The following is a 91,762-nucleotide window of genomic DNA, read 5'->3' on the forward strand; positions in this document are numbered from 1 at the left end:
ACACATCCATCACTGACGCACCGTATTCGCGAGCAAGCCCGCTCCCACAGTTAGATTTGTGTCAGCCGGGCGGCCAGCGCCTTGGCTTGCAGCGCCACATCGGTCACCGCCGTGCTTTCCCACCACATGCCCCGCAACGGCGGGCCCATGGCGAACAGCCGCTGGCTGACCTGGCCCTGGGCATCGAGTACCGCGCCTGTCGCATCCGCTGCAATCCCCAGCGCCAACGGCCCGGGCTGGATCAGCCCGCGTTTGAGCAGCTGTCGCGGCAGGGGCCGGGCCACGCGGCGCCAGTCGTATTCGATGCCGCTGGAATTGATCAGCGCCGCCCCGGACACTTGAGTCACGGCTTGCTCGCCACGGTAACGCAAACGGATCGTCACGCCCTCGCTCGACGGTTCCACCCCTTTGTACGAAGCCGCGCGGATCCGCAAACGCCCGGCGGCATGCAGCTTCGCCACCAACTGCGCGCTCAACGGCGGTGAGCGGTGGTGGTGGCTTTCCCACCAGGGCCGCACATGACGTACGAACTGGCGTTTCTCGCGGTCACTGGCCTGGCTCCACAACCGGCCGATATGGGCACGCACCGTGTCCAGCGGCGCTTGCCAATCGATACCCTGCGCCTGGGCAAGACGGCACTGTTCACGCAGCGCGCGCAGCAATTGCCGGGGGCTGCGCAGGCGGTGGTCCTCGGCCAGGAAATCCACCCAGCTCGGCGGTTGTCGGCGCACATGGGGCAACAAGCCGTGCCGCGAAAACACCTCGATGGGCCCGCGATGGCCGGCCTGCTCCAGGGACACCACGGCGTCCACCATGGTCAGCCCGGACCCGATGATCAGCACCGGCGCCTGTGGATCGATTGAGGTCATGGCCTGCACGTCCCAAGGGTCCACCGCTGCTGCGTTGAGGCCGCTGGACTCGGTTTGCGGCGTACGGGCCGCCGGGAACATGCCGGTGGCCAGCACCGCCCGCGCGCCACGCAGTTGTTGGCCGTTATCGAGGGTGAGCCGTATGGAATGCTCATCGACCTGCAGGTCGACCCCTTCGGCACGCACATGCTCGACCGTGGATATCGACGCGGCTTGAGCCTCGGCCAACCGTTGCTGCGCGTACACCCCGAAGAGCCCGCGCGGTGGGAACAGCTCGCTGATCGGCACGTGCTGCTGTCGCGACTCAGGCCAGCCGCCGTTGCCGATGTAGTCAGTGAGCCATTGGGTCAGGTCGTCGGGATTGTCCAGGTCGACGCTCATGCGCGCCGCGTTGCCGTTCAGCGTGTGGCCCAACTCGACGGCGCTGTAGGCCTCGCCCCGGCCGAGTTCGGCGCGCGGCTCGATCACCAGGATGCGCCGTTGACCGGGCAAGCGCAGCAGTTGCACCGCCAGCAGGGTGCCGCTTAGACCGCCGCCGATGATCAGGACATCGGCGTTGCGGATGGATTCAGTCATGCAGATTCGCCCTTACTGTTTACCCAGATAAATGTCATGCAAATCGCCCCGCGCCCGCAAGTCGGCGGCGCTGCCACTCAGGACCACCCGCCCAGTATCCAGCACATAGCCCCGGGACGCATAGTTGAGCGCGACGTTGATGTTCTGCTCGGCGATCAGGAAGCTCACCTGTTGCTCGCGGTTGAGCTGCGCGATGATCTCGAAAATCTCCTGCACGATCATCGGCGCCAACCCCATGGACGGCTCATCGAGCAGTACCAGTTCAGGACGGGTCATCAACGCCCGGCCGATGGCGACCATCTGTTGCTCGCCGCCGGAGGTGAGCCCGGCGCGGGTGTGGCGTTTGGTCTTGAGCCGGGGGAACCAGGCATACACGCGCTCCAGGTCATGCTCCAATACCTTGCGGCTCAGGCGCCGTACAAAGCCGCCGCTGCGCAGGTTATCTTCCACGCTCAACTGGCCGAACACGTGGCGGCCTTCCAGCACGTGCACCATGCCCTGACGCACACGCTGGCTGGGGTCGATGCCGGCCAGGTCCCGGCCTGCGTATGCGATCGCGCCCCGGCTGACCTCGGCGCGTTCGGCGCGTACCAGCCCGGAGATGGCTTTGAGTGTGGTGCTTTTGCCGGCGCCATTGGCACCGAGCAAGGCGACGATGGCGCCCTTGGGCACTTCCAGCGACACCCCCGCCACCGCGAGGATCGCCCCGTCGTAGATCACTTCGATGTCATTGACCGTCAACAGCGCTTGGCTGGCCGATTCGGCGGCGGGCGGGTTCATGGGTTATTCATCCCCGGTGCAGGTGCGCGGCGTCAGGCCTTTTTCCTTGGCGAAGGCCGCGGATTTTTCATCGATCAACGGGCGCAACAGCGCACGGTCGGCGGCGATCCAGTCGCTGATCAAGGCCCAGTTGGCGCCGTCCCACTGCTGCACTCGCGCCGAGCCGCCGCCTTCGTGGTCACGGCACGACAGCTTGAGGTTTTGCATAAGGCCCAGGTAGCCCATGTCTTTGAGGCGAGCATCGTCGATATTCAGGTGCTCCAGGCCCCAGCGACCTTCTTCGCCGTTGAGCGGGCGCTTGCCGAACTTGCCCTGGGCGGTGCGGATCGCTTCCACCGCCACGGCAGCGTTCACCAGGCCGGAGTTGTAGTAGACGCTGCCGAAGTTTTTCAGGTCCTTGAGGTCGCTGTGGCCCTTGTCGAGGATGAATTGCTTGAGGCGCTTGTGGATCTCGAAGTCGGCACCCGCCGGATACGGCGTCAGCGCCAGGTAGCCCTTGGCGGCAGCGCCTGCGGGCAGCACGTCCTCGCTGGAACTGGCCCAGATGTCGCCGATGATATGGTCCACCGGGAAGCCGAAGCGCGCGGCGGTCTTCACCGCCACCGGCGTGGACACGCCCCAGGTGCGCAGGAACACCCAGTCCGGGTTGGCCTGGCGCACCTGGCGCCATTGCGCGGATTGTTCGTTGCCGGGATCGGCGACCGGAATCTGGATATTTTCAAAGCCGTATTTCTCGGCGAGCAGCTTGAGCGGGCCGAGGGTTTCGCGGCCGTACGCCGAGTCGTGGTAGACCGTGGCGATTTTCTTGCCCTTGAGCTTGTCGAACCCGCCTTCACGCTGGGCGATGTAGTTCACCAGGGTCGAGGCTTCGCTGTAGAAGGTCAGCATCACCGGGAAGTTGTACGGGAACACGGTGCCGTCCGTGGCTTCGGTGCGGCCATAGCCGAGGGTGATCAGCGGGATCTTGTCCACTTCCGCCCGCTCGCTCAGGGCATACGCCGCCGGTGCGCCGTTGGGTTGGTACACCGCCACGGGCGCGCCGTCCAGGCCATTTTTGAAGCGCTCGTAGCACTCGATGCCCTTCTCCGCCGTCCATTCGGTCTCGCATTCCTGCCACACCAGCTTCACGCCGTTGATGCCGCCTTCGACCTCGTTGATGTAGCGCAGGTAGTCGATCATCCCGGCCCACACCTGCACACCGCTGGAGGCGTAGGCGCCGACCCGGTAGGTGGCCAACGGGATGAATTGCTGATCGGGCGAAGCCACGGCCTGTGGCACGGCACCGGTAACAGCGGCCAGCGCGAAAGCAGCGCCGGCCAATGAACGTTTCAAGGATGCACGCATGGGAGTTCTCTTATCAGTCAGAAACGTAGAGGCCACTGACGCAGCCGGTCGCGAAGGTTGTGCAGCAGACGAATCAAGCCCTCGGGCTCCTTGATCAGGAACACGATGATCAACACGCCAAAGATGATTTTTTGCAGGTTCTGCAACTGCCCCGCGTCCACCGAACCGCCGAACAACGCCTGCCCGGCGTGGCTGAGGAAAATCGGCAGCAGGCTGATAAAGGCCGCGCCGACGAAGTTGCCGGCGATGCTGCCCATGCCGCCGATAATGATGATGAACAGGATCTGGAACGAGCGATTGATATCGAAGCTGCCGGCGCTGGCCGTGCCCAGGTAAGCGAAGGCCCACAACGCACCCGCTATGCCCAAGTAGAACGAGCTGACGGCAAACGCCAGGCGCTTGTAGCGCGCCACCGGGATGCCGACCACCGCAGCGGCGGTGTCCATATCGCGGATCGCCATCCAGTTGCGCCCCACCTGGCTGCGCACCAGGTTGAGGGCGGTCCAGGTGAGCAGCAGCACCGTCACCAGCGTCAGCAGGTAGCGCCCCAACGGCGTGTTGAGGTCTTGACCGAACAGCGCCAGCTTGGGCGCCGAGATGGTCCCGGACGAGCCGTAGTTGTAGAACCAGGGAAACTTGACGAACAGCCACTCCAGGAAGAACTGCGCAGCCAGGGTGGTGACCATCAGGTAAAAGCCCTTGATGCGTGAGCTTGGCAGCCCGAACAGCAGGCCAACCAGGGCGCTGATGATCCCGCCGCCGAGCAGCGCCACCGGCAAGCCCAACTCCGGCAGACGCAGCAGAAACCCATAGGTGGCAAACGCACCGACGGCCATGAAACCGGCAGCGCCCACCGAGGTTTGCCCGGTGTAGCCGGTGAGCAGGTTCAGGCCCAACCCGGCCAGCGACAGCACCGGGAACGGGATCAGGATCGCATTCAGCCAATAGTCATTGCCCCACAGCGGCACCACGATAAACGCCAGCGCCAGCAGGCCGGTCAGGCCCCAGGGGATGCGCCGTTGAATCAGCAACAACGGCGCGGTTTCTTGAACAACGGGGATCGACATGGTTTCAGACTCGCTCGATGGCGCGCTCGCCGAACAGGCCGGCGGGACGGATGTACAAGAAGGCCAGGGCCAGGACGTAGGCGAACCACGGCGTGATGCCGCCACCGATCAACGGGCCGATGTACACCTCGGCCAGGTTCTCCGCCGCGCCGACGATCAGCCCACCGACAATCGCCCCGCCAATCGAGGTGAAACCGCCGATGATCAGCACCGGCAAAGCCTTGAGCACCACCAGCGACAAGGAAAACTGCACCCCCTGGCGCGCGCCCCACAGCAGGCCCGCCACCAGCCCGACAACGCCCGCCACCGCCCAGACGATCTGCCAGATGCGGTTGAGGTTGATGCCGATGGACAGCGCCGCCGTGGTGTCATCCGCCACCGCGCGCAGCGACACGCCAATGCGGGTCTTGTTGAACAGCAGCGCCAGCACCGTCACCAGCACCACCGCAGCGGCGGCGGCGATCAGGTCGAACTGGCTGAGCATCAGCGGGCCGACAAACAGCGGTACGTCGTCGATGCCCAGGTCGAGCGCGCGCACTTGCGAGCCCATCAAGCCCTGGGCCAGGCCTTCGATGATGAACGACAGGCCCAGCGTGGCCATGAACAAGGTGATGGGCGAACGATTCACCAAGGGACGCAGCACAAGGCGCTCGATCAGCACCGCGCCGACGATCATCACGACCACCGTGAGCAGCAACGCCAGGGCAAACGGCACGCCCTGGTCATGCAGGCTGACAAAGGTCAGTGCGGCGAACAGCAACATCGAGCCCTGGGCGAAATTGAACACGCCGCTGGCCTTGTAGATCAGCACGAAGCCGATGGCGACCAGCGAATACATAGTGCCGGCGAGCAGGCCGCCGAGCAGGGTTTCGAAGAAGAAGGTCATCGGTGCACCGCCCCCAGGTAAGCCGCGATCACCTCGGGGTTGGCCTGGACTTCGGCAGGCGTGCCGTCACCGACCTTGCGCCCGTAGTCGAGCACCACCACATGGTCGGACAGGCCCATCACCACGCCCATGTCGTGTTCGATCAAGACCACGGTGGTGCCCAGATCACGGTTCACGTCGGCGACGAAGCGCGCCATTTCCTGTTTCTCTTCGGCGTTCATCCCGGCCATCGGCTCATCCAGCAGCAACAGGCTGGGCCCGGCGATCAGCGCCCGGCCGAGTTCCACGCGCTTTTGCAGGCCATAGGAAAGGTTGCCCACCAACACGTCGCGGTGCGCTTGCAGTTCAAGAAACTCAAGGATGTTCTGTGCTCGCAGGCGGAAGGTTTCGGCTTCACGGCGCGCACGAGGCAAACCCAGGGCCTGCTCGATAAACGTGGTGTGCGCGTGCCGCGACAGGCCGGTGAGCAGGTTGTCGAGCACGCTCATCTTCTTGAACAGCGCGTTGTTCTGGAACGTGCGCCCAATACCACGCCGGGCTGCGCCCAAAGGATCAATGCGGTGGAAGTGCCGGTCCTCGAAGACGATCTCGCCGGCGTCGAAGCGGTACACGCCGTTGAGCACATTGAGCAACGAACTCTTGCCGGCACCATTCGGCCCGATCAACGCGCAGATCTCGCCGCGCAACACCTCGAAGGACAAGGCATTGATGGCCTTGACCCCCTTGAACGACAGCGAGATATCCCGCACCTGAAGAATGGCCTGGCTCATGCGATGTCTCGTTTGAACTCCGCCAGCCACGTGGGCTCGGCAGTGGATTTGACGGGTTGCCAGATGTAGGCCAGGCGCTGGAACCCCAGCAGCTTGCGCACGCGGTTTTTCAGCAGCCGCCGCAGGCCGCTTTGCGGGTGGGCGATGGCCCAGTCGCACACCCGTCGACGCCAGGTACCGTGGGGCGCCAGGCGGCTTTCGATCTCATCGGCCAGGTGTTGCAAACGCGTGGCGGACAACAGCAGGCCGGTGGGGGCAATTTCACTGCGATCACGCCGCGCCGATGCCGGGTTTTCCGGGAAGGCCAACCCGTGGCCGCTGTTCAGCCATTGCTCCAGCACCACCGCCAGGCCACCTTGCCAATGGGTGCCCTCTTCGCTCCACAGCGCGGTTTCGCCGGTGGGTTGCCACCAGCGTTGCAGGTGCTGCGCCGGCTCCACCGGGCCCAGCAAGCGGGCAAAATCCAGCAGGTTGGCCGACTGCCAATGCCGCACCTGTTGGCGGTTGTGCGTATAGCCATGGCTGGGGCGAATGCGCCACAGATGGTGTTGCAAGGGTTCGAGTTCCAGGTCATCGGCCAGGGTCACCACCTGGCCGCCAATGGACTGAGCCGCCAGGGCCAGCAGCAAGAGGTTCGGCTCGAATGCGCCGCTGAGGGCCAGCCGTGATGATGTGTCGAAACCCTGCTGACGCAGGCCGTCCGCCAGGCGCTCGACATCACGCAGCACATCGATCCAGCGCCACGCATGCCACTGGCCCTGGCGCTTGTGGCGCAGGGCGATGTGCAGCGGCGTGATCTGCGCCCAGTGGTGCAGCTGTTCCAACGCCTTGGGCAGGTTACCGAGCAGTTCGGCGGGCCATTCCAGTGCCTGCGGCCGTTTGAGTTCGTGCACGCTCATAGGGAGGTTCTCCTATTGGGGTGATGTGCGTGCGGTGGTCCGCTGGCTGAATGATTTGAAACGTCGCCGATCCACTGTGGGAGCTGGCTTGCCTGCGATTGCGGTGGGTCAGCCAGAAATGCATCAACGGGTAGTCCGCTATCGCAGGCAAGCCAGCTCCCACACTGATCGTGGTGTCTCAGTCAGAGGCTGGAGGCCTTGAGGTCGCGGTAGCTGGCGCCGGGGTGGTTCTCGCCCAGCCGTGCACCGTCACCAAACAACTTCTCGCGCAACGTGCCCTTGGCGTATTCGGTCTTGTACACGCCACGCTTCTGCAACTCCGGCACCAGCCAGTCGACGGCATCGATGAAGGTTTCGTGGGTCAGTGCATAGGCCAGGTTGAAGCCGTCCACATCGGTCTCTTCCACCCACTCCTGCAACAGGTCCGCCACGGTTTGCGGGCCACCGACGAACAGCGGGCCAAAGCCGCCGATACCGACCCACTCGGCCAGCTCCCTGGGCGTCCAGACCTTGTTCGGGTCCGCCGTGGAGAACGCCTCCACCGCCGACTGAATGGCATTGGTGTGCACATGCTTGAGCGGTTCATCCGGCTGGAATTGGCTGAAGTCGATGCCGGTCCAGCCGGAGATGAGCGCCATGGCACCTTCGTAACTGACGTAGCCTTTGTACTCGTCGAACTTGGCCTGGGCCTTGGCGTCGGTTTCGTCGACGATCACCGTTTGCAGGTTGAAGATCAGGATCTTCCTGGGATCGCGCCCGGCCTCGGCGGCACGCCGGCGGATATCGGCGACGGTCTTTTTGAGCAGCACCTTGGACGGCGCGGCGACGAACACGCACTCGGCCTGTTCGGCGGCGAACTGCTTGCCCCGGCTGGAGGCTCCAGCCTGGTACAGCACCGGTGTGCGCTGCGGCGACGGCTCGCACAGATGAATGCCGGGCACCTGGAAGTGTTTGCCGACATGGCGAATCTCGTGGATTTTGCTCGGGTCGCTGAACACCCGGCGTTCGCGGTCACGCAGCACGGCGCCCTCTTCCCAACTGCCTTCCCAGAGTTTGTAGCAGACCTCCAGGTATTCTTCGGCATAGTCGTAGCGCGCGTCGTGTTCGGTCTGGGCTTTCTGGCCGAGGTTCTTGGCACCGCTTTCCAGGTAGGAGGTGACGATGTTCCAGCCGATGCGGCCCTGGGTCAGGTGATCGAGGGTGGAGAGACGGCGCGCGAAGGGATACGGATGCTCGAACGACAACGAGGCCGTGAGACCAAAACCCAGGTGCTCGGTGACCAGCGCCATCGGTGCGATCAGCGACAACGGATCGTTGACCGGCACCTGGGTGGCCTGGCGAATGGCCGCGTCGCCATTGCCGTTGTACACGTCGTAGATGCCCAGCACGTCGGCGATAAACAGGCCGTCGAACTTGCCGCGTTCGAGGATCCTGGCCAGCTCGGTCCAGTACTCCAAATCTTTGTACTGCCACGAACGGTCACGGGGGTGCGCCCACAGGCCGGGGGATTGGTGGCCGACACAGTTCATGTCGAAGGCATTCAGGCGAATTTCACGGGACATCAAAGCACTCCGTTGAGGTGATAGTTGCCGACCACCTGGTATTTCCAGCGCAGGGGGTCATCGAGGGTCGGCAGCAGTGCGGTGCGTTGGCCGGTCAATTCGAATTCGGCGTTGCTCACTGCAATCAGTGCTTCGGCGGCGGCGATTTGCGCTTCGGTAGCGGCGACGGGGCTGGGGTGGGTGTCGACGCGTTCCAGCAAGGCAGCGGCCACGTCGACGCGGATCTGCAAATCGCCGAAGCGGCTGATCACGTACGGGTCATCGCTTTTCTCGACATGACGACGCGTGCTTTCCAACAGTTGGCGCGCTTGATTCAGGGCGGTCATGGACAGGTCTCCTCAGTTCCAGGCGTGGCGCGCGGGCTTCACGCCGTTGAGCACGTAGTTGCCGATCAGGTGGTATTTCCAGCGAGCCGGGTCGTGCAGGGTGTGGGTGCGCGCATTGCGCCAGAAACGGTCGAGGTTGTGTTTGCCGGTGACCGAGCGGGTGCCGGCCAGTTCGAACAGTTTGCTGCTGGCGAGCAACGCGGTTTCCGCCGACAACACCTTGGCCTGGGCAACCACCAGCGAGGCCTGGGCCACGCTGTCTTCACTGGGCTCGGCCAGCGCGCGATCCACCGCAAGGCCAGCCTTGGCGAGGATGGCTTCGGTGCCGTGCACCCGCCATTCAAGGTCGCCGATGGCGGCAATGGTGAACGGGTCTTGCCAGCCGTGATCCTGCTGACTGTCGATCCAGGGCCGTGCCTGGCGTGCATAGATCTTCGCCTGCTCGAGAGCGCCCAGGGCGATGCCGGTGTCGACCGCCGCCTGGATGATCTGCGAGATCGGGCCGTTGGCGGTGGGCTGGTCGAAGGCCAGGTGGGCCGGGATCACTGCGCTCAACGGCACGGTGACGCCGTCGAGAATCACGCCGCCGCTGGCGGTGGTGCGCTGGCCGAAGCCGTCCCAGCTGTCGATCACGCTCAGGCCGTGGGCGTCACGTTCGACAAAGGCGATGAACGCCTGATCTTTTTCGTTATTGCCCACGGTGGGCACGATGTGGGCGAACAAGGCGCCGGTGCAGTAGAACTTCTCGCCGTTGATGCGCGCGGTGTCGCCGTGGAAGCGAATCCGGGTGTCGAAGGTGCCGGCGTTTTTGCTCTTGGCTTCCGAAAACGCATTGCCGAAGCGATAGCCCTGCAAGACCTTGCCGAAGTAATGCTGCTTTTGTTCCTCGCTGGCGGTTTGCAGCAGGATGTCGACCACACCCAGGTGGTTCTGCGGGATTTGCCCCAGGGACGGGTCGGCGGCGGAGATCAGTTTGATCACCTCGGCCACCGTCACATAGGACACCTCGGCGCCGCCGTAGGCCTTGGGGATAGTAATGCCCCACAGGCCGCTGGCAGAGAATTCGTCGAGCTCGGCCACCGGCAGGCGGCGCTCGCGGTCACGCACGCTGGCGTCGACCGCGAATCGGGCGGCCAGGCGCGTGGCGACCTCGATGGCTTCCGCGTCCGAGCGGATGATATGGGCAGGGTGTTGAGGGTGGGCTGACATGGGCCGACTCCAGGCTCCGATGGGATACCGGAGTGTTTGCAGGAGTCGTGCCTGAATTTAATCGCCAATAAAATCAGCGGGTTGCCGCGTTAAAAAGGCATGAGGACGCGCGTACGGGCGGGCAAAATGTTTATCCACTGTTGCCGGGCGAACAGTTAGATCACCACATTGCGCACGAAGCGCACCGCCACCGCATCCTTGTTGCAGTACGCGTACGCCTGGCGGCTGGCGAACATGAAAAACTCACCGGCTTCGAGGCGTTTCTCTTCGTCGCCCAGGACCAGCGTGAGGCAGCCCTCGAACACGAACAGCTGCATGCTCCAGCCTTCCGGGTCGGGATCGGGGCTGTAACGATCGCCCGGCTCCAGGCGCAACTCCCACAGTTCGACTTCGCGGCGGGCTTTGGCCCGGGCCAGCAACACGGCTTTGCTGCCTGGGGTTTCCCCGGCCCAGGCCAGTTCGTTGATGCGACTGTGGTCGGGGGCGTCGGGGGCCTGGATCAGGTCGCTGAAGGCCACGTCCAGGGCTTCGGCCACGCGGTCGAGGGTGGACAGGCTGACGTTCTTCTCGCCGGCCTCGATGGCCACCAGCATGCGACGGCTGACCCCGGACTTTTCCGAAAGCGCGGTCTGGCTCAAGTCGGCGGCGTGACGCAGACGACGAACGTTCTGGCTGACGTGTTGCAGGACCGAGGCCCGTTGCGGATTTTCTTTGTGCACTATATTGCTCAATGGGTAGGGGTGCGCAGTATACTGCCCAGCGTGCGGCGCATTGTGCGGTCCGTGCCTTCCCCTTGCAAGACCAGAGCCGCCATGACCACCCCGAATGCCTCCCCGCGTTTCAACCGTTTCAGCAAAGCCGAATGCATCCTGGTGGTGATCACCATGATCTGGGGCGGAACCTTTTTGCTGGTGCAGCACGCCATGACTGTCAGCGGCCCGATGTTTTTCGTGGGTCTGCGTTTTGCGGCGGCAGCAATCGTGGTGGGCTTCTTTTCATTACGCACTTTGCGTGGACTGACGCTGTTCGAACTGAAGGCCGGGGCGTTCATCGGCACCTCGATCATGTTCGGCTACGGCATGCAGACCATCGGCTTGCAGACCATTCCCAGCAGCCAATCGGCGTTCATCACCGCACTCTACGTGCCCTTCGTACCGTTGCTGCAATGGTTGGTGCTGGGTCGTCGCCCGGGGCTGATGCCAGCCATCGGCATCATGCTGGCGTTTACCGGCCTGATGTTGCTCACCGGTCCCGCTGGCGCGTCCCTGAATTTCAGCCCCGGTGAAATCGCCACGCTGATTTGCGCCATCGCGGTGGCCGCCGAGATCATCCTGATCAGCGCGTTCGCGGGCCAGGTGGATGTGCGCCGGGTAACCGTGGTGCAACTGGCGACCGCATCAATGCTGTCGTTCCTGATGGTGGTGCCGTTGGGTGAGGCGCTGCCGGACTTCTCGTGGTTGCTGGTGTTCAGCGCCGTGGGCCTGGGCCTGACCAGTGCGGTCATCCAGGTGGCGATGAACTGGGCGCAGCAGAGCGTTTCGCCAACCCGTGCCACCTTGATCTATGCCGGCGAACCGGTGTGGGCCGGCGTGATCGGGCGAATCGCCGGAGAACGGTTTACCCCCCTTGCCATGCTGGGGGCGGCGTTGATCGTGGCGGCGGTGATCGTCAGCGAGCTGAAGACCAGGGGCCAGCGCGAGGCGGCGCAATCGGCCGAACTGGAGCAGGAAGCGCCGTAACCGATCGTTCCCACGCTCTGCGTGGGAATGCCGCCCCGGACGCTCTGCGTCCATCGCGAGGTGACGCAAAGCGTCACGGGATGCATTCCCACGCGGAGCGTGGGAACGATCCGGGTCAACAGTGCTAAATGGGAACTTTCGGCCTACCTTGTAGGATCCTGCCACATGTTGCCGTTTGGTGATCGCGAAAGCGGCACGTATGATGCATCCCAAACTCCTGCAGATTAGAAGCCTATGTCCCTGATAGTTCTACTGCTTCTGCCGTTTCTTGGCAGCTGTCTGGCGGCCTTGCTGCCGCACAACGCACGTAACACCGAATCCCTGCTGGCGGGCCTGGTGGCCCTGGTCGGCACCGTTCAAGTCGCCCTGCTCTACCCCCAGATCGCCCACGGTGGCGTGATCCGCGAAGAATTCCTGTGGCTGCCCAGCCTGGGCTTGAACTTCGTGCTGCGCATGGACGGATTCGCCTGGCTGTTCTCATTGCTGGTGCTGGGCATCGGCACGCTGGTGTCGCTGTATGCGCGTTATTACATGTCGCCGGATGACCCGGTGCCGCGCTTCTTCGCGTTTTTCCTGGCATTCATGGGCGCCATGCTCGGGCTGGTGATTTCCGGCAACCTGATCCAGATCGTGTTTTTCTGGGAGCTGACGAGCCTGTTCTCGTTCCTGTTGATCGGCTACTGGCACCACCGCGCCGATGCGCGCCGTGGCGCCTATATGGCGCTGATGGTCACCGGCGCCGGTGGTTTGTGCCTGCTGGCGGGCGTGATGTTGCTGGGGCATATCGTCGGCAGCTATGACCTGGACGCGGTGCTCGCCGCGGGCGATGCGATTCGTGCCCATGCGCTGTACCCGGTGATGCTGGCCCTGGTGCTGATCGGCGCCTTGAGCAAAAGCGCGCAGTTCCCGTTCCACTTCTGGCTGCCCCACGCGATGGCGGCGCCCACGCCGGTGTCGGCCTACCTGCACTCGGCGACGATGGTGAAGGCCGGCGTGTTCCTGCTGGCCCGTCTGTGGCCGTCGCTGTCCGGCAGCGAAGAATGGTTCTATATCGTCGGCGGTGCCGGCGCCCTCACCCTGCTTCTCGGCGCCTATTGCGCCATCTTTCAGAACGACCTCAAGGGCCTGCTGGCCTATTCCACCATCAGCCACCTGGGGCTGATCACCTTGTTGCTGGGCCTCAATAGCCCGCTGGCCGCCGTGGCGGCGGTGTTCCATATCCTCAACCACGCGACGTTCAAGGCCTCGCTGTTCATGGCCGCCGGCATCATCGACCACGAAAGCGGCACCCGTGACATCCGCAAGCTCAGCGGCCTGATCAGGCTGATTCCATTTACCGCCACCCTCGCCATGGTGGCCAGTGCTGCAATGGCGGGCGTGCCGTTGCTCAACGGTTTCCTGTCCAAGGAAATGTTCTTCGCCGAGACGGTGTTCATCTCGTCCACGGCCTGGGTGGAATTCGCCCTGCCGGTGGTCGCCACCATCGCCGGCACGTTCAGCGTGGTCTACGCCCTGCGCTTTACGGTCGATGTGTTCTTCGGTCCCACCGCCACCAACCTGCCCCACACACCCCACGAGCCGCCGCGCTGGATGCGCGCGCCGGTCGAGTTGCTGGTGTTCACCTGCCTGCTGGTGGGCATCTTTCCGGCCCAGGTGGTCGGCTCGATCCTCGCCGCCGCCGCATTGCCTGTCGTTGGCGGTGTGCTGCCGGAGTACAGCCTGGCTATCTGGCACGGCTGGAACGCGCCGATGATCATGAGCCTGGTGGCCATGAGTTGCGGCGTGGTGCTCTACCTGCTGCTGCGCAAACAGCTCAAGCGCGGCCGCTTCAAATACCCGCCGCTGATCAGCTACTTCAATGGCAAGCGCGGCTTCGAGCGCTGCCTGGTGGTGATGATGCGCGGTGTACGCCGCATCGAAAAACGCATCAGCACCAAGCGCCTGCAGACCCAGCTGTTCCTGCTGGTGCTGGTGGCCGTCATCGGCGGCCTGATCCCGATGCTCAACAGTGGCCTCAGCTGGGGCGACCGGCCGAAGATCCCGGGCTCCATCGTGTTCGTCACCCTGTGGCTGCTGGCGATTGCCTGCGCCCTGGGCGCCGCCTGGCAAGCCAAGTACCACCGGCTGGCAGCCCTGACCATGGTCAGCGTGTGCGGCCTGATGACCTGCATCACCTTCGTGTGGTTCTCGGCACCGGACCTGGCACTCACCCAACTGGTGGTCGAAGTGGTCACCACCGTGCTGATCCTGCTGGGCCTGCGCTGGCTGCCACGGCGGATCGAAGAGGTCTCGCCGCTGCCAAACTCGCTGCGCAAGGCGCGTATCCGCCGGGTGCGTGACTTCCTGCTGGCCACCGTAGCGGGCGGCGGCATGGCGCTGCTGTCCTACGCGATGCTGACCCGCCAGACGCCCAACGACATTTCCTCGTTCTACTTGAGCCGCGCGCTGCCCGAAGGCGGCGGCAGCAACGTGGTGAACGTGATGCTGGTGGACTTCCGTGGCTTCGATACCCTGGGCGAAATCACCGTACTTGGCGCCGTGGCGCTGACGGTCTATGCCCTGCTGCGGCGCTTCCGCCCGTCGAAAGAAAGCATGCAACTGCCCGCGCAACAGCGCCAGTTGGCGCCGGATGTGGCCACCGACCTGGTCAACCCGCGCCAGGCCAGCGACACCGCCCTGGGCTTCATGATGGTGCCGGCGGTGCTGGTGCGCCTGCTGCTGCCGATTGCGCTGGTGGTGTCGTTCTACTTGTTCATGCGCGGCCACAACCAGCCGGGCGGCGGCTTTGTCGCCGGCCTGGTGATGTCGGTGGCGTTCATCCTGCAATACATGGTGGCCGGCACGCAGTGGGTCGAGGCGCAGATGAGCCTGCGCCCCATGCGCTGGATGGGCTTCGGGCTGTTCTCGGCCACCCTTACCGGGCTCGGCGCGCTGTTTGTGGGCTACCCGTTCCTCACTACCCACACCTGGCATTTCAGCCTGCCGCTGCTGGGCGATCTTCACGTCGCCAGCGCGCTGTTCTTTGACGTCGGCGTGTACGCCATGGTCGTCGGCTCGACGTTGCTGATGCTCACCGCCCTCGGTCACCAGTCGGTGCGGGCCCATAAACCGAGCAACCAGGCCAAAGTGGTTGCCGCAACGGAAGGAGCCGCCTGATGGAAGAAGTCATCGCAATTGCCATTGGAGTCCTGGCGGCCTCCGGCGTGTGGTTGATCCTGCGGCCACGGACGTTCCAAGTGGTGATGGGCCTGTGCCTGTTGTCGTACGGGGTCAACCTGTTCATTTTCAGCATGGGCAGCCTGTTCATCGGCAAGGAGCCGATCATCAAGGATGGCGTGCCGCAAGACCTGCTCAACTACACCGACCCGCTGCCCCAGGCGCTGGTGCTCACGGCCATCGTGATCAGCTTCGCCATGACCGCCTTGTTCCTGGTGGTGCTGCTGGCCTCCCGGGGCCTGACCGGCACGGACCATGTGGATGGCCGGGAGCCTCGCGAATGACGTGGATGAATCAACTGATCGTCGCGCCGATCCTGCTGCCGCTGCTGACCGCCGCGCTGATGCTGATGCTCGGCGAGAAACACCGCCCGCTCAAGGCGCGCATCAACCTGTTCTCCAGCCTGATCGGCCTGGGTATCGCCGTGTTGCTGCTGTACTGGACGCAAAAAGGCGGGCCCGGTTCGATTGGCGTGTACCTGCCGGGCAACTGGCAGGTGCCGTTCGGCATCGTACTGGTGGTGGATCAACTGTCGGCACTGATGCTGGTACTCACCGGCATCATCGGCGTGAGCGCGCTGCTGTTCGCCATGGCCCGCTGGGACCGCGCGGGCACCAGCTTTCATGCGCTGTTCCAGGTGCAGATGATGGGCCTGTACGGCGCGTTCCTGACCGCCGACCTGTTCAACCTGTTCGTGTTCTTCGAAGTGCTGCTGGCAGCCTCCTATGGCTTGATGCTGCACGGGTCGGGCCGCGCGCGGGTGTCTTCCGGGCTGCATTACATCGCGATCAACCTGCTGGCGTCGTCGCTGTTTCTGATTGGCGCGGCGATGATCTACGGCGTCACCGGCACGCTGAATTTCGCTGACCTGGCGCTGAAAATCCCGTTGGTACCCGAGGCCGATCGCGGCTTGCTGCACGCGGGTGCGGCGATCCTCGCCACCGCGTTCCTGGCCAAGGCCGGCATGTGGCCGCTGAACTTCTGGCTGGCGCCCGCCTACTCCTCGGCCAGCGCGCCCGTGGCGGCGATGTTCGCGATCATGACCAAGGTCGGCGTGTACACCGTGCTGCGCCTGTGGACCCTGCTGTTCTCTGGCCAGGCCGGTGCATCGGCACTGTTTGGCGGCGATTGGCTGATCTATGGCGGCATGGCGACCATCATCTGCGCCGCGCTGGCGATGGTCGCGGCCCAGCGCCTGGAGCGCATGGCCAGCCTGAGCATCCTGGTATCGGCGGGGATCTTGCTGTCTGCCGTGGGTTTCGCCCAGCCGAGCCTGACCGCAGGGGCGCTGTTCTATCTGGTCAGCTCGACCCTGGCGTTGAGCGCGCTGTTCCTGCTGGCCGAACTGATCGAACGCTCTCGCTCGGCCAACGACTTGCCGCTGGATGAGGAAATCGATGCGCTGCCCAAGGCCATGGAGTCCTTGCACCCACGGCCTGGTGTGAACCTCGACGATGAACAGCAAGCCGTGGTCGGCCAGGTGATTCCCTGGACCATGGCGTTCCTCGGCTTGAGCTTTATCGCCTGCGCGCTGCTGATCATCGGCATGCCGCCGCTGTCCGGATTCATCGGCAAGCTCAGCTTGCTGAGCGCACTGGTCAACCCGCTGGGCCTGGGCGTCAGCATCGACGCGCCCGTACGCCCGGCGGCCTGGGGGCTGGTGGCGTTGCTGATCCTTTCCGGCCTGGCCTCGTTGATCGCGTTCGCCCGCCTGGGAACTCAGCGGTTCTGGACCCCGGAGGAGCGCCCGTCGCCGTTGCTGCGGCGCTTTGAATGCGTGCCGATCTTCTTTTTGCTGGGCTTGAGTATCGCGCTGACGTTCAAGGCCGAACCGCTGTTGCGCTACACCCAGGCCACCGCCGAGAGCCTGAACAACCCTGAGCATTATGTGATGGCGGTGATGGCCACGCGGCCGATCCCGAGTCCCGAAGCCAAGGCCGCTGCGCTGGAGGTGCAACCATGAAGCGCCTGTTCCCTGCCCCCTGGTTGTCGCTGGCGTTGTGGGTACTGTGGTTGGTGCTGAACCTGTCCGTGAGCCCCGGCAATCTGCTGCTGGGCGCGCTGTTGGGTTTTCTTGCGCCGCTGATGATGGCCCCGCTGCGGCCGCTGCCGATCCGCATCCGCCGCCCGGGCGTGATCATCCGTCTGTTCTTCCTGGTGGGCCGCGACGTGATCGTCTCCAACCTGCAAGTGGCCTGGGGCGTACTGCGCTGCGGCGCACGGCCTCCGCGTTCACGCTTCATCAAGATCCCACTGGACCTGCGCGACGCCAACGGCCTGGCCGCACTGTCGATGATCACCACGGTGATCCCCGGCACCATCTGGTCGGAACTGGCGCTGGACCGCAGCATTTTGCTGTTGCACGTATTCGACCTGGACGATGAAGCGCCGTTTATCGAGCACTTCAAGACCACCTACGAACGGCCCCTGATGGAGATCTTCGAATGAGCGCCCTGCTCTCCAATGCGATCCTGTTCAGCCTGTTCCTGTTCTCGCTGGCGATGGTGCTGACGCTCGTGCGCCTGTTCAAAGGGCCGTCGGCCCAGGACCGGGTCCTGGCGCTGGACTACCTGTACATCCTGGCGATGCTGATGATGCTGGTGCTGGGCATTCGCTACGCCAGTGACACCTACTTCGAAGCCGCGCTGCTGATCGCACTGTTTGGCTTTGTCGGCTCGTTTGCCCTGGCGAAATTCCTGTTGCGTGGCGAGGTGATCGAATGATGCCGTTATGGATGGAAATCGTGGTGGCCGTGCTGTTGGTGCTCAGCAGCGTGTTCGCCTTGCTGGGCGCGGTCGGATTGTTGCGCCTGAAGGACTTCTTCCAGCGCATGCACCCGCCGGCACTGGCGTCGACGTTGGGGGCGTGGTGCGTGGCGTTGGCGTCGATCATCTATTTTTCGGTGCTCAAGTCCGGGCCGGTACTGCACGGATGGTTGATACCGATCCTGTTGTCGATCACGGTGCCGGTGACCACGTTGTTGTTGGCGCGCACGGCGTTGTTCCGCAAGCGCATGGCGGGGGATGATGTGCCCGCCGAGGTCAGCAGCCGGCGCTGATAAACAGGTTCCTTTATCGAACAGAACCTCTGTGGTGAGTACCGTCAGACAAGAGATCGGATTCGCGACACTGCCCCCCAGGAACCCTGCGATGAGCAAAACCTACACCCCCGCCACCGCCGCAGCCGATGTCGAAACCACCCTCGCCTGGCTCGGCGGGCGCTGGAAGCTGATCATTCTGTTCCATCTGTTCGGCGGCCAGGTGCAGCGTTATTCCGACCTTGAGCGGCTGATCCCGGACATCTCGCAGAAGATGCTCGCCCAGCAATTGCGCCAACTCGAAGCCGATGGACTGGTGCAGCGCACGGTCTACCCGGTGGTGCCGCCAAAGGTGGAATACCGCATGACCGAGTGGGGCCAGAGCTTGTGCCCGGTGCTGGATGGCCTGCTCAAATGGCAGGTGGCCAAACCGGCGCTCTAGACCGTGGGTACGGTACCGCCGTCGATCACGTACTCGGTGCCGCTGATCGACGCGGCACGAGGCGAAACCAGGAAGGCGATCAGGTCCGCCACTTCCTGGGGTTTGGCGGGACGGCCAAGGGGAATGCCGCCCAGCGCCTGCATGATGATCTGCTTGCCACCTTCGTAATCGGTCCCGGCGTCCTCCGCCAGCCGTTCGGCGAGTGCCACCGAGGCATCCGTCTCCACCCAACCTGGCGAGACGCGCACGACCCGCACACCTTTGGGCGTGACCTCTTTCGACAGGCTCTTGCTGTAGGTCGACAATGCGGCCTTGGCAGCGGCATACGCGGTGGTCGACTCCGGCAACGGCAATTCGCGCTGGATCGAGGTCACATGAATGATCACCCCGGCCCCGCGCTCGACCATCCCCGGCAACAGCACCCGGTCCACCCGCACCGCGGCCATCAGGTTCTGGTTCAACGCCCTGGACCACTGCTCATCGTCCAGCACCGCAAAACCACCGCCCGGGGCACTGGAACCGCCCAGCACATTGACGATGATATCCACGCCGCCAAACCGCTCTTGCACCGCCGATGTAGCGCTCGCGCAACCGGCGGCAGTACCGAGGTCGGCGGCGATGAAATGCACACCTTCAGGTACTGCGTCCGTCGCCGAGCGTGCGACCGAAATCACCTGGGCACCCTGCTCATGCAATACCGCCACCACTGCCGCGCCGATGCCCTTGGTACCACCGGTGACCAACGCGCGAAGGCCTTTCAATCCGAGTTCAAAGCTCATGGAACCTGCTCCTGAGTAAACGAAGGCCTCAGGATAGGAACGGGATGGGCACGCCACAAGAACGCACGAAAAGGTAATGGGCTCACTGAAAAGTAAGGATGCGGATTCAGGGGGCTGCGTGGGAACGATCGGGCCTGGCGCTACAAGATCGTCGAACCGAATCGGCGCAAGCGTGGCATCCAATGATCCAGGATGTCCGCCGACGCCACGATATGATGCGCCCGCCCGATCAATAGCCTGCGCGGCACAAAGCCGATGTAGCGCGAATCATCGCTGTTGTCGCGATTGTCTCCCAGCATGAAGTAACTGTCGGCAGGCACCACCACCGGCCCGAAATTGCGCAGCGCCTGCACGGTCGGCATGAACTGCACCGTGCGCTGCCGGTTGGCGGCCAGCTCGTTCAGTTTGATCCCCGGCACCGTATGCCCCGGCACGATGGGCTCGCTGATGGCTTGTGCGTCGCTATAGGTGGCCGGCACACCGTTGACCCACAACACTTCGTCTTTCATTTCCAGGGTATCACCGGGAATGCCGACGATGCGCTTGATCAGGCGGATACCGTCCTTGGGCGAAGAAAACGTCACCACATCGCCACGTTGGGGGCTATCAAGCTTGGCCAGGGAAATGTCGGTGAGCGGCACCTTGAGGTCATACGCTACGCGGTTGACCAGCACCACATCACCTTCGAGCAACGTTGGGCGCATGGAGCCGGAAGGGATCGGGTTCCAGTCCGCCAGGGAGGTACGGAAAATGCCGAAGCACAGCCAGAAAATGATTGCGTAACGGTAACGGATCAACCAACTTCGCATACATCCTCGCACGACAAAAAAGGGGCATCAGGGCAATTTCTCAGAGGCCCGGTTGTTGCACGCGAGGATTAAATCAACATTAGCGTCCACGCGCACTAAAAGGAGTTTTCGCCATGGATATCCAATGTTCGGTCTTCATCGCAGCCAGCGTCGACGGTTTTATTGCCCGTCCGGACGGCGATATCGAATGGTTGCACCGCCCCCGGTATCAAACCGCTGAGCTGAAGGGCGTGACCTATGAAAGCTATATCGCCACGGTGGATGCACTGGTGATGGGCCGTAAAACCCTGGAGAAAGTGCTGTCCTTTCCCGAGTGGCCCTATGAGGGTACGCCGGTCATTGCGCTCTCCCACCAGCCTCTGCAGATCCCTGCGCACCTGGAGGACAAGGTCGAGTTGATGGCGGGAGACGTCACCTCCCTCGTGGCGACGTTAGCCGAACGCGGTATGAAGCACCTCTATATCGACGGTGGCCAGACGATCCAGGCGTTTCTTGATGCGGGCCTGATCGACGAGTTGATCATCACGCGTATTCCGGTGTTGCTGGGAGAAGGGATTTCTTTGTTCAGCCAGGTGGGCAGCGAACATGAGCTGCGCCATGTCGGAACCTACGTGTCGGACAATGGTTTTGTTCAGAGCAGGTATGAGGTCGGCGACAAGCATTGAAGCGCAACCGGAATTGACCGATCGTTCCCACGCTCTGCGTGGAAATGCATCCTGTGACGCTCCGCGTCACGACTTCAAAAGCGGACGCGGAGCGTCCAGGGCGGTATTCCCACGCGGAGCGTGGGAACAATCAAAGCCCGCGTCCAAAAAAAACGCCCCGAACCAGTCGGGGCGTTTTTCATTCAGCGTTTACCGATCAAGCCTGATCAGCCAACCGCCATGTCGTCCCGCCCTTCCCGTCTTCCAACACCACGCCCATGGCGGTGAGCTGGTCGCGGATGCGGTCGGATTCGGCCCAGTCCTTGTTGGCACGCGCCGTCAAACGCGCCTGGATCAGCGCGTCGACCTGTGCCGCATCCACACGCCCTTCGGCGCCGGCTTGCAGGAACTCGTCGGCTTCCAGTTGCAGAACCCCCAGCACGCTGGCCAGTTCTTTCAGACGCGCTGCCAAACCTGCCGCAGCATCGAGATCGCTCTCGCGCAGGCGGTTGATCTCGCGCACCATCTCGAACAGCACGGCGCAGGCTTCCGGGGTGCCGAAGTCGTCGTTCATCACTTCGGTGAAGCGAGCCACGAAGGCTTCGCCGCCGGCAGGCGCCACGGTCGGCAGGCCTTTCAATGCGTGGTAGAAACGCTCCAGGGCGGCCTTCGCGTCCTTGAGGTTGTCTTCCGAGTAGTTGATGGCACTGCGGTAGTGGCTGGACACCAGCAGGTAACGCACCACTTCCGGGTGGTACTTTTCCAGTACGTCGCGGATGGTGAAGAAGTTGTTCAAGGACTTGGACATCTTCTCGCCATTGATGCGGATCATGCCGCAGTGCATCCAGGCGTTGGCGTAGGTCTTGCCGGTGGCTGCCTCGCTCTGGGCGATTTCGTTTTCGTGGTGCGGGAACTCGAGGTCGCTGCCGCCGCCATGAATGTCGAAAGTCTCGCCCAGGCAGCAGGTGGACATCACCGAGCATTCGATGTGCCAGCCCGGACGGCCCGCGCCCCAGGGTGACTCCCAGCTCGGCTCGCCCGGCTTGGTGCCTTTCCACAGCACGAAGTCGAGGGGATCCTGCTTGGCTTCGTCCACTTCGATCCGTGCGCCGATGCGCAGGTCTTCGATCTTTTTGCGCGACAGCTTGCCGTAGCCCATGAACTTGGCGACGCGGTAATACACGTCACCGTTGCCCGGGGCGTAGGCGTAACCCTTGTCGATCAGGGTCTGGATCATCGCATGCATGCCAGGGATGTGGTCGGTGGCACGCGGCTCCATGTCCGGCTTCTTGATGTTCAGCCGCGCTTCGTCTTCGTGCATCGCGGCAATCATGCGCTCGGTCAAGGCTTCGAACGATTCACCGTTCTCGTTGGCCCGGTTGATGATCTTGTCGTCAATGTCGGTGATGTTGCGCACATAGGTCAGGTCATAACCGCTGAACCGCAGCCAGCGGGTCACCAGGTCGAAGGCCACCATGCTGCGGCCATGGCCCAGGTGGCAGTAGTCGTACACGGTCATGCCGCACACGTACATGCGCACCTTGTTGCCATCCAGCGGTTTGAAGACTTCTTTGGTCTTGCTGAGTGTGTTGTAGATCGTTAGCACAACGGCTTCCTTAGAGAATCACTGGCCCCACGAATCACGCAAGGTCACGGTACGGTTGAATACCGGACGACCGGGTTTCGAGTCCTTGATATCCGCGCAGAAGTAACCTTCGCGCTCGAACTGGAAACGGTCTTCCGGCTGTGCTTCGCCCAACGAGGGTTCGGCACGACAACCGGTGAGAACTTGCAGGGAGTCAGGGTTGATGTTGTCGAGGAAACTCGCGCTGTCTTCGGCCTTTTCAGGGTTCGGCGAACGGAACAGGCGATCGTACAAACGCACTTCGCATTCGATGCTGGCGGCCGCCGGCACCCAGTGGATCACGCCCTTGACCTTGCGGCCTTCCGGGTTCTTGCCCAGGGTGTCCGGGTCGTACGAGCAACGCAGCTCGACGATGTTGCCGTCGGCATCCTTGATCGCTTCGTCGGCACGGATCACGTAGCTGCCGCGCAGGCGCACTTCGCCGTTCGGTTCCAGGCGCTTGTAGCCCTTTGGCGGCTCTTCCATGAAGTCATCGCGGTCGATGTAGATTTCACGGTCGAACGGCAGCTTGCGCACACCCAGCTCTTCTTTCTGCGGGTGACGCGGCAGTTCGAGGTGGTCGACCTGGCCTTCCGGGTAGTTGGTGATCACGACTTTCAGCGGACGCAACACGCACATGGCACGCGGCGCGTTGGCATCGAGGTCCTGGCGGATGCTGAATTCGAGCATGCCGTAGTCGACCACGCCGTCGGAACGGTTGGTGCCGACCATTTCGCAGAAGTTGCGGATCGAAGCCGGGGTGTAGCCACGGCGGCGGAAACCCGACAGCGTCGACATGCGCGGGTCATCCCAGCCGTTCACATGTTTCTCGTCGACAAGCTGCTTGAGCTTGCGCTTGCTGGTGATGGTGTAGTTCAGGTTCAGGCGGCTGAACTCGTACTGACGCGGGTGCGCCGGCACCGGCAGGCTGTCCAGGAACCACTCGTACAGCGGGCGATGGCTTTCGAACTCCAGGGTGCAGATGGAGTGGGTGATGCCTTCGATGGCGTCCGACTGACCGTGGGTGAAGTCGTAGTTGGGGTAGATGCACCACTTGTCGCCCGTCTGGTGGTGATGGGCGTGGCGGATGCGGTACATGATCGGGTCGCGCAGGTTCATGTTCGGCGAGGCCATGTCGATCTTGGCGCGCAGCACGCGGGCGCCGTCCGGGAACTCGCCGGCGCGCATACGGGCGAACCAGTCCAGGTTCTCCTCCACCGAGCGGTCGCGGAACGGGCTGTTCTTGCCCGGCTCGGTCAGGGTGCCACGGTATTCCTTGGCCTGCTCCGGGCTCAGGTCGTCCACATAAGCCTTGCCGGCCTTGATCAGCTCGACGGCCCAGTCGTGCAACTGGTCGAAATATTGCGAGGCATAGCGCACTTCACCGGACCATTCGAAGCCCAGCCATTTCACATCGCTTTCGATGGCATCGATGTATTCCTGGTCTTCCTTGGCCGGGTTGGTGTCGTCGAAACGCAGGTGCGTAACGCCACCGAACTCCTGGGCCAGGCCGAAGTTCACACAGATCGACTTGGCGTGGCCGATGTGCAGGTAACCGTTAGGCTCTGGCGGAAAGCGGGTGACGATCTGCGTGTGCTTGCCCGAATCCAGGTCCGCCTGGATGATCGGGCGCAGGAAATTGACCGGGACGGCAGGTCCGGCCTTGGAATTCGAGGTAGGGTCGACAGTGGGCTTGCTCATAGGATCCTTGAACAGACAAGTACGTGGCCGGGCGGGGCCGACAAAACAAAGGGCTTATCATAGCTGATGCTGTCAAGTCGCTGACAGAGCGGGGCCAAAAACTGCTGCATTTAATGCACCGGTGGTAAAAAACCACCTCGAAATTCCTGCCGGTCACGCTAAACTGCGCGCCTTGGCCGTTGTTTCGCCAAACCGGTCGCGGCGCTCAGGCGCCCAAACCCACGAATTCCTTGAAAGAGAAAAGACCATGACTCAAGTCAAACTGACCACCAACCACGGTGAGATCGTCATCGAGCTGAACGCCGAGAAAGCGCCGATCACCGTCGCCAACTTCATCGAGTACGTGAACGCCGGCCACTACGAAAACACCATTTTCCACCGCGTCATCGGCAATTTCATGATCCAGGGCGGCGGTTTCGAGCCTGGCATGAAAGAGAAGAAAGACAAGCGCCCGAGCATCCAGAACGAAGCGGACAACGGCCTTTCCAACGACAAGTACACCGTTGCCATGGCCCGTACCATGGAGCCGCATTCGGCTTCGGCACAGTTCTTCATCAACGTGACCGACAACAGCTTCCTGAACCACAGCGGCAAGAACGTACAAGGCTGGGGCTACGCGGTATTCGGTAAAGTCACCGAAGGCACCGACGTCGTCGACAAGATCAAAGGCGTGCAGACCACCGGTAAAGCCGGTCACCAGGACGTTCCGGTAGAAGACGTGATCGTCGAGAAAGCCGAGATCATCTAAGCGTGATACTGCTTATTTCAGATTTGCATCTGGAAGAGGAACGCCCGGACATTACCCGGGCGTTTCTGGATCTGCTCCACGGCCGCGCCCGTGGCGCCCAGGCGTTGTACATTCTGGGGGACTTCTTCGAAGCCTGGATCGGCGACGATGGCATGACCCCCTTCCAGCGCTCCATCTGCGAGGCTCTGCGTGAGCTGAGCGACAGTGGCACCCCGATTTTCATCATGCACGGCAACCGCGACTTCCTGATCGGCAAGGCGTTCTGCAAAGCGGCAGGCGCCACCTTGCTCAAGGACCCCAGTGTCGTGCAACTGTACGGCGAGCCGGTATTGTTGATGCACGGCGACAGCCTGTGCACCCGCGACGTCGGCTATATGAAGCTGCGGCGCACGCTGCGCAACCCCATCGTCCTGTTCATCCTGCGTCACCTGCCCCTGCGCACCCGCCACAAGCTGGCGCGCAAGCTGCGCAGTGAAAGCCGTGCGCAGACGCGCATGAAGACCAATGACATTGTCGATGTGACTGCCGAGGAAATCCCTCGGATAATGCAGCAGTTCGGCGTGCGCACCCTGGTCCACGGCCATACCCACCGCCCGGCCATCCATAAATTGCAGATTGGCGACCAGGCGGCCAAGCGCATTGTGCTGGGCGACTGGGACAAACAGGGCTGGGCATTGCAGGTGGACGAGCAAGACTTCCAGTTGGCGGCGTTTGATTTTGTGAACCCGCAGCTGGCGCTGCCTGGGGCCTGAGTCACAAACGCAGCAATGATCAAACTGTGGGAGCTGGCTTGCCTGCGATACAGACACCTCGGAGCTTCAGATGTACCGAGGTGATGCTATCGCAGGCAAGCCAGCTCCCACAGGGATCGAGTACATCCTTTAGTGGCCGGACGCTTCCGGCCCGGCCTTGGCGCCAAACGGCGGCTTGGCCAGCCACACCAGCAGAATCAACCCCATGAACATCCACCCCAGCAGCGTGAAGTAGTCCACCGTGGACATCATGTACGCCTGGCTGGTGAGGATCTGGTCCAGTTGCTCATACGCCTTGTGCCCGGCCCCGCCCAGGGAATTCAGCGCATCGCGGGTGGCGGAATCGTACACGCTCATGTGCTCGCTCATATAGGCATGGTGCTGGTCCGCCCGGCGAATCCAGATCCAGGTGGTGAGCGAGGCCGCGAAGCTGCCGCCCAGGGTCCGCAGGAAAGTCGCCAGGCCCGCGCCGTCGGCAATCTGGTGGGGCGGCAAGTCGGACATCAGGATGCTCAAGGTCGGCATGAAGAACAGCGCCACGCCAATGCCCATGAACAACTGCACCAGGGCGATGTGCTGGAAGTCCACTTCATTGGTGAACCCGGCGCGCATGAAGCAACTCAGGCCCATCGCCAGGAACGCCAGGCCCGCCAGCAAACGCAGGTCCACCTTGTTGGCGTACTTGCCGACAAAGGGTGACATGAACACCGGCAAGATCCCCATCGGCGCCACCGCCAACCCCGCCCAGGTCGCGGTGTAGCCCATGCGGGTCTGCAGCCACTGGGGCAGGATCAGGTTGATGCCGAAGAACGCCGCGTAACCGAGGATCAGCACGATGGTGCCGATGCGGAAGTTGCGGTAGGCGAACAGCCGCAGGTTGACCACCGGGTGCCGGTCAGTCAGCTCCCAGATCACGAAGAACGCCAGGGCCACCGCCGCGACCAGCGCGCCGATGATGATGAAGTTCGACTCGAACCAGTCCAGGTCGTTGCCTTTGTCGAGGATCACCTGCAAGGCACCGACGCCGATGATCAGGCTGATCAGCCCCATGTAGTCCATGGGCTGCGGGTTGGTCACCACTGGGCGTTTCTTCAGTTGCGAACGCACCACCATCACCGCGAAGACACCGATGGGCACGTTGATGAAGAAGATCCAGGGCCAGCTGTAGCTGTCGGTGATCCAGCCACCGAGAATCGGCCCGGCAATCGGCGCCACCACCGTGACCATCGCCAGCAGTGCCAGGGCCATGCCCCGCCTCGCCGGCGGATACACCGCGATCAACAGGGTTTGCGTCATCGGGTACAACGGCCCCGCCACCAACCCTTGCAGCACCCGAAAACCGATCAGCTCGGGCATGGAGGTGGACACGCCGCACATGAACGAGGCCAGCACGAACAGCATGGTCGCCCACAAAAACAGTTTCACTTCACCAAAACGCCGGCTCAACCAACCGGTCAACGGCAAGGCGATCGCGTTGCTTACCGCAAACGAAGTAATGACCCAGGTGCCCTGCTCCGAACTCACGCCCAGGTTGCCGGATATGGTCGGCAATGCCACGTTGGCGATGGTGGTGTCGAGCACCTGCATGAACGTCGCCAGCGACAGGCCGATGGTGGCCATCAGCAAGCTTGGCGGCGTGAAGGACGCGGGGGCGTTGGCGCTCATCAGCGTTGCACAGCCTTGGGAGCGGCGATGCTGTTGTCATGGATCAACTGGGTAATCATGGCATCGGCTTCGGCCAGTTGGCGGTCATACACGTTGGTGGTGAACGAGGCTTTTTGTGGCGGCTGTTGTGCCAGCACCGGGCCACTCTGGTCGTGCAGGTCCACGTTGACCACGGTGCTCAAGCCCACGCGCAGGGGGTTCTTGGCCAGCTCATCGGCGTTGACATGGATGCGCACCGGCACCCGTTGCACGATCTTGATCCAGTTACCGGTGGCGTTCTGTGCCGGCAGCAGGGCAAACGCGCTGCCGGTACCGGCGCCGAGGCTGTCGACGGTGCCGCTGAACTTCACATCGCTGCCGTAGATGTCCGCTTCAATATCGACGGGCTGGCCGATGCGCATGTTGCGCAGTTGGGTTTCCTTGAAGTTGGCATCGATCCACAGCTGATTCAGCGGGATCACCGCCATCAACGCGGTGCCCGGCTGCACACGCTGGCCCAGTTGCACCGTACGTTTGGCCACGTAGCCGGTCACCGGCGCGATCAGGGTGCTGCGCGCATTCGCCAGGTAGGCCTGGCGCAGTTGTGCGGCGGCGGCTTGCACGTCGGGGTGCGAGGTGATCACCGTGTCATCCACCAGGGCATTGGTGGTTTTCAGTTGTTGCTCGAGGTTGGTCAGGGCGTTTTTCGCCGAGGTCAGGCTGTCGCGGGCGTGGGACAACTCCTCAAGGGAAATCGCGCCGCCCTGGGCCAGGGTTTTGCGGCGGTTGTAATTGTCCTGGGCGGTTTGCACTTCGGCCTTCTGCGCGTTGACCTGAGCCTTCATCCCATCGACGTTGCTGTACAAGCCGCGCACCTGGCGCACGGTGCGGGCCAGGTTGGCCTGGGCACTTTGCAGGCCGACGGCGGCGTCGTTCGGGTCGAAGTTGACCAGCACCTGGCCTTCATGGACCAGGTCGCCATCATCGGCGCCAATGCTGACCACGGTTCCGGTGACCAACGGCGTGATTTCCACCACGTTGCCGTTCACATAGGCGTCGTCGGTGCTCTCGCTGAAGCGCCCGTAGAATTCATACCAACCCCACACGCCCACGGCGCCGAGGATGACGATCAGCGCCAGGCCCAGCAGCATCACTTTGCGTTTGCGCGGGTTGTTGTCGCTGGGTTGTTCTGTTGCGTTGTTGCTGGCGGCAGTGGCCATGACAAATACCTCGAATTATTCCGTGCGAGTGGCTGGGCGGGTCGTGGTCGCGGCCACGTTGTCGGCGTTGAAACCGCCCCCCAGGGCTTGCATCAATTGAATCGACAGATCGACCTGCCCGGCATTGAGGGTCGCCAGCTGGCGCTGGGCCTGCAGCAATTGCTGCTCGATGCTGAGCACGTCCAGGTAATTACCGATACCTGAGCCGTAACGCTGAACCACGGTGTCGTACGACTGCTGGGCGATGTCCCTGGCGTGCTGCTGGGCCTGGATCTGTCGACCGGTTTCGCGCAGTTGTGAAAGGGTGTTGCCGATATCCCCCAGCGCTTGCACCAGGGTTTTGTTGTATTGGGCCACGGCCAGGTCGTAGTCGGCGTCGCGGGCGTCGAGGTCGGCACGCAAGCGGCCGCCGTCGAAAATCGGCAACGAGATCGTCGGCGCAATGTTGAAGAAGCGGCTGGCCGAACCAAACATCGCATCCCCCAGCAACGACTCGGCCCCGGCGCTCGCGCTCAGGTTGAGGTTGGGGTAGAAGCGCGTCTTGCTTGCGGTGATGTTCTTGCCTGCGGCTTCGACGCGCCAGCGCGCGGCGATCAGGTCCGGACGACGGCCCAGCAGTTCGGCCGGCAACACCGAGGGCACGGCGACGGCACTGGGTTGCAACACCGTGGGCCGGGCCAGTTCGCCGCCGCGATCCGGGCCTTTGCCGAGCAATACCGCCAGGGCAATCCTGGCGCTCTGCAATTGCTTGTCCGCGTCGATCAACTGCGACTGGGCGCTGGCTTCCAGGCTTTCGGTCTGCTGGTACTGGTACTGACTGTCGATGCCCGAACTCAGGCGACGCTTGCCCAAGTCGAGCAGTTGCTGGGTGCGCTTGAGGTCGTCATTGGCCAGGTCGCGCACGATATGGGCCTGGCCCAGATCGCTGTAGGCCTTGGCCACGTTGGCGGCCAGGGTCAGACGCGCGGCCTGCTGGTCGATTTCGGCGGCGCGGGCCTCACCCAGCGCGGCTTCCCAGGCGGCGCGCTGGCCACCCCAGAGGTCGAAGTTGTAATTGAAGCTGGCGCCGATGTTGCGCACGGTGGAGTACGCATCGCCCTGCCCCTGCGGGTCCTGGTCCCGGGCCAGGCGCGAACGGCTCACGCCGGCGCTGGCATCCACGGTCGGCAGGCGCGCGGCGTTGGCCGCATAGGCGGCGGCTTCGGCCTGGTGGGCACGGGCACTGGCCACTTGCATGTCGGGGCTGTTTTGCAGGGCTTCCTGAATCAGGCCGTCCAACTGCGGGTCGCCGAGACGCTTCCACCAGTCGGCGCTGGGCCAGGCCGCCGGCGACAGGGTCACGCCGCTCAGGGATTTTCCGGTTTGCAGGGTGTTGGCGTCGAGGCGCCGGCCCTGGGTGTCGAGGCCACTGAAGTTGGCGCAACCGGCCATGCTCATGGCCACCAGTACCAGGCTAAGGGCACGTGTGTTCATGCTTGACCTACCCGCTGGATGACGATGGCGTCACCGGCTGCTACCAGAATTTTCGTGAGGATGTCTTGCAGGGCTTGCAACTCGCCGGGCTCCAGGGCACCGGCCAGGTCGTTCATCGACTGCGCACCGATGGTCGGCAGCATATCGGCCAGACGCTGGCCCTCTTCGGTCAGCACCAGCCGGACCTGGCGACGGTCCTGCTCGGAACGCTGGCGCGCCAGCAGGCCTTTTTGCTCCAGGCGGTCGAGCATGCGGGTCATGGAGCCGCTATCCAGAGACAGGTTGCGGCACAGTTCGGCCGGGGTGTCGACGTCGAACTGGGCCACGATGATCAACACCTTGAACTGCGCGGCAGTGACGCCGTACGGCTCCATATGGGTGTCGATGATGCGATCCTTGAGCAAGGCCGCGCGTCCCAGCAGCAGGCCGAGATGACAGTTGCGGAAGTTGTCAGGGGTGAAGTGTTTCATCGGAAGTCACCTTATTACTGCCTAGGCAGTGAATGTATGACAAGATATTACTGCTTAGGCAGAGGATGTCAAATGGAATGATTAGGTTGCTTGGTAAATAGTGGAATCTTGAATTGGAATGCAAACCAATGTGGGAGGGGGCTTGCCCCCGATTGCAGTGGGTCAGCAACAAATTAGCTGACTGATCCACCGCTATCGGGGGCAAGCCCCCTCCCACATTTTGGTCCCAGTAAGGCTTAGAAATCCCGCTTATAGAAAATATCCAGTGAACTGGCCACGCCACTCGCCACTTCCAGGTACACCTTCTTGCTCAACAAATACCGCAAGGCAATGGTGCTGGCGGGTTCGAACACCCCCACCCCGTAACGCAGGCTGAGTTTTTCGGTGATCTTGCCGCTGGCCACCACGGCGGTGTTGGTGCCGCTGCCCTGGGTGTCGAGGTCGAAGTCCTGGATCCCCAGTTTGTTGGCAAGGTCCGAGGTCACGCCGGCACTGCCCATCAATCCCAGGCCGAGGGCGGCCTGGGCGAGCATGTTGTTGTCTTCACCCGTGGAGTTCAGCGGTCGTCCCAACACCAGGTAGGACAGCGCCTGCTCCTGGCTCATGGCCGGTTCGGAGAAGATTTGCGTGGTGGGCTGCTCGGCACTGCCGCTCAGGCGGATACCGGCGACCACATCGTCGGTCTTGCGGATGGCTTCGATGTCCAGATACGGCTGATCCAGCGGCCCGGCGAACAACAGCCGCGCGCGGCGCACGTCGAGTTTCTGCCCGTAGGCACGGTAGCGGCCATCGTTGAGCCACAGCTCGCCACGGGTGTCGAGGTTATCGCCAATATGCACGTGGCCCTGGACCTTGGCGGTCAGGCCGAAACCGGAGAAGTTGAGCTTGTCTTCGCCCACCGCCACGTCGATATCCATCGCCATGGCCATCGGCGGCTTGCCCTCCTCGGTCTGACTGCCGACGATCACCGTGTCATCGGACACCTTGACGGTCGACGGCGGCAACTCACGCACGGTGATGTCGCCGCGCGGGATCTGCACCTTGCCGGCAATGGCCAGCTTGTCGTCCTTGAGGGTGATTTTCAGGTCGGGCGCCACTTCCAGCACCGCGTAGGGCTCCACCGTCACCGGCAACTGCGAACCTTGCAGGCTGAGGTCCACCACCGTGGCCTGGCCCCAGTCGATACGGCCCTTGAGACTGCCCTGCCCGGCCTTGCCACTGCGCCAGCCGCCGTCGAGGTTCACGCTTTCACCGGCGATCAGCGCCTGCACATTCAAGGCTTCCAGGCTGATGGGCAACTCGGGGCCTGAGACTTCGCCGCCGACCAGGTTCACGTTGCCGTTGACCTGGGGCGCCAGCAGTCCACCGGAAATACGACCACTGCCGTTGAGCTTGCCGTTGAGTTTTTCCACCATCGGCACAAACGGTCGCGCCACCGCCAGGTCCAGGCCGGTCAGGTTGAAATTGCCGGTGATCGGCTTGTTTTTCGGCAACGGGTTGATCTGCGCCTGCAACATCAACTCGCCGAGCTTGCCGCCATGGAAGTTCAGTTGAGTGTCGATGCGCTTGGGGTTCAGGGTGGTTTCCAGCTTCAGCGTGTCGTAGGGAAAATCCAGCCACTGGTCCTTGTCCTTGACGCGCAGCGTGCCGCCACTGGCATCCACCGCCACCAGGCCTTTGGGACCACTGTTCGGTAAATCGAGCTGCACATCGGCGTTGAGCTTGCCCTGCCAGGCGAAGTCCTTGGGCAAGAAGGCCGCCAGGCTGTCGATGGGGAACTGTTTGAGGTGATAACGCAGCTTCGGCTCGGGCATCAGGCGCTGGTCTTCACCGCACAGGCTGGCGGGGCCGGACACCCAGCAATGCGCGGCAAAGGTCAGCTTGCCATCGGCCAGCCGCTCGATCTTGGCCGGGGCTTGCAGCTTCCAGTCCTGGCCACCGGCCTGAACATCGCCACTGGCCAGGCGCCCGCGCCAATTGCCTTTGTCGAGATTGCCATCCAGCGCCAGGGCGAGCTTGACCAGCGGACCGGCCAAGTCCAGCTGGACTTTCTGGTTTTTGATATCCCCCTGGGCGCTGGCGGTCAGGGTGCCGACCTGGGTATCGCCGGCCTGGATGCCACTGCCTTTCAAGTCGATCCTGGCGCGCTGAGCACTGTCGAGGGTGGCGTCCAGCGTCAGGTTTTGCAGGAGATTGTCGGCAAACGCCAGTTGTTGGCCCTTGAGATCGAGTTTGCCCTGGGGCGCCTTGAGGCTTCCGGCCACGTCGAGTCGACCGTTGACCTGCCCGCGCAATTGCGGCCACAGCTGGGCCAGGCGCGCCAGCTTGATATCGATCTGCCCGGCCAGGCGTTGTTGCAGGCTGCCACTGCCGTTGATGCGGTTATCACCCAGGCGGATATCCAGGTTGGCCAGGGTCCATTGCTCACCCGCGCCTTCGGCCTTGGCCGCCAGCACGGCAGTTTGCCCGCGCAGACGGCCCTTGAGGTCGAGGACGGCGTTGAGCTTGAGTTGCTCGTTCTTGAACTCACCCTTGCTGCGCAGCGGCCCGGCCAGGGTGCCGGGCAACTCCGCCACCCAGTACGCCGGGTTCAGCGCTGACAGGTCCAGCGCGGTGTCCCAGGCGATGCCATCGGCGAACTGCACGTTGAGGTGGCCTTCGGCCTTGCCTTGGCCAGCCGTGAGTTTCAGCTCGGGCAGGAAGATTTGCTTGAGGTCGCCGCTGAACGGCGTCACCACATTGAACTTGCCCGCCGGGCCATCGAGATCGGCCTTGAGGTTGCCCAGGTAGTTGCCATCCTTGTAGGAAATCTCACCAGTGAAGGTACGCAACGCCACCTGCGGCTCGTCGATCACCGGGTACAGGCGGTGCCAGGGGAAATCCAGCCAATCGATTTTGGCGTCGGCGCTGAAGCCTTGTTGCCAGTCCAGGTTGGCGCTGAGCTTGAGGCTTTGTTGATCGCCGGCCTTCAAGTCCAGCCCGGCGATCTGCGCCCCCCTGGCGTCGACCTTGCCTTGCAGCAGCAGGTCGACCGGGCCTTTCTCTGCGGGCAGTACGGCCTTGCCGAGCAGTTGGTAGCCGTTGCTCAAGTCACCTTTGGCGGTAAGGTCCAGCTGATTGAGTTGCAGGGTGTCGGGCAGATCGGCGTCAGGCTTGAAGCCGTCGGCGGTGATACGCAGCTGGGCCGGGAGGTTTTCCACCAGGGGTTGCAGCTCGCCGCTGAGTTTGGCCGGCAAGTAGCCACTGCTGTCAGCGTCGAGCTTGAGGGTCTTGAGCAGGTCGCCGTCGATGTTCAACGCGACTTTCCATGGAGCGCCGCCGGGAGCATATGGCAGGTCCAGGTGGCCAGTGGCGGCCAGCGGCCAGTTTCCGTTGGGTTGCAGCAGGCCGGCGAGGTCCAGTACCAGGCCGTCCCGTTGCAGGTGCACCGAGTCGATCTGCATACCGGCGGCCGTCCAATGTGCCGCCAATTGCAGGCCCTTGAGCTCTTCAGTGCCGTTGAACAGCAGGCTACCGACACGAACGTCACCCAGCTGGATAGCAACCGGCAGTTTCAAATCGGGCAGTTGGATCGGGCCGCTGCTCTCTTCCGTACCTGGAGGGAATTGCAGGCTGACCTGCTCCACGTCCAGTCGGTTGATACACAAGGTCATGCGCAACAGGCACGCGGGCGACCAATCGAACGTGGGCGCCTGGAGTTCGACGCGGCTGCTGTCCTGTTGCCAGAGCAGATGATCGGCGTGCCATTGGCCGCCCAAACGGCCCTGGAAATTCTCGACGCTCAATCCCGGTACCTGACCCAGGGCCCAGCGGCTGCCGGCCTGGCTGCCGAGTACGGCCCACAGCGTCAGCAATAACAGCGCGAGAACCGCCACCATGGCCAGCCCCGCTATTTTCAAACCGCGCATCACAGCTCAGGCCCCATGGAAAAGTGCAAACGAATGCCGCCCGGATCTTCGAGGGCATGGGCCAGGTCGAGGCGAATCGGGCCGACCGGGGACACCCAGCGGATACCCACGCCCACGCCGGTCTTCAGGCTGGGCATTTCCAGGGTGTTGAACGAGTTGCCCTGGTCGATGAAGGTCGCGATTCGCCACTTTTCGGCGATGGAATATTGATACTCGGCGCTCAGGGCGACCATGTAGCGACCACCGATGCGGTCACCCCGGTCGTTCTCCGGCGACAGCGTCTGGTACTCGTAGCCGCGCACGCTCTGGTCGCCACCGGCGAAGAAGCGCAACGAAGGCGGCACCGACTGGTAGCCATTGGTGGCGCTGCCACCCACCTGGGCCCGTGCGAGGAAGCGGTGATTGTCCCACAACGTCGTCAGACCTTTGACCATGGCGGTGCCATAAAGCAGGTTGGTGTCGGAGCCCAACCCTTCTTTGGCCACCTTGGTGTCGAATTGCAGGCGATAGCCGTTGTGCGGGTCGATGCGGTTGTCGCTGCGCAGGTAGGAATAGCTCACCCCCGGCATCACCAGGTTGCTCAGGCCCGAATCGTTGCCCAGGCGGTATTCTTCGCGCTGGTACTTCAGGGAAATCACACGGGTCCAGCCGCTGGGCAGCTTGCTGTGCCATTCCGGGCCGACGGTGAGCAACTTGCTCAGGGTGTCGGTGTTGGCGATTTCTTCGTTCTGGTAACCGCCGGCAAAGCGCAGTTTGTCGGTGAGCGGCGGGTCCAGCGGAATGTCGTACCACAGGCCGACGTTCTGGCGTGGCGCGGACAGTTCCGCCTCCCAACCGTAGCTATGGCCCTGGGGATTGACCCAGTGGCGGGTCCAATTGGCTTTGCCGCGCGGGCCGACGTCGGTGGAAAAGCCCAGGCCCAGCCCCATGGTGCGCGGCTTGCGGGTTTCCAGGCGCACGGCCACCGGGATCACGTCCTGGGTAGCGGCAGCGGGCGCGGCGTCCACGCGCACGCCTTCGAAGAAACCGCTGGCTTGCAGGTTCTGGTTGAGTTCGGCGATCAGTTCCGAGTCGTAGGGCGTGCCGCTCTTGAACGGCACCATGCGTTGCAGCAGGTCTTCGTCGAAGGGCGTGTCGCCGGCAAAGCTCACTTTACCGAGGGTGTAGCGCGGACCGCTGTCATAGATGAGTTCGATATCGGCAACGCCCGCCTGCGGGTCTACCGAGAGTTGCTGGCGGGTAAAGCGCCCGCCGAAGAAACCATAGCGCGAGGCCTGGTTCTGGATCAGACGCTTGGCGTCTTCGTAATGACCGTGGTTGAGCACGGCACCGGGTTTGAGGTCGTCGCTGGCGGGCACGCGAAAACTTTTGAGGCCCGCGGCCTGGCCGTCGACCCGAATGGTCACGTTGCGTAAATGCACCGGTTCGCCGGGGTCGATGGTGAGGATCAAGCGCGGGTTCTTGCCGCCCTTCACATCGCTTTCGATCTGTGGCTGATAGAAACCCAGGGCCTGGGCAGCCTTGCGCGCCTGCTCCTCGGCGCCACGGCTGAACCGCAGCAAGGCTTCTTCATCACGATCGCCCACCCCGCCGATGTAGCCTTCGATGTTGGCTTTCAACGCGTCGTTCGAGGGCTTGATGCGCACGTCCAGTTCGCTTTGCGCCAAAGCGCCGCAGCTTGTGAACAGCAGAATCAAGCCGCTGGTAAATCTTCCTGATAACTTCATGGCCGGGAATGCTACACGAGCGGGGAAGACTCTTTGAACCGGGATTTGTCTGAATAATTCTGTCTAAACCGTTGCACCCTGTAACCGCTGGGGGTTGGGATGGAAAAACACATGCTCCAGCACCGGCCCCACGGCAACTTCGCCAACCTCCTCATACCCTTGGCGTTTGTAGAATTCCAGGTAGCGTGAGTTGCCAGTATCCAGAACCACCCCGGAAGAATGCGGGTCTTCCGCGCACCAGTTGTGCACCGCCTCCAACAGTTGCTCACCGTAATGCTTGCCCTGGAATTGCGGATGAATGCCGAGCAGCGGCAATACATGCACCGATTCGCTGGGCAGGCATGCCAGCACTGCGTGATGGTAATCGAGGTAGCGCCGCGTACCGCGCACGCCGGTGCTGAGCCACATGCGCAATTGCCAGGCCCAGCTTTCGGTGATCCCCAGGCGCCGTTGCGGCGGGGCGATCAGGGCGATGCCGATCAACCGGTCATTGACCAGCAGGCCGATGGCCGGCAGGTTCTGGAAGAAATGCTGCTTGACCAGTTCACGCACCGTGGCGCGCACCCGCTGTTCGTACCCCGGGCGCTCGGCTTCGAAGATGTACGCGAAGGTCGGCTCGTGGCGGTAGGCCTGGTACAACAGCGAACGGGCCTCGCGGGAATAGCCGCTGTCGAGCAGGTGAATCTGGGCAATGGCGGTCGAAGTGTCAGGCATGCGGTCAATCTCCCTGGGCACCCCTGAAAGAGAGGGCGTTCTTATGGGTACGAACTTGCACAGCACGAGTCGTTCCCAGACCTTAGCAGCGCAACTGCCCTGCCGCCACGCTGGCTCCCGTCCGACTTGTCGGCTAGCATCGCCCTTTTGCCAGACTGGACTGCCGACCATGAAAATCGTCTCTTTCAATATCAACGGGCTGCGCGCCCGCCCTCATCAGCTGGCGGCGCTGATTGAAAAGCATCAGCCGGACGTCATCGGTTTGCAGGAAACCAAGGTCCACGACGACCAGTTCCCTTTGGCCGAAGTACAGGCCTTGGGCTATCACGTGTACTACCACGGCCAGAAAGGCCACTACGGCGTGGCCCTGCTCTCGCGCAACGAAGCGCTGAGCGTGCACAAAGGTTTCGCCAGCGATGAAGAAGACGCCCAGCGCCGCTTTATCTGGGGCACCTTTGCCGACGCGAACGGCCAGCCGATTACCGTGATGAACGGCTACTTTCCCCAGGGTGAAAGCCGCGACCACCCCACCAAATTCCCGGCCAAGCAGCGTTTCTACGAAGACCTGCAACAGTTGCTGGAAAGCCAGTTCAGCAATGAACAGGCGCTGGTGGTGATGGGCGACGTGAACATTTCCCCGGAAGACATCGACATCGGCATCGGCGCCGACAACGCCAAACGTTGGCTGAAGACCGGCAAGTGCAGCTTCCTGCCCGAAGAACGCGAGTGGATGGCCCGCCTGAAGAATTGGGGCCTGGTGGACAGCTTCCGTCACCTGAACCCGGAGGTGGCCGATCGTTTCAGCTGGTTCGACTACCGCAGCCGCGGTTTCGAGGACGAGCCCAAGCGCGGCCTGCGTATTGACGTGATCCTGGCCTCGAATGGCCTGGTGTCGCGAGTCAAGGACGCCGGGGTGGATTACGAACTGCGCGGTTTGGAGAAGCCGTCGGATCATGCGCCGATCTGGCTCGAGCTGAGCTGAAACACAACTCAATGGGAGCTGGCTTGTGTGGGAGCGGGCTTGCTCGCGAACGCGGTACGTCAGTCACAGATATTTCAACTGACACACCGTTTTCGCGAGCAAACCCGCTCCCACATCATGCTCTCCAGTATGACCGTCACATTGCTGCAACCTGCCTGACTTAATCTCGCGGCACTCCCTTTGTCTTGAGAAGGTGCCGGCATGAGGCTGCGCGTTCTGTTGCTGCTGACCCTTTTACCCCTCTGCGCGTTTTCTGCTCCACTCCCCCTCCCCATTCCCGACCAAGGCCCGGCCTTGCGCATCCAGGGTTCCAACACCATTGGCGCAGCGCTCGGCCCGGCGTTGGTCAAGGGGTTGATGGAGCATCGCGGCTTGCTGGCGGTGCACAGCGAGCCCGGCGCGGGCGCCAATGAACAGCGCGTGGTGGGCAAGACCCGCCAGGGCAAGAACGTGACGATCGAAATCGCCGCCCATGGCTCCAGCACCGGTTTCACCGCGCTGAAGAAAAACGCCGCAGACCTTGCCGCCTCCTCGCGCCCGATCAAGGACAGCGAACTGGTAGACCTTGAGCCCCTCGGAGACCTGAAAAGCCCCGAGGCCGAGCATGTGATCGCTATCGACGGCCTGGCGATCATCCTCAACCCGCAAAACCCGCTCAATAGCCTGAACACCGAGCAGTTGGCGCAGATCTTCAATGGCGAAACCAGCACCTGGGAAGCGCTGGGCGGCGTTGGCGGGCCCATTCATTTGTATGCGCGGGACGATCAATCCGGCACCTACGACACCTTCAAGGACCTGGTGCTGCGCCTGCGCGGCAAGCCCTTGGCAACCGTCCGGCGCTTCGAGTCCAGCGAGGAATTGTCCGATGCCGTCAGCCAGGACCCTCAAGGCATCGGTTTTATCGGCCTGCCCTACGTGCGCCAGGCCAAGGCCGTGGCGATTGTCGATGGCGACTCCCAACCCATGCTGCCGCTCAACAGCCTGATTGCCACCGAGGATTACCCCCTGTCACGCCGGCTGTTCTTTTATCTGCCACCTTCGGGGCACAACCCCTGGGCCCGCGCACTGGTGGACTTCGCTCAGAGCGGCAAGGGCCAGGCGATTGTCGCGGCCAACGGGTTTATCGCGCAGCAAGTGCAGGCCATGACTGTGGAGCCACGGCCCTCGATGCCCGCTGACTATCAGGCCATCGCCCGCGACGCCCAGCGCCTGACCGTGAATTTTCGCTTCGAAGAAGGCAGCGCCAGCCTCGACAACAAGGCACGCCAGGATCTGCAGCGAGTCGTGGCCTATATAAAGAGTCACGGCAAGCTCGACAAGCAGGTGACGCTGGTAGGCTTCGGTGACGCCAAGAACGATCCGCAGCGCGCGGCGTTGCTGTCGAAACTGCGCGCCATGGCGGTGCGTCGGGAGTTGGTGAAGAGCGGTGTGGTGCTGCGCGATATCCGCGGTTTTGGCGCGCAGATGCCGGTGGCAACGAACACCGCGGATGAAGGCCGGATCAAGAATCGGCGAGTGGAGGTTTGGGTCTACTGAGACCGGGGGTTTTGTGTCGTCGATACTGGCTTCTTCGCGGGCAAGCCCGCTCCCACAGGGGAAAGCATTCCAAATGTGGGAGCCGGGCTTGCCCGCGATGCAGGCGCCTCGGGGTTACTGCCCGCTGCGCATCAGTTCGCGGGGCACATACTTGCCGATCTCGAACTTGCCGATCGCGGCGCGGTGCACTTCGTCCGGGCCGTCGGCCAGGCGCAAGGTGCGCTGCATGGCGTACATGTAGGCCAGCGGGAAGTCGTTGGAAACCCCCGCACCGCCATGGATCTGGATCGCGCGGTCGATCACTTTCAACGCCACGTTCGGCGCGACCACTTTGATCTGGGCGATTTCGCTTTTCGCCACTTTGTTACCCACGGTGTCCATCATGTACGCCGCCTTCAGGGTCAGCAGGCGCGCCATGTCGATTTCCATGCGCGAGTCGGCAATCTTGTCGATATTCCCACCCAGGCGGGCCAGCGGTTTACCGAAGGCGGTACGGCTGACGGAGCGTTTGCACATCAATTCCAGCGCGCGCTCGGCCATGCCGATGGAACGCATGCAGTGGTGGATGCGTCCCGGACCAAGGCGGCCCTGGGCAATTTCGAAGCCGCGTCCTTCGCCAAGCAGTACGTTTTCGTACGGTACCCGCACATTGTCGAACAGCACTTCGGCGTGACCGTGGGGGGCGTCGTCGTAGCCGAACACCGGCAACGGGCGCACGATCTTCACACCGGGAGTGTCCACCGGCACCAGGATCATCGAATGCTGCTGATGACGCGGCGCGTCCGGGTTGCTCAGGCCCATGAAGATCAGGATCTTGCAGCGCGGGTCACAGGCGCCGGAGGTCCACCATTTCTTGCCGTTGATCACCCATTCGTCGCCCTGGCGCTCGGCGCGGGCGGCCATGTTGGTGGCGTCCGAGGAGGCTACGTCGGGTTCGGTCATGGCGAAGGCCGAGCGGATCTCGCCGCGCAGCAGCGGTTCCAGCCAGAGCTGTTTCTGTTCTTCGTTGGCATAACGCACCAGCACTTCCATGTTGCCGGTATCGGGGGCCGAGCAGTTGAACGGCTCAGGGCCCAGCAGCGAACGGCCCATGATTTCTGCCAACGGAGCATATTCGAGGTTGGTCAGTCCCGCGCCCAGTTCGGACTCCGGCAAAAACAGATTCCACAGGCCTTCGGCTTTGGCGCGAGCCTTCAACTCTTCCATGATTGCGGTGGGCTGCCAGCGATCGCCTTCGCTGACCTGGCGTTCGAACACCGGCTCGGCCGGGTAGACATAGGCGTCCATGAACGCGGTGACGCGTTCACGCAGTTCCTGAACCTTGGGCGAATAGGCGAAATCCATGAGCAGCTCCCTTCTCTGAGAGGTTGTTTAGGTCATGCAATCGATGCTAGAACAGCGCTGATAATTTACCTAGCCTATTCTCGGCGTGTATTAACATTCATCACCGATATATGATCGGCGTATGGACACCTAACAATAAGAGCGCAACGAAATGAATCTGAGCAAGGTCGACCTGAACCTCTTCATCGTCTTTGACGCGATCTACACCGAAGCCAACCTGACCCGTGCCGGACAGATTGTCGGCATCACGCAACCGGCGGTGTCCAACGCCCTGGCGCGTTTGCGCGAAACCTTCAACGACCCGCTGTTCGTACGCACGGCCCAGGGCATGGTGCCCACGCCCATGGCCCAGAACATCATCGGCCCGGTGCGCAATGCACTGTCATTGCTACGGGTGTCAGTGCAGGAAAGCCGTATCTTCAACCCGCAGCAGGCGGCCAAGACCTACCGCATCAGCATGACCGACCTCACCGAGGCGGTGATCCTGCCGCTGCTGTTCCAACGCCTGCGCCGCCTGGCGCCCACGGTGGTGATCGAAAGCTTCCTGTCCAAACGCCGCGAGACCACCAAGGAACTCGCCGCCGGGCGCCTGGACTTTGCCGTGGACGCGCCGCTGAACACCGACCCGCAGGTGCGCCACGTCAAGCTGATGGAGGACCGCTACGTGTGTGCGATGCGCAAGGGTCACCCACTGGCCAGCAAGGACAAACTCACCCTGGATGATTACCTGTCGCTGACCCATATCCATATTTCCAGTCGCCGCAATGGTCTGGGCCATGTCGACCTGGCCCTGGGCAAGATGGGCATCCAGCGCAAGATCGCCCTGCGCTCCCAGCATTACCTGATGGCCTCGCAAGTGTTGCAGCAGACAGACATGGTCATGACGGTGCCCGAACGCTTCGCCCGCCGCCACGAACTGCACTGGTTCAACTTGCCGGTCAACGACGTGCCGCCGGTGGAAACCCATCTGTACTGGCACGAAAGCACCGATCAGGACCCGGCGAACCGCTGGATGCGCGAACAGATGATCGAGTTGTGCCAACAGGTCACGGCCCATGAGAAAAAGCTCGATAGCCAACAGGCGTAATTCGGGTGGCCGGTATTTCTGTTGGGGCGAGTGGGCTTGTAGAGAGTGAGCAGGTTTATTTGTGGTGAGCGGGCTTGTCCCGCGCCGGGCTGCGCAGCGGCCCTAAAACCCGGCGCCGCATTCCTGTCTGGAAAGGAAGGCGATCCTTGACGTTAACGTCAACCTGACACTAGCCTAGGCTCAAGCCACCTCTTGAGTGTCCCCATGAGCCCCACCTACAGCATTTCCGACCTCGCTCGCGAGCTCGACATCACCACCCGTGCCATTCGCTTCTATGAAGAACAAGGCCTGCTGGCCCCGGAGCGCCGTGGCCAGGAACGTATCTATTCGGCGCGGGACAAGGTCAGCCTCAAACTGATATTGCGTGGCAAGCGCATCGGTTTTTCCCTGGCCGAATGCCGCGAGCTGATCGAACTCTACGACCCCGCCAGTGGCAACCATGTACAGCTCAACAGTATGCTGGCCAAGATCGCCGAGCGACGTGAGCAGCTTGAACAGCAACTGCTGGATATCGAACAGATGAAGCTGGAACTGGACACCGCCGAAGAGCGCTGCACCCAGGCCCTGGCCCACACCCTGCGCCAGTCTGGCCATTGATCAGAAGGTGATTGCCATGCCCCTCCCCTCACACGTACGCCTGGTGGAAGTCGGCCCGCGCGACGGTTTGCAGAACGAAGCCCAGCCCATCAGCGTGGCCGACAAGGTCCGCCTGGTGGACGCCCTCAGCGCCGCAGGCTTGAGCTACATCGAAGTCGGCAGTTTCGTCTCGCCCAAATGGGTACCGCAGATGGCCGGCTCTGCCGAAGTGTTTGCGCAGATCCAGCGCAAAACCGGGGTGACCTACGGCGCGCTGGCGCCGAACCTGCGCGGCTTCGAAGACGCCCTGGCGGCCGGGGTCAAGGAAGTCGCGGTATTTGCGGCGGCGTCCGAAGCATTTTCCCAACGCAATATCAACTGCTCCATCAGCGAAAGCCTGGCGCGTTTTGCACCGATCATGGCAGCGGCCAAACAACACGGCGTCAGCGTGCGCGGATATGTGTCGTGCGTGCTGGGCTGCCCTTACGAAGGCGAGGTCGCGCCAGAACAAGTGGCAGCCGTAGCGCGGGAGTTGTACGCCATGGGCTGTTACGAGGTGTCGTTGGGCGACACCATCGGCACCGGTACGGCCGGGGCAACGCGGCGGCTGTTCGAGACGGTCGGAGCGCAGGTGCCCCGGGACAAGCTCGCGGGCCACTTCCATGACACCTATGGCCAGGCCATCGCGAATATCTACGCCAGCCTGCTCGAAGGCATCACCGTGTTCGACAGCTCCATCGCCGGCCTCGGCGGCTGCCCTTACGCCAAGGGCGCCAGCGGTAACGTCGCCACCGAAGACGTGCTGTACCTGCTCAATGGTATGGGGATCGAGACCGGCATCGATCTGGAACGACTGATACTGGCGGGCCAGCACATCAGCCAGGTGTTGGGCCGGTCCACCGGATCGCGGGTGGCCAAAGCACGTAACGCGGTGTGAGTAGGATGGCTGTGACAATGTGTTACCGCACGGCAACACATCGAGTAACACGGGAACATATTTTGTCGTATTTGCCGTAGGCCTTATCCCACATAAAAATCAAACCGTTGATTTTAAAGGATTTTTAAAAGTTGGCACGGCTTCTGCTATCTCTATGGCATAACAAGAATAAAAAGCGCCAAACCTAATAAAAATAAGACGGAACGACTCTGACATAACAAAAACAACACGGCAGAGACGCAGCTAACAGATTTTTTTGGAGAAGATGTGCTTCGCAGGGAACGGTAGATGCCGAAACCCGCAACCGGTTAGAGAAGAATAAAACTACCTTCAGGTAGCTACCACTGGTTGGATCGCTTGCGAAGAAGCAGATCAGCGCTCAAAAAAATACGTTTGCTCTTGACCCCGGATGGGGGTCGCCAAAAACAGCGGTAAAGGGTAACGGTTGCCAAAAACAACAATAGACCGCCCCTCAATAATAAAAAAAGAGCACGCAACGACAAATTAAAGGGGACCTTCGGGTCCCCTTTGTGCTGTCTGGCACTTTCGTTCAGAGCGATGTCCCTTGCACGGCTGCAAAATTGTTCAGCACCTTGCGCGTCAGGGTTTCCAGGGTGCGTTGCTCCAATGCTCGTCGCTCGGCGCCCAGTCGCTTGAGTTCACGTTCGTAAAAAGCACTTTGCATCGAACCGCCAACCAGGATTTCATCCCGGCGCTTGCCCAACAGGCCCGCCAACCGGTTCGTGATCGCATCATGCTGCGCCTGCCATTGCGCTTGGGCCTCCTCACCTGCCGCCGGGTGCGTGCCCTGCCAATCCGACAGTTCGAACAGCGTCGCACTCTGCTCGTCTATCCGCTCCAGTTCCGGCGCCATCAACGCATCGAGCTCTTGAAGGTAACGGGTACGCAGGTGTTTCTCCCAGAACGCGCGCCCGACAAAAAAGGTTTCCTCGTTCGCTGCGTTGCGCTCGTCCATGAGTACCTGAGCATAAGCGGCATCGATAGCCACCTGGCTCACCTCCGCCTGCCGTGGAAACAACATGCCCCGGGACTTCACCGGTAGCCCCAACCGGTCAGCCAGTCGCGTGCGATACGCCAGCACGACTTCGACCTGCTCGGTGAACCCTGGCCCTCTCGCTTCGGCGTCGCGCAGTGCTAGGCCATCCACCAGCGCCAAGCGAAACAATTGCCTGGCCGTGCCGATCAGGGCGCCTTCGGCGTCGTCCGTTCCCGCCTGCTCCAGCGCGTTGGCTCCCAGCAGCTCACTCTCAAGGTTCATGAACTCGACCGAGCTGCCATCTCCGCAGGTCACACGGTCATCGGCGACGGCAAACAAGGCCTCACGAATAGCCTGGCGCTCACTCGCGGCCTCCAGCAGGTCCCATACCCGCTGCGTCAGTGCCGGACGGGTCACTGCGCTGGTGTACTCGGCGCTGCGGGTGGTATCGGCCACAACGGTAAAGAACGCCGCCGACTCCGGGCTGGCGCAAAGGTCATCCCAGATCCCGCCACGCCGCGCCGATTCACTGGCCGACAATCCCTCCAGCCACAAGCCACGAGCTTCGTCCACGGTGATGTGTTCACCCCATTGCGCCGGGGCTTGTGGCTGATTCAAGCGGGCCAGGGTCGCCACCGACAGAGGATTGTCATGCACATTGATCCGATCCAAGTGCTGATAAGCGTATTCCGGCAGCGTCGTGAGGCGGTTGGTATGCAGGTCGATGCGGGCCAGATTGGGCAGTTGTTCGGCACCGGCGGGAAATACGCGGGTGCCGGTATCGGCCAGGTAAAGCTGGTTCAACTGTCGCAGGTTGCGCAAATCGGCCTGCCAGCCCAGGCGACGGTTATCGGCCAAGTTGAGAATTTTCAGGCTTCGCATACCCTCAAGACGCAGCCGGCTTTGCTCGGTCAGTTGGATATCGTTGCGGTTCAGGTAGAGCTTGGTCAACCTTGCCCCGCCCTGGGCAAATTCCGGCAATTGAGTCAGGTTGTTCTCGCGCATGTCCAGCCAGCGCAGGCCGCCGAATGCCGCCAGAAAAGGCGAGGAACGGTCCGAAAGTGCCATTCTGCGCAGCACCAGGCGCCCCACGTGGTCCATGTTGGCGGCAATCACAGGCAACTCGCCGATCACCTCATCGGACAGGTCCAGCACGTGACCGATCGGCGTTCCGTCCGCCGCGAAAGCTTGCGCAGAAGTTCTGCGCCAAGCCGCCTTGACGCTGCCCGATACCCGGCGTCTCGCGCTTGCGTACTGCGCCTCCCCTTCTTGCTGCCACTGGGTCAACGTCTGGTCGAGGGCTGCATATTCCGCCTCAAGCTCGGTCAGCCTCGCCAGCAGCACCGCATCGTCGGCACCTTGCAGCTCCAGCATCGCCTCGACCTCGCCCATGGACTTCGAGGGATACAGCGACAGCGCCGCGCGCTTGCACACCGACGGACGCTCACCCGCGCCGCCCACCGGACTGAGCGGATAGCCGAAGCGTCCGTCCGCCAGGCGCATGGGAGACTTGAAACCCGGCTTGATCGCTTGCAGGCCCAGCGCGCGCCGACTCGCCAGTTCGCTCAACGGGTGTTGGGCCAGTTGCCGCTTTAGCCGTTGCGCCGCCGCATTGAAGGTGGGCCAATCGGTAAACTTGCCGCTGCTGGCCATCCACAGCGCATTGAAAAACGCATCGTTGTCGCTCCGCCAGTACTCGACTTTTTCCGGCCCGCTGCACAGTTTCCACTCCTTCAAGTCTTTATGGATCAGACGCAGTTGCCGTGCGGCAGTCGGGTCACCGACCCGATCCAGTAGCGGACCGTCGTAGGTGTTCGCGCGCAGCTCGATGCCGATACCGTCCAACAGCGTGGGCAGCGACGCCATCTTGTGCAGCGTCAAACGCACGCCATCCAGCGTGAGACGGTTGTCGAACAGCAGGTCGGCGTGCGCCCGCATGACCCGAGCCCGCTGCAGGTAAGTCCGCGCTTCCTCGGCCAGGCGCAGGGGCACGCGCGACGTGTCGCGCAAGCGGGCCAGTTCCTGGCTATTGGCGTGGGTCATTATTTCTTCGGCGGCCAGCCTGGGCAGGCCGGGAAAGCTGCGCTGAATCATCTGCACATTGGCGTCGGCGGAAACGTCATCGGCCGCGATCTCGCGATTGAACCGCGCAGCACGGGTACTTTCGGCCGCTTCCAGCAGACAGTCCCTATAACGCATGACCCTGGCATAAGGTGTACGCAGAAAGCTCATCAGCGGGTCCACCTCTTCGCCTTCCAGGCGGGTATCGCCAAAAGAACCGCTCGCCTGCGACACGTCGCGGGTACCGAAGAACAGCCTGCCCATCGCGTCGTTCGTCATCTTTTGCTCGCCCAACAAACGGCGAATTTCCGGTTCGCTCAACTGCTTGATAAACGCCGGGAACACCAGGCCACTCTCGCATTGCTCATGGTTGAGCGTGACGCTCTGACTCGGGTCTTTTACCGGGGCCGAACACCAAACCTGGTTGCCTTCCGCATCCAGTGCCACCAACACCCGTGAGTCAGGCCACATGCCACTCTCAAGCAACACCTGAACTTGCGTGAACCAGTCCACCCGGGCAAATACTGCCGGGTCCGGATGGCTGACCTTGTCGACGAACGCCTGGTGCCTGCCAGCGCACTCGAATCGCCGCAACATATCCTTGAACAACGGTGCGGGCGCTCGATGCTCGATGAATACACGGCGCAATTCATCGTCCGAAATACCGCTGATCGCCCTGGCCTGCTCCAACTGGCTGTCGCTCAGATGCTCGACGCTATGGCCCAAGCGGCGCAGCAAGGTTTTGCGATCCCACGTCAACGGCTGCTCGAACTCATGCATCCAGGCGCCTTCACCGTTGTGGCGCAGGCGCGGCGCATAACGTGCTTCACCGTCTGGGTGCACGAGCCTGAATTCGTTGGCGCCGCGGGCCTGGACTTTGTAATGCCCGCCCTCCATGGCCGGCAGATACAACGCGCCTTCATGGGCATACAGGCCCTGCGCATTGGGGCGATGTCCTTCGGGCAAGGTAATGCGGTGCAGGTAGTGCGCGGGGTTGAAGTCATACAAGCGCGTGCGTCCACCGAACTCCACATGCACCAGGCGTTTGACCAGCGCCATGTCTTTGGCTGCCATCAACCCTGCCGGTACCGCCAGCCCTGCCAGATTGAGGCCCACCGCCGAAAAATGGGCCCAGGCCGTGCGGGCATCGTCCTGTGACCAGGCTTCGATGCCTTCGCCGATCTCGCAGGCCATCTGCACAGCGGTGACCACCAGCATCGCCTCGCCCAGGAACGGCACGACGAACGACGCAAGGTTGAGAACATCCAGCGCGATGCTGCCGAACGACCAGAGCCAGGCGTTGTAGACACGCGTATCGACATCCTCTGTGGCCACCACACTGCTGCGGGCATTTTCCATGGTCAGTTGCATGCGTCGTACGGCACTGTCCGCCCACACATCCCGCCACGGTGGCGCGTAGCTGCCCTGACGGTTGATCCGGCCTTTTCGCGTCGCAACAAAGTCCTGGTTATGGGCGTGCAGCTCACCCGGGTCCAGCAAAGTCTTGAGCTGGGTGAAAAACTCATCCTGGCTGGCCAACGGCACAAACTGACTGAAGAATCGACGGTATTCGACAGCGCACAGACGCGTGGTGAGATGGTCGGTGAACGCGCCGATATGGTCGTAACTCTTGAGTGGATGCAGGGGGTCGCCAGGGATATAGACCATGCACGGCCGGGGCACGAGTTCCGCGTTTCTCACGTTGGCCCGCCACACCACCGGACCGATGATCAGGATGTTCTCGATCACAAAGGAAAATAGCCGCAAGGGCGAACACTTGACCGCCTCCCCTGCCCATATGCTCTGCGCCTGGCTGCGCAACAGGTCGATGATCACCTGATGGCCTTCAGGCTGGATGTCACCGTTCATCAAGGCCAGTTCGGCGGCCAGTTCCAACTGGTTCCGATGGCTGGTTATCAGCGTGCTGTAGAGCTTGCCGATGCCCGCTTCTGTCCTGGTGATGCGAATGCGGCTGTTGATGAAGGTTCGCACATAGTCATCGTAGGCACTGCCCAGATCCAGTTCCCGGCACAGGCCGGCAAATTCATGGGGTTTGATGTCCAGTTTGAGTGCCTGAACGTTGCCCGGCGGGTGAATCCTGTCACTGGAATACCGATGGAAGTTGTAACCGGTAATCAGATGGCAATCGCCGCACACCGATGCCGTCGCCTCCTCTGCGGTGAAGTTGTTCAGCGCAGCTTCCAGCAGGCTCAGCCCCCGATAAAAATAGAACTGCGGAGCCAGGGTGCTGGCGTGACGAGTGGACACCTCCCGGGGGGAGATTTCACATTCTTTCTGCTCCATCTTGCGCGCATAAAAAACCCTGCGGGTGTCCAGGCGCTGCCCGAACTTTTTTGCAATCGCGGCTTCCAGCAACGGCTCGACAAACGCCGCCGGCCCTTTCAGGTCTTTGAACATTTCATCGAGCAGATTCAAGGACTGCCTGCTGCGCATGTGGACTGCACTCATGCGAGCCCGGGCAGCCGGCGCGGCATTTTTGTACCAATCCGGAATGCTCAGGTCCAACGCCGCCAGCTCGGTCTTGCGCGTGTCCAGCGCATCGGTGTACCAGGCGGGTGTGTTGTCCTTGATCACGCGTCCATGGGGGCTCGGGTCGTCCTCGACCGGACGCGCAGGAGGATCAATGAAAGTGTTTGTCATCAGCAGGGCCTTCAGTGGGAGAAATAATCCGCCACTTTAGGCACCGCGATACCGTGTGAAGCAGTAGACATGCACCCCTGCTTCACCCGTCGCTGCGCAGTTCCTCGATGCTGATTTCGCGCATGCGGAATTTCTGGATCTTGCCCGTCACGGTCATCGGAAACTCATCGACGAATTTGAAATACCGGGGTGTCTTGAAGTGTGCGATGCGCCCCTTGCACCAGGTTTGCAACTCCAGCTCATTGGCCACGTGGCCGGGATGGAACTTGACCCAGGCGACGATTTCTTCGCCGTAGCGCGCGTCCGGAATGCCGATGACCTGCACATCGGCCACCGCCGGATGGGTGAAGAAAAACTCCTCCACCTCGCGCGGGTAAACGTTCTCGCCGCCGCGAATGATCATGTCCTTGTTGCGTCCGGCGATGCACACGTAACCCTGTTCATCCATGCTCGCCAGGTCGCCCGTGTGCATCCAGCCCGCCTCATCGATGGCCTCGCGGGTAGACTCGGGGTTGTTCCAGTAGCCGAGCATCACGCTGTAGCCACGGGTGCACAGTTCGCCGATTTCGCCGCGCGCCACGGTGTTGCCGTCGGTGTCGATGACCTTGTTCTCCAGCTGTGGCTGGGTGCGCCCGACGGTGGTGACACGCCGCTCCAGGTCGTCATTCGCGCCGGTCTGCAACGACACGGGGCTGGTCTCGGTCATGCCATAGGCAATCTGCACTTCGCCCATGTGCAGTTCGTCGATGACCCGGCGCATCACTTCGATGGGGCACGTGGCGCCGGCCATGATGCCGGTGCGCAGGCTGGCCAGGTCGAACTCGCCGAGGCGCGGGTGGTCGAGCATGGCGATGAACATGGTCGGCACACCGTAGAGGCCGGTGGCCCGTTCTTCGGCGACGGCAGTTAGGGTCAGCAGCGGGTCGAAGCCGTCATTGGGATAGATGATGGTGGTGCCATGGGTGATGCAGCCGAGGTTGCCCATCACCATGCCGAAACAGTGGTAGAGCGGCACCGAAATCACCAGGCGGTCTTGTGCGGTGAGGCCCAGGCTTTCACCGACCATATAGCCGTTATTGAGGATGTTGTGGTGGCTGAGGGTTGCACCTTTCGGGAAGCCGGTGGTACCGGAGGTGTACTGGATATTCACCGCTTGATCGAAGTGCAGGCCGGCTTGGCGAGCCTGCAACTGTTCAGGCGGGATGCCTGCGCCGAGGGCCGCCAGGTGCGACCACGGCAGGAAGCCGGCAGGCGGGTTGGGATCGAGGCTGATGATGCGGCGCAGGTCGGGTTTGAGTGCCAGGAGCATGGCGTGATAGTCAGAGGTCTTGAACGACCCGGCGCACACCAGCCATTGGCAACCGGACTGCTTGAGTACGTAGTCCAGTTCACTGCTGCGATAGGCCGGGTTGATATTCACCAGAATCACCCCGAGCTTGGCGCTGGCGAGCTGGCTGATGCACCACTCGGCGCAATTGGGGGCCCAGATGCCCAGGCGGTCGCCGGTTTGCATACCCAGCGCGAGAAATGCGCGCGCGTGCACATCGACCGCGTCGGCCAGTTGTCGCCAGGTATAGCGGCGGTGCTGGTGCCGCACCACCAGGGCCTCGCCCTGCGGATAGCGCGCAACGGTCCGGTCGAACGCCTGGCCGATGGTTTCGGCCAGCAAGGTCTTGTCCTGAGAGCCACGGCTGTAGCTCGGGTTCGGTTGATCCATAACGACCCCTTTTGTCTTTTTTGTAAGGTGGACGGCGTCTGCTTGACGTAAACGTAAACTACGATTGACAGCTTTGTAACGCAAGTTTACGTTAACGTAAAGGTGAGCGACCTGCCGGCGCGCCCTTCCTCATAAAAACAACGCTCAATTCAAGGTGCCTGTCCATGAGTTACCCGTCCCTGAACTTCGCTCTCGGTGAAACCATCGACATGCTGCGCGATCAGGTGCAGTCGTTTGTCGCCAAGGAAATCGCGCCTCGTGCGGCGCAGATCGACAGCGACAACCTGTTCCCCGCCGACCTGTGGCGCAAGTTCGGCGACATGGGCCTGCTCGGCATCACCGTGCCGGAAGAGTACGGCGGCGCCGGGCTGGGTTACCTGGCGCACGTGGTGGCCATGGAAGAGATCAGCCGCGGTTCGGCCTCGGTGGCACTGTCCTACGGTGCCCACTCCAACCTGTGTGTGAACCAGATCAACCGCAACGGCAACCACGCACAGAAACTCAAGTACCTGCCCAAACTGATCAGCGGCGAACATATCGGCGCCCTGGCCATGAGCGAGCCGAATGCCGGTTCCGACGTGGTGTCGATGAAACTGCGCGCCGACAAGCGCGGCGCCCATTACGTGCTCAACGGCAGCAAGACCTGGATCACCAACGGCCCCGACGCCAACACCTATGTGATCTACGCCAAGACCGACCTGGAAAAGGGTGCCCACGGTATTACTGCATTTATCGTCGAGCGCGACTGGAAAGGCTTCAGCCGCAGCAACAAGTTCGACAAGCTGGGCATGCGCGGCTCCAACACCTGCGAACTGTTCTTCGATGACGTGGAAGTCCCGGAAGAAAACATTCTCGGCACCCTCAACGGCGGCGTGAAGGTGCTGATGAGCGGCCTGGACTACGAACGAGTGGTGCTCTCCGGCGGTCCGACCGGCATCATGCAGGCCTGCATGGACCTGATCGTGCCCTACATCCACGACCGCAAACAGTTCGGTCAGAGCATCGGCGAATTCCAGCTGATCCAGGGCAAAGTCGCCGACATGTACACCCAGCTCAATGCCAGCCGCGCCTACCTCTACGCTGTGGCCCAGGCGTGCGAACGCGGCGAAACCACGCGCAAGGACGCCGCCGGGGTCATCCTCTACAGCGCCGAGCGTGCGACCCAGATGGCCCTCGACGCCATCCAGATCCTGGGGGGCAACGGCTACATCAATGAATTCCCCGCCGGCCGCCTGTTGCGTGATGCGAAGCTGTACGAAATCGGTGCCGGTACCAGTGAGATTCGCCGGATGCTGATCGGTCGCGAACTCTTCAACGAAACCCGCTGAAGGAGCGCACCATGGCCACCCTGCACACCCAGCTCAACCCACGCTCGGCAGAGTTTTCCGCCAACAGCGCGGCGATGCGCCAACAGGTCGACGCTCTGCACAGCCTGCTCGCCCACGTGCAGCAAGGCGGCGGTGCCAAGGCTCAGGAGCGTCACACGTCGCGCGGCAAGCTGTTGCCGCGCGAGCGCATCGATCGCCTGCTCGATCCGGGGTCGCCGTTCCTCGAACTCAGCCAACTGGCGGCCCATCAGGTGTATGACGAAGACGTCCCCGCCGCCGGGATTATTGCGGGCATCGGCCGCGTAGAAGGCGTGGAGTGCATGATCGTCGCCAACGACGCCACGGTGAAAGGCGGCTCGTACTACCCGCTGACCGTCAAAAAACACTTGCGCGCCCAGACCATCGCCGAGCAGAACCGCCTGCCCTGCATCTACCTGGTGGATTCCGGCGGCGCCAACCTGCCACGTCAGGATGAGGTGTTCCCCGACCGCGAACACTTCGGGCGGATCTTCTTCAACCAGGCCAACCTGAGCGCCCAAGGCATTCCGCAGATCGCGGTGGTGATGGGCTCGTGCACCGCCGGCGGCGCCTATGTGCCAGCCATGGCGGACGAAGCGATCATGGTGCGCCAGCAAGCCACTATCTTTCTCGCCGGCCCGCCGCTGGTGAAGGCCGCCACGGGTGAAGTGGTGAGTGCCGAAGACCTTGGCGGCGCCGATGTGCACTGCAAGGTTTCCGGCGTGGCTGACCACTATGCCGACAGCGACGAGCATGCCCTGGCCCTGGCCCGACGCAGCGTGGCCAACCTCAATTGGCGCAAGCAGGGTCAGTTGCTGCAGCGCACGCCGGTGGCGCCGTTGTATAGCGCCGAGGAGTTGTACGGCGTGATCCCGGCGGATGCCAAGCAGCCGTTCGATGTGCGTGAAGTGATCGCGCGGCTGGTGGACGGTTCGGTGTTCGATGAGTTCAAGGCGCTGTTCGGGACCACGCTGGTGTGCGGTTTTGCGCACCTGCATGGCTACCCGATTGCGATCCTGGCCAATAACGGAATCCTGTTCGCCGAAGCTGCACAAAAAGGCGCGCACTTTATCGAACTGGCCTGCCAGCGCGGGATTCCGCTGCTGTTCCTGCAGAACATCACCGGTTTCATGGTCGGTCAGAAATACGAGGCCGGCGGCATCGCCAAACACGGCGCCAAACTGGTCACTGCCGTGGCCTGTGCCAAGGTGCCGAAATTCACGGTGATCATCGGTGGCAGCTTTGGTGCCGGCAACTACGGCATGTGTGGCCGGGCCTACGACCCGCGCTTTTTGTGGATGTGGCCGAATGCGCGCATCGGCGTGATGGGCGCCGAGCAGGCCGCCGGCGTGCTGGTGCAGGTCAAGCGCGAGCAGGCCGAACGTAGCGGCAGCGGGTTCAGCGCCGAGGAAGAAGCGGCGATCAAGCAACCCATCCTCGACCAGTACGAAACCCAGGGCCATCCGTACTACTCCAGTGCCCGTTTGTGGGACGACGGCGTGATCGACCCGCTGCAAACCCGCGACGTCCTGGCGCTGGCCCTGTCCGCTTCGCTGAATGCCCCTATCGAGCCGAGCCGCTTCGGCGTGTTCCGCATGTAAACGGAGCTGTAACCATGAGCGATTTCAACACCCTCGAACTGATTACCGACAGCCGTGGTTTTGCCACGCTGTGGCTCAGTCGCGAAACCAAGAACAACGCGTTCAACGCCGAGATGATCCGCGAACTGATCCTCGCCCTGGACCAGGTGCAGGGCGACGCATCCCTGCGCTTCCTGGTACTGCGCGGACGTGGCAAGCACTTCAGCGCCGGCGCGGACCTGGCCTGGATGCAGCAGTCGGCCGAGCTGGATTACCACACCAACCTGGACGACGCCCGCGAACTGGCAGAGTTGATGTACAACCTGGCCAAACTGAAGATCCCCACCCTGGCGGTGGTACAAGGCGCGGCCTATGGCGGTGCGCTGGGCCTGATCAGTTGCTGCGACATGGCGATTGGCGCCGATGACGCACAGTTCTGCCTGTCGGAAGTGCGCATCGGCCTGGCACCGGCGGTGATCAGCCCGTTTGTGGTGCAGGCGATCGGCGAGCGCGCCGCGCGTCGGTATGCCCTGACAGCCGAGCGTTTTGGCGGCCAGCGTGCGCGGGAACTCGGCCTGCTGGCGGAGAGTTATCCGGCCGGCGAGTTGGATCAGCACGTCGAACTCTGGGTTACCAACCTGCTGCAAAACAGTCCGGCGGCGATGCGTGCCAGCAAGGACCTGCTGCGCGAAGTCGGGCATGGTGCCCTCACCCCCGCCCTGCGCCGCTATTGCGAGAACGCCATCGCGCGGATTCGCGTGAGCGCCGAAGGTCAGGAAGGCTTGCGCGCTTTCCTGCAAAAACGCCCGCCCAGTTGGCAGTCTCAGGAGCCGCGTTCATGAGCACACTGACTACTCTGCTGGTGGCCAACCGTGGCGAAATCGCCTGCCGTGTGATGCGCACCGCCAAGGCCATGGGGCTGACCACCGTGGCCGTGCACAGCACCACCGACCGCGATGCCCGCCATAGCCGCGAGGCGGATATCCGTGTCGATCTGGGCGGCAGCAAGGCCAGCGAGAGTTACCTGCAAATCGACAAACTGATCGCCGCCGCCCAGGCCAGCGGGGCCCAGGCGATTCACCCGGGCTACGGTTTTCTGTCGGAGAACGCCGATTTTGCCCGTGCGGTGGAAGCCGCCGGCCTGGTCTTCCTCGGGCCGCCCGCCTCCGCTATCGATGCCATGGGCAGCAAGTCGGCGGCCAAGGCGCTGATGGAAACTGCGGGTGTGCCGCTGGTGCCGGGCTATCACGGGCAAGATCAGGACCTGGAAACTTTCCGCGATGCCTGCGAGCGGATCGGCTATCCGGTGTTGCTCAAGGCCACTGCCGGCGGCGGTGGCAAGGGCATGAAGGTGGTCGAGGACGTCAGCCAGTTGGCCGAGGCCCTGGCCTCGGCGCAACGTGAAGCGCTGTCGTCCTTCGGCAATGGGCAGATGCTGGTGGAGAAATACCTGATCAAGCCGCGCCATGTGGAGATCCAGGTGTTTGCCGACACCCAGGGTCATTGCCTGTACCTCAATGAGCGCGATTGCTCGATTCAGCGTCGGCATCAAAAGGTCGTCGAAGAAGCGCCCGCGCCGGGGCTGAGCGTGGAGCAACGCCAGGCCATGGGCGAAGCGGCGGTACGCGCGGCCCAGGCCATTGGCTATGTCGGCGCGGGCACGGTGGAGTTTTTGCTGGATGCCCGTGGCGAGTTTTTCTTCATGGAGATGAACACGCGGCTGCAAGTGGAGCACCCGGTGACGGAAGCGATCACCGGGCTGGACCTGGTAGCCTGGCAGATCCGTGTCGCCCAGGGTGAGGCGCTGCCGATCACCCAGGCGCAGGTCCCGCTGATCGGCCATGCGATCGAGGTGAGGTTGTATGCCGAAGATCCGGCCAATGATTTCCTGCCGGCGACCGGCCATCTGGCGCTGTATCGCGAGTCCGCAGCGGGCCCGGGACGTCGGGTGGACAGTGGCGTCGAGCAAGGGGACAGCGTCTCGCCGTTCTATGACCCGATGCTCGGCAAACTGATCGCCTGGGGCGAAGACCGCGAACAGGCTCGCCTGCGTTTGCTGAGCATGCTGCAAGAGTTCGCCGTCGGCGGGCTGAAGACCAACCTGGGCTTCCTGCGGCGCATCATCGGCCATCCGGCGTTTGCGGCGGCCGAGCTGGATACCGGGTTCATTCCGCGTTATCAGGATGAGCTGTTGCCGGCCCCCGGTACCTTGAGCGATGAATTCTGGCAGGCAGCGGGTGCGGCGTTCATACAGAGTCTACCGGCGGGCGACGGGCCCTGGGCGGACACTCGGGGATTCCGTGCCGGGTTGCCGGCGCAAGTCTCGCTGCACCTGAGCTGCAACGGGCAGGACCGGTTGGTGACGCTGACGGCAGACTCGGCGACGCTGCACGGCGAGCACTTGCTGATCGAACACCAGGGCGTGCGGCGCACCCATCTGGCCGTGCGCAACGCGGGCACGGTGTTCTTGCGCTGGGACGGTGAAATGCAGGCGGTGAGCCTGTTCGATCCAATTGCGGCGGTCGAGGCCAGCCAGTCCCATCAGGGCGGCCTCACGGCGCCGATGAACGGCAGCATCGTACGGGTATTGGTGGAAGTGGGCCAGCAGGTGGAAGCCGGTACGCAACTGGTGGTGCTGGAAGCGATGAAGATGGAGCACAGCATTCGTGCGCCCCAGGCCGGGGTGGTCAAGGCGCTGTTCTGTCAGGAAGGCGAAATGGTTGCCGAAGGCAGTGCGCTGGTGGAGCTCGACAGCGCCGACTAGAACTTCGCCGTGGCCTGCACGACTACGCCGAGGATGCGACAAGCGTCCGTGAACAGGGTTTTGGGATAGGTGGGATTGAGCGGCACCAGGTAAAGCTGGCCGCTCTCTTCGCGCAATTGCCGAAAGGTTGCCTGGGAGCTGTTCGCCCATCGGGCCACCACCAGCTTGCCGGGTTCTGCGTCGATGGCCGGATCCACCAGGATCATCATCCCGGCACCGATGCTCAGGCCGCTGGGGGCGGTCATGGCATCGCCGGTGACCGGCAGCCAGAACGCATCGCCGCGGGCGTGGTAGTCCGTCAGTTCGAAACGCGGGTGACCGTAGGTCGGGCGATCTTCGCGGACCTCGCACAGGCCGGACCAGTCGCTGACCGGGTAGCGGAAATACGGATTGTAGCGCGGGGTAGGTGCGGGCGCTTCGGCGTCGGTCCGCTCGCGAATCTCCAGCGCCACCTCCAGGTAGCCAAGCCCCAGTTCCGCGAGCAGGCGATTCATGTCTGCCAGGCTCGGCACACGGCGTTTGTTGAGCCAATGGCCTACACCGCCCTGGGACATGCCCAGGCGCTCGGCCAGCTCCTCCTGTGTGACCTTGCGGTCCTTCATGTTGGCCTTGACCAACGCGATCCATTTATCCATGGGGCCCGACAATACGTTGCGTATTTTACAGGGCAATAAACAGTTTGTAGTAATCCATAAAACGACATAAATACGATACGTACTATCATCGGGCTTACGGTTTTCGACACCCACCCAGAGTACCGACCCTTATGACCATAAGCCCGTATCACCTGCCTGTCCCACCCGTTTCCGACGAACTGCTGGACATGCGCAGCAGTGGCGCCGCCCAGCGCGCCCTGGACTATTACTTGAAAGAGGAAATGTCGACATCGACCCCGAACGACGCACTGTTCGACATCAGTCCGAACGTCAGCCAGGAAGAAGCCCTTGTGCATGCCTCCGACCTGCTGCGCAGTGCGGCGGCCACGGCGTATGAATCGGCGAGCAGCCATCAGGGCAATCACCGGGACCTGGCGTTTTCAGTGGTGTATTTGATCGATATGGCAAAGGCGATGGTGGAGCGCTCGTTGCGGGCCTCGGAGCGAGTGGCCGACGCGCCTGCGAACGGGTAAACGATGCAAAGAAAAAATATTTCTATCCCGCGGATAAAAACATTTGACTTGCAAATGATAATGATTATTATTGGACCAAGCTGATCGCGAGATCAGTCGATAGTCCAAGGGACCTTAGGTCGGACTCTTGGAATATCTCCTCATCAGGCTAATCACGGTTTTTGACCCGGCTCTTTGGCCGGGTCTTTTTTTTGCCAGTTTTTCTGGCATGGCTTCAGGCTAATGAAGACTGTGTGTTGCGTGATGGCGCGCATGGTAGCAAAAGACCATCGCCAAAAGAAACCCGGCCGAACGCTCTGGCTCACATCTCTGAGAATTAGCGCTTGAGAATCAATCTCATAGATTCTAAGCTGCAATGGCGTCATGGATGACGCCCCCTTCCCGCCCGCAACAATTTTGCCTCCAGCCGTTACCTGAGTCCTGTGTAATATATCTGCCACAACACTCCTACTCAGGTAGCCAGACCATGACCGTGGCCTTGACCTCCATCAAGATCAGCACCGACTTCGACAGCGGCAATATCCAGGTGCTCGACGCCAGCGATGCCCATCAGTTGCTGCTGGCCATCAAACCCGATACCCGCAGCGCGCATTTCCAGTGGTTTCACTTCAAGGCCGAAGGCATGCACGTGGGGCACACCCACACCTTCCGCCTGAGCAACGCAGGCCAGTCATCCTACAAACACGCCTGGAGCGGCTACAACGCCGTGGCGTCGTATGACCATATCAACTGGTTTCGCGTGCCCACCCGTTTCGATGGCGAAACCCTGCACATCAGCCTTGATACCCAAGAGAAACACGCCTGGATCGCTTACTTCGAACCCTACAGCCGCGAACGCCATGACTGGCTGATCGACCAGGCCCTGAACCGTGCCGGCACCCACCTGCTCGCCACCGGCAAAAGCGCCGAAGGTCGCGACATCCAACTGCTGCGCCGGGGCAAAGGTGGCGACGGCCAACGCAAGGTCTGGATCATCGCCCAGCAACACCCTGGCGAACACATGGCCGAATGGTTTATGGAAGGCATCATCGAACGCCTGCAACAGGATGGCGACACCGAGCTGAAAAACCTGTTGAAGGTGGCCGATCTGTACCTGGTGCCCAACATGAACCCGGACGGAGCCTTCCATGGTCACTTGCGCACCAACGCCATGGGCCAGGACCTCAACCGCGCCTGGCAAAGCGCCAGCCAGGAGATCAGCCCGGAAGTGCTGTTCGTGCAGCAACAAATGGAAAAATACGGCGTGGACCTGTTCCTCGACATCCACGGCGACGAAGAAATCCCCTACGTTTTCACCGCTGGTTGCGAAGGCAACCCGGGCTACACGCCGCGTATCGAAGCCCTGGAAAAACACTTCCGGGGCCACCTGAGCGCCCTCACCCGCGACTTCCAGACCACCCACGGCTATACCCGTGACCTGCCGGGCGAAGCCAATATGACGTTGGCGTGCAATGCCGTCGGCGAAAAATACGACTGCCTGTCCCTGACCCTGGAAATGCCGTTCAAGGACAACGACGACGCGCCCAACCCGCACACCGGCTGGTCAGGCAAACGCTCGATGCAATTGGGCAAGGACGTGCTGAGCACCGTGGCCGATATCGTTCCTCACCTGCGCTGATACCGCCGCGCCCTGTAGTGAGCGGAATTGCTCGCTCACTACAGGCCAACCAGCGTCGATCAGTCTTTGGTGCCGGTCATGCTTTGCAGCACGCCATCGCGACGGATCAGCCCGTGGAACAGCGCTGCCGCCAGGTGCAACAGCACCGTCAGGAACAACAGATAGGCCAGAAACCCATGGGCCTTGCGCAAGACAGCGAACAACGGCGCATTCGCCGCCACCAGCGCCGGCAGCCGAATCGAGCTGCTGAGCATCACCGGATCACCCGCCGCTGAAATCATCGCCCAGCCCAGCAGCGGCAACACCAGCATCAATGCGTACAACACCAGGTGAGACGCCTTGGCCGCCAGCACTTGCCACAACGGCAAATCGCTGGGCAATGGCGGCTGACGGGTCGAAAAACGCACCGCCAACCGCACGATGACCAGCGCCAGAATCGCAATACCCAAAGGTTTGTGCAGGTGAAGCAACCATTCGTGCCGCTCCGACACCGACGCGGCCAGGCCTGCGCCAATAAACAGCATGGCGATGATCATCAGCGCCATCAGCCAGTGCAGTACGCGCGCCAAGGGGACGAAAAACCGAGGTTGATGATTCATGGCTTCGACTCCTGAGGGGCCTTGTGCAAGGGGCTGACTTCACCGGCGCGGCGCAGGTACGAACTGGCATAGGCCGCCGAACGTGCCGCCAGCAAGGGGTCGTTGGAGGCTTGAATGCCGCTCGGCAGAATCAGCGGATCGAAGTTGATATCGCGGCAATCGCCGTCAGCCTGGGGCTGGCTGCTTTCCAGCACCAGGGTGCCGGCGTTCAGCACCTTGTGCTCGCCGGTCCAGGCCTTGCTGGCGTCGTCCAGCGGATCGCCGGGGTTGGCCAGGGTCATATTCAATTGCCAGCGCAGAGGTCCGCTGGCCAGGCGTTGAGCCAGGTCTTTCTCGAGGAAATCCGACCCCGCCGGGGCGCTATCACCTGCGGCGTCCTGGCTTTGGGGGACCACACCCCAGCGCACGGCCTGGCGCTTGCCATCGGCGTCCACCAGGAAAAATGCGTTGATCCCGTTATAGGTTTCCGTGGCGTAACTGGCCGACGGCTTGGCGGTCTTGACCCAGGCAAGGAAGGGTGCGGTCTCGGGATGCGCGGCAAAAAACGCCGGCATGCTCGCCGGGTTCGGCTTGCCGGTTGCCGGGTCCGGGGTACCGGCTTTGAGCAACTGGTAGAACGCCTCGGGGGTGCCCACCGGGAATACCGGCATGCTGTTCATGCCCGTGCGCCATTGTTGGCCGTTGGCCTGACTGAACTGCACGGCAAGACTGCGGATCGGCACACTGCTGTCCGGCGCATAGGGGTTGCCACTGGGCAAGGCGAACCGACCGATGACCGGCGTCCTGGCCTCGCTGAACACTTGGGCACTGGAATATGCGCGGGCCTCGGAACTGCTTTCGAAATACCCGGCTACACACACGCCCTTGCTGTGGTTACGCCGGAATCCCGGGTGCACGCCATTGTTGGTTTCCAGGGCATTGACCAAGGTCTTGGGGCGCAGCCGCTGTGGGTCGAGTGTGCCGTTGACGTAGGCAAACGCCCCTGCCACAACCGCAACCACGGCGCCGATGCCCGCCAGCCGCGCGATCAGGCTCGCGGTGCTCAACGGAGGACGGGGCGGTGATGAGTGATCTACCATGAACAAACTCCAGGGCCTGAGGCCTTAGGGGGTGAAACACAAGGTCGGAGTACTGAGACGAACGCCAATCCACTCTATTCCCCAGGGCTGATTTTATTTTTCAGAACCTGGAATAACCTTCAACGCCGGACGTCTCTCCAGTCCCAGCGTAGTGACCAGCCAGACTCCCATGCATGAACTCGACGAACAGTTACGTGAACTCATCCCCAGGCTGCGGCGTTTTGCCGTTTCCCTGACCCGTAACACCAGCAGCGCCGACGACCTGGTGCAGTCGACCCTGGAACGGGCGATTGTCAGTTGGGCCGACAAACGCATCGAAGGCGACCTGCGGGCCTGGCTGTTTTCGATCCTTTATCGGCAGTTCCTCGATGCCCACCGACGCAACCGGCGTTATGCGCGCATGCTCGAATTTTTCACCGGCCGTGACGATGCGCAGCCTTCGGTGGAGCGCACGGTCATCGCCCAATCGACCCTGCAAGCCTTTGACCAACTGAACACCGAGCAGCGTGCCTTGCTGCTGTGGGTGTCCGTCGAAGGCTTGAGCTACAAGGAGGTAGCGGAAATCCTCGACGTGCCCATCGGCACCGTGATGTCACGCCTGTCCCGTGCGCGCCAAGCCCTGCGTCAACTCAGCGATGGCGAGATTGCCAGCCCTTCCCTGCGGATACTCAAATGATCAGCCTGCCCCCCAGCGAACGCGATTTGCATGCCTACGTCGATCACCAACTGTTGGAGAGCGATCGCCGTGTACTCGAAACCTGGCTGTCGGCCCACCCCGACGTCGCCGCCCAGGTCCACGCCTGGCAACAGGATGCGCAACGGTTGCGCGCCTCACTGAGCGGCGCCTTGCAGCAACCGGCCAACCCGGACCTGGACCCTGCGTTGATTCGCCAGCGCGTCCGGCACCAGTCCCGTCGGCACCTGGCATCGGCTGCGGTGCTGCTGATTGCCGTCAGCGTCGGCGGCTTCGGTGGCTGGCACGCCCGTGAAGCCACACAACCGGAGCAATTGCCCATGGCCGATGCGATGCAGGCATTCCGCCTGTTCGCCCAGGACGGCATTATGCCCGCCGACTACAACGCCCAGGACAGCAGCACCATGCAGGCCTGGCTCGACCGCTACTTCAACCAGGCCCATCGCCTGCCCGACTTGAGCGCCTCGGGCTTCACGCCAGTCAACGGACGCCTGCTCACCACTGAGTCGGGCGCGGCGGCCATGGTGGTGTATGAGGATGGGCAAGGCCACAAGATCAGCTTCTACATTCGCCCGCCGGGCCCGGAGAACAGTTTGCTGCCCCGTGGCAGTCGCAGCGCGGATGGCTTGCAGGCGCAGTACTGGTCGGGCGCCGGGTACAACTATGCGATGGTCAGCCCCAATGACGCATCCACCGCACGGATGCTCCAGCAGACGATCAAGTTCTAGAAGCCCACATCCAGCACCACGTTATCGAGGTAAGTACCGCCCGGCGGCGTGGCCTGGTCGGTGTAGATCTTCGCGTTGTAGTTGAACACCTGGCTACCGGTGCCCAGGCCGTTGCCCGGGTTGACCTCGGCGGTGGAGCTGTCTCGCCGTGCAGCGCCGACACTGCCCCAGCGCGTGGTGCCGGCGCTCTTGAAGATGTCGTAGGCCAGGTAGTTGCTGCCCGAAATCATCCGCCGTCGCCCGCCCACGCTGACCGCGTTCTGGCCATCGCTCAACCCCACGCTGTAGGCACTGCCCTTGGTGCAGGAGATGCTGATGGTCTGGCCGGTCACCGGGGTAAAGGCGCTGATCACCGGTGCGCTGCCAAAGCTGATGTTGGGCGCGGTGATCTGGCAGTCGTTGGTGACGGTCATGCTCACCGTCAGCGTGCGGGTCTGGGGCGTAAGGTTTCGATCACGCAGCACACACAGGGACCCTACCCCCAGACCGATGCAGTAATCCCAGCTCCAGGCCAGGTTCAGCACTTCGGTGTAGACCCCCGCCGCCACGTTGCTGCCCGTGATGCTGCCGAAGTACAGCGGCAAGGTCTTGTTGCCCGGCCCGCTCAACAGCCCGGCGGCGGTGGCCAGGCCATTGGGGCCGAAGTCGAACTGGCTGTTGCGGTTGATCGGAAAGTTGGTGGTGTTGTTGCCGTAGACCGTATAGCCGATCACATCACCGGTGGGGCCGACCAGGCCGCCCGTCAGCGAGCTGACGGTCAGGTAGAAGTGATCGCTGGTGCCCAACGCGATCAGCGAAGCCCCGCAGCTCAAGCCGGCGTTCTGGGTCGAACTGCCTTGCGAGGCGGTGCGCACGTTGATCGAACTGACCGAGCCAAAGCTGGCCGGTGTCGTCGCCACCACCGAACACAGTGCCACCGCCTGCCCCGATACCCCAAGGCTCGCGCTCGCCAACACACTGTAAAGCCATCCCTTGCCCCTCACCCGCTCGCTCCTTGTTCAGCCCTTCATTGGCACACCAACGGCCCGATCAGGGGCACGTCCTGTTGTTGCGCATCCATGTCGAAAGCCGCCTGGCAGGTACGCCCGCCCGCCATCGTGACCTGCAAAGTGTTGTGAGCCGCCAGGTTTTCCAGGTAGACCAGCCCCTCCCAGCCCACCACAGCCTGGGTGTTGCTTTGCTCGTGCACCACCAGGCTGCCCAGGGGCAACTCCTGGTGTTGGCTGTCCACCAGGGTGATGCTCGCGGCGATCACCCGACGCAGCGGAAACTCCAGCAGGTAACCGCTGCCCCGGCGCACCGACACCCGCTGCTCCACGTTCGGGCTCTGGATATTCGGCGGCAGGTTGAGCGGGTCAATCTCATATTTTGCGCGGTAGTAGGCGCTGCTCCAGGGCACCAGCAGGTGCCCGTTACGGTCAGTCTGGCCCACCAGCTGGTTTTCGTAGCGCACCGGAATCCCGGCGAAACCCTGGGTACTCACCACCACAAAGGCATCGTTGATGCGGTTGGCGGCGAAGGTATCGCCGCCCATCCACACCAACGAACCGCTGGCATCCGCCCAGCGCGTCTCGGCATCGCTGCTGCCGTAGACACCGGCCTGCAACTGCACCGACTGCAAGCGCCAGGTCAGGTCGGCCTGGCGGTAGGTCGGTCCGTCGCCCTGGGCGTAGCCGAGGTTGTAACCCACCCCGCCTTCGCTGGGCACCGAGCTGCTGTAGTTGATGCGCTGGCGACTGGCGCCATCCTTGCTGCGTTCGCTGCTCAGGGCCAGGCTGCCATTGAGGTCGAACGGGATCACCAGTTGTGCCTGCACGGCCCAGTTGCTGTCGCCGATCTCGCGGTTGGCCGACAGGTAAAAACTGGTATTGCGCCACAGCGGCTTGCTCCAGCTCAGGTTGAGCAGGCGCGTGCGCGAATCGTCCGCGGCCTGCACGTCGAAATAGCCCACGCCCAGGCTGCCGAAACGCTCCAGATTGAGGCTGAGGGTGACCTGTTCGCTGCGCTTGCTCAGGCTCGCGTAAGGGGTGTCTACGAGGGTCAGGTCAGCATATTCGTCGTGCCGCTCCACGCGCTGGTACGACAGGCTGTAGCGCGAGCTGTTGTACTGATAACCCAGGCTCAGTTGCTGGCCATTGCGACCGTCGAACTGGCTCTGGCTGAGGGCGGTATTGAGGATGCCGAAGTTGCCCAGACGCAGGTTGCCGCCCAGGCCGCCGAGGGTCAGGTCACTCGACGCTTCGGCGTGGCTTTCCAGGGTCAGGTTGTCGGAGAAGCCATAGCGAAAGGTGCCACTGGCCACACCCGGCCCGTAGGCGAAATCCCGTACCGTGTAATCGCGGCGCAAGGTCCCGGCCGCCACGGAGAAGTCCGTCAAGCCCTTTTGCAGCAAGGTACTGGTGACATAGAACGGCACCGTCGTCGACACCTGGCGTCCCAAGGCGTCCGTAGTGACCACCACCGCCTCACCGGCGCCGTTGATGAAGGGCACGTTGGTAAGGGTGTACGGCCCCGGCTGCAACAATGCGCTCTCGGATTTGTAGCCATTGATAAACAGGTCCACCGACGATGGCACCGCCGCCTCGCCGGCAAACTGCGGCAACGGATACGTCACCAGGTCCGGGCGCACCGCGAAATCCCGCGAGAACTGCACCCCGCCCAGGCGCACCGAACTGCTCCAGGGCAGCGACCCGCTGATCACGTCACCGGCCTCGTAAGTGAGCATCCGCTCGTCATCGGAGAAACGCCATGTCGTGTCATAACGGCGATAACCGTTGTCGAGGGTGCTGTTGCTCACGTTACCCGACAGGGTCTGGCGGTATTGCCCGGTGTTGGACAAGGTTCCCCACGTGTCGAACAGCCGCACTTCGTTCCAGCCGGCCAAGTAACTGCCACCTTCGTCGGTGTCGTTGAAGTACAGGTCATAGTTGAGCAAGGCACCGAAGCTGCTCATGGCCTGGGTGCGCGGGTAGGTGTTGCGGTTGCCGATGAACTGTTCCCGCAACCAGGACGGCGGCACATCCAGCAACAGGCGCTGGCCGTTGCTGTCGTAGTCGCTGTGCAGGCCGGGCAGTTTGTCCAGGGCGATGCTGCCGGTGGGATCACCGGGCAGTTTCATGCCGACGTCCTGCAACGCGCTGGCGGGCACATACAGCTCGCCCGCCCGTTGATCGACCGCGATGACGCGGCCGGTGTCCATCTGGTTGACCACCAGCTCCAGAAACAACTGTGCATCGGCGACAGCCTCCATACTGCTCGGGGGCGGTGGCAGGTCGCCAGCCATCCCCGGAAGCGCCAGCATCGCGCCCCACAGCCCGCTCACCACTGCCACCGACGGCCACATACAACGAGCCCGACCACGACTCACACATGGCGTTGTGTCCTTCAATGGACATCTCCATCCTGTTGAACCCGGGGTTTACCCCGTCCCGCTGCCTACTCCGTTATCGCGCCGGCGCCAGGGCTTCCAACTGCGCCGCGCCATTGATCCGCACCTGCAACGGCTGGTCGGCCGACACCGCCTCCGGCACCGGCCAGCGCATCGTCGCGCCCGGCAGCACGTAGCCCAGCAAGCCGTCCGCCACCGGTCGTGTCTGACCCCCTTGTTTGAACGACGCGTCGGTGAGCCGCGCATGTACAGCACCCTGGTTGCGCACCTCGATGTAACTGCGCCCGGCCACCGAGACCTTGCGCCAGCTCAGATCCGGTTTGCCGGCGCCCTTCGGATCGCGCTGGCGCGTGGCGTCTTCCTTGCTCCACAGCCCCGCGCCGTAGGCAAACAGCGGCACCGAGTAACGCATCTGGAAGCGAATCGCCGCCGCCGTGTTCTTGCCCTCCGGCGGCGTCGGCACCTGCAAGGGCGAAGGGATTTCATCGATGATGATGCGGTAGGCCAGCTCCTGCCCGGGTGGTACTTCACGGGTGCGTGTCAGGCGCACCAATTGTTTTTGCCCGGGTTCGATCTTCGCCACCGGCGGGCTGCCGATCACGTCACGCTGGTTCTGGTATTGCTCGTCGAAACCGTTCTGGCTCCAGGCGAATACGCGAATCTGCAAATTGGCCGTCTCGGTGCCACGGTTTTCCAGCCACAACGCACTGGCCTGCTGGTCGGCCTCCAGCACCGGGTCGATCGGCCAGATCAGCACCGAACTGGCCGCCTGCACCGCCGCCACATTGCCCAACGCCCCCGCCAACACAGCAAAACCCGCGGCCCACAGCCGCCGGGAAGGTGAACGCATAAAACCACTCCTCATACCGATAGCCCTACCACGACAATTGCACCTGCAACGTGTCGCTGTACGTCCCCCCAGGCTGATTGCCCGGTAACTGCACCCGCCCGTAAATCGGCAGGCTGATGTTGTTTGCATCGCTGTAGGTCACGTTGACGCTCTGACTGATCCCCAGGCTCTGGCTGAACGCTGCATCCCGAAACAACTGGTACGCCACTCGCGCAGTGCCGGTATTGAGCTGCAAATTGCGCCCGGTGCTGCTGTGCAGGCCGCCGTTGACGCTCATGCTCAGCGTCACCCCCGGCGTGCATTGCAGGGTCACGCCACCGGTCAGGGCGGCGCTCACTGTGCTGGTGGACAGCGCCGAATAACTGCCGTAGGTCAGCGCCCCATAGTTGGAGCCGCCGCCCACCACCAGGCAGCCGGGGGTGACAGTGGCGCTCACCTGAAAGCTCTGGCTGGTCACCGCCGACAACGGCAGTGGCACCGCCAGCCCACACGCCAGCAATGCCCTCACCCACCCAGGCCGGGTCATGACGCTAGAACGTCAGTTCCACGGCCACGGTGTCGGTGTAGGTGCCCGCCGGCAACCCCGCCTTGCCCACCGCACGACCGTAGAGATTCACGGTTTGCGCCACGCCGGTACTGGTGGCGAGGGTGATCACGCCATCGATGGCCAGCAGCGCGGAATGCCCGCTGTCGGTGTAGAAGTCATAGGGCACAAAGTTGCCGAGACCATCGGCCAGCGCCCGAGTACCGCCGGCGGAGGCATTGTCATGGGCACCGGCACGCACTTTGATGGTGGGCGCAGTGCCCGCCGAGCACAGCACCGACAATGCTCCGCCCGTGCCGGTACCGCCCAGCAACTGGGCATCGGCATTGGTGAACAGGCTGTTGGTGGTACCGAAGTTGAGGCTACCGAAGTTCAACCCGGTGGCCGCGCCGGAACCGTTGACCTGGCAACTGGCGATCAACGTCAGGCTGGAGGTGATTTGGCCGGTCACGGTGGTGGCCGCATTGAGGCTGGAAGCCATTGCCAGGCCCAGCGCACAAACGCCTAATCGCGATACGAGTACATGCATGATATCCATCCTCATGGTTTACCAATCCAGAGTCACCGTCAGGGTGTCTGTGTAGATGCCGGCCGGTAAGGCCCTGATATTCGCCACCACCGAGCCGAATACCGGAATTGGTATCTGCGTGCCCCGGGTCACGACGAAATTGCGCTGCTGGCCGATGTTGTAGGTGCTGTGCCCTAACGGATCGGCCGAAAGTCGATACGGTATGGTCTGGGTGCCGTTGCTCAGACGCCGCGTGGTGCCGTCACCGTGGGCGCCGCCGTCGATGGTCACGGTAAAACTGCTGACTACCGAAGGGTTGCATGACACCGACAGAGGCGCCTTGTCGCCGTCGGTGACGCCTGCCGCCAGGGTGTTGTTCCAGGTCGGCCCCTGGCTGCCGAAGTCCAGGAGCGCAGTGCCACCTGTAGGGCTCACCGGCGCACTTTCAACGCTGCTGACCTGGCAACTGGCGGTGATCACCAGGCGCGCATGAATCTGTCCGCTGGCGACCGCCGCCCAGGCGTCATCGGCCAGCAGCAACAAGCCGCCGAACGCCACCAGGGCCAGGCCGCGGCTCACCATGTGACCGTGACCTTGAGCAGATCGGTGTAGCGGCCCACGGCGGGAATGTCCTTGAGGGGTTCGATACGCCCGTAAAGCGGCAGGTCGACGGAGCCGGAGTCCGGCACGCGAAAGCCGAACGGCACATCCACCGGCAGCGGGATCAACCGCGCAGCGTCGGCATACAACCGGTAGGGAATGGGTTTGATCGAAGGGCTTGCAGCGCTCAGGTAACGCACTTCGCCGGTGCCGCCATGCAGGCCGCCGTCCACGCGCACCTGGTACGGCGTCTCAGGGTTGCACTCCAGACGCGGCTGGCGCTGGCTGATCAGCGCCGCACTCAAGGGCCCCGCCGGGTCATCCAGACGCGGACCACTGCCAAAGTCGAGGACGCCCAGTTGCTCGATGCCCGCGCTGCGGGTGGTGCCCACCAGCTGGCATCCGCGCTGCACGTCGATGCGCACCTCTACCTGAAGCTGTGCACCATACGACGCGTCGCAGAGCATTGCGCCCATGACTGCCAATACTGCTCGTCCCTTCACTGCCCCACATCCTTATACAGGGGTGACTCCTGCGTATGAGGTTAGTCACTCGGGGCGAAACCGCCAGTCTGGCCGGGATCCAGGCTATCAACGGGGTTGTCCATGCCTTTTCGAGATAGCACGTGGGGCCCTTCTCTATTGGTCAAATCGGGGCGAGCGCCCTAAAGTAAGCGACCACCGAAATACAGAGTGACCGCCCTTGGCCGTGCTTTCCCTGATTCGTCGCCTGCTGGCGCGTCCGTCCGAGCGCCACGACGCATCCCTGATCCCGACATTCTTCCGGAACAAAGCCGCGCAACAGGGCTACACCCTCAGCACCGGCCAGACCGAGGCCATCGCGGCCATGGCCCGCGAAACGCAGCACCTGCTTACCGGCCAGCCGACCCGCAGCCTGTACCTGCATGGTCCCGTGGGGCGTGGCAAAAGCTGGTTGCTCGACGGTTTTTTCCAGGCGCTGCCCATCGACCGGAAGCAGCGCGTGCACTTCCACGATTTTTTCGCCCGCCTGCACCGGGGCATGTTCGCCCATCGAACACACCACGACGCCCTGGGCGCGACCCTCGATGAGCTGCTGGAAGGCTGCCAGGTGCTGTGTTTCGACGAGTTTCACGTGCACGACATCGGCGATGCCATGCTCATCACCCGGCTGTTCAAGGCGCTGTTCCAGCGCGGCGTGCTGGTACTGGTGACGTCCAACTACCCGCCCGAGGGGCTGCTGCCCAATCCGCTGTACCACCAGCGCTTCAAACCGGTGATCGACCTGATCGCCGCGCGCATGGACGTGCTGGAAGTCAGCTCGCCCCAGGACTTTCGCGGCCTGCCCCAGGCCCACGGCACGCAACGCTTCACCCAAGGCCGCTACATATGGCCGGGCACCGTGGCTCAGCGTGAAGCGCTGAACCTGCCCTCGGTGGATTGCCCTCCCCAGCCATTAACCGTCGGCACCCGGCAACTGGTGTGCCGCTGGCATCGAGAACGCACCCTTGCGTTCACCTTCAACGACCTCTGCGAACAGCTCACCGCCGTGATGGATTACCTGCTGCTGTGTCAGGACTTCGACCATTGGATCATCGATGGCCTGCCACTCCTGGCCGACTGCCCGATCGCCGTGCAACAGCGTTTCATCAACCTGGTGGACGTGCTCTATGACCGCGACAAGCAACTGACGCTGATCGGCGAGCAGCCGCTGGCCGCATCCCTGGCCGGCCAGGCCATTGACCTGGCGCGCACCGCCAGCCGCCTGGGGCAATTGCAACCGGTCGGCGTGCAAGCGCTGACCGACCCGGTATCATAGGCGCCGTTTTCGCCCTCTTGCCGAGTGACCGCGCCGTTCATGAATACCCTCGCTCAACTCAAGGCCGGCCAATTGGCCGGTATCACGCGCCTGGACCTGTCCTGCGGGCTGACCGAATTCCCCCGGGAAATCTTCGAGCTGGCCGACTCCCTGGAAATCCTCAACCTCACGGGCAACGCCCTGAACAGCCTGCCGGATGACCTGCATCGCCTGACCCGCCTGCGGGTGCTGTTCTGCTCGGATAACGCCTTTACCGAACTGCCGGCATGCCTGGGCCAATGCGCGAAACTGAGCATGATCGGCTTCAAGGCCAATCGCATCAGCCGCGTGCCGGCCGCCGCGTTGCCACCGCAACTGCGCTGGCTGATCCTCACTGACAACGCCATCAGCGAGTTGCCCGACGAACTGGGCGCGCGGCCTTTGCTGCAAAAACTGATGCTGGCCGGCAACCAGCTCACGGCGTTGCCGCAAAGCCTGACCCACTGCCACAACCTTGAGTTGATCCGAATCGCCTCCAACCGCTTCACCCGTCTGCCGCAGTGGCTGCTCACGCTGCCCAGCCTGACCTGGCTGGCCTATGCGGGTAACCCGGTGGAAATGGCGGTGGACGTGGCCGGTGATGAAGGTACGCCGAACATTCCCTGGCGTGAGCTGGAACTGGGCGATGTGCTGGGCGAAGGCGCCTCGGGCGTGATCCGCCGAGCGCTGTGGCGGCCTTCGGGGCAATCAGTGGCGGTCAAGCTCTATAAAGGCACTATCACCAGCGACGGCTCGCCCCTGCACGAAATGCAGGCCTGCATCGCCGCCGGTTTGCACCCCAATCTGATCAAAGTGCGAGGTCGGGTCACCGAACACCCGGACGGCCAGGCAGCCCTGGTGATGGACCTGATCGACCCGAGCTACCGCAACCTGGCGGCGCTGCCGAGCCTGGCTTCGTGCACCCGCGATATCTATGCACCGAGCACGCGCTTCAGTCTCGAGGTGGCACTGCACATGGCCCGGGGCATCGCGTCGGTCGCGGCGCATCTGCACCGGCACGGCATTACCCATGGCGACCTCTACGGCCACAATATTCTGTGGAATGAATGGGGCGATTGCCTGCTGGGGGATTTTGGCGCGGCGTCGTTCCATGCCACGGCGGACACGCTGGAAACCAGGGCGTTGCAACGGATTGAAGTGCGCGCGTTCGGGGTCTTGCTCGGGGAACTGCTGGAGCGGATTGAGGATCAGGCGTGTGAGGCGTTGGTCGCGCTGCAAACACGCTGCTGTCAGCCCGATGTGCTGGCGCGTCCAGGGTTCGACGAAATCGAAGCCATCCTGCAAGCCTTGTAGGAGCCGGCTTGCCGGCTCCTGGACTCAGGTGTTGATCAGCCCGCCAGGCCGACGAACATGTCCTGCACGTCGTCGTGGTTGTCCAGGCCTTCCAGGAAGGCTTCAACCTCGGCCATCTGCTCATCGGTCAAACCGCTGACCGGGTTCTTCGGCGTGTAGCCCAGCTTGGCCGACAGCACGGTGAAGCCCTGCTCCGGCAGTGCCTTCTGCACGGCATCGAGGTCGGTGGTCTCGGTGATGAACAGGGTGGCGCCCTCTTCTTCGCCTTCCTGGAAATCCTGGGCGCCGGCTTCAATCGCGGCCATTTCCGGGTCGGCGTCCGGGGTGTCCGGCGAGGCTTCGATCAGACCGACGTGGTTGAAGTCCCAGGCCACGGAGCCCGAAGCGCCCAGCTGGCCCTTGCGGAACGCCACGCGGATTTCCGCCACGGTGCGGTTGATGTTGTCGGTCACGCACTCGACGATCAGCGGCACCTGGTGCGGCGCGAAGCCTTCGTAGGTCACGCGGTGATACTGCACGGTCTCACCCAGCAGACCGGCGCCCTTCTTGATGGCACGGTCCAGGGTTTCCTTGGGCATCGAGGCCTTTTTGGCCTGTTCCACCACCAGTCGCAGATGGGCGTTGGTCGCGGTGTCGGCACCGTTGCGGGCGGCGATGGTGATTTCTTTCACCAGCTTGCCGAAGATCTTGCCCTTGGCATTGGCTGCCGCTTCTTTATGTTTGACTTTCCACTGTGCGCCCATGACTCACTCTCTTCATATCCATGGCGCCGAAACGTCTACTGGCCGGCGCTTTGGGGGCAGAGTTTATAGGGCAAAAACCCTTCGTTCCACCAAAAAACCATCTAGGGCGCCCACTCGAAAAACGCCTGGATCAGGCGCAACGCGCGGCGTCGCTCCAGGCAACCAAGCATGTGCCGGTTGACCAGCCCCTCGCCGTGCAGGGGAATTGCCCGCACCCGCGGATCCGGGCTGACCTCCACCGACGACACCACCCCCACGCCCAATTGTGCCGCCACGGCTTCGGTCACCGCTTCGCGACTGTCCAGTTCCAGCAGCACTCTGGGCCGTACCTCGGCGGCCACGCAGGCGTTATCGAAGGTTCGCCGGGTGATGGAGCCAGGCTCGCGCAGCACCATGATTACCTCGTGAAGCTGCGCCAGGCGGATACCTTCCGGTTGTAGTGCCCAGGGGTGGCTGGCCGGTACCAGCGCGCAGATTCGCGACGCGTCCAGGGGTTGCAGGTGCAGGCCGTTGCGCGGCTCCACTTCGGTGAGCACCGCCACATCCGCGTGTTCGGACAGCAGCGCCGCCAGGGTTTCCTGGGCATTGCCCAGGCGCAGATTGACGGTGATGCCCGGGTAACGCGCCCGCAGGTTGGCGATCATCGGCATGACCAGGTGCGGACCGTCCGCAGCCACTTCCAGGCGTCCCTTGAGCAACTGGCGATTGGCCTCCAGCAAAGTCTGGGCCTCATCCACCAGGCCGAAGATCGAACGGGTGATTGCCGCCAGGCGCACGCCTTCCTCGGTCAATTCCACGCGCCGTGCGGTGCGCCGCAGCAGGGGGATCTGGTAGTGCTCCTCCAGCGCTTTGATATGCCCGGTCACCGCCGGCTGGCTGATAAACAGCCGCGCCGCCGCACGGGTAAAACTGCCCTCGCGGGCTACGGCATCGAATGCACGCAGTTGAAACAGGTTCATAGCTATCGGCCTCACTGATAGCTCGCATAACAACAAACAATTTGATTGATAGCAAGCCAGACCGCAACGTAAGCACCGTCGCTCAACCGCTGCCCCGCGAGGATTCAAGATGACCACCGCTGCGCCCATTTTGCTCACCCCCGGCCCGCTGACCACCTCTGCGCGCACCCGCCAGGCGATGATGGACGACTGGGGCTCCTGGGATGAGCGCTTCAACCAGCTGACCGCCAGCGTGTGCGAGCAATTGCTGGCGATCATCCATGGCGCCGACACCCACCATTGCGTACCGCTGCAAGGCAGCGGCACCTTTGCGGTCGAAGCCGCCATTGGCACCCTGGTGCCGCGTGATGGCAAGGTACTGGTGCTGATCAACGGTGCCTACGGCAAGCGCCTGGCGAAGATCTGCGAAGTGCTGGGCCGCGCCTTCAGCACTTTCGAAACCGCCGAAGACCAACCCACTACCGCCGTCGACGTCGACCGCCTGCTGCACGCCGACCCCACGCTCACCCATGTCGCATTGATTCACTGCGAAACCAGCACCGGCATCCTCAACCCGCTGGCGGAGATCGCCCAGGTGGTGAAACGCCACGGCAAGCGCCTGATCGTCGACGCCATGAGTTCCTTCGGCGCCTTGCCCATCGATGCCCGCGCAGTGCCGTTCGACGCACTGATCGCCGCCTCGGGCAAATGCCTGGAAGGCGTGCCGGGCATGGGTTTCGTCTTCACCGAAAAACAGGCCCTGGCTACCGCGCAAGGCAACTGCCACTCCCTGGCGATGGACCTGTTCGACCAGCACGACTATATGGCCAGGACCGGTCAGTGGCGCTTCACCCCGCCGACCCATGTGGTCGCAGCCCTGCATGAAGCCCTGCTGCAATACGCCGAAGAAGGGGGCCTGGCTGCGCGCCATCAGCGCTATACGCGCAATTGCCAGGCGCTGCTGGACGGCATGGCCGAGGTGGGCCTGCGCAGCTTCCTGCCGGCAGCGATACAGGCGCCGATCATCGCTACCTTCCACGCGCCCCGGGACCCGCGCTATCACTTCAAGGACTTTTACGAACGGGTCAAGGCCCAGGGTTTCATCCTGTACCCGGGCAAATTGACCCGGGTCGAGACTTTCCGCGTGGGCTGCATCGGCCATGTCGACACCCCGCAAATGCACGCCGCCGTTGCAGCCATCGCCCAGGCGTTGCACGCCATGGGCATCCCTCTTTCTTCGCTTGGATCGCAACCATGAACTACCAGAACCCCAACACCCTCCAGGCCGTGATCCTCGACTGGGCCGGTACCGTGGTCGATTTCGGCTCCTTCGCACCTACGCAGATATTTGTCGAAGCCTTCGCCGAGTTCGACGTGCAGGTATCCATCGATGAAGCCCGTGGGCCGATGGGCATGGGCAAGTGGGACCATATCCGCACCCTGTGCAACGAACCCCAGGTCGCCGAGCGCTACCGCAAGGTGTTTGGCCGCACGCCGACGGATGACGACGTGACGGCCATCTACCAGCGTTTCATGCCGTTGCAGATCGAGAAGATCGCCGAACACTCGGCACTCATTCCCGGTGCCCTCGACACCCTGGCGCGGCTGCGCCTGCAGGGCCTGCGCATCGGCTCCTGCTCCGGCTACCCCAAGCAGGTGATGGACAAGGTGGTCGAGCTGGCGGCCACCAATGGCTACATCGCCGATCATGTGGTGGCCACCGACGAGGTGCCCAACGGCCGCCCCTGGCCGGCCCAGGCCCTGGCCAACGTGATCGCCCTCGGCATCGATGACGTGGCGGCGTGCGTGAAAGTCGACGATACCGTCCCCGGCATCCTCGAAGGCCGTCGCGCCGGAATGTGGACCGTGGCCCTGACTTGCTCGGGCAACGCACTGGGCCTTACCTACGAGCAATTCCGGGCTCTGGACGCCGCGACCCTGGCCAGCGAACGCCAGCGCATCGAGGCGCTGTTCGCCGGGTCGCGCCCCCACTACCTGATCGACACCATCAATGAGCTGCCGGCAGTCATCACCGACATCAACGCCCGCCTGGCCCGAGGGGAAATGCCGCAGAGCCATTGAGCCGGGTCAAAACATCCGCACTCCTGCCGGGCAAAGCGTGCAAAACCGGCATACAGTTAAAGGACTCCGTCGTCAGAACGGAGGCTTGCCCTGATGAGTGAGGACACCCGCAATGCCGTGGAAAAACTCTGATACGCGCTACAGCACCATGTCGATCGCGCTGCACTGGTTGATGGTGCTGCTGGCGGTGGTCTACGCCTGCATCGAATTACGCGGCCAGTTTCCCAAGGGCAGCGGCGGACGAACCCTGATCGTCGAGATGCACTTCATGTTCGGCCTCACCGTGTTCGTGCTGGTATGGCTGCGCCTGTTCGCCCGCAGCCTGGGTGTAGCGCCGAAGATCCTGCCGGCGCCACCTGCCTGGCAGAACCTGCTGGCGACCTTGATGCATTTCGCGCTGTACGCCTTGATGATCGGCATGCCGATTGCCGGTTGGCTGATCGTCAGCGCCGAGGGCCATTCGGTGATGTTCTATGGCATGGAGTTGCCGCCGTTGATTGGCGAAAACAAGGCACTGGCCAAGGAGATCGAAGGTTGGCACGTGCTGTTCGGCAAGGTCGGTTACTGGCTGATCGGGCTGCATGCCCTGGCGGGAATCTTTCATCATTACGTACTGCGCGATAACACGGCCTTGAGAATGATGCCAGGCGGGCTGGCTCGCGAAGGCGGCGCAACACCCACCAAAACAGCTGACTGATAGACCGGATTCGCGAACGTTGATTGTTCCCACAGGGGATCAGCGCTAGCCCCTAAAGCCCCGGTTGCCCTGAAGGCCGCCGGTGTGGACGAAGATCAGCCGCGTGCCGGGCCGAAAGCGACCGGAATCAATCTGTTGCTTGAGCGCCAGCAAGGCCTTGCCGGTATACAGCGGTTCCAGCGGCAGACCGCAGGCCTGTTGTGTGGCGTCGATGAAATCCAGCAGCAACGGGTCGTTTTTGGCAAAGCCACCTCGGCTGGCGTCGAGCAGTTCATAGCCACCCTGCACAATAGCGTCGACGTTTTGCGCCACACCGTGGTCATCCGGCACAGCCATGGCGCCGTACACCGGATGCGCGCCCGCCTCCGCCAGCGCCAGGCCCGCCACGGTGGTGCCGGTGCCTGCCGCCAGCCACCAGGCGTCGTAATCGGCCCAGCCCAACCGGTGCAACTGCGCACGCACCTGCTCGACCAACACCCCGCAACCCAGCGCCCCTTCGACGCCGCCACCGCCTTCGGGCACGGGATGGAAATCCGGATACTGCGCACGCCAGGGCGTCCAGAAACCCGGCTCATGCCGCGCACGATAACCGCCATAACCCAGCCAATGCAGGTGCATGCCGAAGGCCTCAAGGTCGAGGACAATGGGCGTGTTCTGCGCATGGCCGCGCAGCAGGCCGACGGTGGGGAAACCAAAACGCTTGCCGGCGGCCGCCAACGCATGCAGGTGATTGGAATAGGCGCCGCCCAGGCTGATGATGCCCCGCGCACCTTGCGCCCGGGCCAGGTGCCCGCTGAGCTTGAACCATTTGTTGCCGCTGATCAGCGGGTCGATGCGGTCCAGGCGCAACACGGCCAACTCGACACCCTTGAGCCAATCCAGGCGCAAGGGTTCAAGGGGAGCATGGGGAAGCCAATCGAAGGGGCCCATCGGCAGGGTCTACAAGAAAAACGGGGCGGTAATCTAACACCGCCCCGCCTGGGGCCTTACAACTCGGCGGCGAGGCGCGAGCCCTGGTTGATCGCGCGCTTGGCATCCAGCTCGGCAGCCACATCGGCACCGCCGATCAGGTGCACATTCTGGCCGGCGGCGAGCAGACCGTCCTGCAACTCGCGCAGCGGATCCTGGCCGGCGCAGATGACGATGTTGTCCACCGCCAACACCTGCGGTTCACCGTCCGCGCCGATGCGGATGTGCAAGCCTTCATCGTCGACCTTCAGGTACTCGACGCTGCTGAGCATCTGCACCCGCTTGTTCTTCAAGCCGGTGCGGTGGATCCAGCCGGTGGTCTTGCCCAGGCCGTCGCCCACTTTGGAGGCCTTGCGCTGCAACAGGAACACTTCACGCGCAGGCGCATGGGGCTCGGCCTTGACGCCAGCCACACCACCACGGGCCTGCAGGTGGGTGTCGATGCCCCATTCTTTCCAGAACGCCTCACGGTCCAGGCTGGTGGACACGCCCTGGTGCACGAGGAACTCCGAGACGTCGAAACCGATACCACCGGCGCCGATCACCGCCACGCGCTTGCCCACCGGTTTGCGCTCCAGCAGCACATCCAGATAGTTCAGCACCTTGGCGTTGTCGATCCCCGGGATCGCCGGGGTACGCGGCGCGATGCCGGTGGCCAGAATGATTTCATCGAAGCCGCCGGCTTTCAGTTGCTCGACATCGGCACGGGTGTTGAGGCACACCTCCACATGGGTGGTCTGCAACTTGCGCTTGAAGTAGCGCAGGGTTTCGAAAAACTCTTCCTTGCCCGGCACGCGCTTGGCGATATTGAACTGGCCGCCAATGTCGCTGGCCGAATCGAACAGCGTCACCTGATGACCGCGTTCGGCGGCAACCGTCGCCGCGGCCAGGCCCGCAGGACCCGCACCGACCACGGCGATCTTCTTGATCTGCTTGACCGGCAGGTAGTTGAGTTCGGTCTCGTGGCATGCCCGCGGGTTGACCAGGCAGGTGGTCAGCTTGCCGCCGAAGATGTGGTCCAGGCAGGCCTGGTTGCAACCGATACAGGTGTTGATTTCATCGGCACGCCCGGCGGCGGCCTTGTTGACGAAATCCGGGTCGGCGAGGAAGGGGCGCGCCATGGAGACCATGTCCGCATCGCCTTCGGCCAGAATCTGCTCGGCGACTTCCGGGGTATTGATACGGTTGGTGGTGATCAGAGGGATCTGCACCGCACCGCGCAATTTGGCGGTGACTTTGCTGAACGCGCCGCGCGGCACTTTGGTGGCGATGGTCGGGATCCGCGCTTCGTGCCAGCCGATACCGGTGTTGATGAGGGTCGCGCCGGCGCCTTCGATGGCCTTGGCCAACTGCACGATTTCTTCCCAGGTGCTGCCGCCCTCCACCAGGTCGAGCATCGACAGGCGAAAGATGATGATGAAATTCGGGCCTACGGCTTCACGCACCCGACGCACGATTTCGACGGCCAGGCGCATGCGGTTCTCATAGCTGCCGCCCCAACGGTCGGTGCGATGGTTGGTCTGGGCGGCGAGGAACTGGTTAATGAAGTAGCCTTCCGAGCCCATGATTTCCACGCCGTCGTACTCGGCGACCTGGGCCAGCAGCGAGCAGGTGACGAAATCCTGAATCTGCTTCTCGATGCCCTCTTCGTCCAGCTCCCTGGGTTTGAACGGGTTGATCGGTGCCTGGATCGCACTCGGCGCCACTTGCTTGGGGCTGTAGGCATAACGGCCTGTGTGCAGGATCTGCATGCAGATCTTGCCGCCCGCCTCGTGCACGGCCCGGGTGACGATCTTGTGTTTCTGTGCTTCTTCGTCAGTGGTCAGCTTGCTCGAACCGGCATGCACGCAGCCTTCCTCGTTCGGACCAATGCCGCCGGTGACCATCAGGCCCACACCGCCACGGGCACGCTCGGCAAAGTACGCGGCCATGCGCTCGAAACCGCCGGGTTTCTCTTCAAGGCCCGTGTGCATCGAGCCCATCAGGGTGCGGTTGCGCAAGGTGGTGAAACCCAGGTCCAACGGGGCCAGCAGGTGCGGGTAGGCAGCAGCGGTCATGGTACAGCTCCACAACGGATCATCACGGGACGTGGCACGCTCTGACGGCATGCCATCGGTTTATGTCCCACAGACTAAAAGGCAGCGGATGTCGGCTCAATGACCGAAACTGACAAGTTATTGATCCAAATGCACAGCACCCCTTGGCAAGCCGTTCCCTGGGCCCTACCCTAGTCGGCGAACCCTGCACACGGTCCGTTGTCTGTTGCCCCATGCGTAAACTTCTAGCGTTCTCCGTCACCCTGGCTCTGGTTGCCGCCATCGCCGCATATCTGGTCTGGACTCAGGAGCGCCCCGTGGCGCATTACCTGTCGGACCTGCGCATCACGCTGGCCGTGAACGAAGGCCTGCCTGCCGACCGCGGCAATTTGCTGGGCATTCAGCCGGAACTGTTTCCAGCCGACTACCAGAGTCTGGAACGCCTGCACCTGAAGCTCGCGGCCTACCTGCAAAAAGCCCGGGACCAGGGGCTGATCAACGAAAAGACCATTGTGGTGCTGCCCGAGCACATCGGCACCTGGCTGATGCTCGGCGGCGAAAAGAACGAGCTGTACCAGGCCACTCGCCTCAAGGATGCAATGAACTGGCTGTCGGCGAGCAACCCCTGGCCGTTCCTGCGCGCCTGGTTCAGCGCCACCGGTGACAACCGCACCGACGATGCGTACCTGCGCATGAAGGCGCCGGCCATGGCGCGCGACTATCAGCAATTGTTCGGCGGGCTTGCCAAGGAATTTGGCGTCACCCTGGTCGCCGGCTCCATCGCGCTGCCCAACCCGAGCGTGAGCCAGGGTCAGCTGCGTATCGGCCACGGTGCCTTGTATAACGCCAGCCTGGTGTTCGACGCGCACGGCATGCCCGTGGGCCAACCCCAGCGTCAGTTGTACCCGATCTACGACGAACGCGGTTTTATCGAGCCGGGCGACGAGCACACCGTCAGCGTGGTCGATACCCCCGCCGGGCGCCTGGGCATCCTCATCGGCAGCGACAGCTGGTACCCGGACAATTACCGCAAACTCAACGAACAGGGCGCGCAGTTGATCGCAGTGCCGGCGTTCGTCACCGGGCGCGACACCTGGGAACGCCCTTGGCGTGGCTTCAAGAGCGTGTCCACCCCGCCGGAAATCAGCCTCAAGCCTGAAGAGCTCAGCGAGGGCGATGCCTGGCACCGCCTCACCCTGATCAGCCAGCCACCCATCAGCCAGGCGACGGCGGGCATGAGCGTGTTTCTGCGAGGACAATTCTGGGACCTGGGCACCGCCGGGCGCAGCTTTCTCAGCGGCAACGGGCAGGTCACCGCCGACGGCGACGCCCGTGGTGCGCGTCTGCTGAATATCTGGCTGTGACACCATGAAGCCGGTGCGCCTGGGGGATTTGTCGGTGGGCTTCGTACAAGCCCTGGCCGACGCGATCCACAGTCATGGCCTGGACCCGCAGCCGCTATTGCTGCAATACGGCCTCGACCCGGCGCGTCTGGCCGAGGCCGGCGCCCGCTTGTCCATCCCGCGCTACATGCGCCTGGGCCATGCCGCCATCCAACTCACCGGCGACCCGGGCCTGGGACTGCGCATGGGCCAGCTCAGCCGCCTGAGCCAGGCGGGTCTGGCCGGGGTCACTGCCGCCCAAGCCCCCAACGTGCGCGAAGCCGCACGCGCACTGACGCGCTTCGAAGCGCTCTACGGCTCCAACTATCGCGGACAGTCGAGCTTCCAGGAGGATGCCACAGGCGCGTGGCTGCGCTTTTACTCCATCAGCCCCTACAACGCCTACAACCGCTTTGTGGTGGACTCGATCCTCGCCGGCTGGCTGCATCAACTCTCAAGCCTGGCGCAGCAGCCGGTGTACGCCCAACGTATCGACATCGAATTCGAGGCTCCGGAATACAGCGAGCAGTACACAGCACTGGGCGACAGTCCGATTCACTTTGGCGCCGAGGCCAACCAACTGCGCCTGAACCAGCACACGCTGGCAATGCGCAACCCACAACATTGCCCCAGCACCTGGCACTGGTTGCTGCAATTGTGTGAAAGGGAATTGGAACAGCTGACTCGCACCCGCAGCCTGCGCGAGCGCATTACCCGCTTGCTCGGGCCGATGCTCAATGGCGGCCGGGAACCCGACCTGGAGGAAGTGGCGGCACGCTTGAAGCTGCCAACCTGGACATTGCGCCGCAAACTGGCCGAAGAAGGTACTCAGTTTCGCGCGATTTTGAACGATACCCGCCGCGACCTGGCCATGACCTATATTCGCGATACGGAACTGGCGTTCGGCGAGATCGCCTACTTGCTCGGTTTTGCTTCAGCCCAGGCGTTTCAACGGGCGTTCAGGCGATGGAACAACCAGACCCCAGGGGAATTTCGCCGCAGTCAGCGGCATTCCGCCTGAAGCCGGTCTTACAACTCGGTGGCGTCGTCAGCGGGTTCCAGGGGATCCGATTCAAACGCGTGAAACTCCAGCAGCTCTTCTTGGTAATCGTCCATGGCGGACTCCTTTTCGGATTGAAAGCAGGTGCAGGTCAACTGACCTGCAAACCCAGCCTAAAGTGCCGTGATGACGAAAAAATGTCTACGTCATGACGTTCCTGCACTTCAAGAATAAACGTAGCAGCGTCGTACTGATTTAGCTGCCGGGTTTATCACTGCATTTTCCGAATGAGGTGCTGTTACTGCGCCGGTGTCGGCAGTGGCGGAATCGCTTCGGTCGGCGCCGGCAGGTCCGGATTGGTCGGTGCCGGGGCTACTGGTGCGGGTTCTGCCTGCGGAGCTATCGGTGCGGCCTCCGGCGGCGGCGCTACCGGCTCCGAAGCCGCCGGTTCTGCCTTGGGCGCTTCGACCTTTTCGGCAGCCGGTGCAGCCTTCGGTTCCGGCATCCCCAGATCGGCCTTGGGTTTCTCGGGAATGTGCTCGGCCTTCTTCACTTCCTGCGGCAGGAATACGTCCACCAGCGCAAAGTAACGTTCGTAGAACTTCGGCGCGGTCACGGTCTCGCTGGCCACCTTCACCATCGAGTCGTCAGTGGAGCCGATCGGCATCGACACCGAGCCCAGCACACCCACGCCGAGGCTGGCGGAGTTGTTGACCTTCTTCAGCGCGTAGCGGTCCTGCAAGGCATTGGCAAACATGGTCGAGTGGTTGGTACCGGAACCATCGTCCGCGCACACCACGTTGAAGCTGATCTGCAAGTGCGTCTCGCCGGACTGCTGGAAACTCTTGTTACCCACCACCAGCTTCGGATCGCTGCTGGTAATGATGTAGCCCTGGCTCAGCAGTGCACGGCGGGCCGATTCGCAAGCGGCCACATCACTGACCGGGTAATCACGGGAAAACGTACCGGAGTCGTCGAAATTCTCATGCTCATAAATAGCGGTCTTGGGTGACGAGCAGCCCGCGGCGCCCGCCAGCACCAGCGCCAACCCGAGGCTGCGCAAGTGAATTGATGTCGACATTGAAAATCCTGAGGAAAACGGTCCGGGCGGTATTGTGCAACAGAACGAGGCCCGGGCGCGCGCATTCCTGTCGGTAAAACGTCACAAGCTTGCACGATGCAGCACAAAAACGTCAGGCAAAAAAAAGCCCCCGCACCTATCAAGGCCGGGGGCTTTTGTTCAAGGCAACATCAGAACTTCTTGATGTCGGCCTTGGTTTCCAACTGCTTGCGATACGCCGCGAAGTCCTGCTGGCCAACACGGGAAGCGAGGAATCGGCGGTATTGCGCCTTCTCTTCGTCCGATGGGGCGGCGGCTTCATTGACGCCGTTCAAACGCAGGATCACCAGGCTACCGTCAGCGAGGGTCACGGTGGTGAAGGTCGGCTTGTCCTTGGCCGCAGGCTTGGGCATGCGGAACAGAGCTTGCAGCACCGCAGGATCGACGGTTTCCTGGTTGCGGGTCGCCGCCTCAGTGACCTTCCAGGCCTGACCATCGACTGGCTGGTTCAACGGCGTCTTGCCATCACGCAGACTGGCGATCAGCTCGTCAGCGTGGGTCTTGGCGGCCGCAGTGGCGCGCTCCTTGGCCATCTGCGTGCGAATGGCAGCAGCGACGCTTTCCAGCGGCAGCTGTGCAGGCTTCAGGTGCTCTTTGGCACGCAGCACGATGATGGTTTCCGGGTCCAATTCAATGGCGGAGCTGTTGGCGCCTTCGTCCAGGACTTCCGGACTGAAAGCGGCAGTGACCACGGCACGGTTGGCCGCAACGCCCTCACCCCCTTCACGGCCGAACGGCGCAGAGGTGTGCACGGTCAGCTTGAGGTCGGACGCTGGCTGAGCCAGATCGGAGGCTTCGAACGCCGCATCTTCCAATTGCTTGGTCGCTTCGACATAGCGCTGCTCGACCTGCTGGGTTTTCAGCTCGCGGGTCAGCTTGTCTTTCAGGCTGGCGAACGATGGCACTTGCGGTGCTTCAACCCCCAACAGCTTGATCAAATGCCAGCCGAAAGCGCTGCGCACCGGCGCCGAAACCTGATCCTTGTTCAACGCGTACAGGGCGGTTTCGAAGTCCGGGTCGTAGACACCCGGGCCAGCAAAACCGAGGTCGCCGCCATTGTTGGCCGAACCCGGGTCTTGGGAGAACTCTTTGGCCAGGGCCTCGAATTTCTCACCCTTGGCCAGGCGCGCCTGGATCTCTTCGATCTTGGCCTTGGCCTGGGCGTCAGTGACCTTGTCGTTGACTTCGATCAGGATATGCGCGGCACGACGCTGTTCTGCAAGGTTGGCGGTTTCTTTCTGATAAGCAGCCTGCAGTTCGTCGTCTTTCACGTTGACCTGGTCGAAGAAGGACGACTTCTTCAATTCCAGATAGTCGATGACCACCTGATCCGGGGTCATGAATTCTTTGGCGTGCTGGTCGTAGTAAGCCTTGACCTCATCGTCGGTGAGCTTCACCGCCGCAGGGTTGGCCTTGATGTTGACGGTAGCGAAATCACGGGTCTGTTTTTCCAGACGGGCAAATGCCAGCACTTCGGCATCGGTCACGAAACCACTGCCTGCGATGCCTGCGCGCACTTGGCCGATAAGCATTTCCTGGGTCAGCATCTGACGGAACTGCATACGGCTGTAGCCCAGTTGACGGATCACCTGGTCAAAGCGCTCGGCGCTGAATTTACCGTCCACCTGGAATTCCGGAGTCTGCAGGATCACCTGGTCCAGCGCTGCTTCAGAGAAGCCGAACTTGGAGTCGGTGGCACCTTGCAGCAACAGCTTGCGGTCGATCAGCCCCTTGAGGGCAGCATCGCGCAACAGCTTTTCGTCCAGCAGGGAGGCGTCGAAATCCTTGCCCAGCTGTTGCATCAGCTGGCGGCGTTGCATGTCGACGGCCTGGCTCAATTCGGTCTGGGTGATTTCCTCACCGTTGATCTTGGCCACGTCCTGCTTGTTGTTGGTCGAGGCCTGGAAAATGGCCTCGATACCGGTGAACGCCATCAATGCGACGATGATCCCGATAATGGTCTTGGCAATCCAGCCTTGTGAATTGTCCCTGATATTCTGCAGCATGCGTCCCCCAGAAACGGTTGAACTTCAAGAATTAGGCAACCGTGGAGCGTGGGTAGAGTCCGGATAGAAGAAAGGCGCATCCGAGGATGCGCCTTCTCGTAACTGGCGGAGCGGACGGGGGGTTGAACCCACACCCCCGGCGTGGCGACCCGATGGATACGTGGGTCAGCTGCCGCTCCGCTGCCAGGCCAGACCTGCGTCCGACCCGGGTAGGCAAAGGCTAGATCGAAGCTTAGTTAACAGCTTCTTTCAGGGCTTTACCGGCTTTGAAACCTGGTTTCTTGGCAGCAGCGATTTTCAGGGCTGCGCCAGTCTGTGGGTTGCGGCCAGTACGAGCTGGGCGGTCAGTCACAGAGAAAGTACCGAAGCCAACCAGTACTACGGAGTCGCCGGCCTTCAGAGCGCCAGTGACGGATTCGATTACTGCGTCCAGCGCACGGCCAGCAGCAGCTTTCGGGATATCAGCGGATGCGGCGATAGCATCAATCAGTTCCGACTTGTTCACTCTAAGTCCCCTTATATATCTATTGAGTATGATTCTAAGTTTTTTGGTGAAAGCAAAAACCAGTGCTGAATGGCCTACAGACACTTAAGAGCCGCTTTATAACAAGGGCTCTAAAAAGCTGTCAAGGAAGCCCCCAGGCTTAATCGCATTAATGCGTGCTAATTCTTTCCTTGGAGTCAGACTCGCGTTTTTCATCCTTGGCAACTATCTCCGGAGCCACATCCGGCAAGGGCTCCGGCGCGTATTGCAGCGCAATTTGCAGGACCTCGTCAATCCATTTAACCGGTTTAATCTGAAGATCCTGCTTGATATTGTCAGGAATTTCCTTCAAGTCGCGAACATTCTCTTCAGGAATGATCACCGTCTTGATTCCACCCCGATGAGCTGCCAGCAATTTCTCTTTCAAGCCACCGATAGCCAATACCTGACCACGCAGGGTAATTTCACCGGTCATGGCCACATCGGCGCGCACAGGAATGCCAGTCAATGCCGACACCAGGGCCGTGCACATGCCTACGCCCGCGCTGGGGCCATCCTTCGGGGTCGCCCCTTCCGGCATGTGGATGTGCGTGTCGCGCTTCTCGTGGAAGTCCAGGGGAATGCCCAGGCTCTTCGCACGGCTGCGCACCACGGTCTGTGCGGCGGTGATGGATTCGACCATCACATCGCCCAGGGAGCCGGTCTTGATCAGTTGCCCTTTGCCAGGGATCACAGCAGCCTCGATGGTCAGCAATTCGCCGCCCACTTGGGTCCACGCCAAACCGGTCACCTGACCGACCTGGTCCTGCTGCTCAGCCAGGCCATAACGGAATTTACGCACGCCCAGGAAGTGCTCCAGGGAGTCGGCAGTGACCTTCACCGAGAAGCGTTTTTCCAGCGCATGCTCCTTGACCGCCTTGCGGCAGATCTTCGCAATCTGGCGCTCCAGGCCTCGTACACCGGCCTCGCGGGTGTAGTAACGGATGATGTCGCGGATCGCCTCGACCTCGAATTCGATCTCGCCCTTTTTCAGGCCATTGGCCGAAATCTGCTTGGGCGCGAGGTATTTGACGGCAATGTTGATCTTCTCGTCTTCGGTGTAACCCGGCAGACGAATCACCTCCATCCGGTCCAGCAATGCTGGCGGAATGTTCATGGAGTTGGAGGTGCACAGGAACATTACGTCGGACAGGTCGTAGTCGACTTCCAGGTAATGGTCGTTGAAATTGTGGTTCTGTTCGGGGTCGAGCACTTCCAGCAAAGCCGACGCCGGATCGCCACGCATGTCACTGCCCATCTTGTCGATTTCATCAAGCAGGAACAGCGGGTTGCGCACGCCGACCTTCGTCATCTTTTGAATCAATCTTCCAGGCATCGAACCGATATAAGTACGGCGATGACCACGGATTTCAGCCTCGTCACGTACGCCACCGAGGGCCATGCGCACGAACTTGCGGTTGGTGGCATTGGCGATGGACTCGGCCAGGGACGTCTTACCGACGCCCGGAGGACCGACCAGGCACAACACCGGACCGCGAATTTTCTTCACACGCTTTTGCACGGCGAGGTATTCAAGGATGCGCTCCTTCACCTCCTCCAGGCCGTAGTGGTCGGCATCGAGAATGTCTTCGGCGCGGGATAGGTCCAGACGAACCTTGGTCTGGGCCTTCCACGGCACCTGCACCAGCCAGTCGATGTAGGAACGCACCACGGTGGCTTCAGCCGACATCGGCGACATCTGCTTGAGCTTGTTCAGCTCTGCGGTGGCTTTGGTCAGGGCATCTTTCGGCAGGCCAGCAGCATCGATGCGCTTTTTCAGCTCCTCGATTTCGTTGTGGCCTTCTTCGCTGTCGCCGAGTTCTTTCTGAATGGCCTTCATCTGCTCATTCAAATAGTACTCGCGTTGACTGCGCTCCATTTGTTTCTTCACACGACCACGAATGCGCTTCTCGACCTGCAGCAGGTCGATTTCGGCATCCAGCAATGCCAGCACATGCTCAACACGGGCCGACAGATCGATGATTTCGAGGATGTCTTGCTTCTGCTCGATTTTCAGCGCCATGTGCGCAGCCATGGTATCCACCAGGCGGCTGGGCTCATCGATGCTGTTGAGGGAAGACAGGACTTCAGCCGGGACTTTCTTGCCCAACTGCACATACTGCTCGAACTGCGAGAGCAGGCTGCGTACGAACACTTCGGACTCACGTTCAGGGGCTTCGACTTCGTCGATCAGCGCCACTTCGGCACGCAGGTGGCCATCCACCTCCATGAAACGCTCGACCGCACCGCGCTGCTCGCCTTCCACCAGCACCTTGACGGTGCCATCGGGCAGCTTGAGCAATTGCAGAACAGTAGCAACGGTACCGACGCGATACAGGGCATCTTCACCCGGGTCGTCATCAGCAGGATTTCTCTGGGCCAACAGCAGGATCTGCTTGTCGCCCGTCATCGCGGCCTCGAGGGCTTCGATAGACTTCTCGCGCCCCACGAACAGCGGGATAACCATGTGCGGATAGACGACGACATCACGCAACGGCAGGAGAGGCAATTCGATGGTGGTCTTCATGATTTCGCCTCTATGACAGTTGAAAAGTAAGCATGAAACCAAGATGGGGGCTGCATGCAAAAAAAACAAGCTTATTGCCAGCAGTTAAACGCATGAAACTTCCTACAGCAAAAATCCCCACAAAAACAAAGGGGCCCGTAAAGGCCCCTTGTTTGCAACGCAACGGCACAACGCTTACGCGTCGGGTGCCGCCTTGGCAGTCGGCTCACTGTTTTCGTAAATGAACAGTGGCTTGGACTTGCCTTCGATCACGCTTTCGTCGATGACCACTTTACTCACATCGGTCTGCGACGGGATTTCGTACATGGTATCGAGCAGGACGCCTTCGAGGATCGAACGCAGGCCCCGAGCACCGGTCTTGCGTTCCAGCGCACGCTTGGCAACCGCCTTGAGGGCGTCGGTACGGAACTCGAGGTCCACACCTTCCATCTCGAAGAGCTTGCCGTATTGCTTGGTCAGCGCGTTCTTCGGCTCGGTAAGGATCTGAATCAGCGCCGCCTCGTCCAACTCGTCCAGGGTGGCCAGCACCGGCAGACGACCGACGAATTCAGGGATCAGGCCGAACTTGACCAGATCGTCAGGCTCGACTTCACGCAGGGACTCGCCCACCTTCTTGCCTTCTTCCTTGCTGCGCACTTCTGCACTGAAGCCGATGCCGCCACGGGTGGAACGGTTTTGAATGACCTTTTCCAGACCGGAGAATGCACCACCACAGATGAACAGGATGTTGCGCGTATCAACCTGAAGGAATTCCTGCTGCGGGTGCTTGCGGCCGCCCTGTGGCGGTACGGAAGCAACCGTGCCTTCGATCAGTTTCAACAAGGCCTGCTGCACGCCTTCACCGGAAACGTCCCGGGTGATCGACGGGTTGTCGGACTTGCGCGAGATCTTGTCGATTTCATCGATGTAGACAATACCCATCTGGGCCTTCTCTACGTCGTAATCGCATTTCTGCAGCAATTTCTGAATGATGTTCTCGACATCTTCACCTACGTAACCCGCCTCGGTGAGGGTGGTGGCGTCGGCGATGGTGAACGGAACGTTCAGCAGGCGAGCGAGGGTTTCCGCAAGCAGGGTCTTACCCGAGCCTGTAGGACCGATCAGCAAGATGTTGCTCTTGCCGAGCTCTACTTCCTCACCTTTCTTGTCACGCTGGTTCAAACGCTTGTAGTGGTTATACACCGCTACCGCCAGAACCTTCTTTGCACGCTCTTGACCAATCACATACTGATCAAGGATGCCGCTGATTTCTTTAGGCGAAGGCAATTTATGCGCGCTGCTCTCGGCCTGGGCTTCCTGCACCTCCTCACGGATGATGTCATTGCACAGGTCGACGCACTCGTCGCAGATAAAGACCGAGGGGCCGGCAATCAATTTGCGTACTTCATGCTGGCTTTTGCCACAGAAGGAGCAATAGAGCAGCTTGCCGTTGTCCTCGCCGTTGCGGGTGTCAGTCATTCTTCGATCCAAATCCGATAGGCTTGCAACACAAGATGAAGGCTTATGCGGGCATTTTCAAGCCCGCCAATGGTCGGACGTGCCGACCCGCCCTATTTTGAGCGGCTTATATTAAGCGGGGCGCTTGTCGATCACTGCATCGATCAGCCCGTATTCACGCGCAGCTTCGGCGCTCATGAAGTTGTCGCGGTTGGTATCGCGCTCGATTTCTTCAAGGGTACGCCCGCTGTGCTTGGCCATCAGCGTGTTGAGACGCTCACGGATGAACAGGATTTCCTTGGCATGGATTTCGATATCCGAAGCCTGGCCCTGGAAACCGCCCAATGGCTGGTGAATCATCACGCGCGAGTTCGGCAGGCAGAAACGCTTGCCTTCGGCACCGGCCGTCAGCAGGAAAGCGCCCATGCTGCAGGCCTGGCCAATGCAGGTGGTCGAGACGTTCGGCTTGATGAACTGCATGGTGTCGTAGATCGACATGCCCGCAGTGACCGAACCGCCCGGCGAGTTGATGTAGAGATGGATGTCCTTGTCCGGGTTTTCCGCTTCAAGGAACAGCAGTTGCGCACAAATCAGGTTGGCCATGTAGTCCTCAACAGGCCCCACCAGAAAGATCACTCGCTCCTTGAGCAGGCGCGAGTAGATGTCGTAGGCGCGTTCGCCACGAGCGGACTGCTCGACAACCATCGGGACCAAACCGCCAGCGGCCTGGATATCAGAGTTCTGCTGAATATAGGAATTACGGAACATGCTCTGCAGTTACTCCCAAATAGTCATGTCTTGAAAACGCATAAGCCAGCGCGAGGCTGGCTTATGGTTGTATTTCCAACGAGTTGGACAATCAGTCGGCTTGTGCTGCTTCCGCCGGCTTGACTGCTTCTTCGTAAGAGACCGCTTTGTCGGTCACCTTAGCCTTCTGCAGAACAGTATCCACAACTTGCTCTTCCAGCACAACCGAACGCACTTCGTTCAATTGCTGGTCGTTCTTGTAGTACCAGGCCACAACTTGCTCTGGCTCCTGGTAGGCCGAAGCCATTTCCTGGATCATCTTGCGAACCTGGTCTTCGTCAGGCTTGAGCTCGAACTGCTTGACCACTTCACCGACGATCAGACCCAGCACGACGCGGCGCTTGGCTTGCTCTTCGAACAGCTCGGCCGGCAGTTGGTCAGGCTTGATGTTGCCACCGAACTGTTGAACCGCTTGCACGCGCAGGCGATCCACTTCGTTGGACAGCAGGGCCTTGGGCACTTCGATCGGATTGGCAGCCAGCAGACCGTCCATCACCTGGTTCTTGACCTTGGATTTGATAGCCTGACGCAGTTCGCGCTCCATGTTCTTGCGAACTTCGGTACGGAAGCCTTCGATGCCGGTTTCCTTGATACCGAATTGAGCGAAGAACTCTTCGTTCAGCTCTGGCAGCTTGGGCTCGGAAACGCTGTTCACGGTCACGGTGAACTCGGCGGCTTTGCCAGCCAGGTCCAGGTTCTGGTAGTCAGCCGGGAAAGTCAGGTTCAGAACGCGCTCTTCACCCGCCTTGGCGCCAACCAGGCCGTCTTCGAAGCCAGGGATCATGCGGTTGGAACCCAGCACCAGCTGAGTGCCCTTGGCGGAGCCGCCAGCGAACGCTTCGCCGTCAACCTTGCCAACGAAATCGATATTCAGCTGGTCTTCGTTCTGGGCAGCACGCTCGGCCACTTCGAAACGGGTGTTCTGCTTGCGCAGGATTTCCAGCATGTTGTCCAGGTCGCTGTCCGCCACGTCAGCGCTCAGGCGCTCAACGGCGATGGAGTCGAAACCGGCAACGGTGAACTCAGGGAACACCTCGAAAGTAGCGACGTATTCCAGGTCCTTGCCTTTTTCCAGCACTTTCGGCTCAACCGAAGGAGCGCCGGCCGGGTTCAGCTTCTGCTCAACCACGGCTTCGTAGAAGGAAGCTTGAATGACATCACCTACCGCATCCTGACGCGCATCAGCTTCATAACGCTGACGAATCACGCTCATTGGCACTTTGCCTGGACGGAAACCAGCGATCTTGGCCTTCTGGGCAGTCTGCTGCAGACGCTTGTTGACCGCAGTCTCGATACGTTCTGCCGGCACGGTGATGCTCAGGCGGCGCTCGAGAGCAGTAGTATTTTCAACAGAAACTTGCATGGATATTCCTCGTTGCACAGACGTTAGCCGGCCATTTCCGACCCCAATCAAGGGCATGCATTCTAGTGGGTCAAACTCAAGAAGTCACCCTACTGAAAATACGCCCGAAAACAGCCGGCAAGTTATCGGTGCGAAGGCACTGCTGCGCCCCGCCCCGCTGACAAATACAGCCAATCACGCCAGGGCTCTGCGCCGCCCCTTCTATATATAGAAGAAGTCGTCATTCATCTCCCTGACAGCTCCCCCCTCAAGCGGGACGAGCAGACAACACGCATCATCGAGACACACAAATACGACGAAACGCCCTGCCGTTGCAGCCCACGACCGGCGCTGCCGAACCTTTGAACCCCTGAAACCAAAAAAGGCGCCAGACTGTTAAATCTGGCGCCTTTCGAATATGGGGTGGACGATGGGGATCGAACCCACGACAACAGGAGTCACAATCCTGTGCTCTACCAACTGAGCTACGCCCACCATATTGCATCAACAAAGAAACCAAACCACTTCTTTGTCTAGCCCTGCCCGCATGACAGCCGAACAACGCTTTATTTGGTGCGGATGAAGAGACTCGAACTCTTACGCCTCGCGGCGCTGGAACCTAAATCCAGTGTGTCTACCAATTCCACCACATCCGCGCTTGAAGCTCTTAAAGCAAAGGCGCCAGACCGTTAAATCTGGCGCCTTTTGAAATATGGGGTGGACGATGGGGATCGAACCCACGACAACAGGAGTCACAATCCTGT

Annotated in this window: 78 protein-coding genes and 2 tRNA genes; 31 read left to right on the plus strand and 49 right to left on the minus strand. The window is 62.2% G+C overall.

From position 1 onward, the window contains the following. Positions 1 to 50 precede the first annotated feature (50 nt). The 11 genes from ACW9IN_RS16630 to ACW9IN_RS16680 all read right to left on the minus strand — a co-directional run bounded on the left by ACW9IN_RS16630 (position 51) and on the right by ACW9IN_RS16680 (position 11,007). Positions 51 to 1,445 (minus strand): FAD/NAD(P)-binding protein, encoded by a 1,395-nt coding sequence (locus tag ACW9IN_RS16630; RefSeq protein ID WP_457366900.1) that lies wholly within the window; start codon positions 1,443 to 1,445, stop codon positions 51 to 53. A 12-nt stretch (positions 1,446 to 1,457) separates the two neighbouring features. Then, positions 1,458 to 2,225 carry an ABC transporter ATP-binding protein gene (locus ACW9IN_RS16635; protein WP_457366901.1) on the minus strand — a complete coding sequence of 256 codons (768 nt, stop codon included), beginning with the start codon at positions 2,223 to 2,225 and terminating at the stop codon, positions 1,458 to 1,460. Positions 2,226 to 2,228: 3 nt separating this feature from the next. Then, the gene (locus tag ACW9IN_RS16640; RefSeq protein WP_457366902.1) at positions 2,229 to 3,569 is read right to left on the minus strand and encodes an ABC transporter substrate-binding protein; all 1,341 of its coding nucleotides are present in this window, start codon (positions 3,567 to 3,569) and stop codon (positions 2,229 to 2,231) included. Positions 3,570 to 3,586: 17 nt separating this feature from the next. Next, complete coding sequence (locus tag ACW9IN_RS16645; protein WP_457366903.1) at positions 3,587 to 4,636, minus strand: branched-chain amino acid ABC transporter permease; 1,050 nt, start codon at positions 4,634 to 4,636, stop codon at positions 3,587 to 3,589. A 4-nt stretch (positions 4,637 to 4,640) separates the two neighbouring features. Beyond that, entirely contained in the window at positions 4,641 to 5,522 is an 882-nt protein-coding gene (locus ACW9IN_RS16650) for a branched-chain amino acid ABC transporter permease (RefSeq protein ID WP_457366904.1), read from the minus strand. Continuing rightward, positions 5,519 to 6,292, minus strand: a complete 774-nt coding sequence (locus ACW9IN_RS16655; protein ID WP_457366905.1) for an ABC transporter ATP-binding protein — start codon at positions 6,290 to 6,292, stop codon at positions 5,519 to 5,521. The genes ACW9IN_RS16650 and ACW9IN_RS16655 overlap by 4 nt, the downstream gene beginning before the upstream one ends. Continuing rightward, positions 6,289 to 7,191 (minus strand): AMP-binding protein, encoded by a 903-nt coding sequence (locus tag ACW9IN_RS16660; protein ID WP_457366906.1) that lies wholly within the window; start codon positions 7,189 to 7,191, stop codon positions 6,289 to 6,291. The genes ACW9IN_RS16655 and ACW9IN_RS16660 overlap by 4 nt, the downstream gene beginning before the upstream one ends. Before the next feature lie 182 nt (positions 7,192 to 7,373). After that, positions 7,374 to 8,753, minus strand: coding sequence for an LLM class flavin-dependent oxidoreductase (locus ACW9IN_RS16665; RefSeq protein WP_457366907.1), 1,380 nt, complete (start codon positions 8,751 to 8,753; stop codon positions 7,374 to 7,376). Next, positions 8,753 to 9,079: an acyl-CoA dehydrogenase gene (locus tag ACW9IN_RS16670; RefSeq protein WP_457366908.1), complete on the minus strand. Its 327-nt coding sequence runs from the start codon at positions 9,077 to 9,079 to the stop codon at positions 8,753 to 8,755. The genes ACW9IN_RS16665 and ACW9IN_RS16670 overlap by 1 nt, the downstream gene beginning before the upstream one ends. A 12-nt stretch (positions 9,080 to 9,091) precedes the next feature. Next, positions 9,092 to 10,288: an SfnB family sulfur acquisition oxidoreductase gene (locus tag ACW9IN_RS16675; protein ID WP_457366909.1), complete on the minus strand. Its 1,197-nt coding sequence runs from the start codon at positions 10,286 to 10,288 to the stop codon at positions 9,092 to 9,094. A gap of 155 nt (positions 10,289 to 10,443) precedes the next feature. Continuing rightward, entirely contained in the window at positions 10,444 to 11,007 is a 564-nt protein-coding gene (locus ACW9IN_RS16680) for a helix-turn-helix domain-containing protein (protein ID WP_457366910.1), read from the minus strand. 93 nt (positions 11,008 to 11,100) lie between these two features. On the opposite strand from ACW9IN_RS16680, the gene ACW9IN_RS16685 reads away from it, so the two are divergent. From ACW9IN_RS16685 to ACW9IN_RS16720, 8 genes are all read left to right on the plus strand, one after another. Beyond that, entirely contained in the window at positions 11,101 to 12,027 is a 927-nt protein-coding gene (locus tag ACW9IN_RS16685) for a DMT family transporter (protein ID WP_457366911.1), read from the plus strand. A gap of 234 nt (positions 12,028 to 12,261) precedes the next feature. Continuing rightward, on the plus strand, positions 12,262 to 15,183 hold the full coding sequence (locus ACW9IN_RS16690) for a monovalent cation/H+ antiporter subunit A (protein ID WP_457366912.1): 2,922 nt from the start codon (positions 12,262 to 12,264) through the stop codon (positions 15,181 to 15,183). Further along, positions 15,183 to 15,527 (plus strand): Na+/H+ antiporter subunit C, encoded by a 345-nt coding sequence (locus tag ACW9IN_RS16695; protein WP_057007546.1) that lies wholly within the window; start codon positions 15,183 to 15,185, stop codon positions 15,525 to 15,527. The genes ACW9IN_RS16690 and ACW9IN_RS16695 overlap by 1 nt, the downstream gene beginning before the upstream one ends. Next, a complete protein-coding gene (locus ACW9IN_RS16700) occupies positions 15,524 to 17,206 on the plus strand; it encodes a monovalent cation/H+ antiporter subunit D (protein WP_457366913.1) in 1,683 nt (560 codons plus the stop codon). Before ACW9IN_RS16695 ends, ACW9IN_RS16700 begins: the two co-directional genes overlap by 4 nt. After that, complete coding sequence (locus ACW9IN_RS16705) at positions 17,203 to 17,691, plus strand: Na+/H+ antiporter subunit E (protein WP_457366914.1); 489 nt, start codon at positions 17,203 to 17,205, stop codon at positions 17,689 to 17,691. Before ACW9IN_RS16700 ends, ACW9IN_RS16705 begins: the two co-directional genes overlap by 4 nt. Next, positions 17,688 to 17,966: a K+/H+ antiporter subunit F gene (locus ACW9IN_RS16710; protein WP_003211751.1), complete on the plus strand. Its 279-nt coding sequence runs from the start codon at positions 17,688 to 17,690 to the stop codon at positions 17,964 to 17,966. The genes ACW9IN_RS16705 and ACW9IN_RS16710 overlap by 4 nt, the downstream gene beginning before the upstream one ends. Further along, entirely contained in the window at positions 17,963 to 18,301 is a 339-nt protein-coding gene (locus tag ACW9IN_RS16715; protein WP_457366915.1) for a Na+/H+ antiporter subunit G, read from the plus strand. Before ACW9IN_RS16710 ends, ACW9IN_RS16715 begins: the two co-directional genes overlap by 4 nt. A 91-nt stretch (positions 18,302 to 18,392) precedes the next feature. Further along, the gene (locus ACW9IN_RS16720) at positions 18,393 to 18,722 is read left to right on the plus strand and encodes a winged helix-turn-helix transcriptional regulator (RefSeq protein ID WP_457366916.1); all 330 of its coding nucleotides are present in this window, start codon (positions 18,393 to 18,395) and stop codon (positions 18,720 to 18,722) included. Here ACW9IN_RS16720 and ACW9IN_RS16725 read toward each other — a convergent pair. Both ACW9IN_RS16725 and lepB read right to left on the minus strand, forming a co-directional pair. Further along, a complete protein-coding gene (locus tag ACW9IN_RS16725) occupies positions 18,719 to 19,501 on the minus strand; it encodes an SDR family oxidoreductase (protein WP_457366917.1) in 783 nt (260 codons plus the stop codon). The genes ACW9IN_RS16720 and ACW9IN_RS16725 overlap by 4 nt on opposite strands. Before the next feature lie 140 nt (positions 19,502 to 19,641). After that, positions 19,642 to 20,310, minus strand: coding sequence for a signal peptidase I (gene lepB / locus ACW9IN_RS16730; protein WP_457366918.1), 669 nt, complete (start codon positions 20,308 to 20,310; stop codon positions 19,642 to 19,644). Positions 20,311 to 20,423: 113 nt separating this feature from the next. On the opposite strand from lepB, the gene ACW9IN_RS16735 reads away from it, so the two are divergent. Then, positions 20,424 to 20,975: a dihydrofolate reductase family protein gene (locus ACW9IN_RS16735; RefSeq protein ID WP_457366919.1), complete on the plus strand. Its 552-nt coding sequence runs from the start codon at positions 20,424 to 20,426 to the stop codon at positions 20,973 to 20,975. Between the two features lie 196 nt (positions 20,976 to 21,171). Here ACW9IN_RS16735 and cysS read toward each other — a convergent pair whose 3' ends face one another. Beyond that, a complete protein-coding gene (cysS, locus tag ACW9IN_RS16740) occupies positions 21,172 to 22,560 on the minus strand; it encodes a cysteine--tRNA ligase (protein WP_457366920.1) in 1,389 nt (462 codons plus the stop codon). Positions 22,561 to 22,578: 18 nt separating this feature from the next. Continuing rightward, positions 22,579 to 24,279: a glutamine--tRNA ligase/YqeY domain fusion protein gene (locus ACW9IN_RS16745; RefSeq protein WP_457366921.1), complete on the minus strand. Its 1,701-nt coding sequence runs from the start codon at positions 24,277 to 24,279 to the stop codon at positions 22,579 to 22,581. 247 nt (positions 24,280 to 24,526) lie between these two features. On the opposite strand from ACW9IN_RS16745, the gene ACW9IN_RS16750 reads away from it, so the two are divergent. Next, positions 24,527 to 25,027, plus strand: coding sequence for a peptidylprolyl isomerase (locus tag ACW9IN_RS16750; RefSeq protein ID WP_457366922.1), 501 nt, complete (start codon positions 24,527 to 24,529; stop codon positions 25,025 to 25,027). Between the two features lie 2 nt (positions 25,028 to 25,029). Continuing rightward, complete coding sequence (lpxH, locus tag ACW9IN_RS16755) at positions 25,030 to 25,779, plus strand: UDP-2,3-diacylglucosamine diphosphatase (protein ID WP_457366923.1); 750 nt, start codon at positions 25,030 to 25,032, stop codon at positions 25,777 to 25,779. A 129-nt stretch (positions 25,780 to 25,908) separates the two neighbouring features. On the opposite strand, the gene ACW9IN_RS16760 is transcribed toward lpxH, so the two are convergent. The 7 genes from ACW9IN_RS16760 to ACW9IN_RS16790 all read right to left on the minus strand — a co-directional run bounded on the left by ACW9IN_RS16760 (position 25,909) and on the right by ACW9IN_RS16790 (position 36,935). Continuing rightward, a complete protein-coding gene (locus ACW9IN_RS16760) occupies positions 25,909 to 27,444 on the minus strand; it encodes a DHA2 family efflux MFS transporter permease subunit (RefSeq protein WP_457366924.1) in 1,536 nt (511 codons plus the stop codon). After that, positions 27,444 to 28,643: an efflux RND transporter periplasmic adaptor subunit gene (locus ACW9IN_RS16765; protein ID WP_457366925.1), complete on the minus strand. Its 1,200-nt coding sequence runs from the start codon at positions 28,641 to 28,643 to the stop codon at positions 27,444 to 27,446. The genes ACW9IN_RS16760 and ACW9IN_RS16765 overlap by 1 nt, the downstream gene beginning before the upstream one ends. A 15-nt stretch (positions 28,644 to 28,658) precedes the next feature. Then, complete coding sequence (locus ACW9IN_RS16770; protein ID WP_457366926.1) at positions 28,659 to 30,116, minus strand: efflux transporter outer membrane subunit; 1,458 nt, start codon at positions 30,114 to 30,116, stop codon at positions 28,659 to 28,661. After that, a complete protein-coding gene (locus ACW9IN_RS16775; protein ID WP_457366927.1) occupies positions 30,113 to 30,586 on the minus strand; it encodes a MarR family winged helix-turn-helix transcriptional regulator in 474 nt (157 codons plus the stop codon). Before ACW9IN_RS16775 ends, ACW9IN_RS16770 begins: the two co-directional genes overlap by 4 nt. 236 nt (positions 30,587 to 30,822) lie before the next feature. Then, the gene (locus tag ACW9IN_RS16780) at positions 30,823 to 34,494 is read right to left on the minus strand and encodes a translocation/assembly module TamB domain-containing protein (protein WP_457366928.1); all 3,672 of its coding nucleotides are present in this window, start codon (positions 34,492 to 34,494) and stop codon (positions 30,823 to 30,825) included. Next, positions 34,494 to 36,221: an autotransporter assembly complex protein TamA gene (locus tag ACW9IN_RS16785; RefSeq protein WP_457366929.1), complete on the minus strand. Its 1,728-nt coding sequence runs from the start codon at positions 36,219 to 36,221 to the stop codon at positions 34,494 to 34,496. The genes ACW9IN_RS16780 and ACW9IN_RS16785 overlap by 1 nt, the downstream gene beginning before the upstream one ends. Positions 36,222 to 36,284: 63 nt before the next feature. After that, positions 36,285 to 36,935: a GNAT family N-acetyltransferase gene (locus ACW9IN_RS16790; RefSeq protein ID WP_457366930.1), complete on the minus strand. Its 651-nt coding sequence runs from the start codon at positions 36,933 to 36,935 to the stop codon at positions 36,285 to 36,287. Positions 36,936 to 37,104: 169 nt separating this feature from the next. Between ACW9IN_RS16790 and xthA the strand changes: the two genes are divergently transcribed. Together xthA and ACW9IN_RS16800 are read left to right on the plus strand one after the other, a co-directional pair. Further along, positions 37,105 to 37,917, plus strand: a complete 813-nt coding sequence (xthA, locus tag ACW9IN_RS16795) for an exodeoxyribonuclease III (RefSeq protein ID WP_457366931.1) — start codon at positions 37,105 to 37,107, stop codon at positions 37,915 to 37,917. Positions 37,918 to 38,118: 201 nt separating this feature from the next. Further along, the gene (locus ACW9IN_RS16800) at positions 38,119 to 39,453 is read left to right on the plus strand and encodes a substrate-binding domain-containing protein (protein ID WP_457366932.1); all 1,335 of its coding nucleotides are present in this window, start codon (positions 38,119 to 38,121) and stop codon (positions 39,451 to 39,453) included. A gap of 114 nt (positions 39,454 to 39,567) precedes the next feature. Here the strand turns inward: ACW9IN_RS16800 and ACW9IN_RS16805 are convergent, their stop codons facing one another. Next, positions 39,568 to 40,797 carry an acyl-CoA dehydrogenase gene (locus tag ACW9IN_RS16805; RefSeq protein ID WP_457366933.1) on the minus strand — a complete coding sequence of 410 codons (1,230 nt, stop codon included), beginning with the start codon at positions 40,795 to 40,797 and terminating at the stop codon, positions 39,568 to 39,570. A 151-nt stretch (positions 40,798 to 40,948) separates the two neighbouring features. Here ACW9IN_RS16805 and ACW9IN_RS16810 point away from each other — a divergent pair, with 151 nt between their 5' ends. The 3 genes from ACW9IN_RS16810 (at position 40,949) to ACW9IN_RS16820 (ending at position 43,397) form a co-directional block, all read left to right on the plus strand. Then, a complete protein-coding gene (locus ACW9IN_RS16810; RefSeq protein ID WP_457366934.1) occupies positions 40,949 to 41,884 on the plus strand; it encodes a LysR family transcriptional regulator in 936 nt (311 codons plus the stop codon). Positions 41,885 to 42,088: 204 nt separating this feature from the next. Beyond that, positions 42,089 to 42,481 (plus strand): MerR family transcriptional regulator, encoded by a 393-nt coding sequence (locus tag ACW9IN_RS16815; RefSeq protein ID WP_457366935.1) that lies wholly within the window; start codon positions 42,089 to 42,091, stop codon positions 42,479 to 42,481. Between the two features lie 16 nt (positions 42,482 to 42,497). Beyond that, a complete protein-coding gene (locus tag ACW9IN_RS16820) occupies positions 42,498 to 43,397 on the plus strand; it encodes a hydroxymethylglutaryl-CoA lyase (protein WP_457366936.1) in 900 nt (299 codons plus the stop codon). A 550-nt stretch (positions 43,398 to 43,947) separates the two neighbouring features. Here the strand turns inward: ACW9IN_RS16820 and ACW9IN_RS16825 are convergent. Both ACW9IN_RS16825 and ACW9IN_RS16830 read right to left on the minus strand, forming a co-directional pair. Next, complete coding sequence (locus ACW9IN_RS16825; RefSeq protein WP_457366937.1) at positions 43,948 to 49,116, minus strand: NEL-type E3 ubiquitin ligase domain-containing protein; 5,169 nt, start codon at positions 49,114 to 49,116, stop codon at positions 43,948 to 43,950. Positions 49,117 to 49,198: 82 nt separating this feature from the next. Further along, positions 49,199 to 50,833 carry an AMP-binding protein gene (locus ACW9IN_RS16830; RefSeq protein ID WP_457366938.1) on the minus strand — a complete coding sequence of 545 codons (1,635 nt, stop codon included), beginning with the start codon at positions 50,831 to 50,833 and terminating at the stop codon, positions 49,199 to 49,201. 164 nt (positions 50,834 to 50,997) lie between these two features. On the opposite strand from ACW9IN_RS16830, the gene ACW9IN_RS16835 reads away from it, so the two are divergent. The 4 genes from ACW9IN_RS16835 to ACW9IN_RS16850 are packed head-to-tail and all read left to right on the plus strand — an operon-like array spanning position 50,998 to position 56,523. Further along, positions 50,998 to 52,161, plus strand: a complete 1,164-nt coding sequence (locus tag ACW9IN_RS16835) for an isovaleryl-CoA dehydrogenase (RefSeq protein WP_457366939.1) — start codon at positions 50,998 to 51,000, stop codon at positions 52,159 to 52,161. 11 nt (positions 52,162 to 52,172) lie between these two features. Further along, a complete protein-coding gene (locus tag ACW9IN_RS16840) occupies positions 52,173 to 53,780 on the plus strand; it encodes a carboxyl transferase domain-containing protein (protein ID WP_457366940.1) in 1,608 nt (535 codons plus the stop codon). Between the two features lie 14 nt (positions 53,781 to 53,794). After that, positions 53,795 to 54,601, plus strand: a complete 807-nt coding sequence (locus ACW9IN_RS16845) for a gamma-carboxygeranoyl-CoA hydratase (protein ID WP_457366941.1) — start codon at positions 53,795 to 53,797, stop codon at positions 54,599 to 54,601. Further along, positions 54,598 to 56,523, plus strand: coding sequence for an acetyl/propionyl/methylcrotonyl-CoA carboxylase subunit alpha (locus tag ACW9IN_RS16850; RefSeq protein WP_457366942.1), 1,926 nt, complete (start codon positions 54,598 to 54,600; stop codon positions 56,521 to 56,523). The genes ACW9IN_RS16845 and ACW9IN_RS16850 overlap by 4 nt, the downstream gene beginning before the upstream one ends. Here the strand turns inward: ACW9IN_RS16850 and ACW9IN_RS16855 are convergent. Beyond that, on the minus strand, positions 56,520 to 57,158 hold the full coding sequence (locus ACW9IN_RS16855) for a LexA family protein (RefSeq protein WP_457366943.1): 639 nt from the start codon (positions 57,156 to 57,158) through the stop codon (positions 56,520 to 56,522). The genes ACW9IN_RS16850 and ACW9IN_RS16855 overlap by 4 nt on opposite strands. 131 nt (positions 57,159 to 57,289) lie before the next feature. Here ACW9IN_RS16855 and ACW9IN_RS16860 point away from each other — a divergent pair, with 131 nt between their 5' ends. Beyond that, positions 57,290 to 57,652, plus strand: coding sequence for a DUF6124 family protein (locus ACW9IN_RS16860; protein ID WP_457366944.1), 363 nt, complete (start codon positions 57,290 to 57,292; stop codon positions 57,650 to 57,652). 152 nt (positions 57,653 to 57,804) lie between these two features. Here ACW9IN_RS16860 and ACW9IN_RS16865 read toward each other — a convergent pair whose 3' ends face one another. After that, positions 57,805 to 58,017: a hypothetical protein gene (locus ACW9IN_RS16865; RefSeq protein ID WP_457366945.1), complete on the minus strand. Its 213-nt coding sequence runs from the start codon at positions 58,015 to 58,017 to the stop codon at positions 57,805 to 57,807. Between the two features lie 101 nt (positions 58,018 to 58,118). Between ACW9IN_RS16865 and ACW9IN_RS16870 the strand changes: the two genes are divergently transcribed. Further along, entirely contained in the window at positions 58,119 to 59,270 is a 1,152-nt protein-coding gene (locus ACW9IN_RS16870; protein WP_457366946.1) for a M14 family metallopeptidase, read from the plus strand. Positions 59,271 to 59,329: 59 nt separating this feature from the next. Here ACW9IN_RS16870 and ACW9IN_RS16875 read toward each other — a convergent pair whose 3' ends face one another. Together ACW9IN_RS16875 and ACW9IN_RS16880 are read right to left on the minus strand one after the other, a co-directional pair. After that, on the minus strand, positions 59,330 to 59,869 hold the full coding sequence (locus ACW9IN_RS16875) for a cytochrome b (protein ID WP_457366947.1): 540 nt from the start codon (positions 59,867 to 59,869) through the stop codon (positions 59,330 to 59,332). Then, positions 59,866 to 60,948 carry a catalase family peroxidase gene (locus tag ACW9IN_RS16880; protein WP_457366948.1) on the minus strand — a complete coding sequence of 361 codons (1,083 nt, stop codon included), beginning with the start codon at positions 60,946 to 60,948 and terminating at the stop codon, positions 59,866 to 59,868. Before ACW9IN_RS16880 ends, ACW9IN_RS16875 begins: the two co-directional genes overlap by 4 nt. Before the next feature lie 169 nt (positions 60,949 to 61,117). Here ACW9IN_RS16880 and ACW9IN_RS16885 point away from each other — a divergent pair, with 169 nt between their 5' ends. Together ACW9IN_RS16885 and ACW9IN_RS16890 are read left to right on the plus strand one after the other, a co-directional pair. Next, positions 61,118 to 61,624: a sigma-70 family RNA polymerase sigma factor gene (locus ACW9IN_RS16885; RefSeq protein WP_457366949.1), complete on the plus strand. Its 507-nt coding sequence runs from the start codon at positions 61,118 to 61,120 to the stop codon at positions 61,622 to 61,624. Then, on the plus strand, positions 61,621 to 62,370 hold the full coding sequence (locus ACW9IN_RS16890) for an anti-sigma factor family protein (RefSeq protein ID WP_457366950.1): 750 nt from the start codon (positions 61,621 to 61,623) through the stop codon (positions 62,368 to 62,370). The genes ACW9IN_RS16885 and ACW9IN_RS16890 overlap by 4 nt, the downstream gene beginning before the upstream one ends. Here the strand turns inward: ACW9IN_RS16890 and ACW9IN_RS16895 are convergent. The 7 genes from ACW9IN_RS16895 to ACW9IN_RS16925 form a co-directional block, all read right to left on the minus strand. Then, positions 62,367 to 63,353, minus strand: a complete 987-nt coding sequence (locus ACW9IN_RS16895; protein ID WP_457366951.1) for a Csu type fimbrial protein — start codon at positions 63,351 to 63,353, stop codon at positions 62,367 to 62,369. The two genes, ACW9IN_RS16890 and ACW9IN_RS16895, sit on opposite strands and share 4 nt — an antisense overlap. Before the next feature lie 23 nt (positions 63,354 to 63,376). After that, positions 63,377 to 65,713 (minus strand): fimbria/pilus outer membrane usher protein, encoded by a 2,337-nt coding sequence (locus ACW9IN_RS16900; RefSeq protein ID WP_457366952.1) that lies wholly within the window; start codon positions 65,711 to 65,713, stop codon positions 63,377 to 63,379. A gap of 100 nt (positions 65,714 to 65,813) precedes the next feature. Beyond that, positions 65,814 to 66,608 (minus strand): fimbrial biogenesis chaperone, encoded by a 795-nt coding sequence (locus ACW9IN_RS16905; protein ID WP_457366953.1) that lies wholly within the window; start codon positions 66,606 to 66,608, stop codon positions 65,814 to 65,816. Between the two features lie 25 nt (positions 66,609 to 66,633). Further along, positions 66,634 to 67,134: a Csu type fimbrial protein gene (locus ACW9IN_RS16910; RefSeq protein ID WP_457366954.1), complete on the minus strand. Its 501-nt coding sequence runs from the start codon at positions 67,132 to 67,134 to the stop codon at positions 66,634 to 66,636. Positions 67,135 to 67,138: 4 nt separating this feature from the next. Beyond that, positions 67,139 to 67,681, minus strand: coding sequence for a Csu type fimbrial protein (locus tag ACW9IN_RS16915; protein WP_457366955.1), 543 nt, complete (start codon positions 67,679 to 67,681; stop codon positions 67,139 to 67,141). An 18-nt stretch (positions 67,682 to 67,699) separates the two neighbouring features. After that, on the minus strand, positions 67,700 to 68,242 hold the full coding sequence (locus tag ACW9IN_RS16920; RefSeq protein WP_457366956.1) for a Csu type fimbrial protein: 543 nt from the start codon (positions 68,240 to 68,242) through the stop codon (positions 67,700 to 67,702). Beyond that, a complete protein-coding gene (locus ACW9IN_RS16925; RefSeq protein ID WP_457366973.1) occupies positions 68,236 to 68,736 on the minus strand; it encodes a Csu type fimbrial protein in 501 nt (166 codons plus the stop codon). Before ACW9IN_RS16925 ends, ACW9IN_RS16920 begins: the two co-directional genes overlap by 7 nt. Positions 68,737 to 68,962: 226 nt before the next feature. On the opposite strand from ACW9IN_RS16925, the gene zapE reads away from it, so the two are divergent. Both zapE and ACW9IN_RS16935 read left to right on the plus strand, forming a co-directional pair. Then, on the plus strand, positions 68,963 to 70,057 hold the full coding sequence (zapE, locus tag ACW9IN_RS16930) for a cell division protein ZapE (RefSeq protein ID WP_457366957.1): 1,095 nt from the start codon (positions 68,963 to 68,965) through the stop codon (positions 70,055 to 70,057). 39 nt (positions 70,058 to 70,096) lie between these two features. After that, a complete protein-coding gene (locus ACW9IN_RS16935; RefSeq protein WP_457366958.1) occupies positions 70,097 to 71,389 on the plus strand; it encodes a protein kinase in 1,293 nt (430 codons plus the stop codon). Between the two features lie 35 nt (positions 71,390 to 71,424). Here ACW9IN_RS16935 and ACW9IN_RS16940 read toward each other — a convergent pair whose 3' ends face one another. Further along, a complete protein-coding gene (locus tag ACW9IN_RS16940; protein WP_457366959.1) occupies positions 71,425 to 72,132 on the minus strand; it encodes a YebC/PmpR family DNA-binding transcriptional regulator in 708 nt (235 codons plus the stop codon). A 101-nt stretch (positions 72,133 to 72,233) separates the two neighbouring features. Then, positions 72,234 to 73,091, minus strand: coding sequence for a LysR substrate-binding domain-containing protein (locus ACW9IN_RS16945; protein WP_457366960.1), 858 nt, complete (start codon positions 73,089 to 73,091; stop codon positions 72,234 to 72,236). Between the two features lie 109 nt (positions 73,092 to 73,200). Between ACW9IN_RS16945 and ACW9IN_RS16950 the strand changes: the two genes are divergently transcribed. The 3 genes from ACW9IN_RS16950 to ACW9IN_RS16960 all read left to right on the plus strand — a co-directional run bounded on the left by ACW9IN_RS16950 (position 73,201) and on the right by ACW9IN_RS16960 (position 75,849). Continuing rightward, positions 73,201 to 74,328, plus strand: coding sequence for a 2-aminoethylphosphonate--pyruvate transaminase (locus ACW9IN_RS16950; RefSeq protein ID WP_457366961.1), 1,128 nt, complete (start codon positions 73,201 to 73,203; stop codon positions 74,326 to 74,328). Further along, positions 74,325 to 75,152 carry a phosphonoacetaldehyde hydrolase gene (phnX, locus tag ACW9IN_RS16955; RefSeq protein ID WP_457366962.1) on the plus strand — a complete coding sequence of 276 codons (828 nt, stop codon included), beginning with the start codon at positions 74,325 to 74,327 and terminating at the stop codon, positions 75,150 to 75,152. Before ACW9IN_RS16950 ends, phnX begins: the two co-directional genes overlap by 4 nt. Positions 75,153 to 75,264: 112 nt before the next feature. Then, on the plus strand, positions 75,265 to 75,849 hold the full coding sequence (locus ACW9IN_RS16960) for a cytochrome b (RefSeq protein WP_457366963.1): 585 nt from the start codon (positions 75,265 to 75,267) through the stop codon (positions 75,847 to 75,849). Between the two features lie 45 nt (positions 75,850 to 75,894). Here the strand turns inward: ACW9IN_RS16960 and ACW9IN_RS16965 are convergent, their stop codons facing one another. Both ACW9IN_RS16965 and ACW9IN_RS16970 read right to left on the minus strand, forming a co-directional pair. Then, positions 75,895 to 76,779, minus strand: coding sequence for a 1-aminocyclopropane-1-carboxylate deaminase/D-cysteine desulfhydrase (locus ACW9IN_RS16965; RefSeq protein WP_457366964.1), 885 nt, complete (start codon positions 76,777 to 76,779; stop codon positions 75,895 to 75,897). A gap of 56 nt (positions 76,780 to 76,835) precedes the next feature. Then, entirely contained in the window at positions 76,836 to 78,875 is a 2,040-nt protein-coding gene (locus ACW9IN_RS16970; protein WP_457366965.1) for an oxidoreductase, read from the minus strand. A gap of 212 nt (positions 78,876 to 79,087) precedes the next feature. Here ACW9IN_RS16970 and ACW9IN_RS16975 point away from each other — a divergent pair, with 212 nt between their 5' ends. Together ACW9IN_RS16975 and ACW9IN_RS16980 are read left to right on the plus strand one after the other, a co-directional pair. After that, complete coding sequence (locus tag ACW9IN_RS16975) at positions 79,088 to 80,218, plus strand: carbon-nitrogen hydrolase family protein (protein WP_457366966.1); 1,131 nt, start codon at positions 79,088 to 79,090, stop codon at positions 80,216 to 80,218. Between the two features lie 4 nt (positions 80,219 to 80,222). Further along, the gene (locus ACW9IN_RS16980) at positions 80,223 to 81,257 is read left to right on the plus strand and encodes an AraC family transcriptional regulator (RefSeq protein WP_457366967.1); all 1,035 of its coding nucleotides are present in this window, start codon (positions 80,223 to 80,225) and stop codon (positions 81,255 to 81,257) included. A 277-nt stretch (positions 81,258 to 81,534) separates the two neighbouring features. On the opposite strand, the gene ACW9IN_RS16985 is transcribed toward ACW9IN_RS16980, so the two are convergent. From ACW9IN_RS16985 to ACW9IN_RS17025, 9 genes are all read right to left on the minus strand, one after another. After that, the gene (locus ACW9IN_RS16985; protein WP_457366968.1) at positions 81,535 to 82,317 is read right to left on the minus strand and encodes a DUF2242 domain-containing protein; all 783 of its coding nucleotides are present in this window, start codon (positions 82,315 to 82,317) and stop codon (positions 81,535 to 81,537) included. Positions 82,318 to 82,487: 170 nt separating this feature from the next. Further along, on the minus strand, positions 82,488 to 84,362 hold the full coding sequence (locus ACW9IN_RS16990; RefSeq protein WP_457366969.1) for a SurA N-terminal domain-containing protein: 1,875 nt from the start codon (positions 84,360 to 84,362) through the stop codon (positions 82,488 to 82,490). Between the two features lie 232 nt (positions 84,363 to 84,594). Continuing rightward, entirely contained in the window at positions 84,595 to 84,867 is a 273-nt protein-coding gene (locus ACW9IN_RS16995; protein ID WP_105695716.1) for an HU family DNA-binding protein, read from the minus strand. Positions 84,868 to 85,015: 148 nt separating this feature from the next. Further along, a complete protein-coding gene (gene lon, locus ACW9IN_RS17000) occupies positions 85,016 to 87,412 on the minus strand; it encodes an endopeptidase La (RefSeq protein ID WP_457366970.1) in 2,397 nt (798 codons plus the stop codon). 174 nt (positions 87,413 to 87,586) lie between these two features. After that, positions 87,587 to 88,870 carry an ATP-dependent Clp protease ATP-binding subunit ClpX gene (gene clpX, locus ACW9IN_RS17005; RefSeq protein WP_457366971.1) on the minus strand — a complete coding sequence of 428 codons (1,284 nt, stop codon included), beginning with the start codon at positions 88,868 to 88,870 and terminating at the stop codon, positions 87,587 to 87,589. Between the two features lie 111 nt (positions 88,871 to 88,981). Then, complete coding sequence (gene clpP / locus ACW9IN_RS17010) at positions 88,982 to 89,617, minus strand: ATP-dependent Clp endopeptidase proteolytic subunit ClpP (protein WP_016974096.1); 636 nt, start codon at positions 89,615 to 89,617, stop codon at positions 88,982 to 88,984. Positions 89,618 to 89,708: 91 nt separating this feature from the next. Beyond that, a complete protein-coding gene (tig, locus tag ACW9IN_RS17015) occupies positions 89,709 to 91,019 on the minus strand; it encodes a trigger factor (protein ID WP_457366972.1) in 1,311 nt (436 codons plus the stop codon). 398 nt (positions 91,020 to 91,417) lie between these two features. Next, positions 91,418 to 91,493, minus strand: a tRNA-His gene (locus tag ACW9IN_RS17020). Positions 91,494 to 91,569: 76 nt separating this feature from the next. Then, positions 91,570 to 91,654, minus strand: a tRNA-Leu gene (locus ACW9IN_RS17025). Positions 91,655 to 91,762: the final 108 nt, after the last annotated feature.

This window comes from Pseudomonas sp. SDO5271_S396, from assembly GCF_054071795.1.

What these genes read in the sequence shown, in the direction of transcription:
- lepB (WP_457366918.1), bottom strand. Translation starts at nt 20,310, where the DNA reads ATGCGAAGTTGGTTGATCCGTTACCGTTACGCAATCATTTTCTGGCTG.
- ACW9IN_RS16885 (WP_457366949.1), top strand. Translation starts at nt 61,118, where the DNA reads ATGCATGAACTCGACGAACAGTTACGTGAACTCATCCCCAGGCTGCGG.
- ACW9IN_RS16980 (WP_457366967.1), top strand. Translation starts at nt 80,223, where the DNA reads ATGAAGCCGGTGCGCCTGGGGGATTTGTCGGTGGGCTTCGTACAAGCC.
- ACW9IN_RS16905 (WP_457366953.1), bottom strand. Translation starts at nt 66,608, where the DNA reads ATGCGTTCACCTTCCCGGCGGCTGTGGGCCGCGGGTTTTGCTGTGTTG.
- ACW9IN_RS16865 (WP_457366945.1), bottom strand. Translation starts at nt 58,017, where the DNA reads ATGACGCCATTGCAGCTTAGAATCTATGAGATTGATTCTCAAGCGCTA.
- ACW9IN_RS16710 (WP_003211751.1), top strand. Translation starts at nt 17,688, where the DNA reads ATGAGCGCCCTGCTCTCCAATGCGATCCTGTTCAGCCTGTTCCTGTTC.
- ACW9IN_RS16630 (WP_457366900.1), bottom strand. Translation starts at nt 1,445, where the DNA reads ATGACTGAATCCATCCGCAACGCCGATGTCCTGATCATCGGCGGCGGT.
- ACW9IN_RS16695 (WP_057007546.1), top strand. Translation starts at nt 15,183, where the DNA reads ATGGAAGAAGTCATCGCAATTGCCATTGGAGTCCTGGCGGCCTCCGGC.
- clpX (WP_457366971.1), bottom strand. Translation starts at nt 88,870, where the DNA reads ATGACTGACACCCGCAACGGCGAGGACAACGGCAAGCTGCTCTATTGC.
- lon (WP_457366970.1), bottom strand. Translation starts at nt 87,412, where the DNA reads ATGAAGACCACCATCGAATTGCCTCTCCTGCCGTTGCGTGATGTCGTC.
- ACW9IN_RS16635 (WP_457366901.1), bottom strand. Translation starts at nt 2,225, where the DNA reads ATGAACCCGCCCGCCGCCGAATCGGCCAGCCAAGCGCTGTTGACGGTC.
- ACW9IN_RS16725 (WP_457366917.1), bottom strand. Translation starts at nt 19,501, where the DNA reads ATGAGCTTTGAACTCGGATTGAAAGGCCTTCGCGCGTTGGTCACCGGT.
- ACW9IN_RS16925 (WP_457366973.1), bottom strand. Translation starts at nt 68,736, where the DNA reads ATGGGCGCAATGCTCTGCGACGCGTCGTATGGTGCACAGCTTCAGGTA.
- ACW9IN_RS16655 (WP_457366905.1), bottom strand. Translation starts at nt 6,292, where the DNA reads ATGAGCCAGGCCATTCTTCAGGTGCGGGATATCTCGCTGTCGTTCAAG.
- ACW9IN_RS16835 (WP_457366939.1), top strand. Translation starts at nt 50,998, where the DNA reads ATGAGTTACCCGTCCCTGAACTTCGCTCTCGGTGAAACCATCGACATG.
- ACW9IN_RS16825 (WP_457366937.1), bottom strand. Translation starts at nt 49,116, where the DNA reads ATGACAAACACTTTCATTGATCCTCCTGCGCGTCCGGTCGAGGACGAC.
- ACW9IN_RS16775 (WP_457366927.1), bottom strand. Translation starts at nt 30,586, where the DNA reads ATGAAACACTTCACCCCTGACAACTTCCGCAACTGTCATCTCGGCCTG.
- ACW9IN_RS16970 (WP_457366965.1), bottom strand. Translation starts at nt 78,875, where the DNA reads ATGACCGCTGCTGCCTACCCGCACCTGCTGGCCCCGTTGGACCTGGGT.
- xthA (WP_457366931.1), top strand. Translation starts at nt 37,105, where the DNA reads ATGAAAATCGTCTCTTTCAATATCAACGGGCTGCGCGCCCGCCCTCAT.
- ACW9IN_RS16670 (WP_457366908.1), bottom strand. Translation starts at nt 9,079, where the DNA reads ATGACCGCCCTGAATCAAGCGCGCCAACTGTTGGAAAGCACGCGTCGT.
- ACW9IN_RS16750 (WP_457366922.1), top strand. Translation starts at nt 24,527, where the DNA reads ATGACTCAAGTCAAACTGACCACCAACCACGGTGAGATCGTCATCGAG.
- ACW9IN_RS16945 (WP_457366960.1), bottom strand. Translation starts at nt 73,091, where the DNA reads ATGAACCTGTTTCAACTGCGTGCATTCGATGCCGTAGCCCGCGAGGGC.
- ACW9IN_RS16660 (WP_457366906.1), bottom strand. Translation starts at nt 7,191, where the DNA reads ATGAGCGTGCACGAACTCAAACGGCCGCAGGCACTGGAATGGCCCGCC.
- ACW9IN_RS16810 (WP_457366934.1), top strand. Translation starts at nt 40,949, where the DNA reads ATGAATCTGAGCAAGGTCGACCTGAACCTCTTCATCGTCTTTGACGCG.
- ACW9IN_RS16705 (WP_457366914.1), top strand. Translation starts at nt 17,203, where the DNA reads ATGAAGCGCCTGTTCCCTGCCCCCTGGTTGTCGCTGGCGTTGTGGGTA.
- ACW9IN_RS16940 (WP_457366959.1), bottom strand. Translation starts at nt 72,132, where the DNA reads ATGGGCGCACAGTGGAAAGTCAAACATAAAGAAGCGGCAGCCAATGCC.
- ACW9IN_RS16965 (WP_457366964.1), bottom strand. Translation starts at nt 76,779, where the DNA reads ATGGGCCCCTTCGATTGGCTTCCCCATGCTCCCCTTGAACCCTTGCGC.
- ACW9IN_RS16845 (WP_457366941.1), top strand. Translation starts at nt 53,795, where the DNA reads ATGAGCGATTTCAACACCCTCGAACTGATTACCGACAGCCGTGGTTTT.
- ACW9IN_RS16950 (WP_457366961.1), top strand. Translation starts at nt 73,201, where the DNA reads ATGACCACCGCTGCGCCCATTTTGCTCACCCCCGGCCCGCTGACCACC.
- ACW9IN_RS16935 (WP_457366958.1), top strand. Translation starts at nt 70,097, where the DNA reads ATGAATACCCTCGCTCAACTCAAGGCCGGCCAATTGGCCGGTATCACG.
- ACW9IN_RS16790 (WP_457366930.1), bottom strand. Translation starts at nt 36,935, where the DNA reads ATGCCTGACACTTCGACCGCCATTGCCCAGATTCACCTGCTCGACAGC.
- ACW9IN_RS16685 (WP_457366911.1), top strand. Translation starts at nt 11,101, where the DNA reads ATGACCACCCCGAATGCCTCCCCGCGTTTCAACCGTTTCAGCAAAGCC.
- ACW9IN_RS16760 (WP_457366924.1), bottom strand. Translation starts at nt 27,444, where the DNA reads ATGAGCGCCAACGCCCCCGCGTCCTTCACGCCGCCAAGCTTGCTGATG.
- ACW9IN_RS16715 (WP_457366915.1), top strand. Translation starts at nt 17,963, where the DNA reads ATGATGCCGTTATGGATGGAAATCGTGGTGGCCGTGCTGTTGGTGCTC.
- tig (WP_457366972.1), bottom strand. Translation starts at nt 91,019, where the DNA reads ATGCAAGTTTCTGTTGAAAATACTACTGCTCTCGAGCGCCGCCTGAGC.
- ACW9IN_RS16645 (WP_457366903.1), bottom strand. Translation starts at nt 4,636, where the DNA reads ATGTCGATCCCCGTTGTTCAAGAAACCGCGCCGTTGTTGCTGATTCAA.
- ACW9IN_RS16815 (WP_457366935.1), top strand. Translation starts at nt 42,089, where the DNA reads ATGAGCCCCACCTACAGCATTTCCGACCTCGCTCGCGAGCTCGACATC.
- ACW9IN_RS16650 (WP_457366904.1), bottom strand. Translation starts at nt 5,522, where the DNA reads ATGACCTTCTTCTTCGAAACCCTGCTCGGCGGCCTGCTCGCCGGCACT.
- ACW9IN_RS16840 (WP_457366940.1), top strand. Translation starts at nt 52,173, where the DNA reads ATGGCCACCCTGCACACCCAGCTCAACCCACGCTCGGCAGAGTTTTCC.
- ACW9IN_RS16870 (WP_457366946.1), top strand. Translation starts at nt 58,119, where the DNA reads ATGACCGTGGCCTTGACCTCCATCAAGATCAGCACCGACTTCGACAGC.
- ACW9IN_RS16975 (WP_457366966.1), top strand. Translation starts at nt 79,088, where the DNA reads ATGCGTAAACTTCTAGCGTTCTCCGTCACCCTGGCTCTGGTTGCCGCC.
- ACW9IN_RS16850 (WP_457366942.1), top strand. Translation starts at nt 54,598, where the DNA reads ATGAGCACACTGACTACTCTGCTGGTGGCCAACCGTGGCGAAATCGCC.
- ACW9IN_RS16770 (WP_457366926.1), bottom strand. Translation starts at nt 30,116, where the DNA reads ATGAACACACGTGCCCTTAGCCTGGTACTGGTGGCCATGAGCATGGCC.
- ACW9IN_RS16640 (WP_457366902.1), bottom strand. Translation starts at nt 3,569, where the DNA reads ATGCGTGCATCCTTGAAACGTTCATTGGCCGGCGCTGCTTTCGCGCTG.
- ACW9IN_RS16735 (WP_457366919.1), top strand. Translation starts at nt 20,424, where the DNA reads ATGGATATCCAATGTTCGGTCTTCATCGCAGCCAGCGTCGACGGTTTT.
- ACW9IN_RS16765 (WP_457366925.1), bottom strand. Translation starts at nt 28,643, where the DNA reads ATGGCCACTGCCGCCAGCAACAACGCAACAGAACAACCCAGCGACAAC.
- ACW9IN_RS16720 (WP_457366916.1), top strand. Translation starts at nt 18,393, where the DNA reads ATGAGCAAAACCTACACCCCCGCCACCGCCGCAGCCGATGTCGAAACC.
- ACW9IN_RS16665 (WP_457366907.1), bottom strand. Translation starts at nt 8,753, where the DNA reads ATGTCCCGTGAAATTCGCCTGAATGCCTTCGACATGAACTGTGTCGGC.
- ACW9IN_RS16805 (WP_457366933.1), bottom strand. Translation starts at nt 40,797, where the DNA reads ATGGATTTCGCCTATTCGCCCAAGGTTCAGGAACTGCGTGAACGCGTC.
- ACW9IN_RS16855 (WP_457366943.1), bottom strand. Translation starts at nt 57,158, where the DNA reads ATGGATAAATGGATCGCGTTGGTCAAGGCCAACATGAAGGACCGCAAG.
- ACW9IN_RS16700 (WP_457366913.1), top strand. Translation starts at nt 15,524, where the DNA reads ATGACGTGGATGAATCAACTGATCGTCGCGCCGATCCTGCTGCCGCTG.
- ACW9IN_RS16820 (WP_457366936.1), top strand. Translation starts at nt 42,498, where the DNA reads ATGCCCCTCCCCTCACACGTACGCCTGGTGGAAGTCGGCCCGCGCGAC.
- clpP (WP_016974096.1), bottom strand. Translation starts at nt 89,617, where the DNA reads ATGTTCCGTAATTCCTATATTCAGCAGAACTCTGATATCCAGGCCGCT.
- ACW9IN_RS16920 (WP_457366956.1), bottom strand. Translation starts at nt 68,242, where the DNA reads ATGGTGAGCCGCGGCCTGGCCCTGGTGGCGTTCGGCGGCTTGTTGCTG.
- ACW9IN_RS16800 (WP_457366932.1), top strand. Translation starts at nt 38,119, where the DNA reads ATGAGGCTGCGCGTTCTGTTGCTGCTGACCCTTTTACCCCTCTGCGCG.
- ACW9IN_RS16780 (WP_457366928.1), bottom strand. Translation starts at nt 34,494, where the DNA reads ATGCGCGGTTTGAAAATAGCGGGGCTGGCCATGGTGGCGGTTCTCGCG.
- ACW9IN_RS16960 (WP_457366963.1), top strand. Translation starts at nt 75,265, where the DNA reads ATGCCGTGGAAAAACTCTGATACGCGCTACAGCACCATGTCGATCGCG.
- ACW9IN_RS16880 (WP_457366948.1), bottom strand. Translation starts at nt 60,948, where the DNA reads ATGGTAGATCACTCATCACCGCCCCGTCCTCCGTTGAGCACCGCGAGC.
- ACW9IN_RS16830 (WP_457366938.1), bottom strand. Translation starts at nt 50,833, where the DNA reads ATGGATCAACCGAACCCGAGCTACAGCCGTGGCTCTCAGGACAAGACC.
- ACW9IN_RS16875 (WP_457366947.1), bottom strand. Translation starts at nt 59,869, where the DNA reads ATGAATCATCAACCTCGGTTTTTCGTCCCCTTGGCGCGCGTACTGCAC.
- ACW9IN_RS16860 (WP_457366944.1), top strand. Translation starts at nt 57,290, where the DNA reads ATGACCATAAGCCCGTATCACCTGCCTGTCCCACCCGTTTCCGACGAA.
- ACW9IN_RS16910 (WP_457366954.1), bottom strand. Translation starts at nt 67,134, where the DNA reads ATGACCCGGCCTGGGTGGGTGAGGGCATTGCTGGCGTGTGGGCTGGCG.
- ACW9IN_RS16675 (WP_457366909.1), bottom strand. Translation starts at nt 10,288, where the DNA reads ATGTCAGCCCACCCTCAACACCCTGCCCATATCATCCGCTCGGACGCG.
- ACW9IN_RS16990 (WP_457366969.1), bottom strand. Translation starts at nt 84,362, where the DNA reads ATGCTGCAGAATATCAGGGACAATTCACAAGGCTGGATTGCCAAGACC.
- ACW9IN_RS16900 (WP_457366952.1), bottom strand. Translation starts at nt 65,713, where the DNA reads ATGTGGCCGTCGGTGGCAGTGGTGAGCGGGCTGTGGGGCGCGATGCTG.
- ACW9IN_RS16890 (WP_457366950.1), top strand. Translation starts at nt 61,621, where the DNA reads ATGATCAGCCTGCCCCCCAGCGAACGCGATTTGCATGCCTACGTCGAT.
- ACW9IN_RS16785 (WP_457366929.1), bottom strand. Translation starts at nt 36,221, where the DNA reads ATGAAGTTATCAGGAAGATTTACCAGCGGCTTGATTCTGCTGTTCACA.
- ACW9IN_RS16745 (WP_457366921.1), bottom strand. Translation starts at nt 24,279, where the DNA reads ATGAGCAAGCCCACTGTCGACCCTACCTCGAATTCCAAGGCCGGACCT.
- phnX (WP_457366962.1), top strand. Translation starts at nt 74,325, where the DNA reads ATGAACTACCAGAACCCCAACACCCTCCAGGCCGTGATCCTCGACTGG.
- ACW9IN_RS16915 (WP_457366955.1), bottom strand. Translation starts at nt 67,681, where the DNA reads ATGCATGTACTCGTATCGCGATTAGGCGTTTGTGCGCTGGGCCTGGCA.
- ACW9IN_RS16985 (WP_457366968.1), bottom strand. Translation starts at nt 82,317, where the DNA reads ATGTCGACATCAATTCACTTGCGCAGCCTCGGGTTGGCGCTGGTGCTG.
- ACW9IN_RS16690 (WP_457366912.1), top strand. Translation starts at nt 12,262, where the DNA reads ATGTCCCTGATAGTTCTACTGCTTCTGCCGTTTCTTGGCAGCTGTCTG.